This is a genomic window from Paraburkholderia sp. SIMBA_030 (assembly GCF_046535245.1).
In the GTDB taxonomy this organism is placed as follows: domain Bacteria; phylum Pseudomonadota; class Gammaproteobacteria; order Burkholderiales; family Burkholderiaceae; genus Paraburkholderia.
On the sequence record NZ_JAWRXB010000023.1, the window covers coordinates 1 to 115,343 of the forward strand.

The window sequence follows — 115,343 nt, forward strand, 5'->3', positions numbered from 1 at the left end:
TCGGAGAAAACGAGTGTGCAAGTCCCGTTTTACTCCAGTCGGGCTTTCTGTCGCTGCCCTCCCACATAGCATCTAGGCCAAGCAGGATTCCAAGACACGAAGTACAGGACATGAAAACCGGCGCGAAGAACATCAGTGTCGCAAGGATGTTGCAGAATGCCCTGACCGGACGGGGGAGGCACGCATGGTCCGGATGGATGAAGGAAAACAGTGACGGTTGCTGCTGATCGTTTTGCATGTGAAGCTCCGTGTAGGTAATGAACTGGATCTGTCGGTCCCGTCGCGACGGCTCGTCGTGCGGAACAGATCCAGGTTCCCATGGACCAGAGGGAAAGCAAGTTGATGCGGACTAGCGAAGCACAATGAGTGGGCGACCTCGTCTGGGTAGCCACTGACGAGGTGCCGGATGCCGACGGCGCGTACATTTGCGCGTCGGCCTGGTTGTGCGACGCCGGTTCTGCCGCAGCATGCGTCGCGAGTGCGCGATAGGGTGCCTGAGGTCGGCACTCAGTCGCCGGTACCAGGCTTCAATCGCTTCGGGCGGGATGCTTGCGTCGATATACCCGGTGACGCCCGAGTCGGTCACAACTTTGATGACCTCGCGGCCGTTGGCCGCGGTGAAGCGTGTGGTATCCAACTGGTATCCCCTTGTGCCGTTGACATGTCACTTGCGCGTGCGGCGTCGTAACCACCGCGCGAGGAGGATGAATGGCGAGAAGTATTCAATAAAGCACTGTCTGCATTCCTCAACGAATACCTGCCAGAGATTCTTTTGCGGATTGCCCATGGGGATCCTTGAATAAGTTGGTTTACCGGAGTAATCCGGTTTGGGAAACGGAAGCCGTCCGACCGCTGGCCTCGCACGTTGATGCTGTGTGAGGGCAAGTCCAGAATCACACGGAATTCCGGAGATGCAAGTTAGGGCGCGTGGCACCAATACGCCTCATAAGCGCGCCGCCACCCCAGAGCGGGCCACTTTCGGACCGTAAGTAATTGAGTGCAGCAGGGCGGATCGGAGTCGATCAGGTAAGAGGAGAGCTAGAGCAGAGCTAGAGCTTGCTGCTGCAATGGGGGACTTTCACGCTGATTTATGGGACATCTGTGTGACAGCAGGCAGAAGGGCTTTGAACGCTCCTGGTGAGCTGCTGTCGGATGTATTGAAGTAAGGCGTCCCGCTATGAAGTGCGGAAACGATGCGAATATCCGCGACACACGCAACGGTCGATGCATAGACGGCAATTCTGGTGGACCCGTGGGCTCGGCTGTTTGCGCGTTCGCTGACGTTCCTGCACTGGTTGCAAAGCGTTCCGCCCTACGACATGTTGCTTGATGGCTCGACCGCAAAGACGCGGGTCATAGAGCCGCGAGAGTATCCATACCAAGGTCCCAGGGGTTGTCTCGGCGATCGTTGGTGACAAGGAGCAGGTTCAGAAGGCAACGAACTACGCTGTCGCAGCGAAAGCGCTTGCGCTCCGATCAGGAGCTGTGATAGCTTTCGAATCACGCCGCCCTGCGTGCGGCATGCTGTTTCAAATGCGGTAGGGATCCGCCTGCAGATTTTGACGTTCAAGTCGTCAATTCTGTTCGGGTTTCATTCGCGACTCTCCCAGAAAGTCTCCCCCTGCTTCGTGTGCCGTCGGCTGCGAAGCAGCGGCAATCAATCTCAAGCTCCAGGTCTCAGCTCTGCGCACTGGCTTCGGCCTAGGCTCGCGTGTCCACTGTACGCCGAGCGCATGAACTTGTCAGGCAGTGACACCTGATACCAGTCTTGGCTGGTGTCTGGTTTATTCACCATTTGCATTACAACGGGTTTCGTAGCTAGCCCTGCCCGCGCCTCGAAGTGGCGAAGCGCGGATCCTGCAGCGCCCCTTATGGCCGCGTGCAGGAGATCGCTACACGTTCAATCGCATTCCTAATTGATGGGTGCGGTTGGCTTTGCCACCGTGGGTCGCCGATTGGGGCGACCTGACCGCCTTCGATTCGAGGCGGGAAGACAAACCAGGAGAACGGAATGGAAAAGAAGATGGATGATGCAGTCGAAGTGCCGATTGCCGCCTCGCTGCCTCAGCGGCCGACGAGCTACTCGGGTTGGGACCTGATCCGCGCGCGTCTCGACAAGGTAACTGCAGATGACGTTGAGGAGTGCCGTGCGCTGTATGACATGCTTGAGCACGTGCGTCAGTGCGCCCGGCTGGAGCATTGGCGCTCGCTGCAGGGCTATTTCGGGTCAATTCCGCGCTGCGTGAAGGCGGTGGGCGGGAAGGGGCGTTAGGCCACGCCGGGGAGCCCCGTACCCGTGCAGGCTCCGAAAGTGTGAAGTGGACTGAATTGCTAACCGAGATCGCGGGCGCTGGTTAGCGCCCGTGGTTTCTTTGCAGCGCCGGGAGGGCCAATGGGTAGTGATCTGAAACGACAACTGCGCCTGCTGATTGGGCAGTTTGACGGCGACCGTGATAGCTACAGCTATAAGGTGCATCACTACGTTCTGCCGCGTTTGGCGGATATTCTGTATGAACGCGGATTCAAGCTGGGCCGGGCGGAGAACCTCGCACAGCGGCACGTCGACGTCATTCTTCGTGCCGTCTTCGAGCAGGGGCTGCCGCAGGAAACGGTGCGTCTGGTCTGGAGCGAGCTCGGCCATTGGGCGCGGTGGGTGAGAAAGGGGCATCTCGTGCTGCCGCTTGAGGCCTGCTGGCAGAAATACCATGCGCCCATCAACGAGGTTCCATGCGATTTGCCCCGTCGCGCCTGACGCGGAGGTCGTGGGTAACCAGGTCGCCGAGATGGAGGGAAGGGGGCGGCTCGTGGCGTTCGCCGCGAGCCCCACCAGATAACATGCGTTTAGCCTGACGCCCCCCGAGCAGTCGCGAGCACGCCGCAAGGCGATGTTCGTCTCCTGCTCTCGTCAATCGCGTCGATCACACTCCTGACGACAGTGGATTCACCGCGGAGCTTGCGCGGGCGGATCCGTAATATACCGTCACGCGGATTTCAGGATCGTCACGTTGTGGGCGTCCACGCGCGTGAGCAGATCGAGCCGATCGCCAAGCTTGCGCCACGCCTCCATCTGCTCCTCTTTCTTGACGGCGCGCTGGTACACCCGCCTCATGCGGTTCTCATCCAGGTGGTTTAGGCACTTCTCGATGACATCGGGACGCACGCCCAGTTCTCCCATGAGCGTGGCACCGGTACGGCGCAGGTCGTGGGGCGTCCAGTTACCGCCCGGCAGCATCAGGGCGTTGGTCAGCTTGGTCCCATTGGTCTTTTCCTTGCCACGTTGGCGATCATGCAATTGCTTGGTGATCGATTTGGGTGTCACGGTGCCTTCAATCCGATGAGACGGAAAGAGGCGCACCGGATCGGCCGACGACGCCAGTAATGCCTGCAGGTGGCGCTTCGCACAGTCGCTGAGATAGATCGTGTGGGGCTTGCTGTTCTTCGTCTCGGGCAGAACCCAGACGCCGGCCCGGAGGTCGATATCGGTCTTCGCCGCTCCGGTAAGTTCACCAATGCGGCAGCAGGTCGAGAGCATGACCCACACCGCGTGAGTTGTGGAATCCAGCAGATTGGCGGCGGCAAGCCGGCCTGGCAGCAGGCGGATTTCGTCTTCCGACAGGACCCGGTCGCGCTCAGTCTCCTTGCCGCCCACGTCGCGTTTCTTGATGCCGAAGGTCGGGTCCACCAGCACGATCTCGCGCACCAGCGCAAAGCCGAACATCTGGCGCAGCTCAGACAGCAGTCGGTTAGCAAGGCGATTGGCACCACGCGCTTTCACCGTGTCGAGGATATCCATGACGTCGCGGCGCCTGATGTCATCCGCGTACCGGTTGCCGATTGATGGCAGCACGTCCTTTTCCAGTCCGCGCCGCGTTTCCGCGCCGCGGTCCTTGCGGCCCGCGAGTTCGAGCTCGGCCCAGCGCTCGAAGAGAGCCCGGACGGTCAGGCGCCGCTCGCGTGCCGCCAGCGCTTCACGCTCGCGCTGCTGCGCGTCTGCCGCAGCTACGCGGGCGTCCTCGATCTGTTTCTGGATGTCGATACCGCTGCGTGCGAGCGCGCGGATCTCGGCAGCCCGCTCGCGCGCCGTCGCCAACGAGCAGTACCCTTTGCCAGTCCCGTAGGGCTCGGGCAGGCGGTATTCGCGCTCACGTCCTTCGATCATGTAGAGGACGCACCAGACCGCAGTGCCGGTGGGGGCGATGCGCAGCCGCAATCCAGTGTCGGCGGTCAGCTTGCGTGGCTTGCCGTCGCTCACACGCTGCGCCGCAATCGCGGCCTCGATATCCCGCACGGTCAGTTTTGTCATGTTGGTATCCCTGGTCCGGATCCGGACGTGCGCCGCCCGTACCCGAAATCTACCCGAAAATGCGCCGGCTCACACCATGATTTTGCGAACTTTGGCGAACGACGAAAACGCATTTAAGTTATACAAATCAATGGGTTGCATGATATGCCGAACGCTCGCGGACGCCGGCGAACGTGCATACACCGTTATGGGGTGCAGGTGGTCGGAGGTTCAAATCCTCTCGCCCCGACCAAAGAAATCAAGGCCTTATGGATGTTTGTCCATAAGGCCTTTTTCGTTTGGCGCGGATTTTGCCCCCACGTTTGCCGCCACACGATGGACGGCTCTCGCGGGAACAAGGCAGAACTTTCGGCGGTACGCATTCGTTGCGTAGGAGTTTGGGCGATTGCTCGGGCGTAAAGGTGCGCCCATTGCGGCGAGCTGTACTGAACGCGCTGCCAACGCGGTTGTTTGCGAGGGTCGGTCAGCGGCTCAAAGTAGGTCGACGATACGAATGATGCCTGCGGAGTAGGCGCAGCACGGTTACCAAGTCAACCACTCCGTCATTTGCGGCATAACGGGGGCGGGCAAACGTAGCGTCACGTTAATATGTACCGCGACATAAATTCCAAAGTTCGAGAGTTCGGTCGACGTAGGCGACCACAATGGCAGCAGCGCGCCAAAGGGTCTCGTAGCTGCGGTGATGCGGCTGATGCGGCACTTCGTTGTCCGACGACGGATCTGTGCATCAAATCCCTAGCCGATTTGGTTTTTGCTCAGAGAACAAAATTGGCGCAGATTGGGGTTGTTGTCTTCAACGGCCAAAGTTGAATAGGGCATTCATTACCGGCGACTCATTGAGGCTAGGGACGCTCGTCACAACGATGCCTACCGAAGCGATTCGTTTGCCTGGCTCTGGCGACGCGATTTCCGTGTTCGCTTGGACGGCCAGCTCGGCCCTGCAATGAAGGTTGAGCATTCGGCCGGCCGATCGTCCAGACAAACAAGACCGACGCGGCAGATGCGCGGGCTATCTGGACGGCGGTTCAGCAGCCGGGGATGCGAACCGTGGCGGCAAAGACAGAAGACCAGCAGGCGATGCTTGGATTGCACCGGATGCGTTCGCTGCTGATCACGTTCCTCGCCATGGAGTGCCCGCAAGACCCGGATGCATCGCTCCAGCGTGCGGCGCACGCCGCGCGACAGATGCGGATGGCGCCGAAGCATCTCTTCTAGTACCGCAACAGGCCGGATGCCCGGAGCGGACTGCAGCAGCGGAACTATCTCAGCGTCGAAAATCATCTCAGCGTCGAAGATCTCATCCAGCGGATCCGCGCGTCGGCGCTCGCGCGGCGCCTTCTTCTGCGATGGTAATCGTGGATCCTCTTCGATGCGGTAGGCCGTGGCGACGCTGAACCCGGCGCGCGCAGCCGCACTGGGCGGCCCTTCCTTGAGTCTGTGCTTCATGTAAAGCCTCATCTGGTGGTCGTTGACGTGTCGTCCGGGCACCGCGGTCTCCCTGGCATGGAAGGCTCGTTGATATCCGATCCACCGCGACCACCGACAAAGCCCTTCATTTGCGGGAGCCTCAACGGCGCGGCGTGGCGGCAGCGGTTCCGGGCTACGCCCGTCCCCGCTGACGCCACGCCAGTACTCTCATCCTGATTGACGCGCGGCACCCGCGTCCGCGGCAAGCTGCCCGCGAGTTGACAGTGCCCGGGCGGGATGCAGCGGGTTGCCCCTAACTCGCTGTCGGTTGTTGCACACCTGAACTGAAGTCGCAGCAACGCCGTGCAACGTCGGCAACCATGTGCCCCAGCGCGGAATGTGATTGCTTCAGGAAAATCGCGTCGTAGCGAACCATCGGTGCAGGAGGGTTGGTCATCACGATCTGCATGAGCCGGTTCTGGATTTGCTGCCTGAAAAGGTCGACCGGCAGCAAGCTCACGCCAACCCCGGCCGCCACGAGGCCGCCTACTACCACCGCATTGTTGCCACCGCAAATACGCTCAGGGTCGACGCCCGCACTTTCGAAACTCCTGGAACTCAGAATCGTGATGATGGATGCGGGAATCTGCTCGATGACCGGAGCGGTGCCCAGTTCGTGCAGCCGCACTGTGCGCTTGCTGTCGAACGCACCGGGACGGCAGAACCAGGCGAAGCGGGCGTTCCCGAGCATTACGCGCTCGACTGATGCGGGCAGCTCTGCCTCGGGCAAAATCGCGAAGTCGAGGCGTCCATCGATCACCCGCTCTTGCAGCGGCCCGGACATGTCGACATGGGGTTGCAGGATGAGATTTGGAAAAAGCCCGCGCATCTGCTGGAGGAACGTTGGGAACCACGTCAACGCAACCAGTTCGGTCAGACCGATGTGTAGCACGCGGGCCATATGCCGGTCGGCGTCCTGATACGCTTCGAGTCGCTCAATGCTGTCCAGCAAGCCTTCGCACAGCGTGAACATCTCGTGCCCTTTCGCGGACAACCTTGCTTTCTTGCCGCTCCCTTCGAACAAACGTGCTGCGGACTTCGCTTCGACATCCTGCAGGCGCTTGGTCGCCGCGGACTGCGTGATATGGAGCTTGTCGGCCGCCCGCTGAACGGTGCCGAGCTTCGCTACCCAGTAGAACGTCTCGATCTGCTTGATGGTCAGCATCGTTATTTGGCCTCGTTGACGAGCGATTCGCGTGCGCGTGCGTCCTGATAGCGCATTCCATAATTACACGTCACGCGCGCGAGGGTAATGACCTTGCGGTGGAACGGTGTCAGCGCGTCTTGCCGCGCAACGGCGACATAGCGCACCGGCGGCATCACCGGTGTCACATGGACTGCACGCAACATACCCAGTGTTACGAGTTCACCGGAGATGGCGTCTGGCAGACAGGCGATACCCAAACCCGCGCTCGCCATGCCGCCAAGCGCCGCGAAGTTGTTGCAGGTCAGGATGCTGCGCGGTTGCACACCGTTGCGCTCGAGCCATTTGCTCATGACATGTCCGACCGCAGAGTCGGCAGACTGGGACAGCAACGTCAACTGGCCGAGTTCCGACACGGCGAGCCTGCGCCGCTTGAGGCTGAACGTCGGACTGCAGAACCAGCCGTTACGCACGTTGGCGAGCGGGAACCGCACTATGTCCGCCCAGCGTGGCGTGTCGGGCACGATGGCCAGATCCAGCTGCGCCTGTCTGAGCTTTTCGTAGAGTTCCACCGCGACGCCACCCACCTCCAGTTCGACGTCCACCAGCGGAAAGGTAGAACGCAATGCATCAATGAAGCCAGGTAACCAGGTTAGCGCCGCGAGCTCGGTCACGCCGAGCCTCAACGAGCGCCGCAATACTTTCTCGCTCGCATACTGACTTAACAGGGCGTCGCGTTGCTGAAGAATCGTGCGCGCCTGCGACAGTATTTCGAGTCCGTCGACGGTAAGCCGTGCCGATCGCGAACCGCGGTCGAATAGCGGTTTCGGGAACTGACTCTCCAGCTCGCGAACGTGGCGCGATACGCCGGACTGAACGCTGCCGAGTTTGCGCCCAGCCGCTTCGAACGAACCCATATCCGCGATTGCAACCAGTGCCTCGAGTTGCAGAAAAGTGATCTGGCGTGCCACGTAGTCCCTCTCCAATCAATCTCATTTTGGAATGGATAAGTATGCGCAAATATCTCTTTGTTTGGGATTTTTTTCCACCAAGAATATGACCTCCAAGTCCCCTGCAATGCAGATCGAGCACATCAAGAGCTCGCGGCGCTTTGAAACACCCTGTCTACGGAGATCGCATGAAATCGTCTAACAAACTGATCGCGGCATTGCTGGGGTTCACCCTGGCCGTGCTTGCGGGTACCGCACAGGCAGACCAGCTCGCGGACATCAAGGCGCGTGGAACGCTGGTGTGCGGAGTACTGGCCAACTTCGAGCCATTTGGCTTTCAGGATCCGGCATCACGGGAGATCGTCGGTTACGACGTCGACTACTGCAAGGGCGTCGCCAAGGCTCTGGGCGTCAAGCCCGTGTTGCAGGTGGTGTCGATGGAGGCACGTATTCCGGAACTGCTGCAAGGCCGTGTCGATGTGCTCGCCGCGGTGCTCGGCTACTCGCCGGCGCGCGCCGAACAGCTCACATTCACGCATCAGTATTACGTCGCCAAGCAGGTCATTGCAGTGAAGACCGCTGGCCCGTTCAAAGCTCGGGACGATCTCAACGGCAAGCGCGTCAGTACAATCAAAGGCTCCAGCAATATCGCAATCATGGGTCAGGTCATGCCGAGCGTGCAGCTCGTCAGCTATGACGACTCGCCATCCGCTTTCCTGGCCATGGTGCAGGGCAAGGTCAATGGGTTTGTCGTCTCCGAACCCATCATGCATCGCTTTGCCGCCAAACTCGGTCATGACACCACTGTTGGAGCGCTGTCGCCGCCGGTGGGTCTCGAATACTGGGGACTCGGTATCAAGAAGGGCGATCCGGCATTACTCGACGCGGTGAATAACGCGCTGGACGGGATGGAAAAATCAGGCGAGGCCCAGCAGATTTTCGACAAATGGCTCGGCCCCAATACGATCTATCAGATGCATCGCGATTTCAGGATCGGGCCGATCAAGGGCTGACCTCCATACCGTTTTGTGTGGTGAGGATTACTCATGTTAACGCATCTCAACTTTTCGAGCATCTTCACAGATCAGAATCTGAAGCATCTCATGTGGGGAGTTCAGTACACCGTGCTGCTCACGCTGACGAGCTGGGTACTAGCGGTCGCGCTCGGTACGGTGCTGGCGATGTTGCGTGCGATAGGTAACCCGTTCATCGAGAGGATCGTCGCCGGCTACGTTGCCTACCATCAGAACGTGCCGATGCTCGCGCAACTGTTCCTCTGGTATTTCGGGTTCCCAACGCTGTTGCCGGAAAGCGCGCAAGGATGGATCAACGCCCATGGGGGCGAATTCATCTTCGCGTCGATTGCCATTGGTCTGTGCATGGCGGCGTACTTCTCGGAGGATATTAGAAGTGGCCTGCGGGCGGTATCGTCAGGTCAACTTGAGGCTGCGCGCTCGCTGGGTTTGAGCTTTCCGAAGTCGATGTGTTACGTGATCCTGCCACAAGGCTTTCGCATCGCAATGCCGCCGTTCATCAACCATACGGTGGTGCTTTTCAAGAATACCAGTCTGGCGATGGCCATCGGCGTTGCGGAGCTGACATACACAGTGCGCGACATTGAGAACCAGACTTTTCAAACCTTTGAAATCTATCTCGTTGGAACGGTCATCTACCTGGCCATTTCATTGGGTCTGATGGGGGTGGGCGCGGCGGTCACGCGCCGCACCCGCATCCTGGCGAAATAAGCGATGCTCGACATACTCATCCACAACGCGCATTTCCTGCTGCTCGGCCAATACCCGAACGGACCGGTCGGCGGTCTCACGCTCACGCTGATTCTCGCGCTGCTCGGTCTCGCTTTAGCGTTTCCGCTTGGCGTGCTGTTGGCATTATGCCGGGTCTCGCCCTACAAGGTATTGAGCATGCCCTCGACGGTGCTCGTCTATATCGTGCGCGGTGTGCCGCTCGTAATGCTGGTGTTCTGGAGTTATTTCCTCGTGCCGGGCCTGATCGGCCATCTGGTGAGCGCATTCACGACCATGGTCGTCACGCTGGTGATTTATCAGGCGGCTTACCTGAGTGAGATTGTCCGTGCCGGCATCGAGTCCTTGCCCAAAGGGCAGACCGAGTCCGCACGCTCCCTCGGGATGAGTTACGGCGCGACGATGCGTCACGTGATTCTGCCGCAGGCGCTGTACAACATGCTGCCGAGCATTCTCAGCCAATGCGTATCGACGGTGAAGGACACATCGATAGGTTATGTGATCAGCGTCCAGGAACTGACGTTTTCGGCTCAGCAGATTAACGCCAGTCTTCTAACACAGCCATTTCAGGTTTTCTTCATTCTCGCTTTGACCTACTTCGTGGTGTGCTACACGCTCACCCAATGCGCGCATGTCATAGAACGGCGCATCGCACATCGGCGTGCCTCAGGAAAGATGCAAAAACTCAGGAGTGTCATCAATGATTCAATTCTCCAAAGTTAACAAGTGGTACGGCGAGTATCAAGCACTCGTCGACGTTACCGCCGAGGTGAAGCGAGGCGAGGTGGTGGTCGTGTGCGGCCCTTCCGGATCAGGCAAGTCCACGCTGATCCGTACCGTCAACCGCCTCGAGGAGATTCACGGTGGCGGGATCACGGTCGACGGAACGAGCGTCCATCAGGCGTCGTTGAACCTGAACCGGTTTCGCACCCGTGTCGGCTTCGTGTTTCAGCAGTTCAACCTGTTTCCTCATCTGTCTGCGCTCGACAACGTGTGCCTGGCGCCGATGAAGGCGGCAGGGAAAAACCGTGCGGATGTGAAGCGACAGGCATTGGCGCTCCTCGATCGCGTGGGTCTCGCCAGCAAGGCGAACTCCTATCCGCAGCAGTTGTCTGGAGGACAGCAGCAACGCGTTGCGATCGCGCGCGCGTTGGCAATGGAGCCACCGGTGATGCTGTTCGACGAGCCGACGAGCGCGCTTGATCCTGAGATGGTTGGCGAAGTGCTCAGCGTCATGAAATCGCTTGCCAGAGATGGGATGACGATGATGTGCGTGACCCACGAGATGGGATTCGCGCGCGAGGTGAGCGACAGCGTCTGGTTCATGGATCGCGGCGCGATTCTCGAGGTAGCCGATCCGCAAACGTTCTTTCGATCGCCGCAGCACCCGCGCGCGCAGGCATTCCTGTCCGACTTACGTCACTAGCCACGCATCATCGATGTGAAGCCGCTCGCCGACGAGATTCATGCCGGTGAAGCGACTCCGACACTCCGAACTATGACTCTATGACAAGAAGCAACATGATTAATCCAATTGCCGCGGACTTGGTGCCGGCGGTCGCAACACCTTGCTTTGTGGTGATGGAAGACCGCGTTCTGCACAATCTGGCGGTCACCGCACTTGCGTGCGGCGGAGTTGAGCGTCTGATGCCGCACGTGAAGACTCACCGCGCGGCGTGGCTCGTTTCGTTGCTGCTGGCCAATGGCGTCCTCGCTTTCAAAGCCAGTACTCTCGCCGAAGTCGAAATGGTGCTGACCGCGGGCGCCACACGCGTCACCTGGGCGTTTCCCACCGTCAATCCGCAAAACATCGGCCGCTTCATCGAGTTGGCCCGGGCATTTCCGAAGGCCGAACTCACGGGCCTGATCGATTCCCGCGAGGGACTGGACGTATGGGCGCGGCTACTCGACGGCGCTTCGCCTTCGATTCGCCTGCGAATCGATCTCGATCCCGGGATGGGGCGCACAGGCCTCACGATGGACGAGGCGGCGCTCGAACTGGCGCGTGGGGTGGAGCGGCTTGGTCGGCTTGCGGGGTGGCATGTTTACGACGGCCACATCCGGGGGGCGTATGACGAGCGCAAAGCTGAAGTGGAAAAACTTGCCGGCACGGTGGAGGTTCTGCAGTCTAGCCTGCGCGGAGACGGCATCGATGTCGACGTCGTCGGCGCATGCAGCTATACGTTCGACCTGTGGCCGCGCTCTGTGATGCAGTACGTGTCGCCGGGTACCTGGGTGTATTCGAACGCCCAGCACCAGAGGGAGCTATCGCATCACAACTGGGTTGCGGCCGGATTTGTGTTGACAACGGTTGTTTCAACGCGCAATGGCACGTCGACACTGGACGCCGGCAGCAAGGCGATCTCGCCGGACAAACCGCTGCGGGAGCGTTTTGCCGGTGCCGGCGAGATCGTGATGATGAACGAAGAGCACACCGTGATCCGCAGCGACGCACTTCGCACCGGCGACAGGCTGTTACTGATCCCAGAGCACACGTGTACCACCGCCTACCTGTACAGCAATGCGCTGGTTCGATCTCTCGACGGACAGTGGGAATACCGCGATCAACTCGGCAACGAACGTTCTGTTGTCGCGTTGACGCGGTGACTGCCAAAGGGCGAGTACATGCGGACCCTGTTCATACTCCTTCCAACTTGAGACTTCACACATGACCGAATCGAGCAAGCAACCGTCCACAGGCGGTCACTACAGCCTATGGCGCCGCGCAGGCGGACTGATTTTTGTGGCAGGTCAGGTTCCGAGAGATCCTGAGCGAAACATTATTGGCGCCACGATCGAAGAGCAAACGACCGCGGTGCTCAACAATTTGCGTTTTGTCCTGGAAGACGCCGGCACTGATTTCAGCCGGCTTGTTCGCATCCAGGCGTATCTGTCGGACATCAGCGAATTCCCACGCTTTAACGCCGTATACGCCAAAGTGATGGGCGCTGCTGCTCCCGTACGAACCACTATCGGGTGCGCGTTGAATGGCGTGCGTATCGAAATTGATGCTGTTGCGGAACCTGGTGATGCGCCGTTCCGCCCAGCAGTAAATAGCTAACCAGCTTCTCACAGGGAAAGACGATGGACCTACAGCTAAAAGATAAGACCGCCCTCGTGCTTGGCGGTGGTGGCGGTCTTGGTGGCGTCATCTCGCGAACGCTTGCGGCCGAGGGCGTTCGCGTTGCCGTTGCCGATATTGATCTGGCGGCAGCCGAAAGGACCGCAAAAGCAGTGAGAGAGGCGGGCTCCCATGCCATTGCGCTTCAGTGGGATCTTGGAGATATGTCTACCGTGGACAGTCATGTCGCACGGATCGAGGACGAACTGGGCTCCATCGACGTATTGGTGAACAATACCGGAGGCCCCCCGCCGACGCCAGCGCATGGACAGGATGCAGCACTGTGGCGCAAGCATTTCGAGAGCATGGTCTTGTCAGTGGTATCCATCACCGACCGGGTGCTTCCGGGAATGCGCGAACGTGGTTTCGGCAGGGTGATCACCAGCACCTCATCGGGTGTTGTCTCGCCTATACCGAATCTCGGGCTGTCGAACGCACTGCGCATGTCTCTCGTCGGCTGGTCGAAAACACTGGCGCGGGAAGTCGGTCGCGATGGCGTTACCTGCAACATCGTGCTGCCCGGACGTATTGCCACCGATCGCATACGCTTCCTTGACGAGGCCAAAGCCAGGCGCGAAGGACGATCAGTCGAGGACGTTGCTGCCGAGAGCACCGGGTCGATTCCGGTGGGGCGCTACGGCGAGCCGCAAGAGTACGCAGATGTGGTGACCTTCCTTGCGAGTCCTCGAGCTTCATACATTACTGGCTCGACAGTCCGGATCGACGGTGGCCTGATCGCCAGCATCTGATCACTTTTTCCTGGGAAGCGCCAAACCATGACCATCGACTCACTTCCGCTCGACGAAAAGAACGTTGCAGCCCTCTCGGGCGTATCTACGGCCACGCTTACGACGGTCCTGCTCAAGCATGGTCTTCGCAACGTGTGGCTTCGCGGCACACGACCGATAGCGGAAGGTCAGCCGCGGCTCGTCGGCCGTGCATTCACACTCCGTTTCGTGCCGGCCCGGGAAGACCTTGCGACCCCCGCTTCGTGGGGCTCGCCCATTTCAACCCGTGCGGCGATTGAAGCGATGCCAGGTGGCTGTATTGCCGTAGTGGGCGCGCTGGGCGTAACCGATGCGGGAATCTTCGGCGACATTCTCTGCGCACGGATGCACAAGCGCGGAGTCGCAGCGCTTGTCACGGACGGCGTGGTTCGGGATATTGCGGGCGTGCTGAATACCGGCCTTCCTGTATGGTGTCAGGGTACCGCATCACCACCCTCAGTGGCCGGCCTGACGTTTGTCGGCTGGCAGGAACCTATCGACTGTGGCGGCGTCGCGGTATTTCCAAACGACGTAATCGTGGTCGACCGGGATGGCGCTGTGCTTATTCCGGCCGCGCTTCTTGACGAGGTTGTTGTCGCGTCGGTTGAACAGGAGCGACTGGAAAACTGGATCATGAGCGAGGTCGCAAACGGCGCTGCTTTGCCAGGCCTCTATCCGCCGAATGAGGTAAACCGGACTCGCTATGAAGCGGCGAATCGTTCCTTGGGTGGTGCGTCGAAGGTAGATGTGTGACCGCGGATCTGTTGCAGTAAGGCGCTCCGTTATGATGTGCGGAACGACGCGAACAACTGAAAGCTCGATGAAGACGTTGAATCCGGCAGTGGCCCGAGTGCTCAAACGCCTGCATTATCCACTCGACGTAATTCTGACCTGCGTGTGTTGGTACGTGGCCTATCCGCTGAGCCTGCGGCACCTCGAAGACATGATGGCTGAGCGCGGCGTTTCGGTCGATCATTCGACTGGGCACCGCTGGGCCGTCAAGCTGTTGCGATCTCGCCCGCCCCTCGATTCTTACCGCGACAAAGCCATCCTGCTCGAGACGCTTGGACATCCGCTCGGCTTTTGGACAAGTCTGGTCGGGCCGCAGAACCAGTTCACCCACCTGTGGGGTATGACGATCTGGCAGACTACGAGCGACGATGCCTTGCACGCGATACGCATCCGGATTTCCCGGCCTATCTCAAGGCATCGGGTCATCTGATCACGGCACAGGAGACACGGCTCATTCGTGCCGCCGCGCTGGATAGTGTCGCAGAATAAGCCGATGCTCGAGAGTTTTGCTGTTAGTCGACAGGCGAGCGTCGGATCGCGCCGGTCTTTGGTTGCCACAGAGATTGGAACGATAGTGTGTCGGATGCGGTGAGCAGGCGAACAAGCATTGCGGGTCCGTGTCGGCGAGGAGCCCGCTAATGGGTGTCGACGATCTGGGCAGCACAGTCGACCGTCTCTTCTTGGGCGGTTTCTGCCTGGCTCAACCAAGCCATGCATAGGCCTGCGCCACCGACTTTGCGAACCAGTGCGCGGCCCCCATATCGTTCTGTTCAACGCTATCCCCGCGCATTCGTCGTCCTGATTCTCGTTTTTGCAACGTTTTAGGCGCTCGCGACAATGTCGCTGATGAACACCCCCTCACGCGCCCACAGCAATAGAAACGCATTGTTGGAGCGTCGAAGTCGACCGGTTTGGCACCGCCGCTTTCGCTCAGGAGCGTTACAGGATTGAAACCGTTTGTGCCGGCGTGGAGCGTTGGAGAAACCGCCGCCGCATCTGCCTCAAATGCTCGCCTTGGGAAATCAGGGATGGCCCGCTAATTGCCTCGGCATGTTACAGACCATCAAGACGCTGCATCAAGCAAATTCAATACCGCAGCACAAGCACTAAAAAGGCAATACGCGAACCGGGGGAAAACTATGTCCATACACGCCGACTGCCGTCATGGCGGTTCAGCTATCCGTTTCTTATCGCCGGCGTCAGACCGCAGACGCAACAAACCCGTTCGACGACGCTCCGGATGAACGCGTCGCCAGGTCGGCAACATGTCATTCGCATTTCCCGCAGGACGGGAAACGAAAATACGTCCTGCGTCCTCAACGTGATCCTTGTCATTTAGTCTCTCGCATCACGCGCGACGATCGAAAGGCAACAACCGCGAGCGCTATCAGCGCGGCGTGATCGCAGTCGACATTGGCGAGGATGGTGTGACGCGCTAGGGGTATCAGGATAGTGCTGCGCAGGGTTGCGTTATTTCGAGCGCGCGCCCCTCACCGGTGGCGAATGAACGGTTGGCTTCTATCCTGCAATCAATTGCAACGGGGGAAAACGATGGAATTCTTACTTGGCTTGGGCGTGGGGGGATCCTTTGGCGCGTGCTTTGGTGTGCTGGTCGCAGCAATGCTTCGAGCAAGCAAGGACGACGCCTTGGAGGCACGGTTCACGGAGCCCGACGGAGCAGCGCAGCGCGGGCCAGCAGAGTCGCCGGAGGACAGCCGAATCCTGTGCTGAGCACAGGCATGAGGCTAGTCATTCTGAAACGGCAACGTCAGCCTGGACTGTCACATGGCGGTGACCGCGCGGATGTGATGGAGGACGTTCGGAGGTCGGCCGGCGAGTAGTCGATCGCATTCGACCGCAGTACGATCGTCTTCACTCAGATTGTGCTTCGGTCGCTGGCCGTTCTGACCACGCCAGCCGCATAGACAACAAAGTGGTCGCGGGCTCCCTCGCCAGCGTTATCTCAGCGGCGTAACCCTGCGAGCAACCCCTGGAGTGCGTTTGCGAGGTGCTGGACCGCCTCGGGTTCGGGAATGGGTATCTTCAGGTAGGTCTTACCGGATTGGCGGTCGGTTTCTAGCCATGTCGGTGTCTGCGTACCGGCCGTCCCAGATTGATTAGCGGCAAGGCTTTCGACCAATTTCAGGCCGGCATCGAGCAGCGGCGCCCAGGGGTTGGCCAGAGCACCAGGCGCGTGCTCTGCGCCGGCTGCGGCCTGTGGTGCAGCTGAGAGCAGCAGAACGTCGTTTTCTTCGGCGCCGCTCGCATGGGGTCCGCCTGCGGGTTCCTGCCGTCGTGGCGCTTCTTGGTCTTGCGGGCATGCGCTCGTCGGTGGCTCTTCGGGTGCTTCGGCTTCGCCCACCGCCGCGGTAACCTGCTCGACGCTCTCCATGAATTTCGATAGCCGCGTGCCATGCAGGAAGATTTCGCTCTCGCCGCCGTCGAGGACCCCCCCGAAGAGCGATTTCTTGAAGGCGAGCACCGACAGCATGCCCTCCTCGATAGTACCTTGGGCGACGAAGTTCACCACCTGCACGCCACGGGTCTGGCCCAGTCGGTGTACGCGGCCGATGCGCTGTTCGAGCACGGCCGGATTCCAAGGCAGGTCCATGTTGACAACGGTCGCCGCGGCATGCTGCAGATTAAGGCCGACGCCGCCTGCGTCCGTAGACAGGAAAACGCGGCAATCTGGATCGTTATGGAAGCGATCCACCAGCGCACCGCGCTTGTCGCCCGGCACACCACCATGGAACAGGACATGGCCCCAGCCACGGGCGTCCAGGCGACGGATGACGAGTTCGAGAGTGCGCACCCACTGGCTGAATACCACCACCTTGGCGTCAGGCTGCTCGAACAAATCTTCCATGAGCGTCACCAACTCATCGGCCTTCGCGCCGTCGTCGGTCTCCCGGTCCAGCAGGTATGAGCTGTTACACGCCATGCGCATATTTTGCAAACAACAAGTCAGCCGGCGTTGATCGGCTTCGGACAAATAGCCGGTGCGTCGCCAGCGCTTGACGATGCGCGCGACGATGTCGCCGTTTTCATCATGAAGCGTGCGTTGCAAAGGCGTCATCGCAACGAATAGCGTGTTGTCCACCCGCGGCGGCAGTTGTTCCAGTACCTCGGTCTTACGCCGACGCAGCATGATCTCGGACAGGGCCGCGCCCACCTTGTCCAGTGCCTTGTAACCGATGACGCGACCGTGGTCGTCGCGCTGCTGGTGCTCGTGCAGTAAGCGCCAGGTCGGGCCCAGCCGATGCTGGTCGACGAACTGGACGATCGAGATCAGTTCCTCGAGTCGGTTTTCCAGTGGCGTGCCCGTGAGGACCACGGCATAGGGACTGGCGATGCGCTTTAGGGCCCGGGCGGCCGCCGTGTTCCAGTTCTTGATGCGCTGGGCCTCGTCGACGATGACCACATCGGGCGCCCAGGCCTGAATCAGATCCATATCGCGCGCCAGCGTTTCGTAGTTGGCGATTTTGCAGAAACTGTCGTTTCGGTACATCGCTTGGCGCGCCGGGCGCAAGCCGCCGATGACCTCGGACGAACGATCGGTGAAGCGGCTGAATTCGCGCTGCCACTGATGCTTGAGCGAGGTGGGGCAGACCACCAGTATCCGCTCGGCACCGAAATGCCGAGCAAAAAGTTCGACGGCGCCGATTGCCTGAATGGTCTTGCCGAGACCCATTTCATCACCGATCAGCGCGCGGCCAGCGCGGGCGGCAAACAACGCGCCTTGGATCTGATAGGGATACAGGGGAACCTTCAGCAAATTCGCCAGTTGCGGGGTGTCGGCGCCTCGCGGGTAGGCGTCGGCCAGGACGAACTGGCGAGCTTTCGCATCGCGGATTTCGGCGACGAAGGCGAGGGCATCATCGTAGCAGCGCACTTCATGACCGAGTCTGGCGGCCGCGGCGACGAAGGTTTCAAGATCCGCATAGCGTTGCAGCGCGAGGCGCCAACCGTTTGCCGGCTCAAACAAGGTGGCCGCCTGCTTCTGCAAACGGCGCGGGCAGTCAAGGCCGCTACGCCAGCGAACGCTGCGTTGGCCGGCGTAATCGAGGAATATCTCGCTATAGGATGGCTGGAAGCCACGCTTTAACGCAGCGTTTCCACCTCGTTTTGCAGCGAGGCGGCCGAGCGTGAATTCGATATGTTTGCAGGTGCCGAGGTCGTTCGTGGCGAAATCGGGACACGAACAATAACTTTCGCCCGGGTGGGCGCCGCGTATGGCGACCCGGTAGCGCCCCCCGCTTGCCGGATTGGTCACGGCGAATTCCGAGAACACTGGATCGTTGCCCAAATTTTCCAGCAGGAAAGTCTGTTCTCGGCCAAACTGGCGGCGCAACTGGGTCTGCCACTCCTCAACCGAAAGTGCCTCGGGGCGACGTTGCCGGGAAAGTCGCGGTTCAGCACTCGTCTTGCGTGTAGCCGGTTTCCGGGCGCTGGCGCGGCCCGAGGCGTCCTTGGCGGTCGGCATGCAGTTCCTTGGCGGAAACGGAAAAGACGAACTTTAGCATTGGTCCGTGGCCACGCTGACTCGCTCCGCGATAAGTCGCCTCCTTTCCGCGTGCACGTCCTGATGAAACGCGCAATGCTGCATATGGAGCAGAGACCATCCGGGATCAAATGCGCCATCGGCGTCTCCACTGCTCTCCTGTCCGACGTCGGCTCCTTGTGTTCGTCCCGCCTGAATGACAGCGAGGCGCGCGGTGTCTGGTCGAATGCGCGGTACGCCGGCGTGACAGCCCCAGCCCCAGCGACCAAACCGACGCTTCTTTAGAAATGACAATTAATTGGTTCGGGTTCGGCCACGTCTCTTTCATAGTGTCTCCTGATGGCTGTAGGCGCCTGCCTGCGCGAAGCGGCACGACCTGAACCTTCCGCGAATCACAGCCAACACCGGAACATATCGTCATGACGAAGCAGATTCTGCTGAACGCGTTCAACATGAATTGCGTGGGCCATATCAATCACGGATTGTGGACGCATCCGCGCGATCGGTCGGTGGACTACAAGACGCTGTCGTACTGGACCGATCTCGCGAAGCTGCTCGAGCGCGGTTTATTCGATGGCCTGTTCATCGCGGATATCGTCGGCGTGTACGACGTATATCAGCAATCGGTCGAACTGCCGCTGAAGGAGTCGATCCAGTTGCCGGTCAACGATCCCTTGCTGACCGTGCCGGCGATGGCCGCCGTCACGCAGCATCTCGGCTTCGGCGTGACTGTCAACCTGACTTATGAATTGCCGTATCTGCTCGCGCGCCGCTTCTCCACGCTCGATCATCTGAGCGGCGGCCGGGTCGGCTGGAACGTCGTCACCGGTTACCTCGAAAGCGCGGCCCGGGCGATGGGACTCGGCCAGCAGATCGCGCATGACGAGCGCTACGATCGCGCCGACGAATTCCTCGAAGTCGCCTATAAGCTGTGGGAAGGCAGTTGGGAGGAGGGCGCGGTGCGAGCCGACCGCGAGGCCCGCATCTATGCGGATCCAGCCAAGGTGCATCGGATAGAGCATCGCGGGCAGTACTACAACGTCGACGGTTATCACCTGTCCGAGCCGTCCCCGCAACGCACGCCAGTCATTTTTCAGGCGGGCTCGTCGGGGCGCGGTCAGCAGTTCGCGGCGCGCCATGCGGAGTGCGTGTTCGTTTCGCAGCAGAGGCCGGCCGCGCTGAAGCAACTGGTGGCCGACGTGCGCGCCGCAGTACGCAACGAAGGACGCAATCCCGAGGACATCAAGTTCTTCATGGGTCTGTCCGTCATCGTCGCACCGACCGAAGAAGAAGCGCGTGAAAAGTACGCTGAATACGTGCGCTACGCGAGCCCGGAAGCAGGTCTTGTGCACTATGCCAGTTCGAGCGGCATCGATTTTTCTCGCTACGCGCCGGACGAGCCGATTCGCTACGCAAAAAACAACGCAATCGAATCGGTGATGAAGAATCTCACCGGCGCGGGCAAGGAGCGCACTGTCGCGCAGATTCTGCACGAAGAACTGCAATTAGGCGGCCGCTATCCGGTGATTGTCGGCACTCCTACGCAGGTTGCCGGTGAGCTGATCGGGTGGATCGAGCAAACCGATATCGACGGTTTTAACCTGGCACGGACCGTCACGCCGGAATGCTATAGCGACTTCATCGATCTGGTGATTCCCGAGTTGCAGGAACGCGGTGCGTACAAGACCGCCTACGCCGAAGGCACGTTGCGCGAAAAACTGTTCGGCAGCGGGCGAGCGCATCTGTCGGACGAGCATGTCGGTGCGGCTTTGAGGCGGGGCTTGCCGGTTTGATGGAGACACACAGAACAACAAACAGCACACCTCACCCACACCCAAGCGAAATATACCGTTCAAGATGATGATCCTCATCCCCAAGCTGATGATCGATCATCACCAACCGTTTGGCATAGTGGGCAAGCGGCAACTCCCACGTCATACCGATACCGCCATGCAACTGAATACACTCTTCGGCAACCAGCCTGCCAATCCGCCCAATACTAAATTTGGCCGCAGAAAGCGCCCGCTCCCGCACCTTGCGCTCAGCCGCGAGCCCTGCAGCGGCATTGATCACCGCTGAGCGCGCCTGTTCGATCTCGAGCAGCAGATCAGCCATCCGATGTTGCAACGCCTGGAAGCTTCCGATCGGTACACCGAACTGCTTACGGGTACGCAGATACTCGAGCGTGTACTCCTTGGCGACATCCATCGCGCCGACGGCTTCGGAACACAACGCCAGCACGCCGCAGCCAATGCCGTATTCGAGCGTCGCAAAGCCTTCGCCGGCCACGCCGAGCAACGCGTCATCATCGAGCACGACATTGTCGAACATGACTTCAGCCGCGCGTCCTCCGTCGATCTTGCCGTAGCCGCGCACGCTCACGCCTGCTGCATCGCGAGGCACGAGAAACAGCGTGACGCCGTCTTCGGCGTCGTCCGCGCCGTGGGTGCGCGCGGAGACCAGATACGACCCGGCACGCTCGCCGTGCTGAACCACGGCTTTCGCGCCGTTCAGCTGCCATGCTTCGCCGCTGCGCGCCGCACGGGTCGTCACGCGTGACAGTTCATAGTGACTATCAGGCTCGCCATGCGCGAGTGCGACGATCCGCGAGCCGTCGATCAACGCGGCAAGCGCAGCTTTCTGCGTATCGTTGCCGCTGCGTACGATGGCCTGGCCGACGATCAGCGTGTCGAGAAACGGCTCGACCACGAGGCCACGGCCGAGGCTCTCGAACACCACGGCGATATCGAAACCGCCGCCGCCAAAACCGCTATGCGCTTCATCGAACAACGCACCGATAATGCCAAGTTCTGCGAAGCGATTCCACAGTTCGGTACTGAATCCTTCCGCCGAGCGCGCGATCTTGTCGCGCGTCTCGAAACCGTATTGGTCGCTGACGAAGCGATCAAGCGTATCCGCCAGCATGCGGCGGTCTTCGGTGTGCTGGAAATTCATGAGGTGCGCCCCTTACAATCCCAGAATCATTTTGGAAATGATGTTCTTCTGGATTTCGTTGGAGCCGCCGAAGATCGACAGCTTGCGGTTATTGAAGTAGAGCGAAGCGGCGCTGGCGGCCTCGTCGGGGCCGACGGGCGTGCCCGCGAAACCGTCGTGCAATGCTTCCTCGATGAAGGGTTGCGCGTACGGTCCCATCGCTCGTCGCGTAAGCGACGAGATCTCCTGGCGAATCTCGGTGCCGCGAATCTTCAGCATCGAACTCTCCGCGCCCGGCACGCCGCCGCCGGCCACCGCCGCGATCACGCGCAGGTTGGTGGTCTTCATGTTCTCCAGATCGATCTCGACGCGCGCCATGCGGGCCGCGAACTGCGGGTCTTCCGCAAGCGGCCGGCCGTGGCGCAACTGCTTCGCGGCGATCTTGCGCAGTCGATTGAACGCGGCGACCGAGAAGCCGACGCCCGCGATATTGGTACGCTCGTACGTGAGCAGGTACTTGGCGTAAGTCCAGCCCTTGTTCTCTTCGCCGACGAGGTTCTCAACCGGCACGCGCACGTCGGTGAAGAACACCTCGTTGACTTCGTGCTCGCCGTCGAGCGTGATGATCGGCCGCACGTCGACGCCAGGCGTATTCATGTCGATCAGCAGGAAGCTGATGCCTTCCTGCTTGCGCACGTCGGTGGCGCTGCGCACCAGGCAGAAGATCATGTTCGCGTAGTGGCCGAGCGTGGTCCACGTCTTCTGGCCGTTGACGATGTAGTGCTCGCCTTGCGCATCGGCGCCGCGCACGGCGGTGGTCTTGACCGAGGCGAGATCGGAGCCGGCACCGGGTTCCGAGTAGCCCTGGCACCACCAGTCGGAGCCGTCGAGAATGCGCGGCAGCCAGTAGCGCTTTTGCGCCTCGTTGCCGTATTTGATCAGCACCGGCCCGAGCATGTTGACGCCGAACGGCACGACGCGCGGCGCGCCCGCCAGCGCGCATTCGTTCTCGAAGATGAATTTCTGCACCGCATTCCAACCCGGGCCGCCGTACTCTTTCGGCCAGTGATTGGCGAGCCAGCCTTGCGCGTTGAGGATCGCGTGCCATTCGGCCATGTCGGCGCGCGTCAGGCGGCGGCCGCCGTGCACCTTGTCGGCGAGACGCCGCGGGCGTTTGTCGCGCAGGAAGCCGAGTACTTCAGCGCGGAAGGCTTCTTCTTCAGGGGTCAAGTTCAGATCCATAGCGGTTTCTTCCGTAGATATCGAACGGACAGACGGCGAGCGCGTCGCGCCCTGTCGATGTGCTGTCAACGACGCGCCGTCTTGACAAGCCGTCTCAAACTGTCTGATTGAGGCTCGCGAAATCGGCGCCGCGTTCGACCAGTTCCACGAGCAACGGCGACGGTTGCCAGAACAGCGGGTCTTCTTTGGCGAACTCGCGGATGTCGGCGAGGATCGTCGGTAGACCCACCATGTCCGCGTATTTCATCGGGCCGCCGCGATAACGCGGAAAACCGTAGCCGTACAGGAAAGTGACGTCCACGTCGAGCGGCCGTAGCGCGATGCCTTCATGCACGACGTTGGCGCCTTCGTTGATCATCGCGGCCATATAGCGGCGCATGATTTCTTCGTCGGTGAAGCTGCGCGGCGTGACGCCGGTGCGTTTGCGTTCGGCGTCGATGATCGCTTCGACTTCAGGATCGGGCATGCCGCCGCGTGAACCTTCGGCATACAGATAAAAACCGCGGCCGGTCTTCTGACCGAACCAGCCGCGTTCGCACAGACGGTCGGCGATCTGCACGTAGCGAGCATCAGGATTGCGGGTGGCGGCGCGGCGCTTGCGCGTGGCCCAACCGATGTCGCCGCCCGCCAGATCGACCACCTGAAACGGTCCCATCGGGAAGCCGAAGTCGCGCACGGCCTGGTCGATCTGATAGGGCGACGCACCGTCTTCCATCATCGCGTCGGCGGCGGCACGATACACGGCGAGCACGCGGTTGCCGATGAATCCGTCGCACACGCCCGCGCGCACCGGCGTCTTGCGCAGCCTTTTCGCGAGTTCGAACGCGGTGGCGACCACGTCCGCGCTGACTTGTCCCGGCACGACCACTTCCAGCAGCTTCATGATGTTGGCGGGGGAGAAAAAGTGCAGACCGATCACGTCCGCGGGACGCGAGATGCTGGCGGCGAGCGCGTCGATGTCGAGGTACGACGTGTTCGTTGCAAGCACAGCACCGGCTTTGCAAACGCGGTCGAGTTCGGCGAACACGGCCTGTTTGACCGACATGTCTTCGAAGACGGCTTCGATCGCCAGATCGGCGTCGGCGAGCGCGTCGTATGAAGTGCTGCCGCTCCAGCGCGTCATCACGTCCGCTTTCGCCGCGGCATTCATACGACCTTTGGCAATCAGACCGTCGTAGACTTTTTCGATGTGCGCGCGGCCACGCGCTAGCGACGCGTCGTCGCGTTCGATCATCGTCACCGGCAAGCCGGCGTCGAGTACCGCGACCGCGATGCCCGCGCCCATCGTGCCGCCGCCCACCACGCCGATCTTGCCGAGTGCGCGCGGTTTCGCGTCGCGGGTTTCCGGTGCCTTGAGCACTTCGCGTTCGGCAAAGAACGCGTGGATCAGCCCCGCGCGTTGCGGGCTGTCGATGCACTGCAGAAAGAGTTGGCGTTCAAGGCGCAGGCCGGCTTCGAAAGGCTGTTCGATGGCGGCTTCGATCGCGTCGACGATTTTCATCGGTGAGAACAGGCCGCGCGACTTCTTTGCCGTTTCCGCACGTGCCGTGGCAATTGCGGCGAGGCTGGCGGCGCGGTCCGTCAGCGCGTTGGCGTCTCGCGTGCGTCGTACCGGCGCGTGCGCGGCCAGCAGTTCGTGCGCATAGGCGAGCCCCTCGGCGAGGATGTCGCCGCCGCTGCCGAGGCGGTCGATCAGACCCAGCGCGTGCGCTTCTTTCGCGCCGATGTGCCGGCCGCTCAAAATCAGATCGAGCGCGGCCTGTGCGCCCACCAGACGCGGCGTGCGTTGCGTGCCGCCCGCGCCGGGCAGCAGACCGAGTTGCACTTCCGGCAAACCGAGCTTCGCGCCTTCGACGGCGAGCCGATAGTGGGCTGCCAGCGCCACCTCCAGGCCGCCGCCGAGCGCGGCGCCGTGAATCGCCGCCACGACCGGCTTGCTGCATGCTTCGATCCTGTTGCACACGTCCGGCAGCGAGGGCGGAACCGGCGGCTTGCCGAACTCGCGAATATCCGCGCCGGCGATGAAGTTGCGGCCGGCGCCGACGATCAGCACCGCCTCGACGGCCTGGTCGGCATCCGCTGCTTCAATCGCGGCGAGCAGGCCGCGCCGCACATCGGTGCTGAGGGCATTGACCGGCGCGTGGTCGATCGTCACCAGCAGCACCTTGCCGCGCATTGCGCGCGTCACGACGTCGGCCGAAGGGTTGAGGGTCATGACCTTGTCTCCTGACGGTTATCCGGACATACCGGTCTGGCGAATTCTCTGATTGTCCTGATTGTCGGTTGGACAAGGTTTATTGACAATTACATGGGTCGTTGACAGACTGTCAAAATTATTTTGACAAAGGCATCGTCATGGACGTCAATTCGTTGACCTTGCTGGTGGACATCCTCGACGCGGGCAATCTCAGTGAAGCCGCGCGCCGTCTGAAGATGAGCCGCGCGAACGTGAGTTACCACCTGAACCAGCTCGAACGCTCGATCGGACTGCAACTGGTGAGGCGCACCACGCGGCGGGTCGAGCCGACTGAAATCGGTCTGCAGTTGTACGAGCACGGCCGCACGATTCAGAACGCGCTGCTGGCTGCGCGCGAATCGGTGACTACGCTCGGGCAAAGCTTGCAGGGGCGGGTGCGGTTGAGCGTGCCGAGCGGTTATGGGCAACTGGTGATGTCGGACTGGTTGATTGCGTTCAAGCGTCTTTATCCGGGCATCGTGCTGGATGTGATGTTCGAGAATCGCGTCGAGGATTTGATGCGCGACGAGGTCGATATCGCGGTAAGGGTGATGTCGGAGCCGCCGCAGAATCTGGTCGCGCGGGATATGGGGTCGGTGAGTTATGTCGCTTGTGCTTCGCCGGCTTTTGCTCAGAGCCATGGCATGCCGGAGAAGCTTGACGAACTGCGGACCGCGCCGCTGATCACCGCGGCAGTGGTCGGAAGGCAGTTGCGCGTGGCCGCCTATCTGCGCGATGAGCGGCACGAGGTGCTGCTGGAGCCTGCGATTATTTCGGAGAATTTTTTGTTTTTACGGCAGGCTGTGCTTGCTGGTCTCGGTGTGGGGCTCGTGCCCGATTATGTGGTGCAGGAGGATTTGCGGCGTGGTGATGTGGTGACTGCACTCGATGAGTGGCGGCTTAGTATCTTTGGCACGCATATGTACATGCTGTATATGCCGAATCGGCATCACACTCGGGCAGCGTCCACGTTCATCGAGTTCGTGCTCGAGCAGGCGAGGGGGAGCGGGAGAGGAGGACTGCTTGAGCCGCAGTGAAGGAGTTCTTTTGTTTGCCTGCGCGGCGCTCATGTCTGTGTGCCTGCGGTGTTGGCCTTTCCTTGAATTGATATTGGTTTATTAGCGTTCCCCCTGTGCGGGGGCACCTACTTTTCTTTGCCGGCCGCAAAGAAAAGTAGGCAAAAGAAAGCGGCTTCACACCGCTAACCCTTAAGCGGGTCCCCTGGCTTGGAGGCGGCAGTGGAGCATCTGGAATCTGTGCCCTCGCGCATTCCATGCTGGTGACAAGGCCGTCATTCTTCCGGCGGCGCTGCGCGCGCCGAAGGGTACTTCCAAAACCGTTGGGTGTTCTGGGACAGTCTGGTTTCCCCGACTGCACCGGGTGCGTCGCGCACAGGTATGCTTGGGCGACTAGCGGGGCTTTCGGCGGGCCAGTTCGAGGTAATACTTCAGAACACTTCAGAACTTTCGGGGAGGTGGGGGCGATGAAATTGATGATCGGATTTCTAGCGATGCTCGCACTAGCCGTCGTCGTTGTGCTGGTCTCCCGCCTACCCAGCGAAGACGCCATTCGGCTCGCCGGCTATGCGGTTACCGCCGCGTTCGCGGCTCTCGTCGGATTGCTCATTCGGTGGCGCGCCGGTCGGGCCCAACGGAATAAGCGCGCAGGGTGAACGAGCAGGCTGCCATCGACGCCCTACAGTCGGCATATCGCATATCCTTCGGCGCAACAGTGGCGTGCCAGGTGACATGTGCGACAGTTCCCGCATGCTACGATGCTCCGCACTTTGCGCAGAACATCGGAGACATAGATGAGTCCAGAAAGCGCCGCCCAGTTCGATCAACAGTTCGCACCTCGTATTGCCGAGGCGATCGCGGCCTGTTTCGCCACGACCGTGCACACCGAGGTGCTGCCTTATCGCGGGCATGGACACCCGACGCGCGTGCGCATTCACGCCGCACCGCTCGAAGGCCCGCGCCGCTATCCTCATCCGCTGGACCTGTACTTGACCTGGGATAGCGACGAGATCGAACGGCTGATGGGGGCGGGAGGGCAGGCGCGCTTCGCCGGCTATCTGGCGGCGCTGCCGCACAAGCTCGAAGCATGGCGCCACGCGCGCGAACTGGATTTTCTCTCGCATACGCAGGCTGAAGCCGTGGCGTTGATCGGCGGACTCGACTTCGAGTCGTAAGCGCCGTGCGAGCAACACACGGCGCTCGAGCCTTTATGCACTTACTCTCTTAGACCGCCGCGCCGAGCCGGAAGAAGCTCACGCTCTGCACCAGACCCGCCGCTTTGCCCTGCACCGCGTCAGCCGCCGCGGCGGCTTGCTCGACGAGTGCCGCATTGCTCTGCGTTACCTGGTCCATCTGCGTGAGCGCATCGTTGACTTCGGCAATGCCGGCCGCCTGATCGACGCTGGCAGTCGCAATGGCCTCGACGATGCGCGTCACGCTGCCGGCGCTTTCTACCACGCCGTCCATCGTGTGGCTCGCGTGGTTGATCAGTTGCGTGCCGGCGTCGATCGTCGCAACCGACTCGCGAATCAGCGCCTTGATTTCGCGCGCGGCATCGGCCGAACGTTGCGCGAGACTGCGCACTTCGCTCGCGACCACCGCGAAGCCGCGCCCCTGGGAGCCGGCACGAGCGGCTTCAACCGCTGCGTTGAGCGCCAGAATATTGGTCTGCGCGGCGATCGCCTCGACCACGGCGATGATATCGACGATGCGTTTGGAGGCGGCGTCGATCTGTCCCATCGTGCGCACCGCGTCGGTCATCACCGCGCCACCGTCACGGGCCGCTTGCGCGGCGGTCCGGGCGAGCGTGGTGGCTTCATGGGCGTTGCTGGCGTTGCGCTGGACCGAGCCGGTGAAATGCTGCATCGACGCGGCGGTTTCTTCGAGCGAGGCTGCCTGCTGTTCGGTGCGCGCCGACAAGTCGAGGTTGCCCGCGGCGATCTCCTGCGTCGCCGACGAAATCGTGGTCGCGCCTTCGCGGATTTCGCTGACGATATGGCGCAAGCGCTGGTTCATTTCGTTGAGGGCGACGAGCAGTTGACCGGTTTCATCGCGGCTCACGACGCTCACATCGGCGCGCAGATCGCCCGCGGCGACCGCTTGCGCGACGCCCACCGCCTGCCTGACCGGCACCGTGATGCTGCGGCTCAGGAACCAGATCGCGAACGTGCCCACGCCGAGCGCGCCGAGCACGACGGTCAACAACAGCACACAGGCCAGCGTGTACGACTGCTCGGCGGCGGCGCTCGTGCGCACGCTGGAGTCTTGCGCTTGCTGCATCACCGAGGCGACGATCTCGTCGATGGCGGCGGTCGGCGCGCGATCGATACCTTTGACCAGGCCGTCGACGGTATGCGCGCTGCCCGGGTCGGCCGCGTCATAGTGCGCGAGCGCGTCGAGGTAGCGGTCTTGCAACGAAGCGTGGGTGGCGAGCGCCTTGTCGACGCCGTCGAGGTTCACGCCCAATGCGCCCAACTGATCCTTGAGCCGCAGCAGCGCGGCGTGCGTCGTGCCGCTTTCCTTGTTGAAGGCGTCACGGTATTTGGCGAACGCAGCCGGATCCGCGCCGCGCAGCAACAGGTCCTTCCACTCCTGCACCTGCTTCTTGAACTCGACCTGCGCGACGCGTGCGGTGTCGGCAGCCTGCGCGTACTGGCTGAGCGTTTGCGCCGACTGGATCTGCAATGTGTGCGTGTTCGACAGCGCATGCCAGCCTTCCAGACCTACCACGATCGTTGCGGCAAGCAGCACCGCGCCGAGCAACGCCAACTTGATGGCGATCTTCAGATTTCTATAAAACGACACAGAGATTCCTTTGGCTTGCGCTCAATTCAGCTTGAATTGCGTCACCGCGCTCGCGAGACTTAGCGATGCGACGACGTAGTTGAGAACCGCGTTGGCCGCGGGCGCGACCACAACGATGGCGACGCACAGGGCGACGATGCGCGCGCGAATGGAGGAGAACATGTCGGGAGTTTTTCGGAGTAAGCGATGAGCCGGAGTCGGCGAGGCGGGGGCCTCACTTGAGACGTATACGGCGGCGCCGGGCCGAACTTGAGCGCACGACGCTTACCGCGGCTGACAAACGCCGCGTAAGCCGCGCGTGGTGGCGTGCCGCGTTGCTGCAAGATTTTTCACCCGATGCGGCGTCTTCAATGAATGCCGAAACAGCACATGCACAGGGGCATGCATGGAGCGGGACAAGCGCTGTATTCGTCTGACGATAAGGTTGCCAGACGCTAGCGTTGGATCGTCTTACATCACCGGCGAATGCAGATGATGCGGATGGTCGAGCGTTTCGCCCACGATGCGCAGCGCCTCTTCGCACTCGTCGCGCGTCTTCGAGCCGCCGAGACACACGCGCATGGCGTTGGGCGGATTGCCATCGGTGGAAAACGCCGCGCCCGCGACCGCGGCAATGCCCTGATTGCGCAGTTGCAACGCGAGTTCGGAAGCGCTCCAACCGCTTTCGACCGGCACCGGCAACCAGAGATGAAAGCCGTCTGGATGCGCTTCGTAAGGCCATGCTTCGAGCATGCGCGAAGCAATCGCCTGGCGTGCGCGCGATTCGTTGCGGATCGCGTTGAGCATATCCAGCGCGGTGCCGTCGGCGAGCCATTGCGTCGCGAGCGTGACGGTGAATGGGCTCGCCATCACCGTCGTCGCACGCAACGCACCGGCCAGACGCTGCGTCCGGCGCGGTGTCGGCGCATGCAGATGCGCAACCCGCAAACCGGCGCCGAGACTCTTCGATAAACCCGTTACGTAGTACGTGAGTTCGGGCGCGAAGCTCGCGAGCGCATCGGGTGCGCTCTGCGGCAGCATCGCGTAGGCGTCGTCTTCGATGATCGGGACGCTGTAGCGCAACGCGACATCGGCGAGCGCTTCGCGGCGTTTATGCGTGAGCGTCAGCGTGCTTGGGTTTTGCAGTGTCGGATTGCAATAGAACGCGCTCGGCTTGTCGGTCTTGCAGAGCGCTTCGAATGCATGCGCGAGCGGGCCTTCGTCGTCGCGCGGCAAGGCTTGCAGGCGCACACCGAGTTGCGCGGCGATTGCCTTGATGCCGGGATAGGCGAGCGTGTCGAGGCAGATCGTGGCGCCGGGCCGTGCGAGCTGCGAGACGAGCGCCACCAGCGCGCTGTGGATGCCGGGGCACACCAGCACGTTCTGCGCATCGCAATGCGGCACGCGCCGCTTCAGCCATTCGGCGCCGGCGTCCTTGTCGGCGGGCGAGCCGCCGAAGTCCTGATAGCGCAGCAACTGATACGGATCGCTGTCGGTCATCAGTTTCGCTGCCGAGTCGCGCAAACGCGCGGCATAGTCGGGCGGTTCGGGCGGCGTATTCATCGACATCTCGATGCTGCTTCCGCCGGTCAGCGGCAAGGTGGCCGTGCGGCCGCGCACGAAAGTGCCACTGCCGGCGCGCGAGTCGAGCAGGCCGCGCTTTCTCGCTTCGGCATACGCGCGCGCCACGGTGGTGTAGTTCAGCGCGAGTTCCAGCGCGAGATCGCGCAAACCCGGCAGACGGTCGCGCGGACGCAGACGGCCGGTGGCGAGATCTTCTTCGATCAGATCGGGAATCGCGAGGTAAGCCGGTTTGCGGATATCGGCGAGGCGTTTGATCCAATGGTGTGTCGGGCTGTTCATTTTCGGCTTCGGCTGGAGGTCGATAAAAGTGATCGCATGTCGAGGCGATCAATGATCGGATTGATCGTCCGTGGTGAATGGGTGCACCACGCCGACACGTTCGCCCCGGAAAACCGCACCCGGCTGGTGCGATGGCGCGGTGCAGGCGTCGTTGCTCGCGACGCCTCGGCTCTATGCAAGCTTCGCGCCAAAAAAATTTTCGAGTCGCACTTCGAATCGAGGCGGAATTGATTGCCGATTGATCGCATTGGCGTGGCCGATCAATGGCACGGGCGTTGCATCAGGAGAAGCGCGCACAGCTTGAATGGCGCGTCATCCTTTACTTAGCAAACCTGATCGGAGAGTGTCATGCCAGCCGTCAACAAACCGCTGCATCAGAAAGGCGATTACCTTGTCGACTACGAAGAGAAAGTCTTCGAAGACGTGAAGGCCGAGCCCGGCGAGAAGGCGCTCGTCACGTTTCACACGGTCGCCTTCGAAGGCTCGATCGGCTTCGTCAATCTGTTGCAGGCCACGCGTTTGCAACGCAAGGGCTTCGAGACTTCAGTGCTGCTGTATGGGCCGGGCGTCACACTCGGTCTGCAACGCGGCTTTCCGACGCTCGGCGACGAAGCGTTTCCCGGCCATCTGAACTTCAACAAGCAGTTGATGAAGTTCATGGAAGAGGGCGGCAAGGTGTACGCATGCCGCTTCGCGCTGCAAGCGTTGTACGGGCACGGCGAGGCGTCGCTGATCGAAGGGATCCGGCCGATCAGTCCGCTCGACGTGCTCGACATCCAGCTTCTTCATCGCAAGGACAACGCGCTGATCATCCACACGTGGACGGTTTGACGAGAGGCGGGTGACCACTATGTCCGACCAACGCATCGTGCGTGCCGCCGCGGTCCAGATCGCACCGGACTTCGAACGCAGCGGCGGCACCCTCGACAAGGTGTGCGAGGCCATCGAGCAGGCGGCGCGCGAAGGCGTGCAACTGATCGTCTTCCCCGAGACCTTCGTGCCGTACTACCCGTACTTCTCTTTTGTGCGGCCGCCGGTCGCCTCCGGCGCCGATCACATGAAGCTTTATGAGGAAGCCGTGATCGTGCCGGGTCCGGTGACGCAAGCGGTGGCCGAACGGGCGCGTTTGCACCGGATGGTGGTCGTGCTCGGTGTCAACGAGCGCGATCACGGCAGCCTCTACAACACGCAACTGATTTTCGATGTGGATGGCCAGCTGCTGCTCAAGCGCCGCAAGATCACGCCGACATTTCATGAACGGATGATCTGGGGCCAGGGCGACGCAGCCGGTTTGCAAGTGGCGCACACGGCGGTGGCGCGCGTCGGCGCGCTGGCCTGCTGGGAGCATTACAACCCGCTCGCCCGCTATGCATTGATGACGCAGCACGAAGAGATTCATTGCAGCCAGTTTCCCGGTTCGCTGGTGGGGCCGATCTTCGCCGAGCAGATCGAGGTGACGATCCGGCATCACGCGTTGGAGTCGGGCTGCTTCGTGGTCAATGCAACGGGCTGGCTCAGCGAAGCGCAGATCGCGTCGGTCACGGCAGACCCGAATCTGCAAAAGGCGCTGCGCGGCGGCTGCAATACCGCGATCGTTTCGCCGGAGGGGCAGCATCTGGCCGAACCGCTGCGCGAAGGCGAGGGCATGGTGATTGCCGATCTCGACATGAGCCTGATCACCAAGCGCAAACGCATGATGGATTCGGTCGGCCATTACGCGCGGCCCGAATTGCTGAGCCTTGCGATCAACCGGCGGCCTGCGGAAACCGTGGCGCCGATGCCGTCGTGGACCGCTGCTTCGAACACCGATTTCAACTCAACCGTGGGATGGCGCGATGAACTCCAGCGAGACGCTGTCGGCAGCGAGCCGGCAATTGATGACTGAATTGCAGTCGGCGGGTTTGCGGCTGGCCGCGCCGGATGCGGGCGCCGCGAGCCGGCGCGGCGGCGCCGGGCCGTCGGATCACAAAGCGGTGACGGTGGACGGCGTGACGATCATGGTGCCGGTGCATACCAGTACCGCCTGGCACTCGCCGTTCGTCGCGCAGACGCCGGACGCGAATGGTTCGAGCGCGTTGCTACGCGGCACGATCCCGATTGCCAACATCAACTTTACAAAAGCACCGCGCTTTTACGGCATGCAGACGCTCGACGGCGTGCCGTATTCGCACATCGCCGCGCTGCATGGCGCGGACGTGCTCGCCACCACGGTGCTGCAAACCTGCATCCGCTACGAGAGCCGTCGCAAGAGCTGCAAGTTCTGCGCGATCGGTCAATCGTTGGCGGCGGGACGCACGATCGCGCGCAAAACGCCGGAGCAACTGGCCGAGGTGGCGCGTGCGGCGGTGCTGCTCGATGGCGTCAAGCATATGGTGCTGACCACCGGCACGCCCCCCACGCCCGATCGCGGCGCGCGGATCCTCTGCGAAAGCGCCTTTGCGATCAAGGCCGCGGTCGATCTGCCGATCCAGGCGCAATGCGAGCCGCCCGACGACGACCGCTGGTTCGCGCGCATGAAGGCGAGCGGCATCGATACGCTGGGCATGCATCTCGAAGTGGTGACGCCCGCGCTGCGCGAACGTGTCATGCCAGGCAAAGCGAGCGTGCCGCTGTCGCGCTACATGGAAGCGTTCAAGGCCGCGGTTGCCGTGTTCGGACGTGGACAGGTCAGCACGTACATCCTCGCGGGGCTGGGCGATAGCGCGGCGGCGATCCTTGCGATGTCACGCGAGCTGATCGAACTCGGCGTGTATCCGTTCGTGGTGCCGTTCGTGCCGATCAGCGGTACGCCGCTCGAAGACCATCCGGCGCCGACACCGGAATTTATGAAAGCGGTCTTGCAACCGCTCGGCGCGATGCTCAACGCCGCCGCGATGCGCTCGAGCGATATCAAGGCGGGCTGCGGCAAATGCGGTGCGTGTTCGTCGCTGTCATCGTACGAGGAGTGATCATGTTCGGCGAAGCGATTGCGGGCGTTGCAGTGGCTGGCGAGGTCATTGCCACGCCGTATGCGCCCAGCGAATTCCGCATCAAGTGGACCACGCTGGATTGGGAAGCCGACGAAGCGTACAAGCTGCGGCGCGCGGTGTTCTGCATCGAGCAGGGCATTTTCGTCGGCGACGATCGCGACGACAAAGATGAACATGCGCAACAACTGGTGGCCGTGAGTTGCGTGGCCGGCATGCCGGAGCAGGTGGTCGGCACCGTGCGGATTCATCGCGACGAAGGCAGCGTGTGGTTTGGCTCGCGGCTCGCGGTGCACGCCGCCTTTCGCCGCCACGGCAAGATTGGCGCGACGCTGATTCGTCTCGCCGTGAGCAGCGCGCACGCGCTTGGCTGTGAGACTTTTCTCGCGCACGTGCAGAGCCAGAATGTGCCGTTGTTTCGCGCAATGCATTGGGACGTGCTCGCTGAAGAAATGTTGCTCGGGCGCCCGCACCATCTGATGCAGGCGCAACTGGCCTGGTATCCGCCTTGTACCGCGCCATGCAGCGGTTTTGTTACGCATGCACACGCTTCGGCGCGGAGTGCGGCATGAGCGTGGCCGATCTTGTCGCCAGCTTGCGCGCGAGCCGAGGGTTTCTGCACAAGACCGATATCGTCGATGTCGTCAGCTCGCTGGCGCGGCGTTTGCCCGGCGGCACCCGCGATCTTGCGCAGGCGGTCGCGCTCGGCGACGATTGCGCGGCGCTCGCCGATGGCGACGGCTATTTGCTGTTCGCGATCGAAGGCATGGTCAGCGATTTCGTGAGCGCGATGCCGTGGTTCGCAGGCTACAGCAGCGTGATGGTCAACGTCAGCGATATCTATGCGATGGGCGGCCGGCCGTTGGCGGTGGTCGATGCGCTATGGAGTCAGGGAATCGAGCCGGCGCATGAGGTTCTTGCCGGCATGGCGGCGGCTTCGGTTGCCTATGGCGTGCCGATTGTCGGCGGTCATACGAATACGCGCAGCGATGCGGCGCAACTGGCGGTGTCGATTGTGGGGCGCGCGAAAGCGTTGCTGTCGAGCTTCAACGCGAAACCGGGCGACCGCCTGATGATGGCGGTCGATTTGCGCGGTCGTTTCGAAGAACCCTATCCGTTCTGGAATGCGTCGGTGGATGCGCCGGGTGAGCGTTTAAGGGCCGATCTCGAACGCTTGCCGCAGTTGGCGGAAAGCGGGCTATGCGACGCCGCGAAGGATATCAGCATGGCCGGCACGCTCGGCACCGCGTTGATGTTGCTCGAGTGCTCGCAAGTCGGCGCTCGGATCGATCTCGACCGTATTCCGAAACCCGCCGACGTGCCGTTGGAACGCTGGGTCACCGCGTTTCCCAGCTTCGGCTATTTGCTGTCAGTGCGCTCGGAACACGTCGAAGCGGTGCAGGCGCTATTCGACTCGCGCTCGCTGGCCTGTGCGGTGATCGGCTCGATCGATGCGACGCGGCAGGCGGTCGTGCACCAGCGCGATGACGCAGCGATGTTGTGGGACTTCAATCGCGAACCGTTCATCGTCGCGAATGGCGGTGCGCGATGAACATTTTGCGTATCGCCTTGCTGACGCATTCAGTCAACCCGCGCGGCGGGGTGGTGCATACGCTTGAACTGGCGACGGCGCTTACCGCGCTCGGGCATGACGTCACCGTGTTCGCCCCGGCCGTGCCGGGTGAAACGCTATTTCGTTTGCCGCCATGCCACGTGATTTATGCGCCGATCACGCTTTCACAGGCCAATACGGTGGCCATGATGGAAGCGCGGATTCATGCATTCAGGCATGCATTGATCGAGCACGACGCGGCGTCGTTCGATGTGCTGCATGCGCAGGACAGCATCAGCGGCAACGCGCTCGCCGAACTCAAGGCGCAAGGGCGCATTCACGGCTTCATGCGCACGGCGCACCATCTCGATCATTTCGACGATCCGCGTTTGGCTGCGTGGCAGCGGCGCGCGTATCAGGACGCGGACCAGGTGCTTTGCGTGAGCGAGATGTGGACGCGCGACATGCATTTGAGCCACGGCATCGATGCGATGACGGTGCCGAATGGCGTCGACGTGGCACGCTTCACGCCCCGCGCGGATACGCACGATGTGCAACTGAAGCAGCGCTTCGGCATCGACGGTGGTCCGATCGTGCTGTCGGTCGGCGGTATCGAAGCACGCAAGAACACGCTGGCTTTGCTCGAAGCATTTGCTTCCGTGCGTCGTACGTTGCCGCAGGCGCAACTCGTGATCGCCGGCGGCGCAAGCCTGCTCGACCATGACGTATACACCCGCCGTCTGCTTCAGCGAGCGACGGAACTGGGGCTGTCTGTCGGTCCGAATGAAAGTGTGGTGGTCACCGGGCCGCTCGAAGACGCCGTCATGCCCGCGCTGTTTCGCAGCGCCGATGTGTTGTCGATGGTGTCGTTGCGCGAGGGCTTCGGCCTCGTCGTGCTGGAAGCGCTTGCGAGCGGCGCGCCGGTTGTGGCGTCGGCGATCGCACCGTTCACCGAATACCTCGACGGCACCACCTGCTGCTGGGCCGTGCCGACTGAGATCGAGTCGATCGCGTCGGCGTTGCTGCGCGCGCTGGCTGGAGGTGACGTCGATTTCGAGCACGCCGTGCCGGCCTTGCTCGCGCGCTTCAGCTGGCCGGCGAGCGCGCGGCGTCACGTCGACGCATACCGCCGCTTCCTCGCGAAGCGCGCGCTGGTTTTTCATTGATTGGGGATTGGCGATGCCTGTCATGCACTTTCGGATTCAATGGCCCGATGGCGACGAAGCGAACTGTTATTCGCCCTCGCTCGTCATCGGCGATTTCTTCACACCCGGCGAGGCCTATGCGCTAGGCGATTTCGTCGAACGTTCGAGGCAGGCGTTAGGCATCGCGTCGGAGCGCGTGCGCGAAAAATACGGCTTTGCCTGCTCGGCGGCGATGGATCAGCTCGCGCAGATCGAGCGTGACGCCGAGCGGTTTCGCAATCAGCCTGAGGCGACCGTCAAGGTTATCGAATTCAGCTAACCGCTTAGCTTTTACAGAGGATGCGTCATGTCGAATCCAACACCTCACGCGAGGATTGATGGGCACTATGGCGTGCTCATCGTCGGCGGCGGGCAGGCGGGCTTGTCGGTCAGTTACTACCTCAAGCAAGCCGGCATCGACCATCTGGTTCTGGAGAAGAACACCGTGACGCACACATGGCGCCAGCAACGCTGGGATGCGTTCTGTCTCGTGACGCCGAATTGGCAATGCACATTGCCCGACTACTCGTACCGTGGCGACGATCCACACGGCTTTATGAAAAAGGACGAAATCGTCGAGTACCTCGACGGCTTTATCGCGCATGTCGGTGCGCCGGTTATCGAGCATGCGGAAGTTAAACGCGTGAAGCAGCGCGACGATGGCATCTATGCGATTGCGACGACGCAAGGCGACTTCACTGCCGATCAGGTGGTGGTCGCCTCGGGCGGTTATCACACGCCGATCGTGCCGCGCCTGGCCGAGCGTTTGCCCGCGCGGATCCTGCAGTTGCAATCGTCCGCGTACCGTAATCCCCAGGCGTTGCCCGAAGGCGCGGTACTCGTCGTCGGCACCGGGCAATCCGGCGCGCAGATCGCAGAGGATCTGCATCTCGCCGGACGCAAAGTGATCCTCGCCGTAGGCGAGGCGCCGCGTTGCGCGCGCTTCTATCGGGGCCGCGATGTGGTGGACTGGCTCGCCGACATGCAGTATTACGACATGCCGGTCGAAAAGCATCCGTTGCGTGAAGGCGTGCGCGACAACACCAATCACTACGTAACCGGCCGCGATGGTGGGCGCGATATCGATCTGCGCAAGTTCGCCGCCGAAGGTATGGAACTGTATGGCAGGCTCGACGATCTGCGCGACGGTCAATTACGCTTTGCGCCGACGCTCGCCGCCAGTCTCGACGCCGCGGACGATACGTATAACCGGATCAACGCCAGCATCGACGGCTTTATCGAAAGGCACGGTATCGACGCACCGGCCGGCGGTGTCTATGAACCGCTATGGCAGCCGGCGGAGGAACGTACGACGCTCGATGTCGACGCGAGCGGCATTTCGTCGATCATCTGGTGCATCGGTTTTACGCCGGATTTCAGCTGGCTCGACGCCCCGGTGTTCAACGGCCGCGGATATCCGGCGCATACGCGCGGCATTACGCCGATCGACGGCTTGTATTTCGTCGGCTTGCCGTGGCTGCATACGTGGGGATCCGGGCGCTTCTCCGGCGTCGCGCGCGATGCCGAGTACATCGTGCAGGCGATTCGCGCGAAGGAGATGCAACGTGCGTCGATGACTGCGGCTGTGGCCGCTTGAGGCGGATGCCCGACAGCGCATGGTGAGTGAATAGAAAAACGGCCGTTGCTGTGAATCGCAACGGCCGTTCCTTTCGCAGACGCGTCTTGCTGAAGCTTAACCGCCCAGTGCCGGATCGCTCATGCTGCTATTGCCGGTTTCAACGTGTCCGGCGAGGCGCCGCGCGAACCTCGGATCCGTGTCGACCGTGATCGCCAGGTCGTACCAGCCATGCGCATTGCGCAGATCGAGGTACAACTGTTCGGTATCGCCGCCGCGCACCGAATGCCTGATCACGTTGCTCGCGTCATACGCGTTGACGATGCTGAACACGCAACGCTCGCTGCCCACATTCTTCAGACGCAGTTGCAGATTCCCGTTCGCGACGTCGTAGCCTTCGGCGACTTCGGGCCGCGCGATACTGGGGCCGTTCCACCAGCTTCTGGCAACTGGCATGCCCGAGAAGCGCCGCAAAAAGCCGTTCGGGCCGTACACCGTGAAGTCGTACGAGCCGTCGAGGTTCAGCGGCAACTGATCCTGCAGGCGTTTGCCCGCTTCGACCGTATAGGTGCGCGGCGCGTCGAGACTATGGGCGGTGTAGACGAGAAACACCGCGCCGGCGCGGCCCGTGTTGACGAAACGCATCGCCAGCTGGCCGGCCGCGCCCTCGCCGTGCACGCGCACGAACCTGTGTAATTTTTGTGAAGGTGCATTGAGGCGTCAGTGTGGAGAGGATGCGCCGTCAATCCTGGATCGCGACGATCGCCTCGATCTCGACCGTGATGTTGCCCGGCAACGAACCGACCCCAACCGCCGAACGTGAGTGGCGCCCGGCATCGCCGAATACATCGACGAACAGGTCCGAGCAGCCGTTGATCACGTGCGGATGCTCGGTGAAATCCGGCACCGCGTTGACCATGCCAAGCAGCTTGACGACGCGCTTCACGCGCCGTAAATCGCCCAGCTCGTTATGCAGTACGGCCAGCAGATTCAGGCCGACCATCTGCGCATGCCGATACGCTTCGTCCGCGCTCACGGTTGCGCCGACCTTGCCGGTCATCAGCGAACCGCTTTCGTCGAGCGGACCCTGGCCTGACAGGAACAGCAGATTGCCCTCGCGCGTGCAGTGCCTGAAATTGCCGATCGGTGTCGGCACTTGCGGGAGCTTGAGGCCGCGCGTGTGCAGCCGGTCATAGCAGTTCATCGATAGGAAAGTGATGGTAGGCGGTCTGTAGGAATTGAGCGATGCGGCGGAAATCATCGGCAAACATTAGCGCGCGGTGGTTTTATGCAGCCGGTTCCTGCTCGCGATGCCGCCAGCCGAGCCGCGCTTCGATGCGCGCCGCGACCGCTTGTACGGCCTGCGCGAAACGCTCGGTGCCGAGCGCGGCTTTCGCCTCGGGCATCACGATCGAAATGGTGAAGACGCACGTGCCGGTGTTATCGAGCACTGGCGCAGCGAGGCACGCCACCGACGCATCCGATTCGCCGATCTGGATCGACAGCCGCGCATCGAGCGCCTCACGCGCGATTTGCGCGAGCACTTGCGGCCGCGTTTCCGCGCGGCCGGTAGGTGAGCCTTGCGCGTGCTGCGCAAAAAAAGCAATTCGTTCCGCATCCGGCAGGTGCCCGACCAGCAAACGGCCGGACGCGGTCCAGTTGAGCGGCACGCGGCTGCCGACACGCGAGGTCACGCGAAAATGGCCCGGCCCTTCGGCCATTTGCTGAACCACCATCATGCCGTCTTCGAGTCCGCAGACCTGCACGGTCTCTTCGACTTCAGCCGAGAGCCGCTGCATCTCTTCATGAGCGACCGCGAGGTAGTCGAGCGAGCTGGCGTACGTCAATCCATAACCATACAGACGCGAGCCGAGCCAGATCGCGCCGTCCAGGCGCCGCGCCAGCAGATTCTTCTCGACCAGATCGTTGATGATCGAATACACGGTCGACAACGGCGCGCCCACCATGCGTGCGACTTCATACGCGGTGGCGGGGCGGTTCGCTTGCTGGAGCGCATCGAGAATCTGCACGGCACGATCGATCGCGCTGGTGCGGGTGCGCGGCGCGGCTGTCTCCGCGCCGGTATCGACACTGGCGCTTGCCGCTGCGGATGCCGATTCGGACGTGGAAGGTCGGGACGTGCGAGCCATCTTGCTCCTCTGACGCTGTATGTTTTTGTCCAGTTGACGCAAGGATATTGTATGCTAGACTGATCCGTAATTACAACACATATTCCATAATTAAGAAATAACCGGTTGGAGATGCTTGATGGACATTCGCTCTCGTTTTGGCTTACGCCCTGTCATAAATGCGTCGGGCACGATGACAAGCCTGGGCGCCTCCATTGTCAGCGCGCCGGTGATCGACGCGGCGGCGCAGATGTTGCGGCAATTCGTCGAGATCGACGACCTGCAACGCAAAGCCTCGGCGGTCATCGCGCAGGCATGCGGGAGTGAAGCCGGTTATATCACCGCATCGTGCTCGGCGGCGATCACGCTCGGCATAGCCGCAACCATGACGGGCGACGATCACGGCCTGATCGAGCGATTGCCGGACACGAGCGGCATGCCGGGCACGCGCAACGAGGTCGTGATCCAGACCGGCCACCTTGTCAATTATGGCGCACCGGTGGACCAGGCGATCCGTCTGTGCGGCGCGCGTGTCGTGCCGGTGGGCGCGGCGACCGAAGCGCACGGCTACCAACTGAATACTGCCATCACCGAACGCACTACCGCGGCGCTTTACGTGGTGTCGCATCACACGGTGCAGTTCGGCATGATCCCGCTCGAAGAATTCATCGCCGTCGCGCATGCGAAGGGCGTGCCGGTGATTGTCGATGCGGCGTCCGAATACGACCTCAAACGCTTTATCGAAGCCGGTGCGGATCTCGCGCTCTATTCGGCGCATAAATTTCTCGGCGGCCTGACGGCAGGCATCGTCGCGGGCAAGAAAGCACTGGTGCGTGCCGCGTATTTCCAGAACGGCGGCATTGGCCGCGGCATGAAAGTCGGTAAAGAAGGCATCGTCGGCGCGATTGCCGCGCTCGAACAATGGCAGCGCCGCGACCCTGTCGCGATCCGCGCTCGCGAACGCGGCTATCTGACGTTGTGGCGCGAAACCTTGAACCGTTGCAACGGCGTCTGGGCCGAGATCGACGCCGATCCGACCGGCAACCCGCTCGACCGTTTGAAACTGCATATCGATCCGAAGCAGGCCCGCATCACCGCCTGGGATCTCGCCGATGCGCTGGCGCGCCCGCCCGCAGGCGAGGCGCCGGTGATCGTGCGCGACCACGAAGCGGAGCTGCATTTCTTTTTCCTCGACCCGTGCAATCTGCACCCGGGCGAAGAGCAGATCGTGCTGGCGCGGCTGATCGCAGAACTCGAACGCGCGCAACAGTCGCCCGAACCCATCGTGACGTCGTTTTACCTGCGCGACGCCCGCCGCATCGCTGCGCGCCGCAACTGGCCGGATTAATCCTTTCCCGATTCGTATCGTTTCGTCGATGACCGTTGTTTGACCGCAGCGCCGCACGCCGTTCCCGTGCTGCTTTGACTTGCCAGCTTAGTACTACTTATATCGCCGGAACATCTCCGTGTAACCGGCGCGCTGTTTTTTCTTTCAATTTGAGGAAACCATGAAGCACAAACAGATTCTTCGTACAGCCATCGCGTTCGCTGCCGTCGGACTTGCCGCGCAAGCCGCCAACGCGCAAAGCAGCGTGACGCTGTACGGTATCGTCGATGCCGGTTTTACCTTCACGAACAATCAGAAGGGTGAAAAGGCTTATCAGGCGACGCAGGGCAATGTGCAGGGCTCGCGTTGGGGCCTGCTCGGCAGCGAGGATCTGGGCGGCGGCAACAAGGTTTTGTTCAAGCTCGAAAACGGTTTCAGCCTGGAGACCGGCGCGGCGGGCCAGGGCGGCCGGATGTTCGGCCGCAGCGCATGGATCGCGCTGACCAACAACAAGGCCGGCACGATCACGCTCGGCCGTCAGTACAACAGCGTGCAGGACTACCTGTCGAACATGCAGATCAACGGCGTCGGTGCAATGAGCCAGTACGGCAATGCGATCTACGACAACGACGATATCAACAACACGTATCGCACCAGCAACGCGATCAAATACACCACGCCGACTTACGCCGGTTTCACCGCCAACGCGATGTACGCGTTCTCGAACACCGCGGGCCAGTTCGCCAACAACCGCGCATGGAGCGTCGGCGCCGACTACGTGAACGGCCCGCTGCGGCTGGATGCGGCCTACTCGCTGGTCAATCAGCCGGCCACCAGCACCACGGGCGCGGCGCCTTCGGACAACTACTACAACACCGGTTCGTCGATCATCAGCGGCGTGAAGCGCAATCAGGTGTGGGGCGCGGGCGGTTCCTACGTGTTCGGCCCGGCCACGGTCGCGCTGCTGTACACGAACTCGCAATTCCAGTTGCTCACGGGTGGCAGCCTGCGCTTTGCCAACTATGAAGCCAGCCTGAAGTATCAGTTCACGCCGGCCACGCTGCTCGCGCTCGGCTACATCTACACGACGCAGAACACCAGCGGGAGCACGGCCGCTAACGCCCACTACAACCAGTTGAGCGTGGGCGGCGAGTACTTCCTGTCGAAGACCACCGACCTCTATCTGAACGGCATTTATCAACGCGCTTCCGGCTCGCGTGCATGGATCGAAGGCATTTCGAATCCGTCGAGCAACAGCGGCCAGTTCGTGACCGTCGCCGGCATCCGCCACAAGTTCTAAGCACGCCGCCTGCGCCGTCGCTCATGTCGAATAGCGCATAACAAAGCGGCGGCGCCGATCTTTCTTATCAGGAGCACTCATGGCGACCGTTCAAGGAAGTCTGTTACTCGTCTATGCATTGATCGCCATCATCGCGCTGGTCGTATTGATCGCGCGCTTCAAGATGAATCCGTTCATCACGTTGATGATGGTGTCGGTGGCGCTGGCGCTGGCCGTCGGTATGCCGGCGACGTCCATTCTCAAGTCGTTCGAAACCGGTGTGGGCGGCACGCTCGGACACATTGCGATCGTGGTCGGCCTCGGTACGATGCTCGGCAAGATGATGGCCGAGTCGGGCGGGGCTGAGCGCATCGCGCGCACGCTGATCGGCCTGTTCGGGCCGAAGAACGTGCACTGGGCGATGATGTGCATCGCGTTTCTCGTCGGTCTGCCGGTGTTCTTCGAAGTCGGCTTCGTGCTGCTGATTCCAATCGCTTTCAACGTCGCACAGCGTACGGGCACCTCGATGATTCGCGTCGGCATTCCGATGGTCGCGGGTCTGTCGGTCGTGCACGGTTTGATTCCGCCGCATCCGGCTGCGTTGCTTGCGGTTACCGCATATAACGCGGATATCGGTCACACGATTTTCTACGCGCTGATCGTCGGTATTCCGACCGCGGCGATTGCCGGTCCGCTGTTCTCGAAGCTGATTTCGCGTTTTGTCGTGCTCGACGGCATCAATCCGATGGCGCAGCAGTTCATCGAACAGGATGCGAAGCGCGCGCATCAGGAACTGCCGGGCTTCGGCATCACGTTATTGACGGTGCTGTTGCCGGTGTTGCTGATGCTGGTGGGCAGTTGGGCCGATCTGATCGTGCCGGCCAAATCGACAGCGAACAACGCGCTGCGCCTGATCGGTCATCCCGATATGGCGCTGCTGCTGGCCGTGCTGTTGAGCTTCTGGACCTTCGGCAAGACGCGTGGCTTTAATCGTGAGCAGATCCTCAAGTTCACCAACGAGTGTCTCGCGCCGACCGCGAGCATCACGCTGGTGGTGGGGGCGGGCGCCGGCTTCGGCCGCATTCTGATCGACAGCGGTGCGTCGAAAGCAATCGTCGATGTCGCGACCGGCGCGCATGTGCCGTTGCTGATTCTCGCGTGGCTGGTAGCGGCACTGATTCGCGTGGCGACCGGTTCGGCGACGGTGGCCATGGCAACGGCCGCCGGCATCGTCGCGCCGATCGCTGCAGCGGCGGCCGGCACGGTGGGCGGCGTGCGTCCCGAATTTCTGGTGCTGGCGACCGGCGCGGGTTCGTTGATCCTGTCGCACGTGAACGACGGCGGCTTCTGGCTGGTGAAGGAGTACTTCGGCATGACCGTGCCGCAGACCTTCAAAACGTGGACGGTTTGCGAAACGATTATTTCGGTGACGGCGCTGGCGTTTACGCTGGGGCTCTCGACCGTGATTTAAGCCGGCTCGGGTTCAATCGCGGCGCGTTTGCTGGACGTGCCGCGATTTCAAGTTGAGCGGCGCCGGTACACCTGGGCAAGGTTCAGTGCTGCCGCAAAACGAACGCCGCGATCGCCTCATTCAGCGCATCCGGTGCGTCGCGATGCGGCGAGTGTCCACAAGCATCGAGTTTGACCAATTCAGCATGCGGCACGCGCTGAGCAATCGTATCGATCTGCGCCATCGTGCCGTAGTTGTCGTCGTGGCCTTGCACCGCGAGCAAGGGCTTGCGGATAGCCGCCAGTTCCCCGGCGATGTTCCATGCCCTGAACGCCGGATTCAACCAGATATCGTTCCAGCCGTAGAACGCGGAATCGACGTCGGCGTGATAACGGCTAAGCTTGCTGGGCAGATCCGTGGTCTCGTACAGATCCTTGGTTTGCGCGATGCTCTCCACTGAAATGTCTTCGACGAATACGTGCGGCGCGATTGCCACCGCGCCCGCCAACGCGTCTGGAAACAGCGCCGCATACAGCAGCGTGATCGAGCCGCCGTCGCTATGGCCGATCAACCACATGCGCTTGCGTTCCCGCATGTCGATATCGAGTGCATCGAGCAACGCAGGCAAAGTCTCGCGCGCTTGTGCCGTCATGAAATCGACTGGCCATTTCACATGATGCGCGCGCGGTGTCGAGCGTCCATAGCCGGGACGCGAGTACACCAGGCCACGCATGCCGAGCCGCTCGCACAACCGCTGAGGCCAGTCGCGCCACATCGCAATCGAACCGAGTCCTTCATGCAGGAACACGGCGATCGGGGCGCCGCTAGCCGCCCCGTTCACCCAGCGATACTCGATACTCAACGGCCCGTGCGTCGCCGTGGCGGGCAGTTCGGCGATGTCGCCATCCATGGTTGCGGTCGCGGCGTTCTGCATGGCTCACCTTATGACTGTTCGCGCAGTTTGAAGCGTTGAATTTTCCCGGTCGCGGTCTTGGGCAGGTCGTCGACGAACACGATATCGCGCGGATACTTATGCGGCGCGAGCCGTTCCTTGACGAAAGCCTTCAACTCATCCGCGAGTATCTCAGACGGCGCGAATTCATGCTGCACCACGACGAACGCGCGCGTCTTGACGAGCCCGCCATGATCCACGCCGACCACGGCCGCTTCCAGCACCGCATGGTGCTGCACCAGCACCATCTCCACTTCGACCGGCGACACGTACTGACCGCTGACTTTCAGCATGTCGTCGCTGCGGCCCGCATACACATAGCAGCCGTTCGCGAGGCGGCGATACTTGTCGCCGCTGCGAATCCATTCGCCGAGAAAGGTGGCGCGCGACTTCTCGCGATTGCTCCAGTACATCAGCGCCGCGCTCGGCCCCTTGATATACAGGTCGCCGACTTCGTCATCGGGCACTGGGCGGCCGGCTTCGTCGCGCAGTTCGACCTCATAGCCGGGCACGGGGCGCCCGGTGGTGCCGTATTCGACCGCGCCCGCGCGATTGGACAGGAAGATATGCAGCATTTCGGTGGAGCCGATGCCGTCGAGAATTTCGCAGCCGAAGTGCGCGGTGAAGCGCTCGCCGATTTCGCGCGGCAATGCTTCGCCGGCCGACGTGCATACGCGCATCGCCACATCGGCGCGCGCGGGCAGATTGGGCGACGCGAGCATGCTGGCATAGAGCGTCGGCACGCCATAGAACACGGTCGGCCGATGCTGCACGAGGCGCGTGAAAATCGCGTCTGGGGTGGGGCGCTCCGCCATCAACACGGCGGTTGCGCCGACCGCAAGCGGGAACGTCAGGCCGTTGCCGAGACCGTAGGCAAAGAACAGCTTGGCCGCGGAAAACACCACATCGTTTTCCACGATGCCGAGAATCGGCTTCGCGTACAACTCGGCGGTCCAGTAGAGATTCGCATGCGTGTGGACCGTGCCTTTCGGCTTGCCGGTCGAACCCGACGAATAGAGCCAGAAGGCGATGTCGTCGCAGCCGCTCGCGGCCGGTTTGGCGGCAGGCGCGGTGGCGTCGAGCAGATCTTTCAGTAACGGCGCCGAGATAGGCTCGCCTGCGGGCGGCTGCGAGACGATCAACTGGCAACCGTCATGTTCGGCGGTAGCCAGCGCCTCGGTGACGTTCGGCAACAGCGCGCCTGACGCGATCACCGCACGCGCATGACTATGCGTGAGCATGTAGACGTAATCGGCGGCGGTGAGCAGTGTGTTCGCCACCACCGGCACGACGCCCGCATACAGCGCGCCGAGAAAGGCGATCGGCAGTTCGACGGTATCGAGCATCACCAGCAGCACGCGTTCTTCCGGATGCACGCCGAGCGTGCGCAACGCACTCGCGAAGCGCCGGGCGCGTTCTTCGAGTTCGCCGTAGGTCGTGGTGCCGGTGTCGTCGATATAAGCGACCTTGGCCGCGCGCGCTTCATTCAGGTGAAACAGCCAGGCTGCGAAATTGAATTGCGCGGGCGGCGGCGCGACCGTCGCGGCGGGCTGACTCGCAGCGGGTTCCAGCAGGGTGTCCATATGTCTCCTCTATCGGGTGAGGGCGGTCCGGCTGTTATGTGCTCTTGATCCGCTCGGTGCTTGCGTGCCGCTTGTGCGTCCGGGTGCCGCTAGGTTGTCGGCAAATTCGTCGTTTGCGTCAGTGCGTCGATTGCCGCGCTCGATGCCTGAACAGCCGAGCGCCGGTGATAGAAACCCAGCGCGCGAATACCGCCGAGTTCTTCGCCGCCGCCCGCGCGCCCCGGGCCGCCGTGCAGCGACATCGGCATCACGTTGCCGTGACCGGTCTGACTCTGCTGGACGGCCGGCGAGATCGCATGCACGCGGCCGTGCGAATCGGCGAGTTCCAGTGCGAGCAGGCCGAGATGCGCGTCGTCGTTCGAATAGATCGAGGCGACGAGCGAACCCTGGCCGCGTCGCGCGAGCGCGATGGCGTGGGCCTCGGGCAGGGCGTGGCCGGCGCTGGCGTTTTCCTCCAGGACACGATAAGGCGCCACGGTCGCCACCGGACCGAACACTTCGACATCGTGCAGCAGCGTTGCGGTATCGGGATCGTTGACGACGAACAGGTGCGGCGCGACGCAAGCCGCAATCGTTAGGTCCGCGTCGATGAGCGGCACGGCCGAACCGTCGTAGGCGAGCACGGCTTCTTCGCGCAGCGCGGCGATGCCGGCCAGCACGTTATCGTATTGCTCGCGGCTCACTAGCGAGCCCATCCGCACCGCTTCGTTGCGTGGATTGCCGACGGTGATCTTCGCGAGTTTCGCTTTGAGCGCGTCGAGCACTGCTTCGAGCGATGCTTCCGGTACGAAAGCACGCCGGATCGCCGTGCATTTCTGGCCGGATTTCACGGTCATTTCGCGTACCACTTCCTTGATGAACAGCTCGAATGCCGGTGTGTCAGGCGTTGCATCGGCGCAAAGAATCGCGCTATTCAGACTGTCGGCTTCGACATTCAAACGTGCGCCGCGCTGCACGAAGGCCGGATGCGCACGCAGCGTCGCGGCGGTTTCGGCGGAGCCGGTGAAGGACACCACGTCGAATGCCTGCACCTGATCGAGCAGGCCCGCCGAGCTGCCGCAGATCACCGACAACGCGCCGGCCGGCAGAATGCCCGCGTCGACCACGTCGGCGACCATGCGTTGTGTGAGCCATGCCGTCGCCGTGGCGGGTTTGATGATCACCGGCACGCCGGACAGCAAGGCCGGCGCCGCTTTCTCCCACAAACCCCACGACGGAAAATTGAAGGCGTTGATGAAGAGCGCCACGCCGCGCGTCGGCGTGAGCACGTGCTGCACGCTGAACGACTGGTCCTTGCTCAACGATACGGCGTTACCGTCTCGCAGCGCATGCACGTCGCCGAGCGATGCACCGAGTTTCGCGTAATACGACAGCGTAAAAATCCCACCGTCGATATCGACTGCCGAATCGTTGCGCGTGGTGCCCGAGTTGGCGGTGGCGATCGCGTAGTAGTCTTCGCGCTTCGTTTGCAACAGCTTGACGATTTCGGCGAGGCGGGCGGCGCGTGCGGCGTAGGTCAGCGCACGCAACGCGGCGCCGCCGTTTTCACGGGCGAATTCGAATGCTTGTGCGAGGTCCAGGCCCTGGCTTGAAACACGCACGAGCGCTTCGCCCGTGACCGGATCGGTCAGCGTGATGCCTTCGCCGCTGCCTGCGACCCATTGGCCTGCAACGTAGTTCTTCAATAGTTCGGTCATGGTGTGGATCTCGCGGTTGTCAGGCAGCAGCGAATTCGATGGCGCCTTGCGGCAGCAGATACAGCACCAGCGCCTGACCGTTCGCAACGGTCGGACGATGCGCGCTACCGGGGCCGTACACGCACCAGCCGGCCGGATGGCCGTCGAAGGTGGCGCCTTCGGTGAGCGGCATGATCAGGTCGATCTCGCCGTTCGGATGAACGTGAAGTGGACCGGCAATATCCTTCATGTCGACCACGTCGACGGAAAAGCTGTGGGTCTCGGGCAGCGCCTTGAAGATGCGGCCGTAGCGGATGCCGCCGCCTTCGCGGTTGCACAGCCAGCCTTCAGCGACGCCGCTGCGGCAGGCCTCCGCGAGTTCGCGGAAAGTCGCGCCGTCGGCCGGATACGTGTCGTTCAGCCACGCGGCCAGCGTGCCGTCGAGCGGCCGGCCGGCGAGTTGTGCTGTGATGCCTGCAATCAGGCGTTGGAAGTCATGTGGGGACATGCGAGCCTCCAGATCGGCGCGCGCACGCACCTTGGTTCATGCGTGTTCGAGCGCCGTCTCCGTTACGCCGCCGAAAAATATCGAGGGCGTTTGTCATTGGATCAATATTTGGCGAAAATTAACCGCTCATGAAGTGCATGTCAAGCACTATAGTACATATATCGCAGTTAGGAGGTCGCTAGACATGAATCAAAATTACTCTCCCGCACCGCTGGACGAACTGGCCGATGGCGACGCAAGCCGCGCGGGCCGAGCCGATAGCGGGGCCGAGCGCGGCGGCGAGCGCGAGGAACGCGATCCTTTTCTGACCGCGATGGGCGAACGCGTGCGCCTGCTGCGCGCGCGCCGCGGCATGACCCGCAAGACGCTGGCAACGGAAACCGGCCTGTCCGAGCGGCATCTGGCGAATCTGGAATCGGGTGTGGGCAATGCGTCGGTGCTGGTGCTGCGGCAGATCGCGGCGACGCTGAACTGCCCGCTGGCTGAAGTGATCGGCGACGAAACCACCGCTTCCGCTGAGTGGCTGCTGATTCGCGAACTGCTGCATGGGCGTGACCAGGCGGCGTTGCAGCGCGCCCGCGTGGCGCTTGCCGAGATGTTCGCGCAGGCGCCGCGCGACCCGCATCGCAAGGACCGGATCGCGTTGATCGGCCTGCGCGGCGCGGGTAAATCCACCTTCGGCCGGATGCTGGCGCAGGAGCGCAAGGTGCCGTTCGTCGAGCTGACGCGCGTGATCGAGCAACTCGCGGGCTGTCCGCCGTCGGAGATTCATTCGCTCTATGGCGCGAGCGCTTACCGGCGCTATGAGCATCGCGCGCTCGAGGCGGTGATTCAGGAGCACGAGCGCGCGGTGATCGCGTCGCCGGGTGGGCTGGTGTCGGAATCGGGCACCTTCAACGCGCTGCTGTCGCACTGCTTCACGGTGTGGCTGCAGGCTACGCCGGAAGAGCATATGCGCCGGGTGATCGCGCAAGGCGATCTGCGGCCGATGTCGGGCAACAAGGAGGCGATGGACGACCTGAAGCGCATCCTGGCGGGGCGTAGCGAGCTATACGGACGTGCCGACATGAGCTTCGACACCAGCGAGAAAACGCTCGCCGACGCCTATCTGCAACTGCGCGACCGGCTTGCCGCAAAGCTCGCGGCCGAAACGCCGGACGACGCACGCGTGAGCTGAGATGCAGTCGCGCGCTAGGGGTTTACTAGCAAACATGCACTAAAGTGCTTTACATGGGAATGACGATGCACTATTGTTCAAAAACAAGTTTTGCTTCGTCCAGTCAGGAGACGCCCCATGCCCACAGCAGAAACCGCCATCGCGCCGGTCGATTACCGCACCGATCCCTCGCAGTACAAGCACTGGAAACTGAGCTTCAACGGTCCCGTCGCCACGCTCGGCATCGATATCGCCGAAGACGGCGGGATTCGTGACGGCTACAAGCTGAAGTTGAATTCGTACGACCTCGGTGTCGATATCGAACTGCACGACGCGATACAGCGCATCCGCTTCGAGCATCCGGAAGTCAAAACGGTGGTGCTGACGAGCGTGAAAGACCGCGTGTTCTGCTCGGGCGCCAACATTTTCATGCTGGGTTTGTCGACGCATGCGTGGAAGGTCAATTTCTGCAAGTTCACCAATGAGACGCGTAACGGCCTGGAAGACTCGTCGCGTCATTCCGGTCTGAAGTTTCTCGCTGCCGTGAACGGTGCGTGCGCCGGCGGTGGTTATGAACTCGCGCTGGCTTGCGATGAAATCTATCTGGTCGATGACCGATCGTCGTCGGTGTCGTTGCCGGAAGTGCCGTTGCTTGGCGTGCTGCCGGGTACGGGCGGCCTGACGCGCGTCACCGATAAGCGCAAGGTGCGCCACGACCGTGCCGATATCTTCTGCACGGTGGTCGAAGGGATTCGCGGCGAACGCGCGAAAGAATGGCGTCTGGTGGATGAAGTCGTGAAGCCGAACCAGTTCGATCAGGCGATCCAGGCACGCGCACTCGAACTCGCCGCGCAAAGCGATCGTCCGTCGGGCGCGCAAGGCGTGACGCTCACGCGTATCGAACGCACCAATCGCGAAGACGGCCTCACTTACAAAACGCTCGACGTCACGATCGATCGTGCAAAACGTATCGCGACGTTCACTGTCAAAGCGCCTCAAGCAGAACAACCCACGGATGTCGCCGCAATCGTCGCCGCAGGCGCGAACTGGTGGCCGCTGCAGTTTGCCCGCGAACTCGACGACGCGATCCTGTCGATGCGCACCAACGAGCTCGAGGTCGGCACGTGGGTCTTCAAGACCGAAGGCGATGCACGCCACGTGCTCGCGGCGGACGCCACGCTGATGCAGCACAAGGACCACTGGTTCGTGCGCGAGACGATCGGGCTGCTGCGCCGCACGCTGGCGCGCATCGACGTGTCGTCGCGCTCGCTGTTCGCGTTGATCGAACCCGGTTCGTGCTTTGCCGGCACGTTCGCGGAGCTCGCGTTCGCCGCCGACCGCACCTATATGGCCGCGCAGCCGAGCAATGAAGACGAAGAGCCGGCGATCACGCTGTCGGAAGTCAACTTCGGTCTCTACCCGATGGTCACGCATCAATCGCGTCTCGCACGCCGCTTCTATGAAGAAGCCGGGCCGCTCGACGCCGTGCGCTCGAAAATCGGTCAGGCGATCAAACCGGTCGAAGCCGAACGTCTGGGTCTCGTGACCGCGTCGCCCGACGACATCGATTGGCCCGACGAAATCCGCATCGCACTTGAAGAACGCGCGGCGATGTCGCCGGATGCGTTGACCGGTCTCGAAGCGAATCTGCGCTTCAACGGTCCGGAAACGATGGAAACACGCATCTTCGGCCGGCTTACCGCCTGGCAGAACTGGATTTTTAACCGGCCGAACGCAGTGGGCGAGAAGGGCGCGCTCAAGGTGTACGGCAAGGGCAGCAAGGCGCAATTCGACGTCTCGCGTGTTTGACGCGCGTCGGGACGTGCTCGACGCGGCATCAAGAAATGCCTCCTGCTCCGATCCGCGCCTCTCGCACTTAAACACTGCTGTTTCCCGTCCGGGTAACGACCCGGGACTCGACCAAGGAACCGACCATGTCAACGATCAACTACAGCGAAAAGATTCCGAACAACGTCAATCTCGCCGACGACCGCACGCTGCAACGCGCGCTCGAACAATGGCAGCCGAATTTTCTGTCGTGGTGGGGCGATATGGGTCCGGAGGGCTCGCACGGCTATGACGTGTATCTGCGCACCGCGGTGAGCGTCGACGCGGGCGGCTGGGCGCACTTCGATCATGTGAAGATGCCGGACTATCGCTGGGGCATTTTCCTCACGCCCGGTGAGCAGGACCGCAAGATTCATTTCGGCGAGCACAAGGGCGAAGCCGTGTGGCAGGACGTGCCCGGCGAGCATCGCGCCAATCTGCGCCGCATTATCGTCACGCAAGGCGACACGGAACCGGCCTCGGTCGAGCAGCAGCGGCACCTGGGCCTGACTGCGCCTTCGATGTACGACCTGCGCAACCTGTTCCAGGTGAACGTGGAAGAAGGGCGCCACCTGTGGGCGATGGTGTATCTGCTGCATCGCTACTTCGGCCGCGACGGCCGTGAGGAAGCCGAAGCATTGCTCGGCCGCCGTTCGGGCGACGAAGACAATCCGCGTATTCTCGGCGCCTTCAACGAGAGAACGCCGGACTGGCTCGCGTTCTACATGTTCACCTACTTCACCGATCGCGACGGCAAATTCCAGTTGTCGGCGCTCGCCGAGTCGGGTTTCGATCCGCTTGCGCGTACGACGAAGTTCATGCTGACCGAAGAAGCGCATCATATGTTCGTCGGCGAATCGGGTGTGTCGCGCGTGATCCAGCGTACCGCGCAGGTCATGAACGAACTGGGCACGGATGACGTCGCCAGGCTTCGCGCGGCGGGCGTGATCGATCTGCCGACGATCCAGCGCTATCTGAACTTCCATTACTCGGTGACGATCGACCTGTTCGGCGCCGATCATTCGTCCAATGCCGCCACCTTCTATAGCTCGGGTCTGAAGGGCCGCTATGAAGAGAACAAGCGCGACGACGATCACCAGCTGAACGGCCAGAGCTACAAGCTGCTCGACGTGCAGGACGGCAAGCTGGTCGAGCGCGAAGTGCCGATGCTCAACGCCATGAACGAAGTGCTGCGCGACGACTACATCAAGGATTCGATGGCGGGTGTCGGACGCTGGAACAAGGTGCTCGAGAAAGCCGGTGTCGATTTCCGCATGACGGTGCCGCATAAAGCGTTCAACCGGCAGATCGGCACGTTTGCGGGCACCCGGGTGGCGCCGGACGGCCGCGTGGTGAGCGAGACCGAATGGGCCGCCAACGAAGCGCAGTGGCTCGCGACGCCGGAAGACCGCGCGTATGTTGCCTCGCTGATGGGCAGCGTCACGGAGGCCGGCAAGTTCGCGAACTGGATCGCACCGCCGGCAATGGGTGTGAATCGTCAGCCGATCGATTTCGAATACGTGCGCTTCAACTGAGCATTAGCGGACGAAGTGCGCGGCGAACGCATGCGCGGTAATACACGGTGGAGGAATTCATGAACGGCCCAGTATCGATCGAAGTTCTCAGGCAGCATCTGATCGATCCGGAAATCTGCATTCGCTGCAATACCTGCGAAGAGACTTGCCCGGTCGATGCGATCACGCACGACGAAAACAATTATGTGGTCAAGGCGGATATCTGCAACGGCTGCATGGCGTGCGTGCCGCCGTGTCCGACCGGCGCGATCGACAACTGGCGCACGGTGTTGAAAGCCGACGCGTATTCCATCGACGAGCAGTTCACGTGGGACGTGTTGCCGGAACAGAACACGATGGCGGTACCCGCTGCGGATGAAGCGGCGGCCGGCGCATCGGGCGACACGACCGTGGAAGCGAGCGGCATCGAAGTCGATACCGTGCGTGGTTCGGTCGTGCCGCCGTGGTCCGCCGCGAAACCGTATGTGAATCTCTACACGCATAAGGATCCGACCACCGCGACGGTGGTCGGCAACTACCGGCTCACCGACGCTTCGACCGATAGCGACATTCATCACATCGTGCTCGATTTCGGCTCGATGCCGTTTCCGGTGCTGGAAGGCCAGTCGATCGGCATTCTGCCGCCGGGCGCGACCGCCGACGGCCGCGCGCATCACGCGCGGCAGTATTCGATTGCCAGCCCCCGCGACGGCGAGCGGCCCGGCTACAACAACGTCTCGCTGACCGTGAAACGCGTGGCCCAGGAGCACGGCGATGCGACCGATGGCGTGTGCTCGAACTATCTGTGCGATCTGAAGAAGGGCGACGTGGTGAAGGTGATCGGGCCGTTCGGCGGCACCTTCCTGATGCCGAACCATCCGAACTCGCATCTGTTGATGATTTGCACGGGCACCGGTTCGGCGCCGATGCGCGCGATGACCGAGTATCGGCGCCGGCGCCGTCTGAAAGGCGCGACCGGCAAACTGATGCTGTTCTTCGGCGCGCGCACGAAAGAAGAATTACCTTACTTCGGTCCGCTGACGAATCTGCCGAAGGACTTCATCGATACGAATCTGGCGTTTTCGCGCACGGTCGGGCAGCCCAGGCGTTATGTGCAGGACGCGATGCGCGAACGTGCGGTCGACGTCGCGCACATGCTCAAGGACGATAACACGCATATCTACGTGTGCGGATTAAAGGGCATGGAAGACGGCGTGTTGCAGGCGCTCAAGGAAATCGGCGAACAGCATCAGATGGATTGGGACGCGCTGTGGGCGAAGCTGAAGCGGGAAGGGCGGTTGCATCTGGAGACTTACTAGACGTATTGAACGCCGGTGATTTCAATCGCGTTATGTCATAGCGAAACGGCCCCGGCGCTTCCCGGAAGCAACGGGGCCGTTTTTATCTTGCCGGGTCGGCGCCGTCTTCATGCTGTGCCGGCGACACCGCCCCGCACGCCCGAATCACCAACTGCACGACTTCCTCAGTGGTCGCCTCGAACGCCTTGTGCGACAACGCGCGCTTGCCCTTGAGCGCGCGAATCTGCGCGTCGAAGTCGGCGTAATGCTGGGTGGTCGCCCAGATCATGTACATCAGGGTTTGCGCGTCCACGGGCGCCAGCAGGCCACGCGCGATCCAGTCGTCGATCACCGTCACGCGGCTGTCGAGCCACGGCTTCACGCGCGCGGTGAGGATGTCCTGCATATGCTCCGCGCCGTGGATGATCTCGCTCGCCCACACCTTCGAGCCAAGCGGCCGGCGGCGCGACAATTCCATTTTCGCGCGCACGTACCCGCCGATCGCGACGACCGGATCGTCGCTGCATTCGAACGTATCGGCGGCGCGATACCAGTCTTCGAACAGATCTTCGAGCACGCGTCGATACAGCGCGAGCTTGGTCGGGAAGTAGTAATGCAAGTTGGCTTTCGGTAAGCCTGCACGTTCGGCGATCATCGCGGTGCTGGTGCCGTCCAGGCCGCGCTCCGCGAAAACCGCCTCGGCGCACGCCAATAAATGCGCTTCATTCGACTCGCGAATATGCGCCTTGCGCCGCCGCAAAGGTGTGCGGTTTTCGTCGCTTTCTGTGATGTCGGCAGCCACGTCGTCGTCTCTCATGTTCGCCCTGAGCGGCATGCGTGCCGCGTCGCGCTTCATTCTAGTCGTTTGGACGAGGATGGACATCAGCATTCGCAGCCCACGATAAATCCATGCTGCAACGCAATGGCACGCTTCTCGCTATGTTTCCTACCGTACGAAAAGCATTGATTTGGCGGATTTAATCGTCTACAACCTGTCCAACTGGACAGGATTGGAAGAGCGGGCGATGCCCCAGGGTTTGCCCTCTGTATAAGAGGCGCTCGAAGGCATCGAATGTGCACCGCCGCCGTGCGGCCACGCCCCAAAACCGCCGCCGATGCACCAGTTTCATGTCGGTTCACCGAAAGGAGCGAGACGAATGAACGCGGTATCCGAAGCGCTGAAGCACGCCGAACCCGCTACGTCGATCAAGGTCGACGGCAAGCGGCTGTGGGACAGTCTGATGACGATGGCGAAGATCGGTGCGACGCCGAAAGGCGGTGTCTGCCGCCTGGCGCTCACCGATCTCGACAAACAAGGTCGCGACCTGATCGTCAGTTGGGCGAAGGAAGCGGGTTGCACGGTCTCAGTCGATCAGATGGGCAACGTGTTCATGCGCCGCGCCGGGCGCAACCCCGCTGCGTTGCCGGTGATGACCGGCTCGCATGCGGATTCTCAGCCTACCGGCGGCCGTTTCGACGGCATTTACGGCGTGCTGGGCGGACTCGAAGTGATCCGCAGTCTGAACGATCACGGCATCGAGACCGAGCATCCGGTCGAAGTGGTGATCTGGACCAACGAGGAAGGCTCGCGCTTCGCCCCGGCGATGGTTGCATCAGGCGTGTTCGCCGGTGTCTTCACACTGGAATACGGCCTCTCGCGCAAGGACGTGGACGGCAAGACGATCGGCGAGGAACTCAAGCGTATCGGCTACGCGGGCGATCTTCCGTGCGGTGGCCGCCCATTGCATGCGGCGTTCGAATTGCACATCGAACAGGGGCCGATTCTCGAAGCGGAGCAGAAAACCATCGGCGTCGTGACCGATGCGCAAGGTCAGCGCTGGTACGAAATCACGCTGACAGGACAGGAAGCGCACGCGGGTCCGACGCCGATGCCGCGACGTCGCGATGCATTGCTCGGCGCCGCGCGCGTGGTCGATCTGGTGAACCGCATCGGTCTCGACAACGCGCCGTTCGGCTGCGCGACGGTCGGCATGATGCAGGTCTATCCGAACTCGCGCAACGTGATACCGGGGCGGGTGTTTTTCACCGTCGATTTCCGTCATCCGGACGATGCGGTGCTCGCGAAGATGGATGCCGCGTTGCGCGAAGGCGTGGCGGCCATTGCGAGCGGCATCGGTCTGGACACCGAGTTCGAGCAAATCTTTTACTACGCACCGGTCGCTTTCGACGAAGCCTGCGTGAAGTCCGTGCGCGCGGCGGCCGAACGCTTCGGCTATCCGCATCGCAACATGGTGTCCGGTGCAGGACACGACGCCTGTTATCTGTCGCAAGTCGCGCCGACCTCGATGGTGTTCGTGCCTTGCATCGACGGGATCAGTCACAACGAGATCGAGGACGCCACCTTCGAATGGATCGAGGCGGGCGCCAACGTGTTGCTGCACGCGATGCTGGAGCGTGCATGCGAGCCGGTTTCATAATGTTTCGGCGGTAGCGGTCGATAGTGGTCGATAGTGGTCAATTAGCCAGCCTCACCGTAGTGCCCATAAAACATGCCGTCCCGGCTCCGCTCCTGCGCAGCCGGCAGGACCGGCTACGTCCTCACATCGAAGAAGGAACGTGTATGGCCATCAAGCAAACCGGCGACATTGCCGCTCAGCGCCTGTCGCCCGATCAGCTCTCGTGCGAGTTCGCCGACATTGCGCCGTTGCTCGACGCGAGCGCCGCGGCCGCGGCGGCGAGCCGTTGTCACTACTGTTACGACGCGCCCTGCGTGAATGCGTGTCCGACGCAAATCGACATTCCCAGTTTCATCCGCAAGATCGGCAACGGCAATCTGAAGGGTGCGGCCGTCGACATTCTGTCGGCGAATCCTTTGGGTGGCATGTGCGCGCGCGTTTGCCCGACCGAGATTCTTTGCGAGGGCGCTTGCGTGCGTAACCATCAGGACGCGAAGCCGGTGGCAATCGGCGCGCTGCAACGGCATGCAACCGATTGGGCGATGGCGCGCGGCGAGGCGCTGTTCAAGCGCGCCGCTGAAACGGGCCGGCATGTCGCCGTGGTCGGCGCGGGGCCGGCGGGGCTCGCTTGCGCGCATCGTCTCGCATTGGCGGGGCATCGCGTGACGATTTTCGATTCGCATGAGAAAGCGGGCGGTCTCAACGAATACGGCATCGCCGCTTATAAAACAGTCGATGATTTCGCTCAGCGTGAAGTGGCATGGCTGTGCTCGGTCGGTGGCATTGAAATCAAACACGGCGCGATGTTAGGGCGTGATGTGAGCCTCGATACGTTGCGCCACGAACATGACGCGGTGTTCCTCGCGATGGGTCTGACTGGCGTGCGCGCGTTGGCGATGGAAGGCGAAGACCTGAGCGGCGTCATGAACGCCGTGGATTTCATCGAACAGGTGCGCAGCGCGAGCGACTTCGGCACCGTGCCGGTGGGCCGGCGCGTCGTCGTGATCGGCGGCGGCAATACCGCGGTGGATGCGGCGGTGCAGAGTCGCAAGCTCGGTGCGGCGTCGGTGACGATGGTGTACCGGCGCGGCGTCGAATCGATGAGCGCGACGTGGGCCGAGCGTGAATTCGCGCAGACCAACGGCGTCACGCTTATTACACATGCAAAGCCCATGCGTTTGTTAGGCGTTGGTGGCGTGGTCACGGGTGTCGAATTCGAACGCACGTCGAGCGAAGGCGATCAGGAGCGCTTCGTGGTTGAAGCCGACATGGTGCTCAAGGCGATCGGCCAGACGCTGGTGCCGGTCGGTATCGAGCGCGAGCTTTTGACGCTGGACGGCAGCCGCATCGCGGTCGATGCAAACGGGCGGACCTCGCTGTCCGATGTGTGGGCGGGTGGCGATTGCGCGGCTACGGGCGCCGTCGATCTCACGGTGCAAGCCGTGCAGGACGGCAAAGTCGCCGCTGCCGCGATCGACGCTTTGTTCGCTCGCACGGCTATCAAAGCCGCATAAGCGACCCTCACACCAAGACAGAAACTGCTGTCCCCAAGGAGCCGAACATGGCCGATTTACGCTGTACGATTGCCGGCATCACGTCGCCGAACCCTTTCTGGCTCGCCTCCGCGCCGCCGACCGACAAAGCCTATAACGTGAACCGCGCGTTCGAAGCGGGCTGGGGCGGTGTGGTGTGGAAGACGCTGGGCCTCGATCCGCATGTCGTAAACGTCAGCTCGCGCTATGGCGCGGTGCAATGGAACGGTCAGCGCATCGCCGGGCTGAACAACATCGAACTGATTACCGACCGTCCGCTTGACATCAACCTGCGCGAGATCGCACAAGTCAAACGCGATTGGCCGGACCGCGCGATGATCGTGTCGCTGATGGTGCCGTGCAACGAACGCGACTGGAAATGGATCTTGCCGCTTGTCGAAGACACCGGCGCAGATGCGGTCGAACTGAATTTCGGCTGCCCGCACGGCATGAGCGAGCGCGGCATGGGCGCGGCGGTCGGCCAGGTGCCCGAGTATGTCGAGATGGTCACGCGCTGGGTCAAGGAGGGCACCAGGCTGCCGTGCCTCGTGAAGCTCACGCCGAATATCAGCGACATTCGCCTCGGCTCGCGCGCGGCCTACAAAGGCGGCGCGGACGGTGTGTCGCTCATCAACACGATCAATTCGATCGTCGCGGTCGATCTCGACGCGATGTCGCCATTGCCGATGGTCGACGGCAAAGGCACGCACGGCGGCTACTGCGGCCCGGCGGTGAAGCCGATCGCGCTGAACATGGTCGCTGAAATCGCCCGCGACGTGGAAACGCCGAATCTGCCGATCTCCGGCATCGGCGGCATTTCGACGTGGCGCGACGCGGCCGAGTTCATGGTGCTCGGCGCGGGCAGCGTGCAGGTCTGCACGGCGGCGATGCACTACGGTTTCCGGATCGCCTCCGATCTCATCGACGGCCTGTCGAACTGGATGGACGAAAAAGGCTACGCGACGCTCGACGACATTCGCGGCCGCGCCGTGCCGAACGTCACCGACTGGAAGTACCTGAACCTCAAATACGACATCAAGGCGCGCATCGATCAGGACAAGTGCATCCAGTGCGGGCTGTGCCACATCGCCTGCGAAGACACCGCGCATCAGGCGATCATGAAAGAAAAAGATGGCGTCCGGCATTTTGAAGTGATGGACTCCGAATGTGTCGGCTGCAATCTGTGCATGCACGTGTGCCCCGTCGAGCAATGCATCACGATGGCGCGCGTGGACAACGGCGAGTACGCGAACTGGACCACGCATCCGAACAACCCGTCGCGCGTGACTGCCGGCGAGGGCGACACCGCAGAAACCGCTAAAGCCGCAGAAACCGCCGAGCACGCACATGCACGCGCGGCAGCCGCTAAAGCGGCTTGAAACATGAAGTCCCTATAAAAACGATGCGCTTGTACTGAACCCTTGTTTCCCCCAAAAGGCCTGACGCGCCACCAGAAGATGCGCAGGCCTCAACGATCCAGTGGAGATCTTTCGATGAAGCAGACAGTGCAACCCGTCGAACCGCACTTTGCGGCCGGCGCGCAGGGCAGCAGTCTTTACAACGACGACCTTGCGCCGACCGGCACCGCGCAGCGCACATGGAGGTGGTATCACTTCGCCGCGCTGTGGGTGGGGATGGTGATGAACATCGCGTCGTACATGCTCGCCGCCGGCTTGACCGAGGAGGGCATGTCGCCGTCGCAGGCGGTGGTGACCGTGCTGCTCGGCAATCTGATCGTGCTGGTGCCGATGCTGCTGATCGGCCATGCGGGCGCGAAACACGGCATTCCGTATGCGGTGCTGGTGCGCTCGTCGTTCGGCACGCAAGGGGCAAAACTGCCGGCGATGCTGCGGGCGATCGTCGCGTGCGGCTGGTACGGCATTCAGACGTGGCTCGGCGGCAGCGCGATTTACACGCTGCTGAACATTCTCACCGGCAACGCGCTGCAAGGCGCGGCCTTGCCGTTTCTCGACATCTCGCTCGCACAGCTGGTGTGCTTTCTCGTCTTCTGGGCATTGCAGATCTATTTCATCGTGCACGGCACCGATTCGATCCGCTGGCTCGAAAGCTGGTCCGCGCCGATCAAGATCGTGATGTGTATCGCGCTGGTATGGTGGGCGACCTCGAAAGCGGGCGGCCTCGGCACGATGCTGTCGGCGCCGTCGCAGTTCGTCGCCGGCGGCAAGAAAGAAGGACTGTTCTGGGTAACGTTCTGGCCGGGGCTAACGGCGATGGTCGGTTTCTGGGCCACGCTCGCCTTGAACATTCCAGACTTCACGCGGTTTGCGAAATCGCAGCGAGACCAGATCGTCGGTCAGTCGATCGGCCTGCCGGTGCCGATGGCGTTGCTCTCGGTGATTTCGGTCGTGGTGACGTCGGCGACCGTGGTGATCTACGGCAAGGCGATCTGGGACCCGATCGATCTGACGAGCCGCATGACCGGCATCGGCGTCGGCCTCGCGCTGATCATCCTGACGCTCGATACGATGTCCTGCAATCTCGCGGCGAACCTGGTCGGTCCCGCCTATGACTTTTCCAGCCTGTGGCCGAAGGGAATTTCGTATCGCGCGGGCGGCATGATCACCGCGACGATCGCGATCGTGATGATGCCGTGGAAGATTCTCGCCACCACGCAAGGCTATATCTTCACGTGGCTGGTCGGTTACTCCGCGTTGCTGGGGCCGGTGGCGGGCATTCTGATGGTCGACTACTTCCTGATTCGCGGCACCCGGCTCGACGCGCGCGAACTGTTCGACGAAAACGGCGAGTACAGCTACACCGGCGGGTGGAATATCGGCGCGGTGGTCGCGTTGCTGGTCGGCGTGCTGCCGAATCTGCCGGGCTTCCTGCACACCGCGTTTCCGGCATCGTTTCCGAATGTGCCGGCGTTCTTCAATACGCTTTATACGTATGCATGGTTTGTCGGACTCGCGTTGGCGTCGATCGTCTATAGCGCCTGGATGAAGTTCAGCAAGGGACCGAGTGCGAGAGTGGCGAGCGCATGAATTGATGCAGTACGTAACACCGAAACCAGCAGTTGATAAGGAGGCGGCAACATGACGACCCTGATTCGCGGCGGCACGGTTATCGACGCGGAGCGCACCTATCGTGCGGACGTGTTGTGTGCGGACCCGCAAGACGGCGGCACGATCCTGCAGATCGGCGCGGACCTCGAGGCGCCGGCGGGCGCCATGATCGTCGATGCGGGTGGGCAGTATGTGATGCCCGGCGGCATCGATCCGCATACGCATATGGAATTGCCGTTCATGGGCACCACGGCCAGCGACGATTTCTATACCGGCACGGCGGCGGGTTTATCGGGCGGCACGACCAGTATCATCGATTTCGTGATTCCGAGCCCGAAGCAGCCGTTGATGGATGCGTTCAAGGAATGGCGCGGCTGGGCCGAAAAAGCGTCGGCCGATTACGGCTTTCACGTTGCGGTGACATGGTGGGACGATTCGGTCTACCGCGACATGGGTACGCTGGTGCACGAGCACGGCGTATCGAGCTTCAAGCACTTCATGGCCTACAAGAACGCGATCATGGCCGACGACGAAGTGCTGGTGAACAGTTTCTCGCGTTCGCTCGAGCTCGGTGCGTTGCCCACTGTCCACGCGGAAAACGGTGAACTGGTGTTCCAGTTGCAGCGTCAGTTGCTTGCAAAAGGCTTTACAGGTCCGGAGGCGCATCCGTTGTCACGGCCGCCCGAAGTGGAAGGCGAGGCGGCCAATCGCGCGATCCGCATTGCGCAGGTGCTGGGCGTGCCGGTTTATATCGTTCACGTGTCAGCCAAAGACGCAGTCGACGCCATCGCGCGCGCGCGCAGCGAAGGCCTGCGCGTGTTCGGCGAGGTGCTGCCGGGGCATCTGGTGATCGACGAGGCGGTGTATCGCGATCCCGACTGGATCCGGGCAGCGGCGCACGTGATGAGCCCGCCGTTCCGTTCCGCCGAGCATCGCGAGGCCTTGTGGCGTGGTTTGCAAGCGGGCCAGTTGCACACCACGGCGACCGACCACTGCGTGTTCTGCGCGTCGCAGAAGGCCATGGGCCGCGAGGACTTCACGAAGATCCCGAACGGCTGCGGCGGTGTCGAGGACCGGATGGCGGTGCTCTGGCATCACGGCGTGAACTCGGGGCGTCTCACGCCGAACGAGTTCGTGCGCATCACGTCGACCAACGCCGCGCAGATTTTCAACCTGTATCCGCGCAAAGGCGCGGTGCAGGTCGGCGCGGATGCCGATCTGGTGGTTTGGGATCCGGCGGCGAGCAAAACCATTTCGGTGAAGACGCATCATCAGAAGGTCGACTTCAATGTGTTCGAAGGCATGACGGTGCAGGGCGTGGCAATGCATACGCTCACGCGCGGCGCGCTGGCATGGACCGATGGCGAGTTGCGGGCGGAGCGCGGCGCGGGGCGTTATCTGAAGCGGCCGCCCAATCCGGCTTACTTCGATGCGATTCGGGTTGTCAACAAGCTGAAGGAGCCGCATCCGGTCGAGCGGTAAGCTGTATGCAACTAAACGGGCGGCCCTGGTGCCGCCCGTTTCTTAACGCCGCGCGCTCGCCGCGGCGGCACACCTCTCGCGTTTTCCCTGATGGCGCCCGGCACGTGTTCCGTGTTGCGATGCATGCCGCATCTGTCTTATCTGCTGTAGAGTCTATTTCCGTGTCGCATCAGATGCCTTGGCTGTCCGCTTAGCACGCAAGCGCATATTGATCGGAAACCTGATCCTTTGTAAAAACACCGACCGTTTGCTACAGTCCGGCCACTCTGCCGGGCTCGACAGCCGGCGGACAGTGCCGAACACAAGACCCGAGCAAACTACGTAGCAAACTTTACGGAGCCACCTGATGAAGTCGATTCGTTCCATCCTGCTGATCGCGCTGCTGCAAGCGGTGACCCTGAGCCCGGCATTCGCCGCCGAAGGTCTCGCGCAGATCAAATCCGCCGGCGTGTTCAAGATCGGCACGGAAGGCACCTATGCACCGTTCACGTATCACGACGAATCCGGCAAGCTGACAGGCTTCGACGTCGAGATCGGCACGGCGATCGCACAGCGTCTCGGCGTCAAGCCGGAATTCGTCGAAGGCAAGTGGGACGGTCTGATCGCCGGCCTCGACGTGAACCGCTACGACGCCGTGATCAACGAAGTCGCCGTCACCGACGCACGCAAGGCCAAATACGATTTCTCGGACCCGTACATCACGTCGCACGCGGCGCTGATCGTGCGTTCCGACAACACCGCGATCAAGACCTTCGACGACCTGAAGGGCAAGAAGTCAGCCAATACGCTGACCAGCAACTTCGGCAAGATCGCGGCCGCGCATGGTGCGGAAGTGATCCCCGTGCAAGGCTTTAACGAATCGATCGATCTGCTGACATCGGGCAGAGTGGATGCGACCGTCAACGATTCGTTGTCTTTCCTCGACTTCAAGAAGCACAAGCCGGATGCGAAGGTGAAGATCGCCGCGCTCGATACGGCCTCCGACAGCAGCGACAAGTCCGCGGTGCTGATCCGCAAGGGCAACCCGGAGTTGCAGGCCGCGATCAACAAGGCGCTCGCGGACATGAGGAAGGATGGCACCTACCAGAAGATCTCGCAGAAGTACTTCGGCAAAGACGTCTCCCAATAAGCGTCATTCGCGAGTCTGAATCATGCCAGCCTGGTTGGATTTGATGGCGCAGTCGCTGAGGCCCCTGCTGTATGCGGGGTTCGTGTTCACCGTGCCGCTCACGCTGGCATCCTTCGCGATCGGGCTTGCGCTCGCGTTCATCATCGCGCTGACCCGGCTGTTCGGACCGCCGTGGGCAGTGGCGATCGTGCGCTTCTACGTGTGGTTGTTTCGCGGCTCGCCGCTGCTCGTGCAGCTGTTCGTGATCTTCTATGGACTGCCCAACGTGGGCATCGTGCTCGATCCGCTGACCGCGGCGATCATCGGCTTTTCGCTGAACGTCGGTGCGTATAACTCCGAAGTGATTCGCGGCGTGATCGAATCGATTCCGAAAGGGCAGTGGGAGGCGGCGTATTCGATGGGGATGACGCGTGCGCAGGCGCTGCGCCGCGCGATCCTGCCGCAAGCGGCCCGCGTTGCACTGCCGCCGTTGTCGAATTCGTTTATTGCGCTGGTGAAGGACACTTCGCTGGCCGCCGTGCTGACCGTGCCAGAGGTATTTCAGGCCGCGCAGCGGATCGCGTCGGTGACCTATGAACCGCTGATTCTCTATACCGAGGCCGCGCTGGTTTATCTGGTGTTCAGTTCGGTATTGTCGTCGGCGCAAGTCAGGCTAGAGCGCAAGTTCGGCCGCCACGCACTTTTCCAGGCAGGCAACTGATGATTCGACTGGAAAAAATCGACAAATATTTCAGCGGCCACCGGGTGCTCGATTCGGTGGATTTGCATCTGGCGCAGGGCAACGTCACCGCGTTGATCGGACCGTCGGGCAGCGGCAAGAGCACGCTGTTGCGCTGCGTGAATCTGCTGGAAATTCCCGAGGCCGGCACACTCGAACTCGGCGATCAGCGGCTCGAATTCAGCCGCGAGCACAAGCCGTCACGCGAGACAGTGCTGACGATTCGGCGCCGCACCGGCATGGTGTTTCAGAACTTCCAGCTGTTTCCGCATCTGACCGTGCGGCAGAACGTGATGGAAGGCCTGTTGACCGTGCTGAAGTGGGACAGGGAAAAAGCCCGCGCACGGGCGGACGAATTGCTGGAGAAGGTCGGCATCGCGCACAAAGCGGACGTGTGGCCCGCGACGCTTTCCGGTGGGCAGCAGCAACGCGTGGCGATTGCGCGGGCGTTGGCGCCATCGCCGGAAGTGCTGTTGTGCGACGAGCCGACCTCGGCGCTGGACCCCGGCCTCGCCGCGGAAGTGGTGGACGTGCTCAAGCAACTCGCCAAAGAAGGCATGACGATGCTGATGGCAACACACGACTTACGGCTCGCCGCGACGATTGCGCGTGATGTGGTGTTTCTGAATAACGGCGTGGTGGTGGAAGCGGGCGCTTCGCGCGACGTCTTCATGCGCCCGCGTGAAGCGGAAACGGCGCGTTTCGTTTCGACGCTCACGCACAGTCTGCCTGACGAGTGGACCGCATGAAACCAAGCTGAAAGGGTGGGGCTGAGAGAAAGACGTTTCGCCCGGCAAGCCTGTGAGCATGCCGGACGAATTCAGGGAAAGGCCAAAGTATCAAACCGCAACCTGAGCGGCTTCCCCATTCAAGGCAACATCAAAAAACCGCTCCTGCGCAGCCGCATCACACCGGGCATAAGCACGATTCACCCCGCTGACAACGGCCCGAATAGAAGCAGTAACAAGATTGGCATCGACCCCAACCCCAAACGCGCTACCCGCAACCTCAGCTCCGGCCATCTCAGCAACTGCAATAGCGCGAGCGTCGGCACCCTGACCCAAAGCCCGCTCTTCATAGTGCTGAATCCGCACCGGAACCCCCATTGCATGCATCAACGCATCAAGAGGACCATTCCCTTCACCGTTGAACACGCGCCGCGAGCCGTTAATCTCGACTGTGAGCTTGATATGCTCCCGGTCACCGTGCTCGGACAGACTATGTCCGACATACCGCACCGGTGAATCGTTGCGCACATACTCCTGCTGGAACAATTCCCAGATCTGCGAGGGCGTGACTTCCTGCCCACTGTCTTCGGTATAGCGTTGCACGGCGGAGCTGAAATCCACCTGCAATCGCCGCGGCAATACTACGCCGTAACCCTGTTCGAGCAGGTACGCTATGCCGCCCTTGCCGGACTGGCTATTCACGCGAATGACCGAATCATAGGTGCGGCCGAGATCGCTCGGATCGATCGGCATATAAGGCACTTCCCAGATGGTGTCGGGTTTTCTGGCGGCGAAGCCCTTCTTGATGGCATCCTGATGCGAGCCGGAGAAAGCAGTGAACACCAGATCGCCCACATACGGATGACGCGGATGCACCGGCAACTGCGTGCATTCCTCAGCGGTACGCGCGACTTCGTTGATGTTCGAGAAATCGAGACCCGGATCGACACCCTGCGTGTAGAGATTCAAAGCGAGCGTCACGAGGTCCACATTGCCGGTGCGCTCGCCGTTACCGAACAAACATCCTTCGACACGATCGGCGCCGGCCATCACCGCGAGTTCGGCCGCGGCCACCGCGGTGCCGCGGTCGTTGTGCGGATGCACGGAGACGATCAGCGAATCCCGTCGTGCGAGATTGCGATGCATCCATTCGATCTGGTCCGCGTAAACATTCGGCGTCGCCATTTCGACCGTAGCGGGCAAGTTGACGATCGCTTTGTGCTCGGGCGTCGGCTGCCAGATATCGAATACCGCATCGCACACTTCCTTCGCAAATTCGAGTTCGGTACCGCTGAATACTTCTGGGCTGTATTGCAGCGTGAAGCGGGTTTCCGGCGCGGCGTCGGCGAGACGCTTCATCGTGCGCGCGGCACGTTGTGCGAGCGCTTTCACGCCGCTCTGTTCCAGGCCGAACACGATGCGGCGGAATTCAGGCGCGGTCGCGTTGTACAAATGAACGATTGCGCGCGGCGCGCCACGCAGCGATTCGAAGGTGCGTTCGATCAGATCGTCGCGCGCTTGCGTCAAGACTTCGATGGTGACGTCGTCGGGAATATGGCCGCCTTCGATCAACTCGCGCACGAAATTGAAGTCGGTCTGCGAGGCGGACGGAAACGCGACTTCGATTTCCTTGAAGCCGATCTGCACCAGCGTCTTGAACATGCGCATCTTGCGTTGCGCGTTCATCGGCTCGAACAGTGCCTGATTGCCGTCGCGCAGGTCGGTGCTCATCCAGATCGGCGCGCGCGTGATGGTGCGCGACGGCCACTGGCGGTCCGTTAAATTGACGGGTTTGAACGATCGGTATTTGGCTGCGGGGTTTTTCAACATTTTCATCATCCTGGGTTTCGACAAAGCTGGGTAGTCGACCGGACGACGAAAAAGACAAAAGCATAGCCGCCAGTCGGAAACCGGGGCTGGGTCAGTTACTGGGGAATTGAGCGGTGCTTCAGGTGTATCAGACGGAAGCGCGCAGCAGCAGACCTAGCCCGGTAGAGCGGGCTAGTAGTAGCGATAGGATGGTCTGGGCGCGGTACATAGTGCGTAATAGGACCACATTATCTGGATAGCGTCAAGCGCGGCGCGCGGCAATCCCGGCTTACTTCGGTTTCACGAACCGCAAGGTCATGCGATCCGATTCGCCGATTGCCGCATATTTCGCTCGATCGACGTCGCCACCTTCGTACGTGGGCGGCAGTGACCACACGCCGTTCGGGTAGTTTTTGGTATCGCGCGGATTGCTGTTCACTTCGCTCTTGCCGAGCAATTCGAAACCCGCCGCTCGCGCATGTTCGATCACATAGGTTTCAGTTACGTAACCGCTGTCGATGGTCTGCTGCAACGAGGTGCCCGGCGCCGCGCGATGCTCCTCGACGCCGAGGATGCCGCCCGGTTTCAGCGCCGCATAGAAGGCGCGCAGATTCGCGTCGATCTGGCCGTCCTTGATCCAGTTGTGGATATTGCGGAACGTCAGCACCCGGTCGACGCTGTTATCCGCCGGGAAACCGCTGAACTGGCCCGCTCGCAGCGTACCGACCACCACGTTGCCGTAGACGGCAGGCGTGGCCGCCAGCTTGCGCGCGAATGCCGCTCGTCCCGCCTGTTCTTCTTGCGCCGCCGACGCGAGCGGGCTGTCGTATTGCGCCTCGTATAACTTGCCGTGGTCGTGCAGATAGGGCGCAAGGATGTCCGTGTACCAGCCGCCGCCCGGCGCGATCTCGAGCACGCTCTGCGACGGCGCGACCTCGAAGAATTGCAGCGTCTCCTGCGGATGACGGTACACGTCGCGTGCGCGGGCCTTATCGCTGCGCTGCGCTCCGGAAATCGCGGCGTCGAGCGAAACCGGATCGGGCGCGGCCGACGGTGTCGACGCCGTCGGTGCGGTGCATGCTGCCAGCAGCAGCGCGGCGCTCAATGCCGCGAGCGTCTGACGCCGCGTGCGGGCTTTGGAGGTGGAGTGGGTGTTCATGTTTGGAGGTGGAGTGGGTGTTCATGAACCCCATTATCGGGCGCGTTCGGCCCGGAAAGAAATCGGGAATCGGCATAACGATATGCTTCAGAGACCGAACAGGACCCGCAGCGTATCGTTCTGCACGATCACCGAGACGCCGATCACCAGCAGGATCAGCGGCAAGAGCGCGCTGCCGTAGCGCCGGATCGGCGCGCCCAGCAACGGATGCTCGACCAGCCATACTGCACCGGCACACCACAGGCCGATCATCGCGACGAACACCAGCGAGATCAGTGCACCATCGCGGTGCGAATGACTCGCGTACAACGGCACATAGACGGCGATATTGTCCGAGCCGTTGGCGACGGCCACGCACGCCACTGTCCACCACGACGAGCCGTTGTTCGATACAGGCGTGCCGGCGACGGCGCGCGCTGCTTCTTCGTCACGTGCGTTACCGGGACCAAAGCGCGCCCATGCTTTGCTCAGAGCCACGCCGATCGGCAAGAAGCCGAGCAGACCGACATAGCCAGCCGGCAAACGCGTCAACAACGCGGCGAGCAGGATCGACGCTACGATCAGTGCGATCGAGCCGGCGAACTGGCCGGCGATCACGCGACGCCGACGGCCGCGCGCTTCCGCGAGGAAAGCGAGCAGCACGAACAGGTTGTCCATGTTGGTGGCGGCGTAGGCCGCGACGGCGAGCAGGGCGAGGCTGAGCATGCTGGAAAGCCGATCGATACAAAGTGGAAGACGAAGCTGGACCATCAAACTGGGCCCAGGCGGAGGCGGCGGCAGAACATATAGGCGATGCGGCCGGTCAACACGATGCCGATGCGCGGCGTTGCGGTCAAGGCGTCGCGTTGTGTTGGCTGATGTCTGATGTTCGCGCCGGCGTTTAGCGCTGTGCACGTGCCGAAGCCGAAGCCGAAGCCGAAGCCGAAGCCGAAGCCGAAGCCGAAGCCGAAGCCGAAGCCGAAGCCGAAGCCGATGGAGCGGGTCGTAAGCTACAATTGCCGACGGCCTGAAAAACGGAACATCAATGAAGATTCGGATTCTCTCCATCGCCTGCGTCACGACCGCTGCCGCGCTGCTGGCCGCCTGCACGGCCGTCTACAAGAACTCGGATGCGTGCGAGCAGTTGATGCGAAGCAAGCTGGCTGAAACGTCGTCGGATACGCTGAAGATCGCCCATACGGGCGCCGGCATCGACGGCTCGCGAGTGGTTGTCGAAGGGTCGATCGAGCATGTGATGACCGCGTCGGAAGTCGCGGCGGCCTCGGCAGCGTCCGCGGCTACGGCCGCTTCTGCCGCTTCTGCCGCTTCTGCCGCGCGTGTCGCGAATGCGCCTCGCGCGGCGTCGGGTGCGCGCGCGGCTTCCGCGGTGTCTGCGGCCAAGGGGGCATCGGCGAGCCTGGCCGCGTCGTCAGCTTCTGCGTCCGGGGCCGAGGTTGTCGCGCCCAAACCCGCCAAGCCGAAGAAGACCATCAAGGCGGCCGCCGCCGAGTGCACGTTCCACGGCTCGGCGCTGAACGTATTCAGCTGGCTGGCGCCGGAATCGCTGGCCGCGCCCGCCGATGGCGCCGCCAGCGAAGCAGCGGAGTAGCGTTTCCCGCCGCGCCTGGTTTTCCGGGCAATACGCCGCCTGGTGTTCCGTTGAGTACCCCGCTAAAGGCCCAGTGCTTAACGACCACAGCCGGATCTGGCCGGACCCTGATCGATCTCGAGCCGCCGCTTACGCGTGGCGGCTTTTTTGCGTACCAGTTTCAGCACGCTTTCGCCAAACGCTTGCGGCCGTCCTTCGAAGCAACGGTCCACGGCCCGCGTATCGATCAGGCGCTGCCGCAACGCCGTGCGTTCATCATGCACGTCGATCATCCGCACGGCGGCCGTAATGTAAGCCTCGACGCTGTCGGTGGTGGTCCACGACGGCATGCCCACGCGCTCGAATAGCGCGCCGTCGATCTGCTCGAATACTTCCGGCCCGCGCTTGCAGACACCGGGCAAGCCGAACGTGAGCGCGTCGACGATACCGTTGGTATTGCCGAACGGAAACGGGCTGAGGAACAGATCGGATTGATTGACGCGTGCCAGATAGGCCGCGTAATCGTGAAAACCGTGCACGACGGCGCCCGGCAGCGCAAGCTCGACGACTTCGCGGATCCGGTCGAACGGCAGACCGGACGGCACGCCGGTCATGAAGTGAAACTCGACGGACCTCGCGGCGCGCGCGCCAATCTCACGGCAAGCATCGAGAAATCCGGGCGTCAGTTTCATCGCGCTGGCGGTGACGATCACCTGGAGCGTGTCGCGCCGCGCCGGAATCCGCGCGACGGTATCGGGCAGCGCAAGCGACGCCCGGTACGGCTGGCCGTCCTTCGGCAACTTCATCAGGCGTTCGCTGAAGCAGGCGGGGTCGCCGACATAATCTTCCTCGACGCTGACGTAGTCGATCTTGTCGGAATGCGTGGTGGCGGGGTGGCCCAGCCCCGCGATCTGCAACGGCGCAATGCGCAGGTTCGACATGAACACCGTCATCGCGAACATGCCCACGCTGGGCATATACAGCACGTCAGGCTGTTCGGCCTCGGCAAAGTCGCGAATCGTTTTCAGGCATTCGCCGATATAGTCGGGCTGCTCGAACTCGATGAAGCGGTCGAAGATTGCGCGCCCGGCGTCGTCGAGCGCATAGCCGAAGCCGAAGCCCACTACCTCGAAATGTTCGCGCGCGGCTTCGAGCGTGCGCGAGTGCGTGCGATAGATCGAGTGCGCGCCGCTGAACCACTCCAGCACGACCACCATCAGCGGCTTCCTGCCGCGCCGCGCGCGCCCCCTGGCAGGCGCCTGCTTCGGCGCGGGCAGGTCGGTCAGACCCAGTTGCGTCAGCTTGCGGCGCACCAGCACATTGATGTCTTGCTTGATCGCATGCCGCAGCGGCGTGTCGGCGTAGCTGCAAAACATGTAGGCGTTGTGCAGCAATGCGCTCGGCAGGGCGTCGAGGTCGTCGATTTGCTGCAGCTTGCCGGGGAGCCATTCCAGCAGCGCTTCGCGCTTGCCGTGCGCGCTCGCCGAACCCTTGAAGACCGGCGCCAGCAGGACGAGCGCGAGACAGGCGGCGATGGTTTTGTCGTACGCCCAAAGCGCGGCGATGTCGAGTTCCAGTTCGGATTCGGTCGAATAGAGCACGCAGAGCTTCTCGATGAAGCTGTCCCCGGGTAGAAACTGCGCATTCTTCGGGCCGCGGGGATTCAGGTAACGGGTGACATGGTCGGCATTGCCGAACGCGGTGGTGGAGAACAGCAAGCCGAACCATTCATGCAGCGTGAGAAACAATCTGAAGCACTCGGTGGACGGCCGGAACGCCGGGTCGGCGAACAACGTTGAGATCGCGCTCGTCAGGCGCGTGCAGAAACGCCTGCGTTGCTCGCGGGGAGGCAGATCGACCATGCCCGAAGCTTTGAAGCTGCCGTTCAGCTCGCCACGGTTGTGCTGAAGAAGCGCCAGTGCTGCGATGAGCTGGGCCGAGGCTTGTGCATGCTGTCGCGTATAGACGAGTTGCTCGAAGTGATCGAGCGAAAAGGTGGCTTCCATTGTTCGAATGTTTTGAGGTATGCATGACTAACTATATTGAGATGAAGTTAGCCGGAATCGCCAATTATCGCAGTCGTGATGTATCAAATTTGTGCGGCCAACGGATTTGAGAATTTTCTGAGCCGAAGAATCCTGTGTGTCGGTCGGCGTGGCAAGTTTGAAATTTGATTCGGTGCGCGGCAAACCTCGCCCTTCAGGCAGGGGAGGATGTCAAGTGGAAGTGTGATTCGGCGCCGTGCTGAACGCGTCTTACGGCGCGCTCTATCGGAAAGCGGATCCTGATGCCCGGCGCTCAGAAAGCATAAAAAGGACCGGGCCCGGCCGACGTGACGCGCGACGCGATCGCCGTGTAGACGCGCCGTCCGAAAAAGAACGGCAGACCCCAACCGAAGCTGTTGCTGGCAATCCCGGCCAGGTTGTTGAATGCATTATTCGACGAAGCGAACAGTGCGCGCGAATTGCCGACCGCAACTGACACGGTGCTCGACGCGCCATCGATGCCCATCATCGCGGCGCTCGCCGTTTGCGTCGAACTCGGGCAGTACCAGTAGCCGCATTGCGGAAACTGGGTGCTGGCGAAAAACAGCCCGTTCGAGCCGCTGTCGACGTAACTTTGCGAATAGGTCTGGCCTGCGCTGGTGGTGCGCACATAACCCGTCTGCTGATTCGCCTTGATGACGGCCGCACTGCCGAGCGTGTTGTTTGCCTGGGTGCCGATGCCGAAGATCATCGAGCCTGACACGCTGGCCGCGCCGCCGTCAGCGATCGCCGGCAGGTCGATCACGACGCCGTTGTTGTCCAACGCGAAGCGGCTGACCGGATTGGTCACTTGTTGCGCGAGGGCTTGCGCACTGGCGAGGCAGGCGCCGCCGGCGTCGCAGCTGTAATACCAGCGGGGCAGCGCAGCATTGACGCAGCCGCTGCCGCAGTCGGCCGCGAACAGGCCGACGCCGAGAATGCCATTGGCGCGCAGGCTGTTCACGGTCAGCATCGCCGGACCTGAGCCCGCGCAGTCGGTGGGCACGTTCGGCAGCGCGGAGTCGGCGATCAGCTGGATCGGAAGCGACGCGGCCAACTGACCGGCCATGCGGACGTCCGCACTGCGCACCGAGCCCCACGCGTAGCCGCCGCCGAACACCGCGCACTCGCCGGCGATGCCGCTGCCTGAAGCGACCGTCGCGACCGTCGCGACCGCCGCGAGCGGCAGGCTGGCCGGCAGCGCCGACGCGAGAATCCGCAAGCCGTGCGAGCCGGTATCGACCTGAATGTTGTCGATCGTCGCGCAATGGCCGGTGCCGGGCTGGCAGACGGTGACGCTGGTCGTCAGCATGTTGCGCGTCAGGCCCGGCGCGGTGCTTACCGTGATCGGCTGAACGTTGGGCGTGGTCGACTGCGGCACGGAGGTGGATGTGCCCGCTACCGAAGTTCCGGATGGTGACGAGGCGGGCGCGGCGTCGGCCGGCGCGCTCGCGGCACTGGCCGGGCTGGCCTGGGTTGGGGTAGCCGGGGAACTGCCGCCACCACCGCCGCAGCCGGCGAGTGAGGTGCAGATCAGGAGCAGGGGGTGGAGATGAAAGGGTGTCTTCATGGCGTCTGTCTCGTTATGGAGTCCCGTCAATCAACGGAAGTCGTCGGACGTGACGCCGGGCGGCAGGGCCGCCGGCAGCCACGCGCGTCCGACATAGCCGCGCATCGGCCCGCCGGATTCGACGATCACGTCCGGCCGGACCACCCGCGAAGCGTGCAGATTGCCGCCCGCCGTCAAGGCGGCAGCGCCTGCCCGGTAGGAGTCGACGTACTTTCCCAGCAGCGCGCGCAGATCGGGCATCGTTGGGCCTTGCCAGGTGTAAGCGATGATCCGGCCCGTGCTCGACGCGTATTCGTTGAGCGTGGTATTGCCCGCATCGGTCAGCGTGCGCATGCGCATGGCGCCGTTCAGCAGGGTTTGTGACGAGGCCCCGGCAACCGCTGGATCTGTCTGGCTGGGCATCGTGCCGCCCAGTTCGGCGCGCGCATCGGCGTTGCCGAGCAGCAGAATCAGCACCGTCACGCAGGCGCTGACCATTGGTCGGAAAAAAGGATTTGGCATGGCAATGTGTCTCGCAGGCAGCCCGCGAATTTTTATCAAGATAGTCAATTCAAGATAACACTCAGGGTTCCTGACCTTTGTAGGGCGGGATACGAGCTGCATTCTGTAATCTCAAAATCGGCGGTCGGCGAGGCCGGAAAGCGTCTTTTAAAACAACGCTCTGACGACGATGTAGGGGGTGCCTGACAGGCTAAAAAGAAGTGTTGTGAACTGTTAAATCTGGCCGCTCGATAAAGCGGCCGAGGGAGCCGCCGAACTCGGCGCCGGACCGTTTTGGGATGCCGGCAAGGTCACCGGACGCGGCGACCTTGCCGGCTTGCCCGGACCCAATCGCCGCGTGTGTTTCGCCCGCCTCGCGCTGTCCAATTCGCCGGCAAACCCCACTTTTTGCACATGTGCCGCCGGGATCGGTAAAATGTCGGGTTGATCCACGGAAACTTGCCGTGGCGTAGCGGAAGGATTCCCCGAACATGACTGATCTTCGTCTTACCAAGCGGTTTGCAGTAATGCTGATGGCAGGCGGGCTGGTCGCCGGCTGCGGTACCTCGTCGCCGACCAAAATCGACTACAAGAGCGACTCGAAATCGAAGCAGGTGTCACTTGCCGTACCGCCGAACATGATCGATGAGACGTCCGATCAGCGTTCATTGCCCCCGCAAGGCGGCGAAACCTCGTTGTCCACGCTCAAGCAGGTGCAGGCGCAAGCGCCGGTCGCGAACACCCTGGCCGTCGTGCCGCCCGTTACCGGCATGCATATCCAGCGCGACGGCAGCGAAAGCTGGCTGGTGATCGACAACAAGGCGCCCGACCAGGCGTGGGCGCAAATCCGCCGTTTCTGGCAGGAACAGGGCTTCCTGCTGGTGGTCGACCAGCGCGACAAGGGCGTGATGGAAACCGACTGGAACGAAACTCACGCGCAGATCAACGAAGGCCTGATCCGCGGCACGCTGTCGAAGGCGATGGGCAACAGCTACGTGACCTCGGAACGCAACAAATACCGCACGCGTCTCGAAGCGGCGCCCAACGGCGGCACCTATGTGTTCGTCAGCCAGAAAGGCATGCGCGAGGCGCTTACTGGCACGAACAACGAATCGAGCAAGTGGGAACCGAAGCCGAACGATCCCGGCCTCGAAACCGAATATCTGAAGCGCCTGATGGCTTCGCTGGCGCTCGCCGATTCGCGGGTCAAGTCGGGCGGCACGCAAAGCGCCGACCTGTCGCCGGCCGGCGCGCAAACGGCGCCGAATGCCGCCACGGCGGGTGCGAAGTCGGCGGCTGCGGCCGCCGCGGCGCAAAACGTCGCGCTGTCGGCACAGCAGCCAATGCCTGACGCGGGCTCGGCGAATACCGCGGCGCAGTTCTCGTCCACCGAGTTGACGCTCGGCGAACCGTACGACCGTGCCTGGCTGCGCGTGGGTCTCGCGCTCGATCGCAGCAACTTCACCGTCGACGATCGCGATGTCAGCCGGGGGCTGTACTTCGTGCGCTACGTCGATCCGAAGGATATGACCTCGGCGGAGCAGGGTTTCTGGAGCCAGGTGTTCCACGGCAAGAAGGAAAAGGTCGCCAGGCAGTATCGCGTGAACGTGCGCGCGGTGACGCCGAACGAGACCCGTGTGGCAGTGGTCGACGACAAGGGACAGATCGATCAGAGCGCGCCGGCCAAGCAGATCATGAGTCTGATGGTCGACCAGTTGCACTGAACGAAGTCGTAGTACGCAAAAGCGCTATCTGAAAACCCGCCCGGCATGCAAACCGGGCGGGTTTTTTATGCCTCGCGCCATTGGCCGTGGACGTGTGCCTTGCTGCGCATGCGTTTTGCTTCCGTGCAGGCATACCGGTACAAACCGGCTTATCAACGGGGGTTGGCCATGTTTGACGTGATTCCTTACTGGATCTGGTGGCGAGCTTGCTCGTCCTGGCACTCGTGTGCGGCGCCGCACTGGCTCCGCCCGAACCACGGCGGCCGACCGGCCTGCGGATGCGGCCTACGGCGCAGCGCACGAAATGATCTACGCCTTGAAATCAAAGCGGTTCACCAACGGTTCGCAAGCGCTTGAAGCAGCGCCTCGCGGCCGCCGCGTGTGGCCGCATGTAACGTGACGTTACGCCGGCGACGTAACTCCCGAAGCGCCCGAAACGCCTTCGATTGCGCCTCACCAGCCTCTCAGATCGCAGGGAATTCTAATAATAATCAATGTCTTGCGAACCATTTTTCGTGGGATTTTCACAACTGGCATGCAAGCTGCTGAGTAAGACCCACGGGGCCGGATGAGCATACGCGACGTGAATTTTGCGGCGAGTCACAGCCCGGCGGTTCGCAGATCATTCCAGCACCGCCCGACGAACCGGTGCTTCGCCCGATGACGGCCTGCGCGCGTGGCGCGCGGCCCCGGTGGCCTCGTCGCCTATCCTCGTAGGGCGATGGTTTCGCCCGCACTCCATTTGGAGTGCGGGCTATTTTTTGGGGCGCGGGAATTGATGCGATCAGCAGATGCGGCGATGCTGAGAGCGTCGCCGAGGCGGGCATTCAGGTGTCGGCACGGCGCGATCCGACCCACGGCAGCCGTTTGATCACGCCGGTAGCGAGCGCGGTGCCGACCAGAATCACGCCGCAGCCTTCCAGCATGCCGGGCGACACGCTTTCGCCGAGGAACAGCGCGCCCCAGAGAATGCCGAAGATCGGGATCACGAAGGTCACCGTGATTGCACGTGCCGGTCCGGCCACCGCGATCAGGTGGAAGAACAGCATGTACGCGACGCCGGTACACGCGACACCCAGCGCGATCACCGCACCCCACGCATGCAGCGAGATCGGCGCGGCCGGCCAGTAGATCACGGCAAGCGGCAGCAAAACGATTGTGGCGCCGGTCATCGTGCCGGTTGCGACAGTCAATGCGTCGACACCGGTCAGGTGCCGTTTCGTGTAATTGGCGGCGACACCATACAGCAGCGTGGCGCCGAGCGCGGCGCCGGCCGCGAGCGCGGTCGTCAGCGGCGTGGCGGCCGAGCCGTTCGGCGCGGCGATCTGATCCCACACTAGCATCAATACGCCGAGAAAGCCGATCACGAGCCCGAGCGTGCGCAGCGCGCTCAGGCGATCGCGCAGCCATAGAAACGCGACGAGCGCGCCCCACAGCGGCGTGCTTGCATTGATCACCGACGTGACACCCGCCGACAGCGTCAACTCCGCGTACGCGAAGAGACAGAAGGGCGCGGCCGAATTCAGGATGCCGACGACCAGCAGCGGAAAGGCCCGCGTGCGCAGCGTCGTTGCGGACTGGCGCAGTGGCCGTCGCGCGATCAGCACGATCGCAAGGAAGGCCGCGCCGATGCCGACACGCAGCGCCATCAGCGGCGCGACGCCGAAGTCGGTCACGCCGACGCGGATAAACAGAAACGACGCGCCCCATAGGGCGGCAAGGATCAGCAACTGCAACAGGTTTCTAGAATTCATTGTGGTAGCGCCGCGCGCGGTTGAGTCGAGACGCCAGCGCATCGTAGCAGCGCAGTTGCACGAAACGTTTCAGGCTGGAATGAAACGGCAAGATTCGGGGGATGAAAGGCGTCTGATAGTGCGATCGTAAGCGCAGTCGGGGCACGCGCAAAGCGAGTAATTCTCACGCTGATGTGAGAAAAATTGCAATGAAAGTGAGGCGGAGCAGCGGGCAACGCAGGCGCGATGGGGCGGGCGATTGATGCATGTGAATTTTTATTGCGGCAGCGCGCCACTTCCGCAAACCTTCTGGGCCAGACAGACGGACGGCCGAAAACAAACCGGGCGCGCCACTCGAAAAGCGCGCCCGCCGATGAACACACGCAGCATTCAGTGTGGAATCATCCCCTGCAAGACGTTCTGCTGCAGCCAGACGAGCAGGCCGAGTATCACCGTCAACAGAATCGAATGCTTGAAGGTTTTTGCGAACACGACGCCTTCCTTGCCTTTGAGGTCGGTGGTCGCCACCCCTGTCGAGATGTTTTGTGGCGAGATCATCTTGCCCATCACGCCGCCGGACGAGTTGGTCGCCGCCATCAAAATCGGGCTGAGGTTCAACTGGTTGGCGGCCACCACTTGCAGGTTGCCGAACAGCGCGTTGCCCGACGTGTCGCTGCCGGACAGGAACACCGCGACCCAGCCGAGAAAGGCGGACACCAGCGGAAAGAACGGTCCGACCGACGCGACACCGAGACCGAGCGTGTAGTTCAGGCCTGAGTAGTTCATCAGATACGCGAGCCCGACGATCGTCGCCACCGTGAGAATGGCGATGCGCGTCTGAACCCAGGTATCGACGATTGCCGCGCCGAATTCGCGCACGCCCGATCCCACCACGAGCGACGTAATGATGGCGGCCACCAGAATCGCCGTGCCGGTGCCAAGCGGCTGGAAGTCCCACACCGCACTGTACGGCGTGTTGTAGAGCGTAATGAAGACGGCTTTGTCGAGTCCCGGCCACGGCACCTTGACGTCGCCGATCAGGAAGATCTTCGCGATGGTCCAGACGATCACCACGACCGAGACGATGATCCACGGATACCAGCCCTGCCCGCCGCTGACTTTGCCACGCACCTCGCCGACGCGGTCGACGTTGACGGCGAATTGCGGATCGGCGGCGGGTTTCCAGACGCGCAGGAACGTGATCGTCAGGAGCAGCGACACCAGCGACGACAGCACGTCGGTCAGGCTGTAGTTCACGTAATTCGACGCGACGAACTGCGTCAGCGCGAAGCTCGCGCCCGACACCAGCAGCACTGGCCACACGCGCAGCATGTTGCGAAAGCCCGCGTATATGCCGATCACGTAGAACGGCAGCAGGAGGGCAAAGAACGGTAGCTGGCGGCCGACCATCTTGGCGAGCGAGTCGGCCGGCAAGTGCGTGACCGCGCCGAGCACCGTGATCGGCACGCCCAGCGCGCCGAATGCGACCGGCGCGGTGTTGAAGATCAAGGTGAAGGTGAGCGCCTCGAGCGTCGGAAAGCCCAGCAGGATCAGCAGCGAACTGGTGATCGCGATCGGCGTGCCGAAGCCCGAGATGCCTTCGAGCAGCGCGCCGAACGAGAAGCCGATCACCACCAGCACGACGCGCCGGTCGTTCGGCAGGTTGTCGGTCATCCACATGCGGAACGCCGCAAAGCGGCCCGAGCGCTGCGCGATGTTGTAGAGCAGGATCGCCGCGAACACGATCCACATGACCGGCCAGCAGGCGAACACCGCGCCCGCGACCACCGAATCGATCGCGAGCCGCACCGGGAACTGCCAGACGAAGATCGCCACGATCAACGCGACAATCAGACCGGCAAGCGAAGCCTGCCATGCCGGCCGGCGCGCCCAGCCAAGCAACAGCAGCACGACGACGATCGGCAGTACTGCGACGAGGAACGATAGCAATAGCGAATTGCCGACGGGCGTGAGTAGTTGGTGAAACATCGCGTCTCCTTCGTTGTTATTCGAACGCGACGCGGGACTACGCACTACCGGGCGCGTCGCTCTGGCCTGACGGATGGGCGTCGGCGGCGCGTATGACGGGCGCGCCGGGGCGCTTATTTAAACGGGTACTGCGTGTGGCAACCCCAAGCATAGAACCCGGGCGCGGCGCGTCAAGAAGGGAAACTACGGGCGAACAGGACCTTAGTGATGGTAGCCATGCCCACCGCCATGCCAGCCGCCATGGCCGCCCCATGAGTAGCCGAAGCCGATCGACAGGGCGGGTCCATACCAGCCGGGGTACCCGTAGTAAGCCGGATACACGGGCGGCGGATAGTAAGCGGGGTAGGCCGGCGCAACGTAGACGGGCGGCGGCGGTTGCGCGACGACATAGGCCGGCGGCGAGTTTTGCGCATCGGCTTGTGCCTGCTGGGCGGATTGAGCTTGTGCTGCCGTGCCGTTCGTCCCCTCGGGCACTTCGCGTTGTGCGGCAGCGGCGGGGACGGTAGCGTAGTAGGGGTAATAGCCGTACGGGTAGTAACCGTACGGGTAATAGCAACCGGATAAGGTCAAAACACAAACGGCGCCGCCAAGCGCAATACCCATCCGTGAAATACGTGGTGTGCGACGGGGCAGCCGCTGGCTCATCGCGCTGAGCGTATTGATGACGTGGGACTTCATGACGCGCTCCTGTTTGCATCGGACGCCGCTGTCTGGGCGCCATGCCATGAGCTTACGCCGCGGTCGCCCGCGCGGGATTGCAAAACCGTAACGGCTTATTTCACGTCATTGCACAGCGTGTTCGAAGCGGCCGGCGTCATGCCTTGGCCAAGTAGTCGCGGCGCTTGCGGCCATGCGCGAGCCGCCGCCACGAGCGCGGCTCGCTTCAGGTTATCTACTTGCCGACCTGATTGCCGATAATGCCGCCGGCCGCTGCGCCGCCGAGGGTCGAAAGCGCGTTGCCGCCGATCGCGGCACCCGCCGCGCCGCCGACGCCTGCGCCGATCGCCGTGTCGCGCTGCCGCGTGGTCATGCCCTCACACGCCGAAAGACTCGCGACAACCGCGACGATAGCCGCGAGGGCACCGATCTGACGAATCGATTTCATGATGCCTACTCCAGTGGTTATTCAGAACAGGACAGCTCGCGCCGTCCTTTCATTCGATGCTATCGCCGCAGCCCGTATCTGGATGTGTGCGCTTGTCAGCGAACTGTCGGTTTCGTAATCAAATGTTTCCCATCGAGCAGCATGCGCCGTGCCTGCTCTTCCGGAAATGCAAAAAGCCCACCGGTGGCGGGCTTTGACGCTGCAACGCAGCGATTCAGGTCGTTCAGGTGATTTGTGGGCGGTTCAGCAGCGGGCGCGCGACGCTGCGCCCACCTTGCCGAACCTTACTGCCGCTGATAAATCTCAGCGCCTTTCTTCATGAACTCGATCGACTTCACTTCCATGCCTTTCTGCAGCGCTTCGTCGTCGGTGACACCCTGTTGCGCGGCGAACTCGCGCACGTCCTGGGTGATCTTCATCGAGCAGAAGTGCGGACCGCACATCGAACAGAAGTGGGCGACCTTCGCCGAATCCTTCGGCAGCGTTTCGTCGTGGAACTCGCGTGCCTTGTCCGGGTCAAGACCGAGATTGAACTGGTCTTCCCAACGGAATTCGAAACGCGCCTTCGACAACGCATTGTCACGCACCTGCGCGCCCGGATGGCCCTTTGCCAGGTCGGCGGCGTGCGCGGCGAGCTTGTACGTGATAATGCCGGTCTTGACGTCGTCCTTGTTCGGCAGGCCAAGGTGTTCCTTCGGCGTGACATAGCAGAGCATCGCCGTGCCGAACCAGCCGATCATCGCCGCGCCGATGCCCGAGGTGATGTGGTCGTAGCCAGGGGCGATATCGGTGGTCAGCGGTCCCAGCGTGTAGAACGGCGCTTCGTCGCACCATTCCAGTTGCAGGTCCATGTTTTCCTTGATGAGCTGCATCGGCACGTGGCCCGGACCTTCGATCATCGTCTGCACGTCGTGCTTCCACGCGATCTGCGTCAGTTCGCCGAGCGTCTTCAACTCGCCGAGTTGCGCTTCGTCGTTCGCATCGTAGATCGAGCCCGGACGCAGACCGTCGCCGAGCGAGAAGGCCACGTCATACGCCTTCATGATTTCGCAGATGTCTTCGAAGTGCTCGTACAGGAAGCTTTCCTTGTGGTGAGCCAGGCACCACTTCGCCATGATCGAGCCGCCGCGCGAGACGATACCGGTCATGCGTTTGGCCGTCAGCGGCACGTATTGCAGACGCACGCCCGCGTGGATCGTGAAGTAGTCGACACCTTGTTCGGCCTGTTCGATCAGTGTGTCGCGGAAGATTTCCCACGTCAGGTCTTCAGCGCGGCCGTTGACCTTTTCGAGCGCCTGATAGATCGGCACCGTGCCGATCGGCACCGGGCTGTTGCGGATGATCCATTCGCGTGTTTCGTGGATGTGCTTGCCGGTCGAGAGATCCATCACCGTGTCGCCGCCCCAGCGGATCGCCCAGGTCATCTTGTCGACTTCTTCGCCAATCGACGAAGTCACCGCCGAGTTGCCGATGTTCGCGTTCACCTTCACGAGGAAGTTGCGGCCGATGATCATCGGCTCGCTTTCCGGGTGGTTGATGTTGTTCGGGATGATCGCGCGGCCGCGCGCGACTTCTTCGCGCACGAATTCAGGCGTGATTTCCGTGAGGCCGTTCGGACCGAACGCGCTCGCGCCGAACGCCTGGCCCGGATGCTGGCGGCCCATCATCGCCGCGAGTTTTTCGCCGTTCGGGCCGCTGGTCTTCAGGCTTTCCAGATACGCGGCGCGCTGCTGGTTCTCGCGAATCGCGATGTATTCCATTTCCGGCGTGACGATGCCGCGACGCGCGTAGTGCATCTGCGAGACGTTCTTGCCGGCGATGGCGCGGCGCGGCGTGCGGTGCAGGCCCTGGAAGCGCAGATCGGCGGTGGCGGTATCGGCGGCGCGTTCGCGGCTGAAGTCGCTGGAAAGACCGGTTAGCGCTTCGGTGTCGCCGCGCTCTTCGATCCAGCGCTGACGCAGCGCCGGCAGACCCGCGCGAATGTCGATCTTGGCGTCCGGATCGGAGTACGGGCCCGACGTATCGTAGACGAAGACCGGCGGATTCTTCTCGCCGCCGAAACTATCCGGCGTATCGGCCTGGGAGATCTCGCGCATCGGCACGCGGATATCGGGGCGCGAGCCGCTCACATAGACCTTGCGGGAATTCGGCAAAGGGGCGACAGCGGCTTCATCGACGTGAGCGTCGGCGGAAAGAAACTTCGGATTGGCGTTCATGCATTTATCTCCTGTGCGGTCGACCAGAGTTGGCGCAAAGCACTTACTCTGGTCCCATGCAAAGCAATGTGGGGCCGCTAAGCAGGAGACGAGATGGAAGTTGTCGGATTCGCGATGGATAAAACGTTAGACCTGGGTGCGAAATCCGTACGCTTCCCTGCGCTGGCATTATCCAGATCAGGTTCAAAGGGTATTTCTCACCCACGCAACACGGACCTCCAACTTCCGTGCGACGCAGGACCCCCGCGTTAGCAGCGCACACGATACACCGGCTGGACGCTGCTTGGCAACCTGTCTTGAAATTATGAACGGCGGATATAACACCGCTCGGCTGCGGACTATTCTTAAGTTGATTGGGTTGCCAGGCTTGATGCGGTGCACCAGCGGCGGCGCACCAGCGGCGCGCCGCGCAAGCGCGTTTGTGATCGCGTTTGTCCGTGTTGGTGGCTTACAGCGTGAAATCGTCGGCGGCTTCGGGTTGAAACAGGATCTGTTCGAGCTTCAGCACTTTTTCCGTACCGCTTGGCGGCGTGAAGCGGATACGTTCGCCGCGTTTGGCGCCGAGCAAGGCGAGGCCGAGCGGCGAAAACACGTTCAGGCAGCCCTGCGCGAAGTCTGCGTTGGGTGGATAGACGATCGTCCAGGTCATATGCTCGCCGCTGGTTTCGTCGACTAGCGTGGCTTGCGAATTCATCGTGACGACATTCGCCGGAATGTCGCGCGAGTCGACGATGACGGCGCGTTCCAGGACGTCGTCGAGCATGTGTTGCAAGCTGGCGTCGGCGCCGGGCGCGGCCGCGTGCTTTTCAAGGCGGGCGACGTCGAGTTCGGTGAGGTAACAGGTTTTCGTCTTTTTCATGACGGGTTCTCCAATTCGCTCTGCATGTAAGGGGACAGCGTGCGGATGAGATCGGCCCGGAACCCGACGACGAGGCTCCGGTGAAGGGGGAGCAGCGTTCAGATCGGGCGCCGGGCGGCGGGAAGCGGGAGCGTTCGGGTCGGCTGGCCGAGGTGATGCGGCATGATGTCCGCGCGTGCGCAACCGGTTGCGCGGCGCAGGCGCAAGCGGGTGAAGACACGGGAGATCGGAGAATGCATCGGGGACCGGCGGATGAAGAAAGAAGTTCAGGTGAGCGCCGGATGTAAGCGAAATAGGCGCAATCGAAAGGTGAATGTTAGCACGAGCCGGGACGTCTCTTGACCCGGTCATAAGCGCGATGGCGGCCAAAGCCGCGCAGGCCAGCTTCCTCCCGGCGCAACGGGGCAGGGCGGCAGAGGTGATTCTCGCTGCGGCGCGTTCAAGGGCGCCGCGGCCTGTGCCGTTATCCCGATGGTAGGGGCGGTTGCCGCCCGGTAGCGCGACGGGCGGCATTGATTGGCGCGATGCCGTTTTAGACGACGTAAGGGGATGTGCCGATGAAAACGAGAGCATGGCGATTCAGAGCGCTGACCACGGTGGCGGCGATGGCCGCACTGTTTGCCGGGCCGGCTGTGGCGACGGCTTCGAGAGGTGGGGCGATTGCCTTTTCGGGGGCGATTGTGGCGCCGCAGCTTGAGATTTCCGCCGCGCCGGCCGCGGGCGTTGGCTTGGCTGGCGTGCAGGTTAAGCGTGGGGCGTCGGCCGTGACGCTGACTTTCAATGCGCCGCCGGGGGTGGCGACGGGTGCCGATGTTGCCTTGCAGGTGAACGGCGGCGCGGCGGCGCGGGACGATGCCATTGCTGCGCGGTTTGTCGATCGCGCTGGACGTGTTTTTGCCGCTGCGCGGGATGGGCATTATCGGGTCGGCCGCGATGGTGGGGTGCTGTCGCTTTCTGCCAGGAAGGGGAATGGGGTGGATGCGCAGACGCGGGTGACGGTGGTGGTCAGTTACGATTGACCGCTTACAAGGCGCACAATAAGCAAACACCAGCCACGGAAGGCGGCAAAGCACCAAAACCCAATCGCACGCCAACCCGTGCAACGAGCCCCCTTCCGTGGCGCGCCCAAAGAAAAAATAAAAATATTATCCAGCCGGTTGTCATAACCGGCCCCCACCTTCGACAAACGTGCAGATCCAGATGGAGCACGCCATGCAAACTGCACCGACCCGCCGAGCCAATCGGCCTTTCACGCGAGCGATCGCGCTAGCAATCGCGTTGGCAACGCTCGCCGCCAGCGGCCTGGCACAAGCCGCCGCTGACATGTGCACGTCCCGCAGCCCATCCCACCGCGTGGCGCTAGTGGAGCTTTACAGCAGCGAAGGCTGCAGCAGTTGCCCTCCAGCCGACAGCTGGCTGAGCCAATGGAAAAACAGCGGCGCCACCCAAAGCATCGTGCCCTTGGCACTTCACGTCGACTACTGGAATAGCCTGGGCTGGACCGACCGCTTCTCGCAGCATCGTTTCACCGAACGTCAGCAAACCCTGACTGACCTGGCCGGCGGGCACACGATCTACACGCCCGAAATCTTCGTATCAGGCCGCGAGCTACGCAGCTGGTCGCAACAGGCCAGTTTCCAGAACCGAATCGAGAAGGTCGTAGCCGAACCGGCGCAGGCCAACGTCGCCCTCGAACTGAAACCACAAGCGACGGGCGCATTCAACGTCAACGCACAATTCACCGCCAAAGCGGTCAACTCCGCGATCAGATCTGCGGACACGCTAAACGCATACATAGCAGTGTATGAAAACGCGTTGACCTCACAAGTGCGCGCCGGCGAAAACAGCGGCGTCACACTGCATCACGAAAGAGTGGTGCGGCAATGGATCGGCCCAGTGCCGCTGGTCGCCGGAGCCGCGCAAATCCATCGCGACATCCGTATCGACGGTGCAGACGTCGGCACGACCGCATCGGCCGACCGCTTCGGCGTGGTCGCCTTCGTCGAAAACGCCGCGACCGGCGACGTATTGCAAGTGGCCGAACTGGCCGCCTGCCGTTGATCGCGCCGCGGCTGCCGCGCCTCCATTCACGGGAGATTCTCATGGCAACCCCTCACACACTCAGCAAAACCGCGCCGCCCGCGGCGCCGCTCAGCAGCACGATTCATCCGGTGTGGGTGCGCGTCACGCATTGGCTCAACGCGCTGGCGGCCATCGTGATGATGCTGTCAGGCTGGCGCATCTACGATGCCTCGCCGATCTTTCCAGGCTTCACGTTTCCGCCGGCGATCACCCTCGGCGGCTGGCTCGGCGGCGCGCTGCAATGGCATTTCGCGGCGATGTGGCTGCTGGTCTTCAACGGCCTGCTGTACCTCGCGCTGAACCTGATAAGCGGACGCTTCGTGCACAAGTTCCTGCCGATTTCGCCGCGCGCCATCCTGCACGACTTCATTGCTGCGCTGACCGGCAAGCTCTCGCACGCGGATCTGCGCGTCTACAACGCAGTGCAGAAATTCGCCTACCTGTTCGTCGTCTGCGATCTGATCGTGCTGGTGCTGTCGGGCCTCGCGATCTGGAAGTCGGTGCAGTTCCCGCTGCTGCGCGAATTGATGGGCGGCTACGATAACGCGCGCATCGTGCATTTCTGCGCGATGTCGCTGATGGCCGCTTTCATCGTCGTGCATCTGGCGATGGTGGCACTCGTGCCGCGCTCGCTTCTCGCGATGTTGCGCGGACGATGAGCCCAGCTTAAGGACATCCAATCATGAAACCCGCTAACAAACTCGACCGCGAATCGATCCTGATCGACGCACGACGCGAACTCGCGATGCCGTCGCGGCGGCTGTTCGGCAAACGGCTGCTGACACTCGGCGGTCTGTCGCTGCTGACCGGCTGCTCTCTGACCGACGACGAATCGGTCAACAAATTTCTGATGATGGTGTCGCGCCTGAACGACCGCGCGCAAGCCGCGCTGTTCGATCCGAAGCAGCTCGCGCCGACCTACACCGAAGCGCAGATCACGCGGCCGTTTCCGTTCAACGCGTTCTATGGCATCGACGAGGTGCCCGACGTCGATGCTTCGGACTACAAGCTGAAGATCAGCGGCCTCGTGACCGGCCAGCGCGTCTGGACCTTGCCGGAGTTGTACGCGCTGCCGCACGCGGAGCAGATCACGCGGCATATCTGCGTGGAAGGCTGGAGCGCGATCGGCCGCTGGGGCGGCACGCCGTTCGCCGACTTTTTGCGGCGCATCGGTGCGGACACCAGCGCGAAGTATGTCGGCTTCAAATGCGCCGACGATTACTACGAAAGCATCGACATGCCGACCGCGCTGCATCCGCAAACGCTCCTCACGTTCTCGTACGACGGCGAGCGCCTGCCGGCGAAATACGGTTTTCCAATGAAGCTGCGCATGCCGACCAAGCTCGGCTACAAGAATCCGAAGCACATCGTCGAGATGTTCGTCACCAACACGTTCCCCGGCGGCTATTGGGTCGACCAGGGCTACAACTGGTTCGGAGGCTCCTGACGCGCGCGGGTCGGGCATGTGGAGTCGAATGCGCGACCCCGAGCGGCAGAGGCTTCGGAAACACGCCGGCCCAGGCCGGTTCTGACTCATCCACAACAAACGGAGTTACCCCATGAAAAAATTCGCAATCGCAGCAATGGCCGTCGCCCTCCTGACCAGCGGCGGCGCCGCGTTCGCGCAGGCAAGCGGCGCGATGTCCAACGATACGATGTCGAAGGACACGATGTCCAAAGACAACATGTCGAAGGACACCATGAAGAAGGACACGATGAAGCACGACAAGATGAAGAAAGGCGGCGACGCGATGAAACACGAAGCGTCGGGCGCCATGGCCAACTGAGACATCAGTGCGATGCTGATCGCATAGCTTGAGCGCGGCGGATCGCAGCACGTCGCAGCACGTAAAAGCCGGGGAGACGTCCTCGGCTTTTTTGTTGCAAGTACGCCAAAAAGTTACGATTCTTTCAAGCGGCGCGGTGTGCGCTTACTGCATAATGCGACGTCGCGCCAGACGTTTGGCGCGTGTCAGCCGTGGCTCGATTCCCGTCGAGCGCCGCGGCGTTGTGGCCCCATTGGCCATCTTTCGTCCTTCCGTTCCACCAACATGTCCGCCAGCCTCGCCCGTCAGACCGCATCGCCGATGCGGCGTCCGCCATCCCGCCACAGGGTCTTCAGCGGAGGCGCAGCGCCTCGAGCGGCATTGGCGGGCTGAACGCATGTCGCTGCAATTTCCCAGTCGCTTTTCGCGTATTTCCCTGCGCTTCCCGCGTGGTTTGGCGATCCGTTTGCCGCAGTCCCGCAACGGACAGATCGCGCTCGCGCTCGCCGTCGTCTATCTCGTGTGGGGTTCGACGTATCTTGCCGTGCACGTGGCGCTCGGTTCGTTTCCGCCGTTGTTGCTCTCCGGCTTGCGCAACCTGTTTGCCGGGATCGGGCTGTTCGTCTTTGCGGCGCGCCGCGACCCGGTCTGGCCGCGTTTCGCTGAAATCCGCAACGCGGGCATCGTCGGCACGATGCTGGTCGGCTTGTCGAGCGGCATGCTGGCCTACGGGATGCGCACCGTTGGCACCGGCACCGCCGCGGTGATGGTCGCCACCGTGCCCTTATTCGCGACGGTAATCGCGGCGGTGGCGGGGCGGCGGATCGGCAGGGGCGAGTGGTTCGCGGTCGGTCTTGGGCTGGTTGGGATTGCGATCCTGAGTCATGGCGATAACGCGTCGGGCTCAGCGGGCGGCAGCCTCGCGATTCTGTGCGGCGCATTGTTCTGGGCCGGCGGCGCGCATCTGGCCGGGCGCCTGAAGCTGCCGTCGGATCTATTTCTATCGACGTCGTTGCAGATCGGCCTCGGCGGTGCGATGTCGACGATGGTCGCGTGGATATCGGGCGAACGGATGCTCGAGGTGCATTTCCTGCCGGTGCTGGCGTTCCTCTATCTGATGCTGATCGGGACGATGACCGCGTATGTCGCCTATGGCTTTCTGATCCGGCATACCAGTCCGATCATCGCCAGCAGCTGCATGTATGTGAATCCGGTGGTCGCGGTGGCGCTCGGCGCGCTGCTGCTCGGCGAGCCTGTCACGCATTCGACGGTGATCGCCACCGTGGTGATTCTGGCAAGCGTGGGTCTGTCTTTCTGGTTCGATTACCGGAAGAAGCGTCCCGTTTGATGGGTCGTTGCTCCGCAAGCAAACCGACTACCCCAAAACTCTATCCCCGGCTGCAAGCCGCAAATGATTCCATGCCGCGAGCCCGACAAAAACCAACCCGGCAACACTCACCCCAATCCATCCAAAAGTCGGCCAGACTAAAGCGCCGACCCCCGACCCTATGGCTCCGCCAATAAAATAGGCGACCATATAAACCGTATTCACCCGGCTGCGCGCGTCAGGCTTCAGCGCATAAATTCTGGACTGGTTGGAAATCTGCGCCGCCTGCACACCGACATCAAGAACGATCACGCCGATCACCAACCCGGCAATGCTCTTCGCCGATAAGGCAAACACGAAAAACGATATCGCCACCAGCACGATCGATATCGTGATAATCGTGCGCGGCCCGCGCCGGTCGGAAAACTTGCCGGCCAGCGGCGCGGCCATCGCGCCCGCAGCGCCGACAATCCCGAATAGCCCGGCGGCCTGCGGTCCAAGATGAAACGGTGCGCCCGCCAGCAACAACGCCAGCACCGACCAGAAAATACTGAATGCCGCGAACATCGCCGCGCCCGTCAGCGACGCCTCGCGCAACGCCCGATGCTCGACCACCAGATGCCACATCGAGACCATCAGCTTGCCGTACGGCAGAGTCGAAGTGGGCTTGCTCTTCGGCAGACGCAGGATGATCACCACCGCCAGCACGAGCAGCGCGACCACGGAAGCACCGAATACCGCGCGCCAGCCGAAATACTCGGCGACGAAACCCGCAGCGGTCCGGGCCAGCAAAATCCCGAGCAACAAGCCGCTCATGACAGTGCCGACCGCGTGGCCGCGTTGCGACGGCGGCGCCAGTTCCGCCGCGAACGGTACGGCCTGCTGCGCAATGGTGGCGAGCACGCCGATCGCGAGGCCCGCGAAGATCAGTACCGGCAGCGTCGGCGCCGCAGCCGCCGCCACCAGCGCGACGCACATGCCCGCGATCTGCAACAGGATCAACAGGCGTCGATCGAACCGGTCGCCGAGCGGCGCCAGCAACAGCATCCCGGCCGCGTAGCCGAGCTGTGTCACGGCCGGCACCGCGCCGACCCACGACGCGCTGTCCGGAAACGACTGCCGGAAGTTATCGAGCAGCGGCTGGTTGTAGTAAATGTTCGCGACGGCCACGCCTGCAATCGTCGCGAGCAGCAACAACAGGCCGCGCAACGAGCGGTCGGCGGATGCGGAAGAAGAGGTGTCGGAAGCGGACATGAGAAGCGCCGTCGATGGACCGGCCCATGCGCGGTCCTCAAGCGTGCCGATCATACCGGAGCAGGGCGGATCGTGCTGACGGTCACGGTCCGCGCTTACGAGCCGCAAGCCATGCGCCGGTGGCGCTGACCCGTCCACGCAAAAACGAGATGGTCGTTCGCTTTCCGTTCGTAGAATCGTCGCGCGCTCAAGGACTCATCACGTGACGGACTGCATGACAGCAACAACAAAACTCGAACCGAAGGCCTTCGGCGGCTGGCTTCTGGTGGTTTTACCCTGCCTCGCCGCATGGACGATCTCGACCGCGATCGCACTGCGCGATCCGCTCAAACTGATGCTCGAATGGGAGTTGTTCGCGGTGTTCGTGCGACCCGAAACGCACGGTTGGTATCGCACCGTGATCATGGCAGTCGGCTTCGACGTGATCATCGGCGTGTTTATCGTCGCCGGCGCGGGCTGGCCGGCGTTGCTCGCCTCGCGCAAATCGGCGCGCTTTCCGGTTCAGGTTCAAGCCTGGCTGTTCGCGATCGTCGTCATGCGGACCGGCGCCTACCTGCTCGGCGACGCCATGAGCCACGCGATCGGTATCGGCATCGCGATGCCGTTCGACGGTTTCATTCAGGCCGTCGCCGCCGCCGCGCTTGGGATACCGTATTTCAGGCTGTCCCGGCGCGTGCAGGCGACCTTCGTCGTCAATTGAACCGGCCACGCCGTCAGTCGATCAACTCGCCTTCTGGCTCGTAAAACGGATACGGCCCGTCGGCGGCATCCACATACGCATGATGCGTGACCATGCCGGTCGCCGGGTCGTAGCGATGCAGCGCGAACGCAGGCGGCTCCATCGCGAACGCGGAGGGCCCGTCGTCGCGCAAGTCGAGCACGACCTGATGCGCGGGCGCCGGCACCGCCGACGCGATCGTGCCGCCAAAGCGTACGAACATCGGCCGATGCACATGTCCGCAGATCACCCGCTCGACGTTCGGATAGCGCGCGATCAACGCGGCGAGTTTGTCCGCCGCGGCCGGATCGAGCCGCAGTTCATCCATATGCGCGATCCCGCACACGAACGGCGGATGGTGCAACGCGACCACCGTGGGCTTGCCTTGCGCTGCATCGAGTTGCGTCGCGAGCCACGCGAGCCGCGCGTCGCACAGATTGCCGGCGCTTTGGCCCGGCACCATCGAATCGAGCGCGATCACGCGCAGCGGACCGACGTCGACCGCGTATTGCACGAATTCGCCGCCGCCTTGCAACTCCGCCCGATCGGGGAACGCCGCGCGCAACGCGGCGCGCTCGTCGTGATTGCCGACCAGCAGGTAGTAGGGAATGTCGAGCGGCGCGAGCAGCGTCTTGAGGTGTTCGTACTGCTCCGGATCGCCTTGATCGACCAGATCGCCGGTCATGATCACCGCATCGGGACGCGGATCCAGCGCATTGAGCGCGGCGATACAGCGCGCGAGGCAGGCGCCGGTGTCGACGTGCCGATAGGCCAGCGCGCCGGGCCGTTTGATGTGCAAGTCGCTAATTTGAGCCAGCAGCATGGGGATGTCCTTGTTTATGGCGCGCAAAAATGCGATGCGGGCTTGTCACGATAGCGCAATCAGCGCGTCCTGCGCGATCGAGATGCCGACCGGCGTACCGCGCGCCAGCTCGACGCGGCCCGCGACGTCGATCAGCAACGCGTCCGGTGCGGCGCCGCCGATCGTCAGCCGGGTGCGCTCGCCGAGAAACGCCGTGCTTTCTATGCTGCCGCGCAAGTGGGCACTGGCCGGGTCGGCAAGATAGGCATCCTCGGGACGGAAGAAAAATTCGTGCGCGTCGCTATCGCTGCTCGCGTGGACACGGCCAGACGGAAGCGGCACGGCGCCGCCGGTCGTCGTCAACAGACCGTCGCGGCGCTCGCCCGCCAGCCGGTTGATCGTACCGACGAACTGCGCGACCGTCCGGTTCGCCGGACGATAGTAGATGTCGCGCGGCGAGCCGATCTGTTCGATGCGCCCGGCGCTCATCACGACGATCCGGTCGCCGAGTTCCATCGCTTCGGCCTGATCGTGCGTCACGTAGACAGTCGTGATGCCGAGTTCGCGCAGCAGCGCATTCATCTCGCTGCGCAAGGTGTCGCGCAGGCGGGCGTCGAGTGCGGTCAGCGGTTCGTCGAGCAGCAGCACGCGCGGCTGCACAGCCAGCGCGCGCGCCAGTGCGACACGCTGACGCTGGCCGCCGGAGAGCTGGTCGATCGGTTTGTCCGCGTGGGCTGTGAGACGCATCATCGCGAGCAATTCGTCGACCCGTTGCCGTGCGGTCTCCGCCGGCACGCGTTTGATCTTCAGTCCGTAGCCGACGTTGCCGCGCACGCTCAGGTTCGGAAACAGCGCGTAGCTCTGGAACACCATGCCGACCTGGCGTTTTTCGATCGGCAGCGCGGTGACGTCTTCGTCGCCGAATGCAATCTGGCCGCCGGCGTCGGGTGTTTCGAGACCAGCGATCATGCGTAGCGTGGTGGTCTTGCCGCAACCGGACGGCCCAAGCAGCACCAGTGTTTCACCGGCGCCGATGTGCAGATCGAGCGGTTCGAGCACGCGGGTGCCGCGAAATGTTTTCGCGCATTGCGTGAGCGTGATGGGAACGGAGGCGAGTTTCATGGCGTGGACGTCGGTATCGGCTTCGAACGGGAGACAGCGACGCGCTTTTTCGCCACGCTGCGCTGGCCGGTCGCATCGACGCCGAGCCATTGCATCGCGACGAGCAAGGGCATCGTCATGATGAAAAACAGAATCGTGTATGCGCTGCCGATTTCGATGCGCAGCGACGCGTAGGTGTCGGCGAGACCGACCGGCAGCGTCTTGGTATCGGGCGTGTGCAGCATCCACGTCAGGTTGAATTCGCCGATCGACAGCGTCAGCACCGCCAGCGCACCGGCGACAATGCCCGGCCGCGCATTCGGCAACACGATCGTCACGAAGCGTTGCAGGAAGCTCGCGCCGAGGCTGGCCGCGCCTTCTTCGAGGGTGCGCAGATCGCTGCTCGCGCAAACCGCCGCGACCGCGCGGACCATGAACGGCAGCGTGAACACTACGTGCCCTACGACGATGAACGCGACGCTCATGCGGAACATCGTAAAACCGCCGTAGACCACCAGCAAGGCGAGCGCCGAAGCGAGCCCGGGCAGCGCGATCGGCAGCACCAGAAACTCTTCGACGATGCGCGACAGGCGCGTTTTGCTGCGCGCGAGCACATAGCCGGCAGGCACGCCGGTCACGAGCGTAATGAGCAGGGTCATCGCCGCCACTTCGAGCGACAGAAACACCGAGCTGTGATACTGCGTCCACACTTCGATCAGCCAGCGCAGCGTGAGTCCGCTCGATACGCCTTTGAAATAGTTGACCGTGAGTCCGGCCACGATCGACATCACGACCGGCACGATCAGAAACGCGCACAGCAGCAGCGTGACGAGCCATTGGCCGGCTGCGAGCACGGTGCGCGAGGTCGGCCACCTGAGTCGCGAGCGCGGCTTGGCGCCAGGCTGGATTGGGGCAGTGATCGAATTCATCGAGGTCCTGTCATCCGGTTTGGAAACGCCGCTCACGCGCTGGCCGCGACGGCCGAGCCGGTCACGCTGCGCGCGAATGCGAGCACGAGCCACGTAACGATGCCGAGCACGATCGACAGGCCCGCAGCGGTCATCATGTTCGCGTTCAGCGTGAACTCGGTGTAGATGGTCATTGGCAACACGTCGATGTCGGTGGCGAGCGTGAAGGCCGTGCCGAACGCGCCCATCGCGGTGGCGAAGCACACGGCGCCCGCCGCGATCAGACCCGGCGACAGCGCGGGCAGCACGATGTCGCGCGTGATCCGCCACGGCGACGCGCCGAGCGAGCGCGCGGCTTCTTCGAGCGAGGCGTCGAGCTTGGTCGCCGACGCCATCACCGTGACGATCACGCGTGGAATCGAGAAGTACAGGTAGCCGAGAAAGAGGCCGCTCATCGAATACGCGAACACCCAGCGGTCGCCGGTCAGCTTCAACGACAGTGCGCCGATCAAGCCCTGGCGCCCCGCCAGCATGATGACCATGAAGCCGACCACTACACCGGGGAAGGCCAGCGGAAACGTCAGCAACGCGAGCAGCGTGCGCTTTAACGGAAACTCGCGGCGCGCCAGCAGCAAGCCGGCGATCACCGAGAGCACCAGCGTCGCCGCCGTCACCGCCGCGGACAACACGATGGTCGCACCGAGGCTCGACATGTAGCGCGGATTGGTCAGCATCGCGCGATAGGTCGCGAATGCGTGGCCGTCGCCGCTGATCTGCGCGAGCGCGCCCATCGGCAGCAACCAGAACGCGATGAAAACCGCCAGCGCCGGCGCGATCAACGCGATGCGCCAGCGCAGCGGGAACGTGATGTCGTTCAATGCATCACCTGTAGATAACGCTCGCCGAAGCTCGACTGCTTCTCGGCCATCTTGCCGAAATCGACCGGCTTGACGCGCGCGTAGTCGCTGGCCGGCAGGAATTTCGCGGCGGTTTCAGGGCTCATCGCATTGGCGCGCACCGGACGCAGATAGGCATCGGCCCACAGTTTCTGGCCTTCGTCGGAGAGCACGAAATCGAGCACCTTCTTGCCGTTGGCATCGTGCGGCGCGCCCTTCACGAGACTCATCACATACGGCACCGAGATCGTGCCTTCCTTCGGAATCACGAATTCGACGTTCGCGTGATCCTTGTACTTCGCGCGGTAGGCGTCGAAGTCGTAGTCGAGCAGGATCGGAATTTCACCGGACATCACGCGCGCATAGGCGGTCTGCTTCGGCACGATCGGCGCGTTGGCCTTCAGCTTGCGGAACCAGTCGAGGCCCGGTTCGAAGTTGTCGAGCGTGCCGCCGAGCGCCTGATTCACCGCGACCGCGCCCGCATAGCCGACGAACGCGCTCGACGGATCGAGGTAGCCGATCATGCCTTTGTACTCGGGCTTCAGAAGGTCGGCCCACGAACGCGGCACCGGTTTGCCTTCGAGTGCGTCCTTGTTGACGAAAAAGCCCAGCGTGCCCGAGTGAATCGTGAACCAGTAGCCTTGCGGATCCTTCAGATTCGCGGGAATGTCGTCCCAGTGCGCCGGCTTGTACGGCTGGATCACACCCTTGTCTTTCGCCTGGAAGGCCGACGACACGCCGAGGTACACCACGTCGGCGACCGGGCTCTTCTGCTCGGCCATCAATTGCGCAATCGACTGACCGGAGTTCTTGTTGTCGAACGGCACGCGGATGCCGGTCTTTTGCTGGATCGCCTTGATCTGGCTTGCCCAGTCGGCCCATTCGGGCGGGCAGTTGTAGCAGATCGCGGTTTCGTCGGCGTGGGCGAGTTGCGGCGAGACGATCGCAAGCGCCGTGCTGACGATCGCGCAAGCCGACAGCGCGGTGGCCACGGTGCGATTGAGACGGCGCAAGAGGGGTTTGATCGGCGAAGCCAAGCGTGTTGAAGAGCGGATCACAGCGGGTCTCCAGGGAAGAAGCGAGCGAGTGGTTCGAGGTTTAAAGGCGTTATGCAAGCGGAGTCATACGAACGGACTGATGCAAACGGGGTCATGCAAACGGCCTCGCGGCCCGCTCTGTGGCGCGTGCCGGCGAGGCTGCGCTCAGGTTCGAAATTGCCGCGATGGTGGCGCCTTCGCGCAAGGTGTGCGGCAAGGTCAGCGCGAGCGAGGTTTCACCGAATGCGTCGTATGTGCCGGTCACGCGGGCCAGCAACCGCCGCCATGCCGAGCAGCCGATCTCGCGATTCGGCGCGCAGACGCTCGCCAATGGCGGCGACAGCAGTTCGCCCATCGCGAGTCCGTCGAAACCCAGAATCGACATGTCGTGTGGAATCTGCAGACGTGCGCGGCGCAGGCCGCGCATCACGACCATCGCCAGCAGATCGTTGCTGCAGAAGAGGGCGGTCGGCCGGTTCGGGCCGCTCGTCAGATGAGCGAGCACGGACGGCGCCAGTTCGTCGGCGTTGAAATCGACCTCGAGCGCCGGCGCGGGCGTGAGGCCGGCCTGCTGCATGGCCTGCTCGTAGCCGAGATGCCGCTGGCGGGCGCGGTCGGAGGCGGCCAGCGTGCCTGCCAGCATCAGGATGCGGCGATGGCCGTGCGCGATCAGCATGCGCACGCCGTCGAAAGCGGCGAGGCGATTGTCGACCGAGACCGACGGACGCCGCACCGTGTCGTTATGCATCAGCACGTACAGCAGGCCGGCGCGGTCGAGATCGTCGAGCAGCGGATGCGTGTCCGCATCGGCGACCGTCAGGATCAGGCCTTCGACGCGGTGTTCGCGCAGCGTTTCGATGGCGTGGCGTTCGCGGTCGGCGTCGTACTGGGTGGTCATCAGCATCAGGCGGTAGCCTTGCGCCGACGCGAGATCGTCGATGCCTTGCAGGCATTCGGCGAACACCGGGTTGGCGAGCGTCGGCAGCACCACGCCGATGAGGCGCGTGCGCTCGCTGCGCAGCTGGCGGCCTAGCGGGCTGGGACGGAAGTTGAGCGCGTCGATCGACTGACGTACCTTGTCGAGCGTGACCGGGTTGACGGTATGCGGCGCGTTGATCGCGCGCGAGACCGTGGCGATGGAAAAACCCGCGTGTGCAGCGACATCCTTGATCGTTGGGATCATTGTTTCCGCCCGAGATGTAAACGTTTTCGTCGGGGGAATTATCGGCAGGGTCTGTGACCCCCGGATGACGCTAAAATTGCGGCGTGCCGCCTGGGCCGTGGGTCGTTTGGCGCGGCTCCGGCTAGTTTGGTGCGCTCGCGGCACAATGGTAGAATCGCGTCCGCCCTTGCCGGGGTGATGAAATTGGTAAACATAGCGGACTTAAAATCCGCCGCTTCACGGCTTGCCGGTTCGAGTCCGGTCCCCGGCACCAGAAAGTATTCCGCCCGATTCCTGGAAATTCCTTAAACCCTTGAACACCGCGCCCAGGAACCGGGCCGTGCCTACATTGCCTCCGTCACCGCGCGCAGGAACTGCCGCGTCCGCTCCTGCTGCGGTGCGGAGAAGAACTGCTGTGGCGTTCCCTGCTCGGCGATCTTGCCCTGTGAGAAGAAGCATACGCGATCGGCGAATTCTTTCGCGAAGCCCATCTGGTGCGTGACCATCAGCATCGTCAGGTTGTGCTCCTCGCCGAGCTTGCGGATCACGTTCAGCACTTCGCCACACAGTTCGGGATCGAGCGCCGAGGTCACTTCGTCGAAGAGCATGACTTTCGGGCGCATCGCGAGTGCGCGCGCGATAGCCACGCGCTGCTGCTGCCCGCCGGACAACTGCGACGGATAGTGATTGCACTTGTCGGCGAGGCCGACCATCGAGAGAAGCTCGCGGGCGCGCTCGGTCGCATCCTTCCTCGACATGCCGAGCACGTGCAACGGTGCTTCGATGGTGTTCTGAATCGCAGTCATGTGTGGAAAGAGATTGAAGCTCTGGAACACCATGCCGATCTTACTGCGCACCTGCCGCACGTGCCGCTCCGAAGTGGGCACGAGCACGCCGTTGCGCCACATGTGCGTGAGCGGTTCGCCTTCCACTTCGATCACGCCATCGGTCAGTGGATCGAGCGTCATCAGTACGCGCAGCAGGGTGGACTTGCCTGAGCCACTCGGCCCGATGATCGCGACTTTCTCGTTGCGCGCCACGTCGAGGTTCAGCTCGTCGAGCACCGTGAGTGAACCGTAGCGTTTCGTCACGCCTTTGAAGCTGACCATCGGCAGGGCGTCTTGCGCTTGTCCGGCTGCTGCACCGAGTGCAGGGTCGAGATCCCGTTTCATCTGCTGCTCCTGAACTTGCATCACCGTTCACCACCTGGCTGTATGTGAGTTGCGAAGACCTGCGGATTCGATTTCATGGCAGCCTCAGGCGGCGTTCGAGGTGGCGCACGCCGGAGGCGAACGTCACGCTGATCAATAAAAAGAACAGGCCAGTCATCGTGATCGGTTCGAGATAGCGAAACGTCTCCGAGCCGATGTTCTTTGCCTGCTGCATCAGTTCGACAACCGTGATCGCGGAGAGCACCGGCGTGTCCTTGAACATCGCGACCAGATAGTTGCCGAGCGCGGGAATGACCGAGCGGATCGCCTGCGGCAGGATCACTCCGCTATACGTGCGCCACGGCGAGAGCGAAAGCGCGCACGCCGCTTCCCACTGGCCGCGCGCGACGCCGTTCAGGCCCGCGCGATAAACCTCGGACACGTAGCACGCGTAGTGCACCGAGATGCCGATCGTGCCGGCGGTCAGCGCCGACATCGTGATGCCATAGATCGGCGCCACATAGAAGAGCACGTACACCTGGATCAGGAGCGGCGTGCTGCGAATGAATTCGACAATGAGCGCGGTCGTCTTGGATATGGCCTGAATTTCACTGCGCCGCAGAATCGCGAGGACGAGTCCGAGCACGAGGGCGACGGCAAATCCGACGAGCGTGATGCCAATGGTGTACATCGACGCGCGCATCAGGTCGGGCAGGATGTGCAGCGCGTATTGCAGGTCGAATAGATGGGTCATTTGGCGATCCCCGGCGCGGTGCGGCGAACGATGTGACTGCTGACGCGCCGTTCGAAGTGACGCATCACGGTCGCGATGATCTGCGCCAGCACGAAGTAGATCACGAGCGTCAGCGTGAATATCCCAGCGGTCTTGAACGTGGCTTCATCGAGCTGGCGCGCGCGGAACGTGAGGTCGGAGAGCGTGATCAGCGACACGAGCGACGTGCCCTTGAGCAACTCGATCATCAGGTTGGTGGCGGGCGGCAGCGCGTTGATCATTGCCTGCGGCAACACGATGCGGCGCATGCGCGTCTTCGCGGGCATGTTGAGCGCGAGCGCAGCTTCATACTGGCCGCCGGGTACCGAGCGCAGCGCGCCGCGCAGGATCTCCGAGCCGTACGCGCCATAGTGCAGCCCGAGGCCGACGATCGCCACGGTGAACGGCGTCAGTTCGACATGAAAGGGCGGCAGCGGCAGCACGAAGAAGAACCAGAACAGCTGCACGAGCAGGGACGTGCCGCGGAACACCTCGACATAGACGTTACCGATCCAGCGCACCACTCGCCATGGCGCCGTGCGCAGCGCGGTAGCGATGCCTGCCATCACGATCGCGAGCAGAATGCTGCAGATCGCGATCTCGATGGTGACAAGGGTGCCCTTCATCAACAGGGGCATGAGTTCACGCATGGCGGTTCCTGGCTTCCATTCTTTCCGACGCGTTACGGTACGCCGTCAATTGGGGGGGGGCGCGCTACTGCACGAGACCGCTGCGCGCCGGGTTCGGTCATCAGCCGCCGCAAAGCTCCGCGGTTTTCCTGGTCGGAAGATTGTTCTTGTCGAAGCCAAACGGTGCGACCGTCTTCAAGTGATCATCCGTGCCGAGCCACGCATGCAACTGCTTGTTCACGGCGTCGCGCAGATCCGTGTCCTCGGGGCGGAACGCGAGCGCGCCGTAGCCCGTGTGCTTCGGATCGTCGGTGAACTTCTGGATCGCCTCGACTTGCGGTCCGCCCTTTGCGGCGAGACCCTTCATCGTCAGCTCCGTGCCGGCTGCGGCATCGGCGCGACCGGCACGGACCGCCTGCAACTGCGCGGTCGTGTCGGGCACTTGCAGCACCTGCGGGTCCTTCACGCCGGACTCGCGCGCATATCCCAGCTCCACCGATCCGGCCATCACCGCAAGTTTCGCGTCTGGTTGCTTGCCCACGTCGGCGTAGCTGTGCAGATTCTTCGGGTTGCCTTTCAGCACCAGCAGTGAGTCCTGGATCTGGTATTGCGGATCGGCGAACGCCACCTGCGTGCAGCGCGCCGGCGTCACGTACATGCCTGCCGCGATCACGTCGAAGCGGCCGGCGCGCAGGCCGGGAATCAGCGCGCCCCATTCAGTCAGCACCGCATCGACCTTCTTCACGCCGAGCTTCGCGAAGACCTTCTTTGCGATCTCGGGCGATTCGCCGGTCACGGTGCCGTCGGGCGTCGTGTAGGCGAACGGACTTTCGTTTGCGTAACCGATGCGCACCTCGCCCGTGCGCTGAATGCGCTGCAGCGTGGTTTCGGCGTTCGCGGCCGGCGCATGTACCGCCAGCCCCGTTGCTGCGAGACAAAGTGCTCCCAGCATTCCAGATACTCGCTTGGATTTCATGTAGATCCCGTCTCGTGGTTCGTGTTTCATCGCGTGATTGCTTGCGCCGCGCCGTACTAAGCTCCAGCGCTCTTGCCAAAATGCTCGCAAACCCTTAGAAGCCTTGCTGGAAGCCGTTTTCCCTTGTCGCGCAACACAGCAATGAGTGCAGCATACAAAGCCATATATTTGTTCCGATTGCTCTAGGACAATAATTTTCGAACCGCCTTTTGCACCACTATGGAGGCGTGAAAAGCAGGCGATGACGGAGGCAACAGTGAACGAGCGGTGGCGCGAGGCGGTGCGAACGGCTTGCCGCACGGCAGGCGGTGGTGCGCGACGTGCTCGGCTCCTATGTGCTCGGCAGTCATCCGCATGCGCTGTCGGTATGGCTGCGCGTGCCGGATAACTGGCAGGCCGATCGCATCACCCGCGAACTGCGCAATCGCGGCATCGCGCTGACCTCGCCCGATCCGTTTGTCGTGCGCGGCGCGGATAAACCGAACGCAGTACGTCTGTGCGTTGGCGCGGAGGTAAGCGAAAGCATGTTCAGGGCAGCTGTCGAAACGATTCGCGGCGTATTCGAACAATATCCGCACGTGCACGATTTCACCTGAAATGAACTAGGACAATCAGAAAGGATTTTTTAGGACATTAGACTCGGTTGCACTGGAACTCAACGCATCCGCCACATGTCCGCCATCTCGCTTGCCGATGTCTATCGCGCGCGCCAACGCATCGAAGGGCGCGTCTGCCGCTCGCCGCTCGTTGAGTCGCCGGCGCTTGCACGGATCGTCGGCGCACCGGTTTATTTCAAGCTCGAAACCGTTCAGCCGACCGGCAGCTTCAAGCTGCGCGGCGCGACGAACGCGCTCGCCGAACTCGCGGAACAGGGCGTGAGGCGTGTCGTGACCGCATCGACGGGCAATCATGGCCGGGCGCTCGCTCACGCAGCGCGCGCGCTCGGGATCGAGGCGGCCGTGTGCATGTCGTCGCTCGTGCCGAAGAACAAGGTCGATGCCGTCGCCGCGCTCGGCGCGCGCATCGTGATCGCCGGCAACAGTCAGGACGATGCGCAGGCCGAGGCGATGCGGCTTGTGCGCGAAGAAGGCTTCGCATTCGTGCCGCCGTTCGACGATCCGCGCGTGATCGCGGGGCAAGCCGTCATTGGCCTGGAAATTCTCGAAGCGTTGCCCGATGTCGCGACGGTTGTCGTGCCCTTATCGGGCGGAGGATTGTTCAGCGGTGTCGCGCTTGCGGCGAAAAGCATCCAGCCGAAAGTCCGGATGATCGGCGTCACGATGGCGCGCGGCGCCGCTATGCACGCGAGCCTGGCGGCGGGAAAGCCGGTGCTCGTCGATGAAGTCGAAACGCTTGCCGATTCGCTCGGCGGCGGCATCGGACTCGACAACCGGCACACGTTCGCGCTGACACGCAACCTCATCGATCGTGTCGTGCTGCTCGATGAAGCATCGATCGCGCGCGGCATCGTGCATGCATATCGCGAGGAGCGTCTCGTCGTCGAGGGTGCTGCGGCTGTCGGCATGTCGGCCGTGCTGGATCGCGTGCTGGGTGACGAGAGCGGACCGCTCGTGATTATCGTCAGTGGCGGCAATATCGATATCGAATTGCATCGCCGTCTCATCGGAGTACTGTGACATGTCGTCCATTTCCATCCTCGGCGAGGCGCAGTTGCGCACGCTCGTGCCGCTCGATCTCGCCGCCATCGAGCAGGTCGAAGCCGCGTTCCGGTCGCTCGCGACCGAAGCCGTCGCGATGCCGCCGGTCCTTCGCCTCGACATTCCCGAATATGCGGGAGAAGTCGACGTGAAGACGGCCTATCTGCCGCGCTTCGAAAGCTTCGCGATCAAGGTGAGCCCGGGTTTCTTCAATAATCCGACGCTCGGGCTTCCGAGTCTCAATGGACTGATGCTGGTGTTGTCGGCGCGCACGGGCTTGACTGAAGCTGTCCTGCTCGACAATGGCTATCTGACCGCGGTGCGCACTGCGGCGGCGGGCGCGGTTGCCGCGCGCTGGCTGTCGAAGCGCAATGCGACGCGCGTCGCGGTGATCGGCGCAGGCGAGCAGGCGCGATTGCAACTGAAAGCGCTGATGCTCGTGCGAGACATCGAGCACGTAACGGTATGGGCGCGCGATCCGAACCGCGCCGCACGCTTCGCGCAGGATATCAAAGGCGTTCGATGCGAAGTCGCGGATAGCGTGAATCACGCGCTAAAGCACGCGGATATTGCCGTCACGACCACACCGGGCAGCGAACCCTTGATCCGCGCGCATGACCTGCATCCCGGCCTGCACATCACCGCGATGGGTTCGGATGCGGAGCACAAGAACGAACTCGCGCCCGCCGTGTTCAAGGCAGCGCGCTACATCTGCGACCGCCTGCAGCAGACCCGCGTGCTCGGCGAATTGCATCACGCAATCGATGCCGGTGTGGTTGCCGCCGATGCGACGTTTGCCGAACTCGGTCAGGTCATCGCAGGGCAGGCAACCGGCCGCGCGAGCGACGCTGACGTGACGATCTGCGATCTCACCGGCACGGGCGCGCAGGACACGGCGATCGCCGCGCTCGCGATCGCGCGTGCACGCGAAGCCGGCGCAGGAACCATTTTCAACAACGACGTGACGCTCTGAAGAGGGGACGATGTCCGAAATAACGCAACAGGAAAGACCGAAGGCAAGCGCGCCGGTTTTGCGCCTGCCGTTCGAACGCAGCGAGTACGACGCGCGCATCGCGAAGACGCGGCGCGCGATGCAGAAAGCGGGAATCGATCTTCTGATCGTCACCGATCCGACCAACATGGCATGGCTGACCGGCTATGACGGCTGGTCGTTCTATGTGCACCAGTGCGTGCTGCTGGCGATGGAAGGCGAACCGGTCTGGTTCGGCCGCGGGCAGGACGCGAACGGCGCGAAGCGCACCGTGTTCATGGCGCACGATCAGATCGTCGGTTATCCGGATCACTACGTGCAGTCGCCGGCGCGTCATCCAATGGACTATCTGTCGAGCGAAGTCATCGAGCCGCGCGGCTGGGGCAGGTGCCGCATCGGCGTCGAGATGGACAACTACTACTTCAGCGCCGCGGCGTATGCGTCTCTTGCGAGGAACCTGCCGAATACGCAGTGGGTCGACGCGACCGCGCTCGTGAACTGGCAGCGCGCGGTCAAGTCGCCGCGCGAGATCGAGTACATGCGCGTTGCGGCGCGGATCGTCGAGAAGATGCATGCGCGCATTGTCGAGAAGATCGAGCCGGGCATGAAAAAGAGCGATCTCGTCGCCGAGATTTATGTGGCCGGCATCACGGGCGTGGAGGGTCATGGCGGCGACTATCCGGCCATCGTGCCGTTGTTGCCGACGGGCTCCGATGCGGCGGCGCCGCACCTGACCTGGGACGATTCGCCGTTCACGGCCAATGCCGGCACGTTCTTCGAAATCGCGGGCTGCTTCAAGCGCTACCACTGCCCGCAATCGCGCACCGTATACCTCGGCCGCCCGCCGCAGCATTTCATCGAAGCGGAAAAGGCCGTGGTCGAAGGCATCGAAGCGGGCCTTGCGGTTGCCAGGCCGGGCAACCGGTGCGAGGACATCGCCAACGCGTTCTTCGCGGTGCTGCGCAAGTCGGGCATCGAGAAGGACAGTCGCTGCGGCTATCCGATCGGCGCGAGCTATCCGCCTGACTGGGCCGAGCGCACGATGAGCCTGCGTCCGGGGGACAAGACAGTCCTCGAACCCGGCATGACGTTTCACTTTATGCCGGGGCTGTGGCTTGACGACTGGGGCCTCGAAATCACGGAGAGCATCCTGATTACGGACACGGGTGTCGAAACATTCTGCAATACACCTCGCAAACTGTTCGTGAAGGAGTAGAGCGAATGCGTGCGTCTCCGATTCAGCCAACGGTCGACCTGCTCGCCGACGGCGAGCAGCACGGCTTCCTGAAACTGCCGTATTCGCGCGACGATTCCGCTTGGGGCGCGGTGATGATTCCGATCACCGTGATCAGGCGCGGCGAAGGACCGACCGTGCTTCTTACGGGCGGCAATCACGGCGACGAATATGAAGGCCCGATTGCGCTGTCGAAACTCGCTTCGACGTTGAAGGCGGGCGATGTCACCGGCTGTGTGATCGTCGTGCCGGTCATGAATTTTCCGGCGTTCCAGGCGGGTACGCGGACTTCGCCGATCGATGCGGGCAATCTGAATCGCAGCTTTCCGGGCAAGCCCGAGGGCACGGTAACCGAGAAGATCGCCGACTATTTTCAGCGGCATTTGCTGCCGCTCGCGGATTACGTGCTTGACATCCACGCGGGCGGCCGGACGCTCGATTTCGTGCCGTTCGCCGCGATCCACGTGTTGCCGGATGCGTCGCAGCAGGCGCGCTGTGAAGCCGCGATGCGCGCGTTCGGCGCGCCGTATTCGATGCGCATGCTCGAGCTCGATAACGTCGGCCTGTTCGATACCGCCGTGGAAGACGCGGGCAAAGTGTTCGTATCGACGGAGCTCGGCGGCGGCGGATCGGCCACGGCCGCGAGCGTCGCGATCGCCGAGCGGGGTGTGTACGGCTTTCTCGCGCATGCGGGCGTGCTCGACAGGGATACGTTCGCGAACGGCGAGGTCAATCGCACGACCACCCTGCTCGACATGCCCGACGGCACCTGCTACACGACGAGCGAACACAGCGGCCTGCTCGAAATGTGCCGTGATCTGGGGGAGATCGTGCAGGGGGGCGACGTGCTCGCGCGGGTCTACGACACGACGCGAACCGGTGCGCCTGCCGTCGAATACCGCGCGCGGCGCGGGGGTCTGCTCGCGGCGCGGCATTTCCCGGGGCTCGTGCAGATCGGCGATACCGTGGCCGTCGTTGCGGACATCGTCGAGCGAAACATTCCGGTGGCCATCTAAAGGTGATCACACGTTGCTCGTGGACGAACCCGGCATCGAACGGTACTTCACCTATGTCGTTGCGAAGGTCGTGAAAAGCACGCCGGACGAGGTGCCGGACTGGGCCTGAAAAACTGATGAAAACCGCGTGAGGATCAGAAAAAAACTCAAATATTGCGGTCGATAACAAAAAAATCGAAAGGGTTGAGCGCTTTAAAGTGGGACGTATCGATTTCACCACTTTCAGAAATCAGGAGAGGTTCATGTTGCTGGGTCATCCCGTTCTATTCAAATCGCTTTGCTATGTCGATGGCCGCTGGGTGCATAGCGACAGCGCAGCGACGATCGCTGTCCAGAATCCCGCCGATCAGAGCGTGATCGGCCATGTGCCGATGCTCGAAGCATCACAGATCGAAGCCGCGGTCGACGCTGCACAGCACGCCTTCGAAACATGGCGTTGGGTGCCGCAGGAAAAGCGCAGCGCGTTGCTGTTGCGCTGGCATGAACTGATCCTGCGTCATCAGCATGATCTCGCCTGCATTCTGTCGCTCGAACAAGGCAAGCCGCTTCCTGAAGCGCGCGGTGAGATCGCGTATGCGGCGAGCTTTGTCGAATGGTTTGCCAACGAAGCCAAACGTCTCGCGGGCCGCACCGTTCCGACGCATATCGATGGCGCACATCTCGGCACGGTGATGGAGCCGGTCGGCGTCGCCGCGTTGATCACACCGTGGAACTTTCCGGTCGCGATGATCACGCGCAAGGCCGCGGCGGCAATCGCCGCGGGCTGCACGACGGTCGTCAAGCCCGCGCACGAAACACCGTTTTCCGCGCTCGCGCTTGCGCAGTTGGCGGAGGAGGCGGGTCTTCCGGCCGGCGTGTTCAACGTCGTGCTCGGCGAGCCGCAGATGGCAATGGACACGCTCGTGCGGGATTCACGCGTGCGCACGGTGAGCTTCACCGGGTCGACGCGCGTCGGCGGTCTCGTTGCGCGTGCGGCGGCAGAGTCGGGCATCAAGAAGCTCGCGCTTGAACTCGGTGGCAATGCACCGTTCATCGTGACCGAAGACGCTGACCTCGATCAGGCGGTGCGTGTCGCGGTGGGTGCGAAGTTCCAGACCTCGGGCCAGGACTGCTGCGCCGCCAATCGCATCTTTGTTGCGGCGCCGCTGTACGAGCGCTTTGTCGATCAATACAGTGAAGCGGTGCGCTCGCTCAGGGTTGGCGCCGCGTTCGACGCGAACGTCGATGTCGGTCCGCTCATGCATCAGGCCGCATTCGATACCACGGCCGCACGCGTTGCCGACGCGAAGGCGAAGGGTGCGCGCGTCACGGTGGGCGGCAATCCACACGCGCTCGGCGGATGGTTTTTCGAACCGACTGTCGTCGCCGATGCTAAGCCCGGCATGCGCATCTATGACGAAGAAAACTTCGCGCCCACCTCGGCAATTTCGTCATTCGACACGCTCGACGAAGCGATCGCACGTGCGAACGACACCGAGTACGGCCTCGCGGCTTACGTCTGCGCGACGCGCGTGGACACGATCTTCCAGCTCGTGCGGCGGCTCGACTTCGCGATGGTATCGGTGAACGGCATCAAGTTCACCGGTGCGCCGATCCCGTTCGGCGGCATGAAGGCGTCGGGCCTCGGCCGCGAAGGCGGATCGGAGGGCTTCGAGCCGTTCGTCGAAACGAAATACTTCTGCCTCGGCGGTCTCGGCCTGCCGCTGACCGCCGCCGCACTCTAATCGAAATGAATCAAAGGAGAAGCACATGACCAAACTCGATCAACTTTTTGCCGCCGACCGCGCGCACTTCATGCACCCGTCGACCCATGCACACGATCACGCGAGCGGCGCGCTGCCGGGCAAGATCGTGACGGGTGCGAAGGGCATCCGCATCGAGGATCACCAGGGCAAAAGCTACATCGATGCTTTCGCGGGCCTCTATTGCGTGAACATCGGCTATGGCCGCACCGAAGTCGCCGATGCGATCTACGAGCAGGCGAAGGAGCTCGCGTATTACCACACGTATGTCGGCCACTCGACCGATACGATCGTCGAACTGTCGTCGCGCATCATCGACTGGTCGCCGGCCGGCATGAAGAAGGTCTACTACGGCATGTCTGGTTCGGATGCCAACGAAACGCAGATCAAGATCGTCTGGTACTACAACAACGTGCTCGGGCGCCCCAACAAGAAGAAGATTATTTCGCGCGAGCGCGGCTATCATGGCTCGGGCATCGTGACCGGCAGCCTGACAGGCCTGCCGAGTTTTCACCAGAACTTCGACTTGCCGATCGATCGTGTGAAGCACACGGTCTGCCCGCACTGGTATCGTCAGGCGCCCGCCGGCGTGAGCGAGGCGCAGTTCACCGGGTATTGCGTAGAGGAACTTGAGAAGCTGATCGCGCGCGAAGGCGCTGACACGATCGCTGCGTTCATCGCCGAACCGGTGATGGGCACGGGCGGCATCATCTCGCCTCCGCAGGGCTACTGGTCCGCGATCCAGCAGGTGCTCAGGAAGCACGACATCCTCCTGATCTCCGATGAAGTCGTGTGCGGCTTTGGACGCCTTGGCTCGAAGATGGGCGCGCAGCACTACGGCATCCAGCCAGATCTGATCACCGTCGCCAAGGGCTTGACGAGCGCGTATGCACCGCTCTCGGGCGTGATCGTTGGGGAGCGAGTGTGGGAGGTGATCGAGAAAGGCTCGCAGGAATACGGCGCGATGGGACACGGTTGGACCTATTCTGGGCACCCTATCTGTGCGGCCGCCGCGCTCGCGAACCTCGATATTCTCGAGCGCGAGAACCTGACGCAAAACGCGGCCGAGGTAGGCGGCTATCTGAACGCGCAACTGCACGTCGCGTTTGACAATCATCCGCTCGTCGGCGAAGTGCGCGGTGCGGGTATGCTCGCGGCGCTCGAATTCATGGCCGACAAGGAAGACCGCAAGCCGTTTGACGCAGCGCTGAAGGTTGGGCCGAAGGTGTCGGCCGCAGCGCTGGAACGCGGGGTGATCGCGCGCGCGATGCCGCACGGTGACATCCTTGGCTTCGCGCCGCCGCTTGTCACGACGCGGGCCGAAGTGGACGAGATCGTGGGGATCGTGCGTCAGTCCGTCGATGCAGTGGCAAATCAGGTGATCGGCGCGGCGACGGCACGCTGAGACATCCGGCGCGCGCCGCGATGAAAAAGGCCCGCCTGAAGCGCGGGCCTTGTCGTTTGTGTTTTCTCGCGCTGAACTATCAGGACTTGGCGAGGAGTTTGTGATGGTCTACTGTGAGAACGCTCCCAACCAATCGCTACCCGCAACCAGACATGCAACACTTAAAATACCTGACCGGCTACCCAGCCCCGCTACAGGAAAAAGTCAAAAAGCTGATAGCCGACCGGCAACTCGGGCACTACCTCGCCCAGAGGTACCCCGACACGCATGAAGTGCAAACAGATCGCGCGCTATACGACTACTGCGCAGAGTTGAAGCGCGAACATCTCCGCGGCGCGGAACAAATCAACAAAGTCGTCTACGACAGCAAGCTCGATGTCGTACGTCACGCGTTAGGCCTTCACACGAGCATCTCCCGCGTGCAAGGCGGCAAACTCAAAGCAAAAAAAGAAATCCGCATCGCCTCGCTATTCAAGGACACGGCGCCGGAATTCCTGAAAATGATCGTCGTGCACGAACTCGCCCACCTGAAAGAGAGCGACCACAACAAAGCGTTCTACCGCCTCTGCGAGTTCATGCAACCGGGCTACCGCCAGATCGAATTCGACCTGCGCCTATACCTGACGCATCGCGATCTGACAAAAAACCGGATCTAGACCGTCAAGCTGCGAGCGTCTCCACAGCAGAGGCATTCAGCAAAACAGGAATCGACTTCGAAGTCGGCGTCCCCGCGCCATCGGCGACAGAAGACAACGGCACCAGCGGATTCGTTTCCGGGTAATACGCGCCCAGACACCCGCGCGGAATGTCGTACTCCACCAGCAAAAACCCATCCGCGCGACGCTCGATGCCATCGGCCCACACGCTCGTCATATCCACGCGCTGTCCAGCGGCAAAACCCAGCATCGCGAGATCGTCCTTGTTGGCAAACAGCACGCGGCGCTGGCCATACACGCCGCGATAACGGTCGTCGAGACCGTAAATCGTGGTGTTGTACTGGTCGTGCGAACGCGTCGTCATCAACGTCATCAGACGCTCGCCGTGCTCCGCGCGCGCGCGATGAATCGGCGTGTCGAGCGCAATCGCATGCACCATGAACTGCGCCTTGCCGCTCGGTGTTGTCCAGATCCGCTCGCGTGCGGCCACGCCCAGATGAAAGCCGCCCGGGTGCTTGAGGCGCTCGTTATAGTTCTGGAAGCCGTCGATCAGCTGGGCAATGCCGTCGCGGATCAGCGAATAGTCGGCTGCCTGCGCGAGCCAGTCCACCTTGGCGCTGCCAAGCGTCGCGTGCGCCATTCGAGCGACGATCGCAATCTCCGACAGCAGATTCTCCGATGCCGGCTTGTTCATCCCGTAAGAGATGTGCACCATGCTCATCGAATCTTCGACGCTGACGCCCTGAGCCACACCGTTCTGCAGATCGATCTCGGTGCGGCCGAGCGTCGGCAGAATCAGCGCGTCGCGTCCGTGCACCAGGTGGCTGCGGTTCAGCTTGGTGGCGATGTGCACAGTCAGATCGCACGAGCGCATCGCTTCCCACGTGCGCGGCGTGTCCGGCGTCGCGATCGAGAAGTTGCCGCCGAGGCCGATAAACACCTTTACCTGACCATCGAGCATCGCCTGAATGGTGTTGACGACGTCGAGGCCGTGTTCGCGCGGCGGCTCGAAATCGTAGACTTCGCCCAGCCGATCCAGAAACGCCTGGGTCGGCTTTTCTTCGATGCCGACCGTGCGATCGCCCTGCACATTCGAGTGCCCGCGCACCGGGCACAAGCCCGCGCCGCGGCGGCCGATATTGCCGCGCATCATCATCAGGTTCGACAGCAGTTGCACCGTCGGCACCGAATTCTTGTGTTGCGTGAGACCCATGCCCCACGTCGAAATCACCGCACGGCCCTTCACGTAGATGTCGGCGAGCTTCAGCACCTCGTCGAACGGCACGCCCGATTCGGCGACGATGGTGTCCCAGCGCTCGGCGCGCAGATCGTCGGCGAATGCCTCGAAGCCAACCGTGTGTTCGGCGATGAACGCGACGTCGAGCACGCGTTCCAGACCGGACGTCTGCGCTTCGTCGTCGAGTTCGATCACGCGTTTGGCGACGCCCTTGATCAGTGCAAAATCGCCGCCGACTTTTGGCCGGATGAACACCGAACTGATCTTCGTGCTGCCCATCGTCAGCATTTCGACCGGATGCTGCGGGCTCGCAAAACGCTCCAGCCCGCGTTCCTTCAGCGGATTGATCGACACGATGGTTGCACCGCGTTTAGCGCACTCGCGCAGTTCGCCGAGCATGCGCGGATGGTTGGTCGCCGGATTCTGGCCGAACAGCAGCAGGGTGTCGGCGTGTTCGAAGTCGTCGAGCGTGACCGTCCCCTTGCCGACGCCGACCGTATGCGGCAAGCCGCGGCTGGTCGCTTCGTGGCACATGTTCGAGCAATCGGGGAAATTGTTGGTGCCGTACATGCGCACGAACAACTGGTACAGGAACGCGGCTTCGTTGCTGGCGCGGCCCGAGGTGTAAAAAGCGGCGCGATCGGGATTGTCGAGGCGCTTCAGGTGCGCGGCGATCAGATCGAATGCTTCGTCCCAACCGATCGGCACGTAGCGGTCCCGCACCGCGTCGTAGACGAGCGGGTCGGTCAGGCGGCCGTGCTGTTCGAGTTCGAAATCCGATTGGGTCATCAGTTCGGCGACGCTGTGCGCTTCGAAGAACGCCGGCGTCACGCGCTTGCTGGTCGCCTCGGCGGCCACCGCCTTGACGCCGTTTTCGCAGAATTCGAAGGTGGATGCGTGTTCGCGATCCGGCCACGCACAACCCGGACAGTCGAAGCCGTCCGGCTGATTCTGTTTGAGCAGTGTGCGGTAGTTGCCGCCCGTCACCTTTTCCTTGACGAGGTTGATGGCGACGTACTTGAGCGCGCCCCAGCCGGCTGCGGGGTGCGTGTACGGTTCGATGCGAGCTTCGGGTTTCTTCATGATGTTGCCGCCAGAGTGGCTTTGACGAGGCTTTTATGCCGATGCATGCAAGCCTACTGTGTTCCAAAAGCAGCGCAGCATACAGAAAATCGGAAAACCGAGGGATACAGTTGCTTGATATTTGTCATAGACTGGCGCTCTCGCCAATGCGCTTATTTGAGTAAGGTCCTTGAAACTGTACGAAAAACTCGCCGATGAAATGATCGAAGCCGTGCGCCGCGGCGTCTTCGCGGCCGGCGAGCGGATCCCGTCGGTGCGGCAGGCGAGCCAGCAGCACGGCGTCAGTATCAAGACCGTGCTGCACGCGTATGCTTTGCTGGAAAGCCGCGGGGTGGTCGAATCCCGGCCGCAGTCGGGCTATTTCGTGCGCGACGCCGTGGCCACGGCCGCGGCGCTCGATGAGCCGCGGCACAGCCGCAAGGCCGCCGCGCAAACGCCGCCGGTCGCCGCCGCGGTCGACGTGAGCCGGCTGGTGTTGTCGACGCTGCGCAGCATCCGCGCGCACGACGCCATGCCGCTCGGCTCGCCCTATCCCGATCCGTCGCTGTTCCCATGGCGGCGCATCAACCAGTACGCGAACGCGATTGCGCGGCGTCACGCGAGCTGGAACCTGATCGACGATTTGCCACCCGGCAACCCCGAACTGATCCGCCAGATCGCGCGCCGCTATGCGGAGAACGGCTTGCCGGTCGATCCGGACGAAATCATCATCACGCTCGGCGCGACCGAGGCGATCAACCTCAGCTTGCAGGCGGTGGCCAAACCGGGCGACACGGTGGCCGTCGAATCGCCGACCTATTACGCGATGCTGCACGCCATCGAGCGTCTCGGCATGCGCGCGATCGAAGTGGCGACGCATCCGGTCGACGGCATCGATATCGAGGCGCTCGCCGAGGTCATCGCCACGCAGAAGATCGCGGCCTGCATGGTGATGCCGAACTTCCAGAATCCGCTGGGTTTCCAGATGCCGGATGCGCGCAAGCGGCAACTGGTCGCACTGCTCGCCGCGCACGAAATTCCGGTGATCGAGAACGACGTGTATCAGGAACTGTACTTCGGCGAGACCCGGCCTTCGACCTTGAAGAACTACGACACGAAAGGGCTGGTGCTGCATTGCGCGTCGTTTTCGAAGAGCCTGAGCGCGTCGTACCGGATCGGCTGGGCGATGCCGGGGCGCTATCGCGCGCAAGTCGAGAAGCTGAAGTTTCTCAACACGCTGACCACGCCGTCGGTGCCGCAAGTCGCCGTCGCGGACTACCTCAGGCAGGACGGCTACGACCGGCATCTGCGGCATGTGCGCAAGGTCTACCGGCAGCAGGCGAGCATCATGATGGCGATGGTGCAACGTTTTTTTCCGGCCGGCACGCGGACCTCGGCGCCGCAAGGCGGGTACGTGCTGTGGGTGGAATTGCCCGAACGTGTCGATTCGATGCGGCTCTATCAGGCGGCGCTCGCGCGCGGCATCACGATCGGACCGGGCATGATGTTTTCGACGCGCAACGATTTTCGCCACTTCATCCGGCTCAATTACAGCTATCCGTGGACGGCGCAGACCGAAGCGGCACTGAAGACACTGGGCGAACTCGTGGCGCAGATGGCTTGAGAGAACGAGGAGACACGCATGATGGAAGACGACGAAATCGATCCGGTGCTGCTCGCCGTGCTGGCGCAGTTATGGCGCGCGCATCGGGAAACGCCTGGCGGCGCGTGGTCGCTCGCCAGGCTGTCCAAGCAGGCGGGTGTGCCGATGAGCGGCTTGCGGCGGCAGTTGACGGCGCTGGTCGGCGGTGGCCTCGTGGACACCACCTTCAACGAGGAAGGAACGGGCACGGCGCGCCTGAGCGAGACTGGCCGCGGCTTATGCGCGGAGCTGTTTGGCGACGCCGGGCCGCCGCCTGACGAGTCGCGGGTCGATCCGGCGCCTCGGGTCCATTGAGGCGAGATCGGGTTTGCCGCGCCGGCGCCGGGACTTTCAACAATGCGTCGGTGACGGCGGACGGCCTCGGAGGCCACGCGCGACTCGCCTGAGCGCCGCTTTAGAGCTGGCTCATGCCGCCGTCGACGATGATTTCCGTGCCGACGATAAAAGCCGATTCCGGTGCGCTGAGATGCAGCACGGTCGAGGCGATTTCCTCCGGCGTGCCGAAGCGGCCGGCCGGGATCTGGCTGAGAATCTGCGCGGCGGTCGTTTCGAGCGTGGCGGCGTCCAGGCCGAGCTTGCCGTACAGCGGCGTTTGCACCGGACCGGGACTCACGACGTTGACGCGCACGCCTTGCGGCAGCAATTCCGACGACAAGTTTTTGGCCAGCGAAATCACTGCCGCCTTGCTCGCCGCGTATACGGACGCCGCCGGCATGCCGATATGCGCGTTGATCGAACCGTTGATGACGATCGATGCACCGCGATTGAGCAGCGGCAACAGCGCCTGGATCTGAAAGTAGGCGCCCTTGACGTTGGTGTTGAAGATTGCGTCCCAGAACGCTTCGTCGACATCCGGGAACGACGCGAACTTCGCGGTGCCGGCGTTCACGAAGACCGCGTCGAGCCGGATGCCGGCGTCGCTGATTGCGGCCGCCAGTTCGCGAGCCGCGGCGACCGAGCCGGCGTCGTTACGCAGTGCCACGGTATTGGCGCCGAGCGCTGCCTTGGCGGCCTCGAGCGCAGCTGCGTCGCGGCCGGTGATGACGACACGGGCGCCTTCATTTGCAAAAGCCCTGGCGGCGGCGAAGCCGATGCCGCTGCTACCGCCGGTGACGAGAACAGCTTTATTCTGGAAGCGGGTCATGTTGTTTCTCCGAAAGAGTGTTACGGGTTGATGAGAGGGATATTGCGCTTGCGTGAGGCGCTTGCCGTACCACTTTTTCGATGCACTCGTTCGAAGAAATCGAACATGTTCCGGAGACACCAGAATACGGAATTCGTTATGGGGTAAATAACGAATAATAATTTTTCCGCTGAAATTGGCCTTCGAATATGGCCCCTTATGCTGGAGCCTTGCCCGGGCTTGTCCCGAGCGCTATGGCAGGCATCTTCCAAACCATCGTCGGAGAATACATGAAAGCAAAGCTGGCGCGAGCGCCGCATCACTCATTGCGCATCAGAACCATGCGGACCGTCCTCGCTGCCGCACTCGGCGCGGCTGTGGCGTTTAGCGCCGCGGCGGCCACGACGCAGCCGCTGGGCATCGCCTTCGTCTACCTGGGCAATCCGGGGGACGCCGGCTGGACGTATGCGCACGAACAGGGCGTGAAAGCCGTCGAGGCGCAGTTCGGCGACAAGATCAAAGTGACGCGCGTCGAGAACGTGCCCGAGTCGGCGGATTCAGAGCGCGTGTTCCGCGATCTGGCGTCCAAGGGCAACAAGATCGTCGTGGGTTCGAGCTTCGGCTTCCAGGATTTCGAATTGAAGGTCGCGAAGGATTTCCCGGACGCCGTGTTCGAACATGCGACCGGCTACAAGAAGGCAGTCAACTTCGCCACCTATGACGTACGGACGTATCAGAGCGCGTATCTGGCCGGTCTGGTCGCGGGTTACACGACCAAATCCAACACCTTGGGTTTTGTCGGCTCGGTGCCCGTGCCCGAGGTCGTGCGCAATATCAACGCATTCACG

The 115,343-nt window shown here is 62.5% G+C and carries 98 protein-coding genes, 1 tRNA gene, 8 pseudogenes and 1 riboswitch (1 of these 108 running past the window's edge); of the genes and pseudogenes, 62 read left to right on the forward strand and 45 right to left on the reverse strand.

The window, feature by feature from the left end; translation table 11 throughout:
- Positions 1–238 (reverse strand): annotated as a pseudogene (locus SB772_RS31735) (hypothetical protein); the annotation flags it as partial.
- Positions 239–2,011: 1,773 nt separating this feature from the next.
- Here SB772_RS31735 and SB772_RS31740 point away from each other — a divergent pair.
- Entirely contained in the window at positions 2,012–2,272 is a 261-nt protein-coding gene (locus SB772_RS31740; protein WP_410837104.1) for a hypothetical protein, read from the forward strand.
- 120 nt (positions 2,273–2,392) lie between these two features.
- Complete coding sequence (locus SB772_RS31745) at positions 2,393–2,752, forward strand: hypothetical protein (RefSeq protein WP_410837105.1); 360 nt, start codon at positions 2,393–2,395, stop codon at positions 2,750–2,752.
- A gap of 228 nt (positions 2,753–2,980) precedes the next feature.
- Here SB772_RS31745 and SB772_RS31750 read toward each other — a convergent pair whose 3' ends face one another.
- A complete protein-coding gene (locus tag SB772_RS31750; RefSeq protein ID WP_410837106.1) occupies positions 2,981–4,303 on the reverse strand; it encodes a tyrosine-type recombinase/integrase in 1,323 nt (440 codons plus the stop codon).
- Between the two features lie 963 nt (positions 4,304–5,266).
- Between SB772_RS31750 and SB772_RS31755 the strand changes: the two are divergent.
- Positions 5,267–5,434 (forward strand): annotated as a pseudogene (locus SB772_RS31755) (IS110 family transposase); the annotation flags it as partial.
- Here SB772_RS31755 and SB772_RS31760 read toward each other — a convergent pair.
- The 3 genes and pseudogenes from SB772_RS31760 to SB772_RS31770 form a co-directional block, all read right to left on the reverse strand.
- Positions 5,414–5,761: pseudogene (locus SB772_RS31760) on the reverse strand (IS21 family transposase); the annotation flags it as partial. The pseudogenes SB772_RS31755 and SB772_RS31760 sit on opposite strands and share 21 nt — an antisense overlap.
- 262 nt (positions 5,762–6,023) lie before the next feature.
- A complete protein-coding gene (locus SB772_RS31765; protein WP_410837107.1) occupies positions 6,024–6,935 on the reverse strand; it encodes a LysR family transcriptional regulator in 912 nt (303 codons plus the stop codon).
- A 2-nt stretch (positions 6,936–6,937) separates the two neighbouring features.
- Positions 6,938–7,885, reverse strand: a complete 948-nt coding sequence (locus tag SB772_RS31770) for a LysR family transcriptional regulator (protein WP_410837108.1) — start codon at positions 7,883–7,885, stop codon at positions 6,938–6,940.
- 167 nt (positions 7,886–8,052) lie between these two features.
- Here SB772_RS31770 and SB772_RS31775 point away from each other — a divergent pair, with 167 nt between their 5' ends.
- From SB772_RS31775 to SB772_RS31820, 10 genes and pseudogenes are all read left to right on the forward strand, one after another.
- Positions 8,053–8,877 (forward strand): ABC transporter substrate-binding protein, encoded by an 825-nt coding sequence (locus SB772_RS31775; RefSeq protein ID WP_410837109.1) that lies wholly within the window; start codon positions 8,053–8,055, stop codon positions 8,875–8,877.
- A gap of 33 nt (positions 8,878–8,910) precedes the next feature.
- Entirely contained in the window at positions 8,911–9,609 is a 699-nt protein-coding gene (locus tag SB772_RS31780; protein ID WP_410837110.1) for an amino acid ABC transporter permease, read from the forward strand.
- Positions 9,610–9,612: 3 nt separating this feature from the next.
- Positions 9,613–10,350, forward strand: coding sequence for an amino acid ABC transporter permease (locus SB772_RS31785; RefSeq protein WP_410837111.1), 738 nt, complete (start codon positions 9,613–9,615; stop codon positions 10,348–10,350).
- The gene (locus tag SB772_RS31790; RefSeq protein ID WP_410837112.1) at positions 10,328–11,053 is read left to right on the forward strand and encodes an amino acid ABC transporter ATP-binding protein; all 726 of its coding nucleotides are present in this window, start codon (positions 10,328–10,330) and stop codon (positions 11,051–11,053) included. The genes SB772_RS31785 and SB772_RS31790 overlap by 23 nt, the downstream gene beginning before the upstream one ends.
- Before the next feature lie 95 nt (positions 11,054–11,148).
- A complete protein-coding gene (locus SB772_RS31795) occupies positions 11,149–12,234 on the forward strand; it encodes an alanine racemase (protein ID WP_410837113.1) in 1,086 nt (361 codons plus the stop codon).
- Positions 12,235–12,295: 61 nt separating this feature from the next.
- The gene (locus tag SB772_RS31800; RefSeq protein ID WP_410837114.1) at positions 12,296–12,688 is read left to right on the forward strand and encodes a RidA family protein; all 393 of its coding nucleotides are present in this window, start codon (positions 12,296–12,298) and stop codon (positions 12,686–12,688) included.
- A gap of 23 nt (positions 12,689–12,711) precedes the next feature.
- Positions 12,712–13,497, forward strand: a complete 786-nt coding sequence (locus tag SB772_RS31805; protein WP_410837115.1) for an SDR family oxidoreductase — start codon at positions 12,712–12,714, stop codon at positions 13,495–13,497.
- Positions 13,498–13,524: 27 nt separating this feature from the next.
- Positions 13,525–14,268: a ribonuclease activity regulator RraA gene (locus tag SB772_RS31810; protein ID WP_410837116.1), complete on the forward strand. Its 744-nt coding sequence runs from the start codon at positions 13,525–13,527 to the stop codon at positions 14,266–14,268.
- Between the two features lie 67 nt (positions 14,269–14,335).
- A pseudogene (locus SB772_RS31815) lies at positions 14,336–14,524 on the forward strand (IS6 family transposase); the annotation flags it as partial.
- Positions 14,525–14,563: 39 nt separating this feature from the next.
- A pseudogene (locus SB772_RS31820) lies at positions 14,564–14,796 on the forward strand (NIPSNAP family protein); the annotation flags it as partial.
- Positions 14,797–16,270: 1,474 nt separating this feature from the next.
- On the opposite strand, the gene SB772_RS31825 reads toward SB772_RS31820, so the two are convergent.
- Positions 16,271–18,790 carry a DEAD/DEAH box helicase gene (locus SB772_RS31825; RefSeq protein ID WP_410837117.1) on the reverse strand — a complete coding sequence of 840 codons (2,520 nt, stop codon included), beginning with the start codon at positions 18,788–18,790 and terminating at the stop codon, positions 16,271–16,273.
- 437 nt (positions 18,791–19,227) lie between these two features.
- Here SB772_RS31825 and SB772_RS31830 point away from each other — a divergent pair, with 437 nt between their 5' ends.
- Complete coding sequence (locus SB772_RS31830) at positions 19,228–20,601, forward strand: LLM class flavin-dependent oxidoreductase (RefSeq protein WP_410837118.1); 1,374 nt, start codon at positions 19,228–19,230, stop codon at positions 20,599–20,601.
- Between the two features lie 31 nt (positions 20,602–20,632).
- Here SB772_RS31830 and SB772_RS31835 read toward each other — a convergent pair whose 3' ends face one another.
- The 3 genes from SB772_RS31835 to SB772_RS31845 all read right to left on the reverse strand — a co-directional run bounded on the left by SB772_RS31835 (position 20,633) and on the right by SB772_RS31845 (position 25,199).
- A complete protein-coding gene (locus SB772_RS31835) occupies positions 20,633–21,763 on the reverse strand; it encodes an acyl-CoA dehydrogenase family protein (protein ID WP_410837119.1) in 1,131 nt (376 codons plus the stop codon).
- A 12-nt stretch (positions 21,764–21,775) separates the two neighbouring features.
- Complete coding sequence (locus SB772_RS31840; protein ID WP_410837120.1) at positions 21,776–22,984, reverse strand: acyl-CoA dehydrogenase family protein; 1,209 nt, start codon at positions 22,982–22,984, stop codon at positions 21,776–21,778.
- Positions 22,985–23,078: 94 nt separating this feature from the next.
- Entirely contained in the window at positions 23,079–25,199 is a 2,121-nt protein-coding gene (locus SB772_RS31845; RefSeq protein ID WP_410837121.1) for a 3-hydroxyacyl-CoA dehydrogenase NAD-binding domain-containing protein, read from the reverse strand.
- A 140-nt stretch (positions 25,200–25,339) separates the two neighbouring features.
- Between SB772_RS31845 and SB772_RS31850 the strand changes: the two genes are divergently transcribed.
- Both SB772_RS31850 and SB772_RS31855 read left to right on the forward strand, forming a co-directional pair.
- Positions 25,340–26,257 carry a LysR family transcriptional regulator gene (locus SB772_RS31850; protein ID WP_410837122.1) on the forward strand — a complete coding sequence of 306 codons (918 nt, stop codon included), beginning with the start codon at positions 25,340–25,342 and terminating at the stop codon, positions 26,255–26,257.
- Between the two features lie 773 nt (positions 26,258–27,030).
- The gene (locus SB772_RS31855) at positions 27,031–27,411 is read left to right on the forward strand and encodes a DUF5594 family protein (RefSeq protein ID WP_410837123.1); all 381 of its coding nucleotides are present in this window, start codon (positions 27,031–27,033) and stop codon (positions 27,409–27,411) included.
- Positions 27,412–27,460: 49 nt separating this feature from the next.
- On the opposite strand, the gene SB772_RS31860 is transcribed toward SB772_RS31855, so the two are convergent.
- The 3 genes from SB772_RS31860 to SB772_RS31870 form a co-directional block, all read right to left on the reverse strand.
- A complete protein-coding gene (locus SB772_RS31860) occupies positions 27,461–29,041 on the reverse strand; it encodes a methyl-accepting chemotaxis protein (RefSeq protein ID WP_410837124.1) in 1,581 nt (526 codons plus the stop codon).
- Between the two features lie 21 nt (positions 29,042–29,062).
- Complete coding sequence (locus SB772_RS31865) at positions 29,063–29,203, reverse strand: hypothetical protein (protein ID WP_410837225.1); 141 nt, start codon at positions 29,201–29,203, stop codon at positions 29,063–29,065.
- A gap of 288 nt (positions 29,204–29,491) precedes the next feature.
- Positions 29,492–30,883 carry a PLP-dependent aminotransferase family protein gene (locus SB772_RS31870; protein ID WP_410837125.1) on the reverse strand — a complete coding sequence of 464 codons (1,392 nt, stop codon included), beginning with the start codon at positions 30,881–30,883 and terminating at the stop codon, positions 29,492–29,494.
- A 51-nt stretch (positions 30,884–30,934) separates the two neighbouring features.
- Between SB772_RS31870 and SB772_RS31875 the strand changes: the two genes are divergently transcribed.
- From SB772_RS31875 to SB772_RS31915, 9 genes are all read left to right on the forward strand, one after another.
- Entirely contained in the window at positions 30,935–31,114 is a 180-nt protein-coding gene (locus SB772_RS31875; RefSeq protein ID WP_410837126.1) for a hypothetical protein, read from the forward strand.
- Positions 31,115–31,231: 117 nt separating this feature from the next.
- Positions 31,232–31,714, forward strand: a complete 483-nt coding sequence (locus SB772_RS31880; protein ID WP_054040483.1) for an MSMEG_0572/Sll0783 family nitrogen starvation response protein — start codon at positions 31,232–31,234, stop codon at positions 31,712–31,714.
- A gap of 19 nt (positions 31,715–31,733) precedes the next feature.
- Positions 31,734–32,768, forward strand: coding sequence for a Nit6803 family nitrilase (locus SB772_RS31885; RefSeq protein WP_410837127.1), 1,035 nt, complete (start codon positions 31,734–31,736; stop codon positions 32,766–32,768).
- Positions 32,719–33,831 carry an MSMEG_0568 family radical SAM protein gene (locus tag SB772_RS31890; protein ID WP_410837128.1) on the forward strand — a complete coding sequence of 371 codons (1,113 nt, stop codon included), beginning with the start codon at positions 32,719–32,721 and terminating at the stop codon, positions 33,829–33,831. Before SB772_RS31885 ends, SB772_RS31890 begins: the two co-directional genes overlap by 50 nt.
- Before the next feature lie 2 nt (positions 33,832–33,833).
- Complete coding sequence (locus SB772_RS31895; protein ID WP_410837129.1) at positions 33,834–34,421, forward strand: MSMEG_0567/Sll0786 family nitrogen starvation N-acetyltransferase; 588 nt, start codon at positions 33,834–33,836, stop codon at positions 34,419–34,421.
- A complete protein-coding gene (locus SB772_RS31900) occupies positions 34,418–35,401 on the forward strand; it encodes a sll0787 family AIR synthase-like protein (RefSeq protein ID WP_410837130.1) in 984 nt (327 codons plus the stop codon). The genes SB772_RS31895 and SB772_RS31900 overlap by 4 nt, the downstream gene beginning before the upstream one ends.
- Positions 35,398–36,567 carry an MSMEG_0565 family glycosyltransferase gene (locus SB772_RS31905; RefSeq protein WP_410837131.1) on the forward strand — a complete coding sequence of 390 codons (1,170 nt, stop codon included), beginning with the start codon at positions 35,398–35,400 and terminating at the stop codon, positions 36,565–36,567. Before SB772_RS31900 ends, SB772_RS31905 begins: the two co-directional genes overlap by 4 nt.
- Positions 36,568–36,580: 13 nt before the next feature.
- A complete protein-coding gene (locus tag SB772_RS31910) occupies positions 36,581–36,865 on the forward strand; it encodes an MSMEG_0570 family nitrogen starvation response protein (protein WP_410837132.1) in 285 nt (94 codons plus the stop codon).
- A gap of 27 nt (positions 36,866–36,892) precedes the next feature.
- Entirely contained in the window at positions 36,893–38,182 is a 1,290-nt protein-coding gene (locus SB772_RS31915) for an MSMEG_0569 family flavin-dependent oxidoreductase (protein ID WP_410837133.1), read from the forward strand.
- 96 nt (positions 38,183–38,278) lie between these two features.
- Here SB772_RS31915 and SB772_RS31920 read toward each other — a convergent pair.
- The 3 genes and pseudogenes from SB772_RS31920 to SB772_RS31930 form a co-directional block, all read right to left on the reverse strand.
- Positions 38,279–38,848: pseudogene (locus SB772_RS31920) on the reverse strand (phospholipase domain-containing protein); the annotation flags it as partial.
- A gap of 55 nt (positions 38,849–38,903) precedes the next feature.
- The gene (locus SB772_RS31925; RefSeq protein WP_410837134.1) at positions 38,904–39,365 is read right to left on the reverse strand and encodes a RidA family protein; all 462 of its coding nucleotides are present in this window, start codon (positions 39,363–39,365) and stop codon (positions 38,904–38,906) included.
- Positions 39,366–39,447: 82 nt separating this feature from the next.
- Positions 39,448–40,311 (reverse strand): IclR family transcriptional regulator, encoded by an 864-nt coding sequence (locus SB772_RS31930; RefSeq protein WP_410837135.1) that lies wholly within the window; start codon positions 40,309–40,311, stop codon positions 39,448–39,450.
- A 172-nt stretch (positions 40,312–40,483) separates the two neighbouring features.
- Here SB772_RS31930 and SB772_RS31935 point away from each other — a divergent pair, with 172 nt between their 5' ends.
- From SB772_RS31935 to SB772_RS31945, 3 genes are all read left to right on the forward strand, one after another.
- Entirely contained in the window at positions 40,484–41,638 is a 1,155-nt protein-coding gene (locus tag SB772_RS31935) for an aminotransferase class V-fold PLP-dependent enzyme (RefSeq protein WP_410837136.1), read from the forward strand.
- A 160-nt stretch (positions 41,639–41,798) separates the two neighbouring features.
- Positions 41,799–42,917: a porin gene (locus SB772_RS31940; protein WP_410837137.1), complete on the forward strand. Its 1,119-nt coding sequence runs from the start codon at positions 41,799–41,801 to the stop codon at positions 42,915–42,917.
- A 79-nt stretch (positions 42,918–42,996) separates the two neighbouring features.
- Positions 42,997–44,367 (forward strand): gluconate:H+ symporter, encoded by a 1,371-nt coding sequence (locus SB772_RS31945; RefSeq protein WP_410837138.1) that lies wholly within the window; start codon positions 42,997–42,999, stop codon positions 44,365–44,367.
- An 82-nt stretch (positions 44,368–44,449) separates the two neighbouring features.
- Here the strand turns inward: SB772_RS31945 and SB772_RS31950 are convergent, their stop codons facing one another.
- The 4 genes from SB772_RS31950 to SB772_RS31965 form a co-directional block, all read right to left on the reverse strand.
- On the reverse strand, positions 44,450–45,280 hold the full coding sequence (locus tag SB772_RS31950; RefSeq protein WP_410837139.1) for an alpha/beta fold hydrolase: 831 nt from the start codon (positions 45,278–45,280) through the stop codon (positions 44,450–44,452).
- 8 nt (positions 45,281–45,288) lie between these two features.
- On the reverse strand, positions 45,289–46,881 hold the full coding sequence (locus SB772_RS31955) for a benzoate-CoA ligase family protein (RefSeq protein ID WP_410837140.1): 1,593 nt from the start codon (positions 46,879–46,881) through the stop codon (positions 45,289–45,291).
- 89 nt (positions 46,882–46,970) lie between these two features.
- Entirely contained in the window at positions 46,971–48,578 is a 1,608-nt protein-coding gene (locus SB772_RS31960) for a 3,4-dehydroadipyl-CoA semialdehyde dehydrogenase (protein ID WP_410837141.1), read from the reverse strand.
- 19 nt (positions 48,579–48,597) lie between these two features.
- Positions 48,598–49,065, reverse strand: coding sequence for a DUF4863 family protein (locus tag SB772_RS31965; RefSeq protein WP_410837142.1), 468 nt, complete (start codon positions 49,063–49,065; stop codon positions 48,598–48,600).
- Between the two features lie 184 nt (positions 49,066–49,249).
- Here SB772_RS31965 and SB772_RS31970 point away from each other — a divergent pair, with 184 nt between their 5' ends.
- From SB772_RS31970 to boxA, 4 genes are all read left to right on the forward strand, one after another.
- Positions 49,250–50,242 carry a helix-turn-helix transcriptional regulator gene (locus SB772_RS31970; RefSeq protein WP_410837143.1) on the forward strand — a complete coding sequence of 331 codons (993 nt, stop codon included), beginning with the start codon at positions 49,250–49,252 and terminating at the stop codon, positions 50,240–50,242.
- A gap of 117 nt (positions 50,243–50,359) precedes the next feature.
- The gene (gene boxC, locus SB772_RS31975) at positions 50,360–52,030 is read left to right on the forward strand and encodes a 2,3-epoxybenzoyl-CoA dihydrolase (RefSeq protein ID WP_410837144.1); all 1,671 of its coding nucleotides are present in this window, start codon (positions 50,360–50,362) and stop codon (positions 52,028–52,030) included.
- A 125-nt stretch (positions 52,031–52,155) separates the two neighbouring features.
- On the forward strand, positions 52,156–53,583 hold the full coding sequence (gene boxB / locus SB772_RS31980) for a benzoyl-CoA 2,3-epoxidase subunit BoxB (protein WP_410837145.1): 1,428 nt from the start codon (positions 52,156–52,158) through the stop codon (positions 53,581–53,583).
- Positions 53,584–53,642: 59 nt separating this feature from the next.
- Complete coding sequence (gene boxA, locus SB772_RS31985; RefSeq protein WP_410837146.1) at positions 53,643–54,881, forward strand: benzoyl-CoA 2,3-epoxidase subunit BoxA; 1,239 nt, start codon at positions 53,643–53,645, stop codon at positions 54,879–54,881.
- Between the two features lie 82 nt (positions 54,882–54,963).
- Here boxA and SB772_RS31990 read toward each other — a convergent pair whose 3' ends face one another.
- Positions 54,964–55,716, reverse strand: coding sequence for a TetR/AcrR family transcriptional regulator (locus tag SB772_RS31990; protein ID WP_410837147.1), 753 nt, complete (start codon positions 55,714–55,716; stop codon positions 54,964–54,966).
- A 301-nt stretch (positions 55,717–56,017) separates the two neighbouring features.
- On the opposite strand from SB772_RS31990, the gene SB772_RS31995 reads away from it, so the two are divergent.
- The 8 genes from SB772_RS31995 to SB772_RS32030 all read left to right on the forward strand — a co-directional run bounded on the left by SB772_RS31995 (position 56,018) and on the right by SB772_RS32030 (position 65,913).
- A complete protein-coding gene (locus SB772_RS31995) occupies positions 56,018–57,298 on the forward strand; it encodes a Zn-dependent hydrolase (RefSeq protein WP_410837148.1) in 1,281 nt (426 codons plus the stop codon).
- 143 nt (positions 57,299–57,441) lie between these two features.
- Entirely contained in the window at positions 57,442–58,791 is a 1,350-nt protein-coding gene (locus SB772_RS32000; protein ID WP_410837149.1) for an NAD(P)-dependent oxidoreductase, read from the forward strand.
- Between the two features lie 47 nt (positions 58,792–58,838).
- Positions 58,839–60,188, forward strand: coding sequence for an NAD-dependent dihydropyrimidine dehydrogenase subunit PreA (preA, locus tag SB772_RS32005; RefSeq protein WP_410837150.1), 1,350 nt, complete (start codon positions 58,839–58,841; stop codon positions 60,186–60,188).
- 114 nt (positions 60,189–60,302) lie between these two features.
- Entirely contained in the window at positions 60,303–61,814 is a 1,512-nt protein-coding gene (locus tag SB772_RS32010) for an NCS1 family nucleobase:cation symporter-1 (protein WP_410837151.1), read from the forward strand.
- Positions 61,815–61,865: 51 nt separating this feature from the next.
- Positions 61,866–63,317, forward strand: coding sequence for a dihydropyrimidinase (hydA, locus tag SB772_RS32015; protein ID WP_410837152.1), 1,452 nt, complete (start codon positions 61,866–61,868; stop codon positions 63,315–63,317).
- A 346-nt stretch (positions 63,318–63,663) separates the two neighbouring features.
- Positions 63,664–64,446, forward strand: coding sequence for an amino acid ABC transporter substrate-binding protein (locus SB772_RS32020; protein ID WP_410837153.1), 783 nt, complete (start codon positions 63,664–63,666; stop codon positions 64,444–64,446).
- A 22-nt stretch (positions 64,447–64,468) separates the two neighbouring features.
- Entirely contained in the window at positions 64,469–65,146 is a 678-nt protein-coding gene (locus SB772_RS32025; protein WP_410837154.1) for an amino acid ABC transporter permease, read from the forward strand.
- Entirely contained in the window at positions 65,146–65,913 is a 768-nt protein-coding gene (locus SB772_RS32030) for an amino acid ABC transporter ATP-binding protein (RefSeq protein ID WP_410837155.1), read from the forward strand. Before SB772_RS32025 ends, SB772_RS32030 begins: the two co-directional genes overlap by 1 nt.
- Before the next feature lie 90 nt (positions 65,914–66,003).
- Here the strand turns inward: SB772_RS32030 and leuA are convergent, their stop codons facing one another.
- The 3 genes from leuA to SB772_RS32045 all read right to left on the reverse strand — a co-directional run bounded on the left by leuA (position 66,004) and on the right by SB772_RS32045 (position 69,565).
- Entirely contained in the window at positions 66,004–67,722 is a 1,719-nt protein-coding gene (gene leuA, locus SB772_RS32035; protein WP_410837156.1) for a 2-isopropylmalate synthase, read from the reverse strand.
- A 268-nt stretch (positions 67,723–67,990) separates the two neighbouring features.
- Positions 67,991–68,860: a class I SAM-dependent methyltransferase gene (locus SB772_RS32040; RefSeq protein WP_410837157.1), complete on the reverse strand. Its 870-nt coding sequence runs from the start codon at positions 68,858–68,860 to the stop codon at positions 67,991–67,993.
- A gap of 87 nt (positions 68,861–68,947) precedes the next feature.
- Complete coding sequence (locus SB772_RS32045) at positions 68,948–69,565, reverse strand: cadmium resistance transporter (RefSeq protein ID WP_410837158.1); 618 nt, start codon at positions 69,563–69,565, stop codon at positions 68,948–68,950.
- Positions 69,566–69,884: 319 nt separating this feature from the next.
- Between SB772_RS32045 and SB772_RS32050 the strand changes: the two genes are divergently transcribed.
- Positions 69,885–70,448, forward strand: a complete 564-nt coding sequence (locus tag SB772_RS32050; protein ID WP_410837159.1) for a hypothetical protein — start codon at positions 69,885–69,887, stop codon at positions 70,446–70,448.
- 77 nt (positions 70,449–70,525) lie between these two features.
- On the opposite strand, the gene SB772_RS32055 is transcribed toward SB772_RS32050, so the two are convergent.
- The 3 genes from SB772_RS32055 to SB772_RS32065 all read right to left on the reverse strand — a co-directional run bounded on the left by SB772_RS32055 (position 70,526) and on the right by SB772_RS32065 (position 74,498).
- Entirely contained in the window at positions 70,526–72,433 is a 1,908-nt protein-coding gene (locus SB772_RS32055; RefSeq protein WP_410837160.1) for a glycosyl transferase family 1, read from the reverse strand.
- A 292-nt stretch (positions 72,434–72,725) separates the two neighbouring features.
- Positions 72,726–74,021 carry a DUF3443 domain-containing protein gene (locus tag SB772_RS32060; protein ID WP_410837161.1) on the reverse strand — a complete coding sequence of 432 codons (1,296 nt, stop codon included), beginning with the start codon at positions 74,019–74,021 and terminating at the stop codon, positions 72,726–72,728.
- Between the two features lie 30 nt (positions 74,022–74,051).
- Positions 74,052–74,498, reverse strand: coding sequence for a DUF2844 domain-containing protein (locus SB772_RS32065; protein WP_410837220.1), 447 nt, complete (start codon positions 74,496–74,498; stop codon positions 74,052–74,054).
- A gap of 494 nt (positions 74,499–74,992) precedes the next feature.
- Between SB772_RS32065 and bamC the strand changes: the two genes are divergently transcribed.
- Positions 74,993–76,225 (forward strand): outer membrane protein assembly factor BamC, encoded by a 1,233-nt coding sequence (gene bamC / locus SB772_RS32070; protein ID WP_410837162.1) that lies wholly within the window; start codon positions 74,993–74,995, stop codon positions 76,223–76,225.
- A gap of 827 nt (positions 76,226–77,052) precedes the next feature.
- Here bamC and SB772_RS32075 read toward each other — a convergent pair.
- The 6 genes from SB772_RS32075 to SB772_RS32100 form a co-directional block, all read right to left on the reverse strand.
- The gene (locus tag SB772_RS32075) at positions 77,053–77,979 is read right to left on the reverse strand and encodes a DMT family transporter (RefSeq protein WP_410837163.1); all 927 of its coding nucleotides are present in this window, start codon (positions 77,977–77,979) and stop codon (positions 77,053–77,055) included.
- Between the two features lie 369 nt (positions 77,980–78,348).
- Positions 78,349–79,947: an L-lactate permease gene (locus SB772_RS32080; RefSeq protein ID WP_410837164.1), complete on the reverse strand. Its 1,599-nt coding sequence runs from the start codon at positions 79,945–79,947 to the stop codon at positions 78,349–78,351.
- A 201-nt stretch (positions 79,948–80,148) separates the two neighbouring features.
- A complete protein-coding gene (locus SB772_RS32085; RefSeq protein WP_410837165.1) occupies positions 80,149–80,625 on the reverse strand; it encodes a hypothetical protein in 477 nt (158 codons plus the stop codon).
- A 214-nt stretch (positions 80,626–80,839) separates the two neighbouring features.
- A complete protein-coding gene (locus SB772_RS32090; RefSeq protein WP_410837166.1) occupies positions 80,840–81,052 on the reverse strand; it encodes a glycine zipper 2TM domain-containing protein in 213 nt (70 codons plus the stop codon).
- Positions 81,053–81,336: 284 nt separating this feature from the next.
- Entirely contained in the window at positions 81,337–83,268 is a 1,932-nt protein-coding gene (gene thiC / locus SB772_RS32095) for a phosphomethylpyrimidine synthase ThiC (protein WP_410837167.1), read from the reverse strand.
- 136 nt (positions 83,269–83,404) lie between these two features.
- Positions 83,405–83,523: riboswitch (TPP riboswitch) on the reverse strand.
- Between the two features lie 193 nt (positions 83,524–83,716).
- On the reverse strand, positions 83,717–84,127 hold the full coding sequence (locus SB772_RS32100; protein ID WP_410837168.1) for a GreA/GreB family elongation factor: 411 nt from the start codon (positions 84,125–84,127) through the stop codon (positions 83,717–83,719).
- Positions 84,128–84,684: 557 nt separating this feature from the next.
- Here SB772_RS32100 and SB772_RS32105 point away from each other — a divergent pair.
- The 6 genes from SB772_RS32105 (at position 84,685) to SB772_RS32130 (ending at position 89,323) form a co-directional block, all read left to right on the forward strand.
- Positions 84,685–85,146 carry a hypothetical protein gene (locus SB772_RS32105; RefSeq protein ID WP_410837169.1) on the forward strand — a complete coding sequence of 154 codons (462 nt, stop codon included), beginning with the start codon at positions 84,685–84,687 and terminating at the stop codon, positions 85,144–85,146.
- 193 nt (positions 85,147–85,339) lie between these two features.
- Positions 85,340–86,188: a DUF1223 domain-containing protein gene (locus SB772_RS32110; protein WP_410837170.1), complete on the forward strand. Its 849-nt coding sequence runs from the start codon at positions 85,340–85,342 to the stop codon at positions 86,186–86,188.
- Between the two features lie 41 nt (positions 86,189–86,229).
- A complete protein-coding gene (locus SB772_RS32115; protein WP_410837171.1) occupies positions 86,230–86,868 on the forward strand; it encodes a cytochrome b/b6 domain-containing protein in 639 nt (212 codons plus the stop codon).
- Between the two features lie 23 nt (positions 86,869–86,891).
- On the forward strand, positions 86,892–87,656 hold the full coding sequence (locus SB772_RS32120) for a molybdopterin-dependent oxidoreductase (RefSeq protein ID WP_410837172.1): 765 nt from the start codon (positions 86,892–86,894) through the stop codon (positions 87,654–87,656).
- 112 nt (positions 87,657–87,768) lie between these two features.
- Positions 87,769–87,996 (forward strand): pentapeptide MXKDX repeat protein, encoded by a 228-nt coding sequence (locus SB772_RS32125; RefSeq protein WP_410837173.1) that lies wholly within the window; start codon positions 87,769–87,771, stop codon positions 87,994–87,996.
- Positions 87,997–88,372: 376 nt separating this feature from the next.
- The gene (locus SB772_RS32130; RefSeq protein ID WP_410837174.1) at positions 88,373–89,323 is read left to right on the forward strand and encodes an EamA family transporter; all 951 of its coding nucleotides are present in this window, start codon (positions 88,373–88,375) and stop codon (positions 89,321–89,323) included.
- Positions 89,324–89,350: 27 nt separating this feature from the next.
- Here the strand turns inward: SB772_RS32130 and SB772_RS32135 are convergent, their stop codons facing one another.
- Complete coding sequence (locus SB772_RS32135) at positions 89,351–90,556, reverse strand: MFS transporter (protein WP_410837175.1); 1,206 nt, start codon at positions 90,554–90,556, stop codon at positions 89,351–89,353.
- Between the two features lie 214 nt (positions 90,557–90,770).
- On the opposite strand from SB772_RS32135, the gene SB772_RS32140 reads away from it, so the two are divergent.
- Entirely contained in the window at positions 90,771–91,256 is a 486-nt protein-coding gene (locus SB772_RS32140) for a DUF2569 domain-containing protein (RefSeq protein ID WP_410837176.1), read from the forward strand.
- A 13-nt stretch (positions 91,257–91,269) separates the two neighbouring features.
- Here SB772_RS32140 and SB772_RS32145 read toward each other — a convergent pair whose 3' ends face one another.
- From SB772_RS32145 to SB772_RS32170, 6 genes are all read right to left on the reverse strand, one after another.
- On the reverse strand, positions 91,270–92,097 hold the full coding sequence (locus SB772_RS32145; protein ID WP_410837177.1) for a phosphodiesterase: 828 nt from the start codon (positions 92,095–92,097) through the stop codon (positions 91,270–91,272).
- A gap of 45 nt (positions 92,098–92,142) precedes the next feature.
- Positions 92,143–93,198: an ABC transporter ATP-binding protein gene (locus SB772_RS32150; RefSeq protein ID WP_410837178.1), complete on the reverse strand. Its 1,056-nt coding sequence runs from the start codon at positions 93,196–93,198 to the stop codon at positions 92,143–92,145.
- Positions 93,195–94,106 (reverse strand): ABC transporter permease, encoded by a 912-nt coding sequence (locus SB772_RS32155; RefSeq protein ID WP_410837179.1) that lies wholly within the window; start codon positions 94,104–94,106, stop codon positions 93,195–93,197. The genes SB772_RS32150 and SB772_RS32155 overlap by 4 nt, the downstream gene beginning before the upstream one ends.
- 32 nt (positions 94,107–94,138) lie before the next feature.
- Complete coding sequence (locus tag SB772_RS32160; RefSeq protein WP_410837180.1) at positions 94,139–94,963, reverse strand: ABC transporter permease; 825 nt, start codon at positions 94,961–94,963, stop codon at positions 94,139–94,141.
- Positions 94,960–95,961, reverse strand: coding sequence for an ABC transporter substrate-binding protein (locus tag SB772_RS32165; protein WP_410837221.1), 1,002 nt, complete (start codon positions 95,959–95,961; stop codon positions 94,960–94,962). The genes SB772_RS32160 and SB772_RS32165 overlap by 4 nt, the downstream gene beginning before the upstream one ends.
- Before the next feature lie 169 nt (positions 95,962–96,130).
- A complete protein-coding gene (locus SB772_RS32170) occupies positions 96,131–97,201 on the reverse strand; it encodes a LacI family DNA-binding transcriptional regulator (RefSeq protein WP_410837181.1) in 1,071 nt (356 codons plus the stop codon).
- Between the two features lie 168 nt (positions 97,202–97,369).
- Between SB772_RS32170 and SB772_RS32175 the strand changes: the two genes are divergently transcribed.
- A tRNA-Leu gene (locus tag SB772_RS32175) sits at positions 97,370–97,454 on the forward strand.
- Positions 97,455–97,524: 70 nt separating this feature from the next.
- Here SB772_RS32175 and ehuA read toward each other — a convergent pair.
- The 4 genes from ehuA to ehuB form a co-directional block, all read right to left on the reverse strand.
- On the reverse strand, positions 97,525–98,352 hold the full coding sequence (gene ehuA, locus SB772_RS32180; protein WP_410837182.1) for an ectoine/hydroxyectoine ABC transporter ATP-binding protein EhuA: 828 nt from the start codon (positions 98,350–98,352) through the stop codon (positions 97,525–97,527).
- 73 nt (positions 98,353–98,425) lie between these two features.
- Entirely contained in the window at positions 98,426–99,085 is a 660-nt protein-coding gene (ehuD, locus tag SB772_RS32185; protein WP_410837183.1) for an ectoine/hydroxyectoine ABC transporter permease subunit EhuD, read from the reverse strand.
- Positions 99,082–99,753: an ectoine/hydroxyectoine ABC transporter permease subunit EhuC gene (gene ehuC, locus SB772_RS32190; protein ID WP_410837184.1), complete on the reverse strand. Its 672-nt coding sequence runs from the start codon at positions 99,751–99,753 to the stop codon at positions 99,082–99,084. Before ehuC ends, ehuD begins: the two co-directional genes overlap by 4 nt.
- Before the next feature lie 100 nt (positions 99,754–99,853).
- Positions 99,854–100,708, reverse strand: a complete 855-nt coding sequence (gene ehuB / locus SB772_RS32195; protein WP_410837185.1) for an ectoine/hydroxyectoine ABC transporter substrate-binding protein EhuB — start codon at positions 100,706–100,708, stop codon at positions 99,854–99,856.
- A 266-nt stretch (positions 100,709–100,974) separates the two neighbouring features.
- On the opposite strand from ehuB, the pseudogene SB772_RS32200 reads away from it, so the two are divergent.
- The 9 genes and pseudogenes from SB772_RS32200 to SB772_RS32240 form a co-directional block, all read left to right on the forward strand.
- Positions 100,975–101,304: pseudogene (locus tag SB772_RS32200) on the forward strand (PLP-dependent aminotransferase family protein); the annotation flags it as partial.
- A 75-nt stretch (positions 101,305–101,379) separates the two neighbouring features.
- Entirely contained in the window at positions 101,380–102,345 is a 966-nt protein-coding gene (gene eutB / locus SB772_RS32205; RefSeq protein ID WP_410837186.1) for a hydroxyectoine utilization dehydratase EutB, read from the forward strand.
- Between the two features lies 1 nt (position 102,346).
- Positions 102,347–103,339, forward strand: coding sequence for a cyclodeaminase (locus SB772_RS32210; protein ID WP_410837187.1), 993 nt, complete (start codon positions 102,347–102,349; stop codon positions 103,337–103,339).
- 10 nt (positions 103,340–103,349) lie between these two features.
- A complete protein-coding gene (gene doeA / locus SB772_RS32215; protein ID WP_410837188.1) occupies positions 103,350–104,573 on the forward strand; it encodes an ectoine hydrolase DoeA in 1,224 nt (407 codons plus the stop codon).
- 5 nt (positions 104,574–104,578) lie between these two features.
- Positions 104,579–105,607 (forward strand): N(2)-acetyl-L-2,4-diaminobutanoate deacetylase DoeB, encoded by a 1,029-nt coding sequence (doeB, locus tag SB772_RS32220; protein WP_410837189.1) that lies wholly within the window; start codon positions 104,579–104,581, stop codon positions 105,605–105,607.
- A 10-nt stretch (positions 105,608–105,617) separates the two neighbouring features.
- Positions 105,618–105,716: pseudogene (locus tag SB772_RS32225) on the forward strand (Lrp/AsnC family transcriptional regulator); the annotation flags it as partial.
- 133 nt (positions 105,717–105,849) lie between these two features.
- On the forward strand, positions 105,850–107,331 hold the full coding sequence (locus SB772_RS32230; RefSeq protein WP_410837190.1) for an NAD-dependent succinate-semialdehyde dehydrogenase: 1,482 nt from the start codon (positions 105,850–105,852) through the stop codon (positions 107,329–107,331).
- 25 nt (positions 107,332–107,356) lie between these two features.
- Positions 107,357–108,754, forward strand: coding sequence for an aspartate aminotransferase family protein (locus SB772_RS32235; RefSeq protein ID WP_410837191.1), 1,398 nt, complete (start codon positions 107,357–107,359; stop codon positions 108,752–108,754).
- Between the two features lie 152 nt (positions 108,755–108,906).
- Positions 108,907–109,410: a YgjP-like metallopeptidase domain-containing protein gene (locus SB772_RS32240; RefSeq protein ID WP_410837192.1), complete on the forward strand. Its 504-nt coding sequence runs from the start codon at positions 108,907–108,909 to the stop codon at positions 109,408–109,410.
- A 4-nt stretch (positions 109,411–109,414) separates the two neighbouring features.
- On the opposite strand, the gene SB772_RS32245 is transcribed toward SB772_RS32240, so the two are convergent.
- On the reverse strand, positions 109,415–111,730 hold the full coding sequence (locus SB772_RS32245; RefSeq protein WP_410837193.1) for an FdhF/YdeP family oxidoreductase: 2,316 nt from the start codon (positions 111,728–111,730) through the stop codon (positions 109,415–109,417).
- A 169-nt stretch (positions 111,731–111,899) separates the two neighbouring features.
- Between SB772_RS32245 and SB772_RS32250 the strand changes: the two genes are divergently transcribed.
- Together SB772_RS32250 and SB772_RS32255 are read left to right on the forward strand one after the other, a co-directional pair.
- Entirely contained in the window at positions 111,900–113,333 is a 1,434-nt protein-coding gene (locus SB772_RS32250; protein WP_410837194.1) for a PLP-dependent aminotransferase family protein, read from the forward strand.
- A gap of 21 nt (positions 113,334–113,354) precedes the next feature.
- A complete protein-coding gene (locus SB772_RS32255; RefSeq protein WP_410837222.1) occupies positions 113,355–113,666 on the forward strand; it encodes a helix-turn-helix domain-containing protein in 312 nt (103 codons plus the stop codon).
- Positions 113,667–113,766: 100 nt separating this feature from the next.
- On the opposite strand, the gene SB772_RS32260 is transcribed toward SB772_RS32255, so the two are convergent.
- A complete protein-coding gene (locus tag SB772_RS32260) occupies positions 113,767–114,516 on the reverse strand; it encodes an SDR family oxidoreductase (protein WP_410837195.1) in 750 nt (249 codons plus the stop codon).
- 269 nt (positions 114,517–114,785) lie between these two features.
- On the opposite strand from SB772_RS32260, the gene SB772_RS32265 reads away from it, so the two are divergent.
- Positions 114,786–115,343: the beginning of a BMP family ABC transporter substrate-binding protein gene (locus tag SB772_RS32265; protein WP_410837196.1), read on the forward strand. 564 nt of this gene lie beyond the right edge of the window; 558 of the gene's 1,122 nt are visible here — the first part of the coding sequence; it begins with the start codon at positions 114,786–114,788; the stop codon falls past the right edge of the window.

Coding starts and splice junctions, on each gene's coding strand:
- SB772_RS32050 (WP_410837159.1), top strand. CDS start 69,885: ATGAAGATTCGGATTCTCTCCATCGCCTGCGTCACGACCGCTGCCGCG.
- SB772_RS31925 (WP_410837134.1), bottom strand. CDS start 39,365: ATGAACTGCTATGACCGGCTGCACACGCGCGGCCTCAAGCTCCCGCAA.
- ehuA (WP_410837182.1), bottom strand. CDS start 98,352: ATGAAACGGGATCTCGACCCTGCACTCGGTGCAGCAGCCGGACAAGCG.
- doeA (WP_410837188.1), top strand. CDS start 103,350: ATGTCCGAAATAACGCAACAGGAAAGACCGAAGGCAAGCGCGCCGGTT.
- SB772_RS32235 (WP_410837191.1), top strand. CDS start 107,357: ATGACCAAACTCGATCAACTTTTTGCCGCCGACCGCGCGCACTTCATG.
- SB772_RS31790 (WP_410837112.1), top strand. CDS start 10,328: ATGATTCAATTCTCCAAAGTTAACAAGTGGTACGGCGAGTATCAAGCA.
- SB772_RS31955 (WP_410837140.1), bottom strand. CDS start 46,881: ATGGACACCCTGCTGGAACCCGCTGCGAGTCAGCCCGCCGCGACGGTC.
- SB772_RS31800 (WP_410837114.1), top strand. CDS start 12,296: ATGACCGAATCGAGCAAGCAACCGTCCACAGGCGGTCACTACAGCCTA.
- SB772_RS31930 (WP_410837135.1), bottom strand. CDS start 40,311: ATGGCTCGCACGTCCCGACCTTCCACGTCCGAATCGGCATCCGCAGCG.
- SB772_RS32210 (WP_410837187.1), top strand. CDS start 102,347: ATGTCGTCCATTTCCATCCTCGGCGAGGCGCAGTTGCGCACGCTCGTG.
- SB772_RS31950 (WP_410837139.1), bottom strand. CDS start 45,280: ATGCAGAACGCCGCGACCGCAACCATGGATGGCGACATCGCCGAACTG.
- SB772_RS32150 (WP_410837178.1), bottom strand. CDS start 93,198: ATGAAACTCGCCTCCGTTCCCATCACGCTCACGCAATGCGCGAAAACA.
- SB772_RS31905 (WP_410837131.1), top strand. CDS start 35,398: ATGAACATTTTGCGTATCGCCTTGCTGACGCATTCAGTCAACCCGCGC.
- SB772_RS32130 (WP_410837174.1), top strand. CDS start 88,373: ATGTCGCTGCAATTTCCCAGTCGCTTTTCGCGTATTTCCCTGCGCTTC.
- SB772_RS31850 (WP_410837122.1), top strand. CDS start 25,340: ATGGACGTCAATTCGTTGACCTTGCTGGTGGACATCCTCGACGCGGGC.
- SB772_RS32020 (WP_410837153.1), top strand. CDS start 63,664: ATGAAGTCGATTCGTTCCATCCTGCTGATCGCGCTGCTGCAAGCGGTG.
- SB772_RS31805 (WP_410837115.1), top strand. CDS start 12,712: ATGGACCTACAGCTAAAAGATAAGACCGCCCTCGTGCTTGGCGGTGGT.
- ehuC (WP_410837184.1), bottom strand. CDS start 99,753: ATGCGTGAACTCATGCCCCTGTTGATGAAGGGCACCCTTGTCACCATC.
- SB772_RS32110 (WP_410837170.1), top strand. CDS start 85,340: ATGCAAACTGCACCGACCCGCCGAGCCAATCGGCCTTTCACGCGAGCG.
- boxC (WP_410837144.1), top strand. CDS start 50,360: ATGCCCACAGCAGAAACCGCCATCGCGCCGGTCGATTACCGCACCGAT.
- SB772_RS32255 (WP_410837222.1), top strand. CDS start 113,355: ATGGAAGACGACGAAATCGATCCGGTGCTGCTCGCCGTGCTGGCGCAG.
- eutB (WP_410837186.1), top strand. CDS start 101,380: ATGTCCGCCATCTCGCTTGCCGATGTCTATCGCGCGCGCCAACGCATC.
- SB772_RS31810 (WP_410837116.1), top strand. CDS start 13,525: ATGACCATCGACTCACTTCCGCTCGACGAAAAGAACGTTGCAGCCCTC.
- SB772_RS31750 (WP_410837106.1), bottom strand. CDS start 4,303: ATGACAAAACTGACCGTGCGGGATATCGAGGCCGCGATTGCGGCGCAG.
- boxB (WP_410837145.1), top strand. CDS start 52,156: ATGTCAACGATCAACTACAGCGAAAAGATTCCGAACAACGTCAATCTC.
- SB772_RS32080 (WP_410837164.1), bottom strand. CDS start 79,947: ATGTTTCACCAACTACTCACGCCCGTCGGCAATTCGCTATTGCTATCG.
- SB772_RS32240 (WP_410837192.1), top strand. CDS start 108,907: ATGCAACACTTAAAATACCTGACCGGCTACCCAGCCCCGCTACAGGAA.
- SB772_RS32060 (WP_410837161.1), bottom strand. CDS start 74,021: ATGAAGACACCCTTTCATCTCCACCCCCTGCTCCTGATCTGCACCTCA.
- SB772_RS31875 (WP_410837126.1), top strand. CDS start 30,935: ATGATCGGATTGATCGTCCGTGGTGAATGGGTGCACCACGCCGACACG.
- SB772_RS31940 (WP_410837137.1), top strand. CDS start 41,799: ATGAAGCACAAACAGATTCTTCGTACAGCCATCGCGTTCGCTGCCGTC.
- SB772_RS31910 (WP_410837132.1), top strand. CDS start 36,581: ATGCCTGTCATGCACTTTCGGATTCAATGGCCCGATGGCGACGAAGCG.
- leuA (WP_410837156.1), bottom strand. CDS start 67,722: ATGTTGAAAAACCCCGCAGCCAAATACCGATCGTTCAAACCCGTCAAT.
- SB772_RS31990 (WP_410837147.1), bottom strand. CDS start 55,716: ATGAAGCGCGACGCGGCACGCATGCCGCTCAGGGCGAACATGAGAGAC.
- SB772_RS31915 (WP_410837133.1), top strand. CDS start 36,893: ATGTCGAATCCAACACCTCACGCGAGGATTGATGGGCACTATGGCGTG.
- SB772_RS31830 (WP_410837118.1), top strand. CDS start 19,228: ATGACGAAGCAGATTCTGCTGAACGCGTTCAACATGAATTGCGTGGGC.
- SB772_RS32000 (WP_410837149.1), top strand. CDS start 57,442: ATGGCCATCAAGCAAACCGGCGACATTGCCGCTCAGCGCCTGTCGCCC.
- SB772_RS32055 (WP_410837160.1), bottom strand. CDS start 72,433: ATGGAAGCCACCTTTTCGCTCGATCACTTCGAGCAACTCGTCTATACG.
- SB772_RS31835 (WP_410837119.1), bottom strand. CDS start 21,763: ATGAATTTCCAGCACACCGAAGACCGCCGCATGCTGGCGGATACGCTT.
- SB772_RS32115 (WP_410837171.1), top strand. CDS start 86,230: ATGGCAACCCCTCACACACTCAGCAAAACCGCGCCGCCCGCGGCGCCG.
- SB772_RS31865 (WP_410837225.1), bottom strand. CDS start 29,203: ATGTTCTCCTCCATTCGCGCGCGCATCGTCGCCCTGTGCGTCGCCATC.
- SB772_RS31765 (WP_410837107.1), bottom strand. CDS start 6,935: ATGCTGACCATCAAGCAGATCGAGACGTTCTACTGGGTAGCGAAGCTC.
- SB772_RS32025 (WP_410837154.1), top strand. CDS start 64,469: ATGCCAGCCTGGTTGGATTTGATGGCGCAGTCGCTGAGGCCCCTGCTG.
- SB772_RS31870 (WP_410837125.1), bottom strand. CDS start 30,883: ATGAACAGCCCGACACACCATTGGATCAAACGCCTCGCCGATATCCGC.
- SB772_RS32040 (WP_410837157.1), bottom strand. CDS start 68,860: ATGAACACCCACTCCACCTCCAAAGCCCGCACGCGGCGTCAGACGCTC.
- SB772_RS31740 (WP_410837104.1), top strand. CDS start 2,012: ATGGAAAAGAAGATGGATGATGCAGTCGAAGTGCCGATTGCCGCCTCG.
- SB772_RS32120 (WP_410837172.1), top strand. CDS start 86,892: ATGAAACCCGCTAACAAACTCGACCGCGAATCGATCCTGATCGACGCA.
- SB772_RS32125 (WP_410837173.1), top strand. CDS start 87,769: ATGAAAAAATTCGCAATCGCAGCAATGGCCGTCGCCCTCCTGACCAGC.
- SB772_RS32245 (WP_410837193.1), bottom strand. CDS start 111,730: ATGAAGAAACCCGAAGCTCGCATCGAACCGTACACGCACCCCGCAGCC.
- SB772_RS32085 (WP_410837165.1), bottom strand. CDS start 80,625: ATGAAGTCCCACGTCATCAATACGCTCAGCGCGATGAGCCAGCGGCTG.
- SB772_RS32260 (WP_410837195.1), bottom strand. CDS start 114,516: ATGACCCGCTTCCAGAATAAAGCTGTTCTCGTCACCGGCGGTAGCAGC.
- SB772_RS31885 (WP_410837127.1), top strand. CDS start 31,734: ATGTCCGACCAACGCATCGTGCGTGCCGCCGCGGTCCAGATCGCACCG.
- SB772_RS32170 (WP_410837181.1), bottom strand. CDS start 97,201: ATGATCCCAACGATCAAGGATGTCGCTGCACACGCGGGTTTTTCCATC.
- SB772_RS31995 (WP_410837148.1), top strand. CDS start 56,018: ATGAACGCGGTATCCGAAGCGCTGAAGCACGCCGAACCCGCTACGTCG.
- SB772_RS31775 (WP_410837109.1), top strand. CDS start 8,053: ATGAAATCGTCTAACAAACTGATCGCGGCATTGCTGGGGTTCACCCTG.
- SB772_RS31895 (WP_410837129.1), top strand. CDS start 33,834: ATGTTCGGCGAAGCGATTGCGGGCGTTGCAGTGGCTGGCGAGGTCATT.
- SB772_RS31900 (WP_410837130.1), top strand. CDS start 34,418: ATGAGCGTGGCCGATCTTGTCGCCAGCTTGCGCGCGAGCCGAGGGTTT.
- preA (WP_410837150.1), top strand. CDS start 58,839: ATGGCCGATTTACGCTGTACGATTGCCGGCATCACGTCGCCGAACCCT.
- SB772_RS31845 (WP_410837121.1), bottom strand. CDS start 25,199: ATGACCCTCAACCCTTCGGCCGACGTCGTGACGCGCGCAATGCGCGGC.
- SB772_RS31890 (WP_410837128.1), top strand. CDS start 32,719: ATGAACTCCAGCGAGACGCTGTCGGCAGCGAGCCGGCAATTGATGACT.
- SB772_RS32105 (WP_410837169.1), top strand. CDS start 84,685: ATGAAAACGAGAGCATGGCGATTCAGAGCGCTGACCACGGTGGCGGCG.
- SB772_RS31965 (WP_410837142.1), bottom strand. CDS start 49,065: ATGTCCCCACATGACTTCCAACGCCTGATTGCAGGCATCACAGCACAA.
- hydA (WP_410837152.1), top strand. CDS start 61,866: ATGACGACCCTGATTCGCGGCGGCACGGTTATCGACGCGGAGCGCACC.
- SB772_RS32075 (WP_410837163.1), bottom strand. CDS start 77,979: ATGAATTCTAGAAACCTGTTGCAGTTGCTGATCCTTGCCGCCCTATGG.
- SB772_RS31785 (WP_410837111.1), top strand. CDS start 9,613: ATGCTCGACATACTCATCCACAACGCGCATTTCCTGCTGCTCGGCCAA.
- ehuD (WP_410837183.1), bottom strand. CDS start 99,085: ATGACCCATCTATTCGACCTGCAATACGCGCTGCACATCCTGCCCGAC.
- SB772_RS31880 (WP_054040483.1), top strand. CDS start 31,232: ATGCCAGCCGTCAACAAACCGCTGCATCAGAAAGGCGATTACCTTGTC.
- SB772_RS31945 (WP_410837138.1), top strand. CDS start 42,997: ATGGCGACCGTTCAAGGAAGTCTGTTACTCGTCTATGCATTGATCGCC.
- SB772_RS32155 (WP_410837179.1), bottom strand. CDS start 94,106: ATGAATTCGATCACTGCCCCAATCCAGCCTGGCGCCAAGCCGCGCTCG.
- SB772_RS32230 (WP_410837190.1), top strand. CDS start 105,850: ATGTTGCTGGGTCATCCCGTTCTATTCAAATCGCTTTGCTATGTCGAT.
- SB772_RS31825 (WP_410837117.1), bottom strand. CDS start 18,790: ATGCCGACCGCCAAGGACGCCTCGGGCCGCGCCAGCGCCCGGAAACCG.
- SB772_RS32045 (WP_410837158.1), bottom strand. CDS start 69,565: ATGCTCAGCCTCGCCCTGCTCGCCGTCGCGGCCTACGCCGCCACCAAC.
- SB772_RS32140 (WP_410837176.1), top strand. CDS start 90,771: ATGACAGCAACAACAAAACTCGAACCGAAGGCCTTCGGCGGCTGGCTT.
- bamC (WP_410837162.1), top strand. CDS start 74,993: ATGACTGATCTTCGTCTTACCAAGCGGTTTGCAGTAATGCTGATGGCA.
- SB772_RS31795 (WP_410837113.1), top strand. CDS start 11,149: ATGATTAATCCAATTGCCGCGGACTTGGTGCCGGCGGTCGCAACACCT.
- SB772_RS31970 (WP_410837143.1), top strand. CDS start 49,250: ATGAATCAAAATTACTCTCCCGCACCGCTGGACGAACTGGCCGATGGC.
- SB772_RS32065 (WP_410837220.1), bottom strand. CDS start 74,498: ATGGTCAGCGCCTGCGTGACGGTGCTGATTCTGCTGCTCGGCAACGCC.
- doeB (WP_410837189.1), top strand. CDS start 104,579: ATGCGTGCGTCTCCGATTCAGCCAACGGTCGACCTGCTCGCCGACGGC.
- boxA (WP_410837146.1), top strand. CDS start 53,643: ATGAACGGCCCAGTATCGATCGAAGTTCTCAGGCAGCATCTGATCGAT.
- SB772_RS31960 (WP_410837141.1), bottom strand. CDS start 48,578: ATGACCGAACTATTGAAGAACTACGTTGCAGGCCAATGGGTCGCAGGC.
- SB772_RS31780 (WP_410837110.1), top strand. CDS start 8,911: ATGTTAACGCATCTCAACTTTTCGAGCATCTTCACAGATCAGAATCTG.
- SB772_RS32135 (WP_410837175.1), bottom strand. CDS start 90,556: ATGTCCGCTTCCGACACCTCTTCTTCCGCATCCGCCGACCGCTCGTTG.
- thiC (WP_410837167.1), bottom strand. CDS start 83,268: ATGAACGCCAATCCGAAGTTTCTTTCCGCCGACGCTCACGTCGATGAA.
- SB772_RS32100 (WP_410837168.1), bottom strand. CDS start 84,127: ATGAAAAAGACGAAAACCTGTTACCTCACCGAACTCGACGTCGCCCGC.
- SB772_RS31840 (WP_410837120.1), bottom strand. CDS start 22,984: ATGGATCTGAACTTGACCCCTGAAGAAGAAGCCTTCCGCGCTGAAGTA.
- SB772_RS32145 (WP_410837177.1), bottom strand. CDS start 92,097: ATGCTGCTGGCTCAAATTAGCGACTTGCACATCAAACGGCCCGGCGCG.
- SB772_RS32030 (WP_410837155.1), top strand. CDS start 65,146: ATGATTCGACTGGAAAAAATCGACAAATATTTCAGCGGCCACCGGGTG.
- SB772_RS32090 (WP_410837166.1), bottom strand. CDS start 81,052: ATGAAATCGATTCGTCAGATCGGTGCCCTCGCGGCTATCGTCGCGGTT.
- SB772_RS31745 (WP_410837105.1), top strand. CDS start 2,393: ATGGGTAGTGATCTGAAACGACAACTGCGCCTGCTGATTGGGCAGTTT.
- SB772_RS31935 (WP_410837136.1), top strand. CDS start 40,484: ATGACAAGCCTGGGCGCCTCCATTGTCAGCGCGCCGGTGATCGACGCG.
- ehuB (WP_410837185.1), bottom strand. CDS start 100,708: ATGAAATCCAAGCGAGTATCTGGAATGCTGGGAGCACTTTGTCTCGCA.
- SB772_RS32010 (WP_410837151.1), top strand. CDS start 60,303: ATGAAGCAGACAGTGCAACCCGTCGAACCGCACTTTGCGGCCGGCGCG.
- SB772_RS31855 (WP_410837123.1), top strand. CDS start 27,031: ATGAGTCCAGAAAGCGCCGCCCAGTTCGATCAACAGTTCGCACCTCGT.